General features: G+C 71.9%; 95 protein-coding genes, 1 tRNA gene and 1 pseudogene. 52 read left to right on the plus strand and 45 right to left on the minus strand.

The window, feature by feature from the left end:
* Positions 1-574: 574 nt before the first annotated feature.
* From ACWFQ8_RS21840 to ACWFQ8_RS21850, 3 genes and pseudogenes are all read left to right on the plus strand, one after another.
* Complete coding sequence (locus ACWFQ8_RS21840; RefSeq protein ID WP_453787927.1) at positions 575-1,414, plus strand: alpha/beta fold hydrolase; 840 nt, start codon at positions 575-577, stop codon at positions 1,412-1,414.
* 107 nt (positions 1,415-1,521) lie between these two features.
* Positions 1,522-2,355: an alpha/beta fold hydrolase gene (locus tag ACWFQ8_RS21845; protein ID WP_453787928.1), complete on the plus strand. Its 834-nt coding sequence runs from the start codon at positions 1,522-1,524 to the stop codon at positions 2,353-2,355.
* 638 nt (positions 2,356-2,993) lie between these two features.
* A pseudogene (locus ACWFQ8_RS21850) lies at positions 2,994-3,095 on the plus strand (VapC toxin family PIN domain ribonuclease); the annotation flags it as partial.
* A gap of 9 nt (positions 3,096-3,104) precedes the next feature.
* Here ACWFQ8_RS21850 and ACWFQ8_RS21855 read toward each other — a convergent pair.
* On the minus strand, positions 3,105-3,524 hold the full coding sequence (locus ACWFQ8_RS21855) for an arsenate reductase ArsC (RefSeq protein WP_453787929.1): 420 nt from the start codon (positions 3,522-3,524) through the stop codon (positions 3,105-3,107).
* A 49-nt stretch (positions 3,525-3,573) separates the two neighbouring features.
* A complete protein-coding gene (locus ACWFQ8_RS21860; RefSeq protein WP_453787930.1) occupies positions 3,574-4,203 on the minus strand; it encodes an arsenate reductase/protein-tyrosine-phosphatase family protein in 630 nt (209 codons plus the stop codon).
* 76 nt (positions 4,204-4,279) lie between these two features.
* Between ACWFQ8_RS21860 and ACWFQ8_RS21865 the strand changes: the two genes are divergently transcribed.
* From ACWFQ8_RS21865 to ACWFQ8_RS21875, 3 genes are read left to right on the plus strand one after another with little or no spacing between them, the layout of a single operon-like run.
* Positions 4,280-4,594, plus strand: coding sequence for an ArsR/SmtB family transcription factor (locus ACWFQ8_RS21865; protein ID WP_453787931.1), 315 nt, complete (start codon positions 4,280-4,282; stop codon positions 4,592-4,594).
* A 35-nt stretch (positions 4,595-4,629) separates the two neighbouring features.
* Positions 4,630-5,421, plus strand: coding sequence for an aquaporin (locus ACWFQ8_RS21870; RefSeq protein ID WP_453787932.1), 792 nt, complete (start codon positions 4,630-4,632; stop codon positions 5,419-5,421).
* Positions 5,418-6,473 carry an ArsO family NAD(P)H-dependent flavin-containing monooxygenase gene (locus ACWFQ8_RS21875; protein ID WP_453787933.1) on the plus strand — a complete coding sequence of 352 codons (1,056 nt, stop codon included), beginning with the start codon at positions 5,418-5,420 and terminating at the stop codon, positions 6,471-6,473. Before ACWFQ8_RS21870 ends, ACWFQ8_RS21875 begins: the two co-directional genes overlap by 4 nt.
* Before the next feature lie 190 nt (positions 6,474-6,663).
* On the opposite strand, the gene ACWFQ8_RS21880 is transcribed toward ACWFQ8_RS21875, so the two are convergent.
* From ACWFQ8_RS21880 to ACWFQ8_RS21890, 3 genes are read right to left on the minus strand one after another with little or no spacing between them, the layout of a single operon-like run.
* Positions 6,664-7,161: an N-acetyltransferase family protein gene (locus ACWFQ8_RS21880; RefSeq protein WP_453787934.1), complete on the minus strand. Its 498-nt coding sequence runs from the start codon at positions 7,159-7,161 to the stop codon at positions 6,664-6,666.
* Entirely contained in the window at positions 7,158-7,529 is a 372-nt protein-coding gene (locus ACWFQ8_RS21885; protein WP_453787935.1) for an ArsR/SmtB family transcription factor, read from the minus strand. Before ACWFQ8_RS21885 ends, ACWFQ8_RS21880 begins: the two co-directional genes overlap by 4 nt.
* Before the next feature lie 46 nt (positions 7,530-7,575).
* Entirely contained in the window at positions 7,576-8,664 is a 1,089-nt protein-coding gene (locus ACWFQ8_RS21890) for a flavin-containing monooxygenase (protein WP_453787936.1), read from the minus strand.
* Positions 8,665-8,768: 104 nt separating this feature from the next.
* On the opposite strand from ACWFQ8_RS21890, the gene ACWFQ8_RS21895 reads away from it, so the two are divergent.
* Both ACWFQ8_RS21895 and ACWFQ8_RS21900 read left to right on the plus strand, forming a co-directional pair.
* Positions 8,769-10,124 carry an NAD(P)-binding domain-containing protein gene (locus tag ACWFQ8_RS21895; protein ID WP_453787937.1) on the plus strand — a complete coding sequence of 452 codons (1,356 nt, stop codon included), beginning with the start codon at positions 8,769-8,771 and terminating at the stop codon, positions 10,122-10,124.
* Positions 10,125-10,129: 5 nt separating this feature from the next.
* The gene (locus ACWFQ8_RS21900) at positions 10,130-11,338 is read left to right on the plus strand and encodes an MFS transporter (RefSeq protein WP_453787938.1); all 1,209 of its coding nucleotides are present in this window, start codon (positions 10,130-10,132) and stop codon (positions 11,336-11,338) included.
* A 748-nt stretch (positions 11,339-12,086) separates the two neighbouring features.
* On the opposite strand, the gene ACWFQ8_RS21905 is transcribed toward ACWFQ8_RS21900, so the two are convergent.
* Complete coding sequence (locus ACWFQ8_RS21905) at positions 12,087-12,275, minus strand: hypothetical protein (protein ID WP_453787939.1); 189 nt, start codon at positions 12,273-12,275, stop codon at positions 12,087-12,089.
* 150 nt (positions 12,276-12,425) lie between these two features.
* Positions 12,426-12,950 (minus strand): hypothetical protein, encoded by a 525-nt coding sequence (locus tag ACWFQ8_RS21910; protein WP_453787940.1) that lies wholly within the window; start codon positions 12,948-12,950, stop codon positions 12,426-12,428.
* Between the two features lie 1,321 nt (positions 12,951-14,271).
* On the opposite strand from ACWFQ8_RS21910, the gene ACWFQ8_RS21915 reads away from it, so the two are divergent.
* Genes ACWFQ8_RS21915 through ACWFQ8_RS21940 form a run of 6 tightly spaced genes read left to right on the plus strand, consistent with a single transcriptional unit; the run spans position 14,272 to position 23,694 of the window.
* A complete protein-coding gene (locus ACWFQ8_RS21915; RefSeq protein ID WP_453787941.1) occupies positions 14,272-16,746 on the plus strand; it encodes a Z1 domain-containing protein in 2,475 nt (824 codons plus the stop codon).
* Positions 16,743-17,768, plus strand: coding sequence for a PD-(D/E)XK motif protein (locus tag ACWFQ8_RS21920; protein ID WP_453787942.1), 1,026 nt, complete (start codon positions 16,743-16,745; stop codon positions 17,766-17,768). The genes ACWFQ8_RS21915 and ACWFQ8_RS21920 overlap by 4 nt, the downstream gene beginning before the upstream one ends.
* Positions 17,765-19,690 (plus strand): hypothetical protein, encoded by a 1,926-nt coding sequence (locus tag ACWFQ8_RS21925; RefSeq protein ID WP_453787943.1) that lies wholly within the window; start codon positions 17,765-17,767, stop codon positions 19,688-19,690. Before ACWFQ8_RS21920 ends, ACWFQ8_RS21925 begins: the two co-directional genes overlap by 4 nt.
* Positions 19,687-20,586, plus strand: coding sequence for a hypothetical protein (locus tag ACWFQ8_RS21930; protein WP_453787944.1), 900 nt, complete (start codon positions 19,687-19,689; stop codon positions 20,584-20,586). Before ACWFQ8_RS21925 ends, ACWFQ8_RS21930 begins: the two co-directional genes overlap by 4 nt.
* Positions 20,583-22,331 carry a DUF6339 family protein gene (locus ACWFQ8_RS21935; protein ID WP_453787945.1) on the plus strand — a complete coding sequence of 583 codons (1,749 nt, stop codon included), beginning with the start codon at positions 20,583-20,585 and terminating at the stop codon, positions 22,329-22,331. Before ACWFQ8_RS21930 ends, ACWFQ8_RS21935 begins: the two co-directional genes overlap by 4 nt.
* A 10-nt stretch (positions 22,332-22,341) precedes the next feature.
* Positions 22,342-23,694, plus strand: coding sequence for a DNA cytosine methyltransferase (locus ACWFQ8_RS21940; RefSeq protein ID WP_453787946.1), 1,353 nt, complete (start codon positions 22,342-22,344; stop codon positions 23,692-23,694).
* Positions 23,695-23,787: 93 nt separating this feature from the next.
* Here ACWFQ8_RS21940 and ACWFQ8_RS21945 read toward each other — a convergent pair whose 3' ends face one another.
* Positions 23,788-24,969, minus strand: coding sequence for a carboxylate-amine ligase (locus ACWFQ8_RS21945; RefSeq protein WP_453787947.1), 1,182 nt, complete (start codon positions 24,967-24,969; stop codon positions 23,788-23,790).
* Between the two features lie 215 nt (positions 24,970-25,184).
* On the opposite strand from ACWFQ8_RS21945, the gene ACWFQ8_RS21950 reads away from it, so the two are divergent.
* The gene (locus tag ACWFQ8_RS21950; RefSeq protein ID WP_453787948.1) at positions 25,185-26,447 is read left to right on the plus strand and encodes an MFS transporter; all 1,263 of its coding nucleotides are present in this window, start codon (positions 25,185-25,187) and stop codon (positions 26,445-26,447) included.
* A gap of 42 nt (positions 26,448-26,489) precedes the next feature.
* On the opposite strand, the gene ACWFQ8_RS21955 is transcribed toward ACWFQ8_RS21950, so the two are convergent.
* Both ACWFQ8_RS21955 and ACWFQ8_RS21960 read right to left on the minus strand, forming a co-directional pair.
* Positions 26,490-27,869, minus strand: a complete 1,380-nt coding sequence (locus ACWFQ8_RS21955; protein ID WP_453787949.1) for a carboxyl transferase domain-containing protein — start codon at positions 27,867-27,869, stop codon at positions 26,490-26,492.
* 29 nt (positions 27,870-27,898) lie between these two features.
* Entirely contained in the window at positions 27,899-28,708 is an 810-nt protein-coding gene (locus tag ACWFQ8_RS21960; RefSeq protein ID WP_453787950.1) for a hypothetical protein, read from the minus strand.
* Between the two features lie 69 nt (positions 28,709-28,777).
* Here ACWFQ8_RS21960 and ACWFQ8_RS21965 point away from each other — a divergent pair, with 69 nt between their 5' ends.
* The gene (locus ACWFQ8_RS21965) at positions 28,778-29,218 is read left to right on the plus strand and encodes an Lrp/AsnC family transcriptional regulator (RefSeq protein ID WP_453787951.1); all 441 of its coding nucleotides are present in this window, start codon (positions 28,778-28,780) and stop codon (positions 29,216-29,218) included.
* Positions 29,219-29,229: 11 nt separating this feature from the next.
* Here the strand turns inward: ACWFQ8_RS21965 and ACWFQ8_RS21970 are convergent, their stop codons facing one another.
* Both ACWFQ8_RS21970 and ACWFQ8_RS21975 read right to left on the minus strand, forming a co-directional pair.
* Positions 29,230-30,888, minus strand: a complete 1,659-nt coding sequence (locus ACWFQ8_RS21970) for a GAF domain-containing protein (RefSeq protein ID WP_453787952.1) — start codon at positions 30,886-30,888, stop codon at positions 29,230-29,232.
* A complete protein-coding gene (locus tag ACWFQ8_RS21975) occupies positions 30,885-31,922 on the minus strand; it encodes a rod shape-determining protein (protein WP_453787953.1) in 1,038 nt (345 codons plus the stop codon). The genes ACWFQ8_RS21970 and ACWFQ8_RS21975 overlap by 4 nt, the downstream gene beginning before the upstream one ends.
* A gap of 233 nt (positions 31,923-32,155) precedes the next feature.
* On the opposite strand from ACWFQ8_RS21975, the gene ACWFQ8_RS21980 reads away from it, so the two are divergent.
* On the plus strand, positions 32,156-32,950 hold the full coding sequence (locus ACWFQ8_RS21980; protein ID WP_453787954.1) for an esterase/lipase family protein: 795 nt from the start codon (positions 32,156-32,158) through the stop codon (positions 32,948-32,950).
* Here the strand turns inward: ACWFQ8_RS21980 and ACWFQ8_RS21985 are convergent.
* Entirely contained in the window at positions 32,868-33,491 is a 624-nt protein-coding gene (locus ACWFQ8_RS21985; RefSeq protein WP_453787955.1) for a hypothetical protein, read from the minus strand. The two genes, ACWFQ8_RS21980 and ACWFQ8_RS21985, sit on opposite strands and share 83 nt — an antisense overlap.
* 78 nt (positions 33,492-33,569) lie before the next feature.
* On the opposite strand from ACWFQ8_RS21985, the gene ACWFQ8_RS21990 reads away from it, so the two are divergent.
* The gene (locus ACWFQ8_RS21990; protein WP_453787956.1) at positions 33,570-34,310 is read left to right on the plus strand and encodes an SCO2400 family protein; all 741 of its coding nucleotides are present in this window, start codon (positions 33,570-33,572) and stop codon (positions 34,308-34,310) included.
* Between the two features lie 46 nt (positions 34,311-34,356).
* Here the strand turns inward: ACWFQ8_RS21990 and ACWFQ8_RS21995 are convergent, their stop codons facing one another.
* Complete coding sequence (locus ACWFQ8_RS21995) at positions 34,357-34,779, minus strand: MarR family winged helix-turn-helix transcriptional regulator (protein ID WP_453787957.1); 423 nt, start codon at positions 34,777-34,779, stop codon at positions 34,357-34,359.
* Positions 34,780-34,869: 90 nt separating this feature from the next.
* Here ACWFQ8_RS21995 and ACWFQ8_RS22000 point away from each other — a divergent pair, with 90 nt between their 5' ends.
* The 3 genes from ACWFQ8_RS22000 to ACWFQ8_RS22010 all read left to right on the plus strand — a co-directional run bounded on the left by ACWFQ8_RS22000 (position 34,870) and on the right by ACWFQ8_RS22010 (position 37,285).
* Positions 34,870-35,892, plus strand: a complete 1,023-nt coding sequence (locus ACWFQ8_RS22000; protein WP_453787958.1) for an NADP-dependent oxidoreductase — start codon at positions 34,870-34,872, stop codon at positions 35,890-35,892.
* Positions 35,893-35,956: 64 nt separating this feature from the next.
* On the plus strand, positions 35,957-36,379 hold the full coding sequence (locus ACWFQ8_RS22005; RefSeq protein ID WP_453787959.1) for an organic hydroperoxide resistance protein: 423 nt from the start codon (positions 35,957-35,959) through the stop codon (positions 36,377-36,379).
* A gap of 69 nt (positions 36,380-36,448) precedes the next feature.
* A complete protein-coding gene (locus ACWFQ8_RS22010; RefSeq protein WP_453787960.1) occupies positions 36,449-37,285 on the plus strand; it encodes an EI24 domain-containing protein in 837 nt (278 codons plus the stop codon).
* A 10-nt stretch (positions 37,286-37,295) separates the two neighbouring features.
* Here ACWFQ8_RS22010 and ACWFQ8_RS22015 read toward each other — a convergent pair whose 3' ends face one another.
* On the minus strand, positions 37,296-38,240 hold the full coding sequence (locus ACWFQ8_RS22015; protein ID WP_453787961.1) for an NAD(P)-dependent oxidoreductase: 945 nt from the start codon (positions 38,238-38,240) through the stop codon (positions 37,296-37,298).
* A 95-nt stretch (positions 38,241-38,335) separates the two neighbouring features.
* Between ACWFQ8_RS22015 and ACWFQ8_RS22020 the strand changes: the two genes are divergently transcribed.
* From ACWFQ8_RS22020 to ACWFQ8_RS22030, 3 genes are all read left to right on the plus strand, one after another.
* Positions 38,336-38,671: a winged helix-turn-helix transcriptional regulator gene (locus ACWFQ8_RS22020; RefSeq protein WP_453787962.1), complete on the plus strand. Its 336-nt coding sequence runs from the start codon at positions 38,336-38,338 to the stop codon at positions 38,669-38,671.
* A gap of 126 nt (positions 38,672-38,797) precedes the next feature.
* On the plus strand, positions 38,798-40,486 hold the full coding sequence (locus ACWFQ8_RS22025; RefSeq protein WP_453787963.1) for a hypothetical protein: 1,689 nt from the start codon (positions 38,798-38,800) through the stop codon (positions 40,484-40,486).
* Positions 40,487-40,499: 13 nt separating this feature from the next.
* A complete protein-coding gene (locus ACWFQ8_RS22030; RefSeq protein ID WP_453787964.1) occupies positions 40,500-42,086 on the plus strand; it encodes a DUF2142 domain-containing protein in 1,587 nt (528 codons plus the stop codon).
* Between the two features lie 60 nt (positions 42,087-42,146).
* On the opposite strand, the gene ACWFQ8_RS22035 is transcribed toward ACWFQ8_RS22030, so the two are convergent.
* Both ACWFQ8_RS22035 and ACWFQ8_RS22040 read right to left on the minus strand, forming a co-directional pair.
* The gene (locus tag ACWFQ8_RS22035) at positions 42,147-42,857 is read right to left on the minus strand and encodes a carbon-nitrogen hydrolase family protein (protein ID WP_453787965.1); all 711 of its coding nucleotides are present in this window, start codon (positions 42,855-42,857) and stop codon (positions 42,147-42,149) included.
* 29 nt (positions 42,858-42,886) lie between these two features.
* Complete coding sequence (locus ACWFQ8_RS22040; protein WP_453787966.1) at positions 42,887-43,465, minus strand: TetR/AcrR family transcriptional regulator; 579 nt, start codon at positions 43,463-43,465, stop codon at positions 42,887-42,889.
* Positions 43,466-43,696: 231 nt separating this feature from the next.
* Between ACWFQ8_RS22040 and ACWFQ8_RS22045 the strand changes: the two genes are divergently transcribed.
* Positions 43,697-46,147 (plus strand): beta-glucosidase, encoded by a 2,451-nt coding sequence (locus ACWFQ8_RS22045; RefSeq protein ID WP_453787967.1) that lies wholly within the window; start codon positions 43,697-43,699, stop codon positions 46,145-46,147.
* A gap of 88 nt (positions 46,148-46,235) precedes the next feature.
* On the opposite strand, the gene ACWFQ8_RS22050 is transcribed toward ACWFQ8_RS22045, so the two are convergent.
* Positions 46,236-47,132, minus strand: coding sequence for an SGNH/GDSL hydrolase family protein (locus ACWFQ8_RS22050; protein ID WP_453787968.1), 897 nt, complete (start codon positions 47,130-47,132; stop codon positions 46,236-46,238).
* Between the two features lie 252 nt (positions 47,133-47,384).
* Between ACWFQ8_RS22050 and ACWFQ8_RS22055 the strand changes: the two genes are divergently transcribed.
* Entirely contained in the window at positions 47,385-47,879 is a 495-nt protein-coding gene (locus ACWFQ8_RS22055; protein ID WP_453787969.1) for a DUF3145 domain-containing protein, read from the plus strand.
* A gap of 89 nt (positions 47,880-47,968) precedes the next feature.
* On the opposite strand, the gene ACWFQ8_RS22060 is transcribed toward ACWFQ8_RS22055, so the two are convergent.
* From ACWFQ8_RS22060 to ACWFQ8_RS22080, 5 genes are all read right to left on the minus strand, one after another.
* Positions 47,969-49,246, minus strand: coding sequence for a beta-ketoacyl-[acyl-carrier-protein] synthase family protein (locus tag ACWFQ8_RS22060; RefSeq protein ID WP_453787970.1), 1,278 nt, complete (start codon positions 49,244-49,246; stop codon positions 47,969-47,971).
* 79 nt (positions 49,247-49,325) lie between these two features.
* A complete protein-coding gene (locus tag ACWFQ8_RS22065; protein WP_453787971.1) occupies positions 49,326-49,574 on the minus strand; it encodes an acyl carrier protein in 249 nt (82 codons plus the stop codon).
* Positions 49,575-49,628: 54 nt separating this feature from the next.
* On the minus strand, positions 49,629-50,633 hold the full coding sequence (locus ACWFQ8_RS22070) for a beta-ketoacyl-ACP synthase 3 (RefSeq protein WP_453787972.1): 1,005 nt from the start codon (positions 50,631-50,633) through the stop codon (positions 49,629-49,631).
* 20 nt (positions 50,634-50,653) lie between these two features.
* A complete protein-coding gene (locus ACWFQ8_RS22075) occupies positions 50,654-51,571 on the minus strand; it encodes an ACP S-malonyltransferase (RefSeq protein WP_453787973.1) in 918 nt (305 codons plus the stop codon).
* Positions 51,572-51,660: 89 nt separating this feature from the next.
* On the minus strand, positions 51,661-52,878 hold the full coding sequence (locus ACWFQ8_RS22080; RefSeq protein WP_384534123.1) for a PucR family transcriptional regulator: 1,218 nt from the start codon (positions 52,876-52,878) through the stop codon (positions 51,661-51,663).
* Positions 52,879-52,958: 80 nt separating this feature from the next.
* Between ACWFQ8_RS22080 and ACWFQ8_RS22085 the strand changes: the two genes are divergently transcribed.
* Positions 52,959-53,615, plus strand: a complete 657-nt coding sequence (locus tag ACWFQ8_RS22085) for a pirin family protein (protein WP_453787974.1) — start codon at positions 52,959-52,961, stop codon at positions 53,613-53,615.
* A 9-nt stretch (positions 53,616-53,624) separates the two neighbouring features.
* Here ACWFQ8_RS22085 and ACWFQ8_RS22090 read toward each other — a convergent pair whose 3' ends face one another.
* Positions 53,625-54,452, minus strand: coding sequence for a serine hydrolase domain-containing protein (locus ACWFQ8_RS22090; protein WP_453788011.1), 828 nt, complete (start codon positions 54,450-54,452; stop codon positions 53,625-53,627).
* A gap of 79 nt (positions 54,453-54,531) precedes the next feature.
* On the opposite strand from ACWFQ8_RS22090, the gene ACWFQ8_RS22095 reads away from it, so the two are divergent.
* A complete protein-coding gene (locus ACWFQ8_RS22095; RefSeq protein ID WP_453787975.1) occupies positions 54,532-54,930 on the plus strand; it encodes a MerR family transcriptional regulator in 399 nt (132 codons plus the stop codon).
* Positions 54,927-55,958, plus strand: coding sequence for an aldo/keto reductase (locus ACWFQ8_RS22100; protein WP_453787976.1), 1,032 nt, complete (start codon positions 54,927-54,929; stop codon positions 55,956-55,958). The genes ACWFQ8_RS22095 and ACWFQ8_RS22100 overlap by 4 nt, the downstream gene beginning before the upstream one ends.
* Before the next feature lie 35 nt (positions 55,959-55,993).
* On the opposite strand, the gene ACWFQ8_RS22105 is transcribed toward ACWFQ8_RS22100, so the two are convergent.
* From ACWFQ8_RS22105 to ACWFQ8_RS22115, 3 genes are all read right to left on the minus strand, one after another.
* A complete protein-coding gene (locus ACWFQ8_RS22105) occupies positions 55,994-56,878 on the minus strand; it encodes a DUF4429 domain-containing protein (protein WP_453787977.1) in 885 nt (294 codons plus the stop codon).
* A 75-nt stretch (positions 56,879-56,953) separates the two neighbouring features.
* Positions 56,954-58,105 (minus strand): alpha/beta hydrolase, encoded by a 1,152-nt coding sequence (locus ACWFQ8_RS22110; protein ID WP_453788012.1) that lies wholly within the window; start codon positions 58,103-58,105, stop codon positions 56,954-56,956.
* A 230-nt stretch (positions 58,106-58,335) separates the two neighbouring features.
* Positions 58,336-59,046, minus strand: coding sequence for a TetR/AcrR family transcriptional regulator (locus ACWFQ8_RS22115; protein WP_453787978.1), 711 nt, complete (start codon positions 59,044-59,046; stop codon positions 58,336-58,338).
* Positions 59,047-59,176: 130 nt separating this feature from the next.
* Here ACWFQ8_RS22115 and ACWFQ8_RS22120 point away from each other — a divergent pair, with 130 nt between their 5' ends.
* Both ACWFQ8_RS22120 and ACWFQ8_RS22125 read left to right on the plus strand, forming a co-directional pair.
* The gene (locus tag ACWFQ8_RS22120) at positions 59,177-60,784 is read left to right on the plus strand and encodes an MFS transporter (protein WP_453787979.1); all 1,608 of its coding nucleotides are present in this window, start codon (positions 59,177-59,179) and stop codon (positions 60,782-60,784) included.
* Positions 60,785-60,993: 209 nt separating this feature from the next.
* A complete protein-coding gene (locus ACWFQ8_RS22125; protein ID WP_453787980.1) occupies positions 60,994-61,386 on the plus strand; it encodes a peptidase inhibitor family I36 protein in 393 nt (130 codons plus the stop codon).
* Here the strand turns inward: ACWFQ8_RS22125 and ACWFQ8_RS22130 are convergent.
* Complete coding sequence (locus tag ACWFQ8_RS22130) at positions 61,367-62,218, minus strand: potassium channel family protein (protein ID WP_453787981.1); 852 nt, start codon at positions 62,216-62,218, stop codon at positions 61,367-61,369. The genes ACWFQ8_RS22125 and ACWFQ8_RS22130 overlap by 20 nt on opposite strands.
* An 83-nt stretch (positions 62,219-62,301) precedes the next feature.
* Complete coding sequence (aceE, locus tag ACWFQ8_RS22135) at positions 62,302-65,034, minus strand: pyruvate dehydrogenase (acetyl-transferring), homodimeric type (RefSeq protein ID WP_453787982.1); 2,733 nt, start codon at positions 65,032-65,034, stop codon at positions 62,302-62,304.
* Positions 65,035-65,472: 438 nt separating this feature from the next.
* On the opposite strand from aceE, the gene ACWFQ8_RS22140 reads away from it, so the two are divergent.
* From ACWFQ8_RS22140 to ACWFQ8_RS22165, 6 genes are all read left to right on the plus strand, one after another.
* Positions 65,473-65,904: a DUF3052 domain-containing protein gene (locus ACWFQ8_RS22140; RefSeq protein WP_030711344.1), complete on the plus strand. Its 432-nt coding sequence runs from the start codon at positions 65,473-65,475 to the stop codon at positions 65,902-65,904.
* A gap of 153 nt (positions 65,905-66,057) precedes the next feature.
* Entirely contained in the window at positions 66,058-66,516 is a 459-nt protein-coding gene (locus ACWFQ8_RS22145) for a peroxiredoxin (protein WP_453788013.1), read from the plus strand.
* A 136-nt stretch (positions 66,517-66,652) separates the two neighbouring features.
* Entirely contained in the window at positions 66,653-67,228 is a 576-nt protein-coding gene (locus ACWFQ8_RS22150; protein WP_453787983.1) for a TerD family protein, read from the plus strand.
* 186 nt (positions 67,229-67,414) lie between these two features.
* Positions 67,415-67,990, plus strand: coding sequence for a TerD family protein (locus ACWFQ8_RS22155; RefSeq protein WP_453787984.1), 576 nt, complete (start codon positions 67,415-67,417; stop codon positions 67,988-67,990).
* Positions 67,991-68,024: 34 nt separating this feature from the next.
* Positions 68,025-69,137, plus strand: a complete 1,113-nt coding sequence (locus ACWFQ8_RS22160) for a DUF475 domain-containing protein (protein WP_453788014.1) — start codon at positions 68,025-68,027, stop codon at positions 69,135-69,137.
* A gap of 118 nt (positions 69,138-69,255) precedes the next feature.
* Positions 69,256-69,996 (plus strand): TerD family protein, encoded by a 741-nt coding sequence (locus ACWFQ8_RS22165; protein ID WP_453787985.1) that lies wholly within the window; start codon positions 69,256-69,258, stop codon positions 69,994-69,996.
* Between the two features lie 64 nt (positions 69,997-70,060).
* On the opposite strand, the gene ACWFQ8_RS22170 is transcribed toward ACWFQ8_RS22165, so the two are convergent.
* Positions 70,061-70,807, minus strand: a complete 747-nt coding sequence (locus ACWFQ8_RS22170; protein WP_453787986.1) for a TerD family protein — start codon at positions 70,805-70,807, stop codon at positions 70,061-70,063.
* 194 nt (positions 70,808-71,001) lie between these two features.
* Here ACWFQ8_RS22170 and ACWFQ8_RS22175 point away from each other — a divergent pair, with 194 nt between their 5' ends.
* From ACWFQ8_RS22175 to ACWFQ8_RS22190, 4 genes are read left to right on the plus strand one after another with little or no spacing between them, the layout of a single operon-like run.
* Positions 71,002-72,168 carry an HpcH/HpaI aldolase/citrate lyase family protein gene (locus ACWFQ8_RS22175; RefSeq protein WP_453787987.1) on the plus strand — a complete coding sequence of 389 codons (1,167 nt, stop codon included), beginning with the start codon at positions 71,002-71,004 and terminating at the stop codon, positions 72,166-72,168.
* A 32-nt stretch (positions 72,169-72,200) separates the two neighbouring features.
* Entirely contained in the window at positions 72,201-74,738 is a 2,538-nt protein-coding gene (locus tag ACWFQ8_RS22180) for a phosphoribosyltransferase (RefSeq protein ID WP_453788015.1), read from the plus strand.
* Positions 74,735-75,565 carry an HAD family hydrolase gene (locus ACWFQ8_RS22185; protein WP_453787988.1) on the plus strand — a complete coding sequence of 277 codons (831 nt, stop codon included), beginning with the start codon at positions 74,735-74,737 and terminating at the stop codon, positions 75,563-75,565. The genes ACWFQ8_RS22180 and ACWFQ8_RS22185 overlap by 4 nt, the downstream gene beginning before the upstream one ends.
* Complete coding sequence (locus ACWFQ8_RS22190; RefSeq protein WP_453787989.1) at positions 75,562-76,221, plus strand: O-methyltransferase; 660 nt, start codon at positions 75,562-75,564, stop codon at positions 76,219-76,221. The genes ACWFQ8_RS22185 and ACWFQ8_RS22190 overlap by 4 nt, the downstream gene beginning before the upstream one ends.
* A gap of 158 nt (positions 76,222-76,379) precedes the next feature.
* Here the strand turns inward: ACWFQ8_RS22190 and ACWFQ8_RS22195 are convergent, their stop codons facing one another.
* The 3 genes from ACWFQ8_RS22195 to ACWFQ8_RS22205 all read right to left on the minus strand — a co-directional run bounded on the left by ACWFQ8_RS22195 (position 76,380) and on the right by ACWFQ8_RS22205 (position 79,311).
* Positions 76,380-76,598 carry an FmdB family zinc ribbon protein gene (locus ACWFQ8_RS22195; protein WP_453787990.1) on the minus strand — a complete coding sequence of 73 codons (219 nt, stop codon included), beginning with the start codon at positions 76,596-76,598 and terminating at the stop codon, positions 76,380-76,382.
* A gap of 257 nt (positions 76,599-76,855) precedes the next feature.
* Positions 76,856-77,464: a DUF4383 domain-containing protein gene (locus ACWFQ8_RS22200; RefSeq protein WP_453787991.1), complete on the minus strand. Its 609-nt coding sequence runs from the start codon at positions 77,462-77,464 to the stop codon at positions 76,856-76,858.
* A 581-nt stretch (positions 77,465-78,045) separates the two neighbouring features.
* Positions 78,046-79,311, minus strand: coding sequence for a hypothetical protein (locus ACWFQ8_RS22205; RefSeq protein ID WP_453787992.1), 1,266 nt, complete (start codon positions 79,309-79,311; stop codon positions 78,046-78,048).
* 105 nt (positions 79,312-79,416) lie between these two features.
* Here ACWFQ8_RS22205 and ACWFQ8_RS22210 point away from each other — a divergent pair.
* Positions 79,417-79,491: transfer RNA gene (locus tag ACWFQ8_RS22210), tRNA-Val, on the plus strand.
* A 112-nt stretch (positions 79,492-79,603) separates the two neighbouring features.
* Here ACWFQ8_RS22210 and ACWFQ8_RS22215 read toward each other — a convergent pair.
* On the minus strand, positions 79,604-79,678 hold the full coding sequence (locus ACWFQ8_RS22215; protein WP_100661309.1) for a 50S ribosomal protein bL37: 75 nt from the start codon (positions 79,676-79,678) through the stop codon (positions 79,604-79,606).
* A gap of 183 nt (positions 79,679-79,861) precedes the next feature.
* Between ACWFQ8_RS22215 and ACWFQ8_RS22220 the strand changes: the two genes are divergently transcribed.
* Positions 79,862-80,500 carry a TRADD-N-associated membrane domain-containing protein gene (locus tag ACWFQ8_RS22220; RefSeq protein WP_453787993.1) on the plus strand — a complete coding sequence of 213 codons (639 nt, stop codon included), beginning with the start codon at positions 79,862-79,864 and terminating at the stop codon, positions 80,498-80,500.
* 15 nt (positions 80,501-80,515) lie between these two features.
* A complete protein-coding gene (locus tag ACWFQ8_RS22225; RefSeq protein ID WP_453787994.1) occupies positions 80,516-80,740 on the plus strand; it encodes a DUF2277 domain-containing protein in 225 nt (74 codons plus the stop codon).
* Positions 80,741-80,875: 135 nt separating this feature from the next.
* Here ACWFQ8_RS22225 and ACWFQ8_RS22230 read toward each other — a convergent pair whose 3' ends face one another.
* The 4 genes from ACWFQ8_RS22230 to ACWFQ8_RS22245 form a co-directional block, all read right to left on the minus strand.
* Positions 80,876-81,400: a hypothetical protein gene (locus ACWFQ8_RS22230; protein WP_453787995.1), complete on the minus strand. Its 525-nt coding sequence runs from the start codon at positions 81,398-81,400 to the stop codon at positions 80,876-80,878.
* A 215-nt stretch (positions 81,401-81,615) separates the two neighbouring features.
* The gene (locus ACWFQ8_RS22235; RefSeq protein ID WP_453787996.1) at positions 81,616-82,245 is read right to left on the minus strand and encodes a DedA family protein; all 630 of its coding nucleotides are present in this window, start codon (positions 82,243-82,245) and stop codon (positions 81,616-81,618) included.
* 277 nt (positions 82,246-82,522) lie between these two features.
* Positions 82,523-84,181 (minus strand): alkaline phosphatase D family protein, encoded by a 1,659-nt coding sequence (locus tag ACWFQ8_RS22240; RefSeq protein ID WP_453787997.1) that lies wholly within the window; start codon positions 84,179-84,181, stop codon positions 82,523-82,525.
* A 161-nt stretch (positions 84,182-84,342) separates the two neighbouring features.
* Entirely contained in the window at positions 84,343-84,987 is a 645-nt protein-coding gene (locus tag ACWFQ8_RS22245; RefSeq protein WP_453788016.1) for an HNH endonuclease family protein, read from the minus strand.
* Positions 84,988-85,513: 526 nt separating this feature from the next.
* Between ACWFQ8_RS22245 and ACWFQ8_RS22250 the strand changes: the two genes are divergently transcribed.
* Complete coding sequence (locus tag ACWFQ8_RS22250) at positions 85,514-86,095, plus strand: TMEM165/GDT1 family protein (RefSeq protein WP_453788017.1); 582 nt, start codon at positions 85,514-85,516, stop codon at positions 86,093-86,095.
* 26 nt (positions 86,096-86,121) lie between these two features.
* Here the strand turns inward: ACWFQ8_RS22250 and ACWFQ8_RS22255 are convergent, their stop codons facing one another.
* A complete protein-coding gene (locus tag ACWFQ8_RS22255; protein ID WP_453787998.1) occupies positions 86,122-86,427 on the minus strand; it encodes a hypothetical protein in 306 nt (101 codons plus the stop codon).
* Positions 86,428-86,695: 268 nt separating this feature from the next.
* On the opposite strand from ACWFQ8_RS22255, the gene ACWFQ8_RS22260 reads away from it, so the two are divergent.
* The 3 genes from ACWFQ8_RS22260 (at position 86,696) to ACWFQ8_RS22270 (ending at position 89,224) form a co-directional block, all read left to right on the plus strand.
* Positions 86,696-87,400: a VanZ family protein gene (locus tag ACWFQ8_RS22260; protein WP_453787999.1), complete on the plus strand. Its 705-nt coding sequence runs from the start codon at positions 86,696-86,698 to the stop codon at positions 87,398-87,400.
* A 68-nt stretch (positions 87,401-87,468) separates the two neighbouring features.
* The gene (locus ACWFQ8_RS22265; RefSeq protein ID WP_453788000.1) at positions 87,469-88,152 is read left to right on the plus strand and encodes a response regulator transcription factor; all 684 of its coding nucleotides are present in this window, start codon (positions 87,469-87,471) and stop codon (positions 88,150-88,152) included.
* Positions 88,145-89,224, plus strand: a complete 1,080-nt coding sequence (locus ACWFQ8_RS22270) for a sensor histidine kinase (protein ID WP_453788001.1) — start codon at positions 88,145-88,147, stop codon at positions 89,222-89,224. The genes ACWFQ8_RS22265 and ACWFQ8_RS22270 overlap by 8 nt, the downstream gene beginning before the upstream one ends.
* A gap of 64 nt (positions 89,225-89,288) precedes the next feature.
* On the opposite strand, the gene ACWFQ8_RS22275 is transcribed toward ACWFQ8_RS22270, so the two are convergent.
* Both ACWFQ8_RS22275 and ACWFQ8_RS22280 read right to left on the minus strand, forming a co-directional pair.
* Positions 89,289-89,972 carry an HAD-IA family hydrolase gene (locus tag ACWFQ8_RS22275; RefSeq protein WP_453788002.1) on the minus strand — a complete coding sequence of 228 codons (684 nt, stop codon included), beginning with the start codon at positions 89,970-89,972 and terminating at the stop codon, positions 89,289-89,291.
* A 217-nt stretch (positions 89,973-90,189) separates the two neighbouring features.
* A complete protein-coding gene (locus tag ACWFQ8_RS22280; RefSeq protein WP_453788003.1) occupies positions 90,190-91,248 on the minus strand; it encodes a peptidoglycan-binding protein in 1,059 nt (352 codons plus the stop codon).
* A gap of 208 nt (positions 91,249-91,456) precedes the next feature.
* Here ACWFQ8_RS22280 and ACWFQ8_RS22285 point away from each other — a divergent pair, with 208 nt between their 5' ends.
* Positions 91,457-93,526, plus strand: a complete 2,070-nt coding sequence (locus ACWFQ8_RS22285) for a DHA2 family efflux MFS transporter permease subunit (protein ID WP_453788004.1) — start codon at positions 91,457-91,459, stop codon at positions 93,524-93,526.
* A gap of 24 nt (positions 93,527-93,550) precedes the next feature.
* Here ACWFQ8_RS22285 and ACWFQ8_RS22290 read toward each other — a convergent pair whose 3' ends face one another.
* Positions 93,551-94,018, minus strand: a complete 468-nt coding sequence (locus tag ACWFQ8_RS22290) for a GNAT family N-acetyltransferase (protein ID WP_453788005.1) — start codon at positions 94,016-94,018, stop codon at positions 93,551-93,553.
* 227 nt (positions 94,019-94,245) lie between these two features.
* Between ACWFQ8_RS22290 and ACWFQ8_RS22295 the strand changes: the two genes are divergently transcribed.
* Positions 94,246-94,641, plus strand: coding sequence for a nuclear transport factor 2 family protein (locus ACWFQ8_RS22295; protein ID WP_453788006.1), 396 nt, complete (start codon positions 94,246-94,248; stop codon positions 94,639-94,641).
* A gap of 204 nt (positions 94,642-94,845) precedes the next feature.
* Here the strand turns inward: ACWFQ8_RS22295 and ACWFQ8_RS22300 are convergent, their stop codons facing one another.
* Positions 94,846-95,172: an antibiotic biosynthesis monooxygenase family protein gene (locus tag ACWFQ8_RS22300; protein ID WP_453788007.1), complete on the minus strand. Its 327-nt coding sequence runs from the start codon at positions 95,170-95,172 to the stop codon at positions 94,846-94,848.
* 119 nt (positions 95,173-95,291) lie between these two features.
* On the opposite strand from ACWFQ8_RS22300, the gene ACWFQ8_RS22305 reads away from it, so the two are divergent.
* Entirely contained in the window at positions 95,292-97,295 is a 2,004-nt protein-coding gene (locus ACWFQ8_RS22305; protein WP_453788008.1) for a bifunctional glycosyltransferase 87/phosphatase PAP2 family protein, read from the plus strand.
* Positions 97,296-97,385: 90 nt separating this feature from the next.
* Here ACWFQ8_RS22305 and ACWFQ8_RS22310 read toward each other — a convergent pair whose 3' ends face one another.
* Positions 97,386-98,630 (minus strand): cytochrome P450, encoded by a 1,245-nt coding sequence (locus ACWFQ8_RS22310; RefSeq protein WP_453788009.1) that lies wholly within the window; start codon positions 98,628-98,630, stop codon positions 97,386-97,388.
* 241 nt (positions 98,631-98,871) lie between these two features.
* Between ACWFQ8_RS22310 and ACWFQ8_RS22315 the strand changes: the two genes are divergently transcribed.
* The gene (locus tag ACWFQ8_RS22315) at positions 98,872-100,041 is read left to right on the plus strand and encodes a steroid 3-ketoacyl-CoA thiolase (RefSeq protein ID WP_453788010.1); all 1,170 of its coding nucleotides are present in this window, start codon (positions 98,872-98,874) and stop codon (positions 100,039-100,041) included.
* A 147-nt stretch (positions 100,042-100,188) separates the two neighbouring features.
* Here the strand turns inward: ACWFQ8_RS22315 and ACWFQ8_RS22320 are convergent.
* Positions 100,189-100,276, minus strand: an 88-nt coding sequence (locus ACWFQ8_RS22320) for an aggregation-promoting factor C-terminal-like domain-containing protein (protein WP_453788018.1), incomplete at its 5' end; no start/stop codon positions are given.

Consider the following 100,276-nt stretch of genomic DNA (forward strand, 5'->3'; position numbering starts at 1 on the left):
CAAACGCGACTACATCTTCAACGGCACCCTGGCCACCGCGGCCATCGTGATCTGGCTCCGCGACCTCATCAAAGAGCCACCAGACACTGCCTAGGGCCCGGGGCCCGGTCCGGTCCTCGGGAGGCCGGATGATCGCCGTGTGCAACCAGGGGTGGAGGAGCCTCCCGTCCGTCCGCCGACAGGTCGCCACCGCCCTCTACCCCGCAGACCGGCATCCGCATCGCCGCGAGGGCCTCCCGGGCGCGTGCGACGCCCGCGAACGAGCAGCCCATTTTCGGGTGAACCGGCCCGGCCGTCCGGTCGTCGTACGAGACGAAGGACGCTCCACTCCCGGCAACCGGGCGAGAGCAGTGCCTCAGGGTCACTCGAGCCGCAGACCCGCAGCCGCACTCCCCGTACCGCTGCCGACGACGGCCACCAGCAGGCCGATCCATGCTGATCACATAGCGCGGGCGGACGTACGCGAACTCAGCCACCGGCGAGGCGACTCGGGGCCCTTTTCCTCGGACGCACCGGCCTGCTTCGCCCGCACGGTCCGTCGAGGACCATCAACCAACCAAGAGGATTTTCACGCATGCGCATCACTCACCTGGCCCGTCCGAGCCGCAGATCCGTGCTGCTCGGTGTCACCACGGCCGTAGGCCTGTCCGTCGCCGCAGTCACCCTGCCCGGTACAGCCGGCGCGACGCCCCACCACGCGACACGTCCGACGATCGTGCTGGAACACGGAGCGTTCGCCGACGCCGCGAGCTGGGACGGTGTCGTCGCCCGGCTTCAGCGCGCCGGCTATCCGGTTGTGGCCGCCGCCAACCCCCTGCGCGGTCCGGCGACCGATGCCGCCTACCTGCGCAGCGTCCTCGACCACATCGACGGGCCCGTAGTCCTGGTCGGCCACTCCTACGGCGGCACCGTCATCAGCCAGGCCGCCGCGGGCCTCGAGGACAAGGTGAAGGCTCTGGTCTACATCGCGGCGTTCCTGCCGGACGCCGGCGAGAGCTCGATCGGACTGACGAACAAGTTCCCCGGCGGCACCCTCGGCGAGGCCGTCGAGTCCGTCAACTACTCCCTGCCCGACGGCGGTCAAGGCGCGGACGTGTACATCAAGCCCGAGAAGTTCCGCAACCAGTTCGCCGCGGACGTGCCGGCGGACAAGGCCGGGCTCATGGCTGCCGGCCAGCGTCCGGTTGCCGCCGCCGCTCTGGAGGAGAAGTCCACCGAGGCCGCATGGAAGACGATTCCCTCCTGGTCGCTGGTCACCACGGAGGACCGCAACATCCCTGTGGCCGCCCAGCGCTTCATGTCGGCCCGCGCCAAGGCCCGCACGACGACCATCGACGCGTCGCACGCGGTATCCGTATCCCGCCCCGAAGCCGTCACCCGCATCGTCGAGCAGGCGGCCCGCACGGTCCGATGACCGGCGACCCCGCCCTGTCGCCCGACGCACCTCACCGCACCCGCACAGCCGTGCCCGATCGTGCACCGCACCATCAGACGCATCCACACCGGAAGGCAGAAACCACCATGGCGTTCATCACCGTCGACCAGGAAAACTCCACCAGCATCGAGCTGTACTACGAGGACCACGGCTCTGGGCAGCCGGTCGTGCTGATCCACGGCTACCCGCTCGACGGCCACTCCTGGGAGAAGCAGTCCGTCGCACTCCTGTCGGCCGGCTACCGAGTGATCACGTACGACCGGCGCGGTTTCGGCCGCTCCAGCCAGCCCACCACCGGCTACGACTACGACACCTTCGCCGCCGACCTGAACGTGGTCCTGGAGACCCTCGACCTCAACGACGCCGTTCTGGTGGGCTTCTCCATGGGCACCGGCGAGGTCGGCCGTTACCTGGGCACCTATGGATCCGACCGGATCGCCAAGGCCGCCTTCCTCGCCTCCCTCGAACCCTTCCTCCTCAAGACCGACGACAACCCCGGCGGCGTCGACGGCACCATCTTCAAAGACATCGAAGGCGCCGTAACCGCCGACCGCTACGCCTACTTCACAGAGTTCTACGAGAACTTCTACAACCTCGACGAGAACCTCGGCACCCGCATCAGCGAGGAAGCCGTCCGCAACAGCTGGAACGTCGCCGCCGGCGCCTCCTCGTACGCCTCCCTGGCCTGCGTGGCCACCTGGTCCACCGACTTCCGTGCCGACCTGCCCAAGATCGACGTACCGACACTCATCCTGCACGGCACCGCCGACCGCATCCTGCCCATCGAGGCCACCGGAGAACGTTTCCACCAGGCACTCCCGCAGGCCGACTACGTTGTCATCGACGGCGCCCCCCACGGCCTGCTGTGGACCCACGCCCAGGAAGTCACCGACGCCCTCCTCGCGTTCCTCGCCAAGTGACCGGCGGCCGACGCCCCACCTGCCGCGAGGTGGCATGCGGCAGGTTACGCACCGGGCGCGAGGCTGAGCCGTACCCCCACTGCCGCACGGCAGGCCCGTGATGCGACATCGGTCCGCGCGCAGCACGACGGCAGCACGACCGGGCAGCCGGGCGGGGACGCCGTTCGCCAGACGTTCCGACACGAGACGCCCGCACGCCCGGGCGGGCGTCTCGCCGGTTCATGCCGCTCGAGAGCTCGATGGCCAAGTACGGCACCGCGCTCTCGCACGGGAGCCAGGCCCCACCTTCCGCCGCCCGCAGGCGGGCCGGCCACACTACGGAACGTGACTGCCGCGCGGAGTCCAGGCTGTGAGGACTGGATCGCTTCGGGTGACTCGAATGCCCCAGTGGCAGGAAGAAGGGAGTTGCGTGCAGCGGTCCTGCGCTGCGGGAGGACCTGGCTGAACTGCGGTGTGGCGAACACCTAACCGTTGCCCGCCGTGCGGGATCGAGCCGGACGCAGTCGGATGGAAACGGGTGGCCATGTCCGGTGTTTCGGCATCGTCGCAGGTGAGAGGCGTCACTCCGATGGGTTCGAGTCCCACCCGCCCCACTGTGAGCCGCAGGTGAAGAAACGATCTCACCTGCGGCTTTGGCCCGCGCCGCCGGGCCGATCGACCTGTTGGTGTGCGCGACCGCGGTCCACCACGGCCACACCGTGCTCCACGGAGACAACGACTTCGCAGCCGCGGCCGGTGTCCGCCCTGGATCAGCCCTGCTTCTTGGCGTCGATCTCGGCGATCAGGCCCTCGATGAGGCCCTTGATCTCGTCGCGGATGGGGCGGACCGCCTCGACGCCCTGGCCGGCCGGGTCCTCGAGCTGCCAGTCGAGGTAGGTCTTGCCGGGGAAGTACGGGCAGGCATCGCCGCAGCCCATGGTGATGATGTAGTCGGACGCCTGCGCGGCCTCGGGGGTGAGGACCTTGGGCTGCTGGTCGGAGATGTCGATGCCCAGCTCGGCCATGGCGGCGACGGCGGAGGGGTTGATCTGCTCGCCGGGCATGGAGCCGGCGGAGCGGACCTCGACGCGGTCTCCGGCGAGGTGGCGCAGGAACCCGGCCGCCATCTGGGAACGGCCCGCGTTGTGGATGCAGACGAAGAGGACGGAGGCGACAGGAGCGGAGGACATCTTTTCTTCCTTGGGGTCGGTCGAATGCGGTTGCGAGGTGGGGTGCGGATCAGGGGGCGAGCTGGGTGAGCAGCCCGGTGATGTGCGCGTCGATGGCGTCGCGGATGTCGCGGACGAGGGCGATCGGCGCGCCGTCGGGGTCCGGCACGGGCCAGTCGAGGTAGCGGCGGCCGGGCAGGGTCGGGCCGGCATCTCCGCAGCCCATCGTGATGACGAGGTCGGCTGCCTGGACGACTTCCTCCGTCAGGGGCTTGGGGTAGGCGTCGGACAGATCCACGCCCGCCTCCGTGAGCGCCTGGGCGATGTGCGGCTCCATGACGCCCGCGGGGTCGGTGCCCGCGGAGGAGACCGCGACGGCGTCGCCCGCCCGGTGGGCGAGGAGAGCGGCGGCCATCTGGGAGCGGCCGGCGTTGTGGCTGCACCCGAACAGCACCCGCGTTCGGCCGGTTGTGAGCCCCCGGGCGGGGGCGAGGGCGTCCAGGCGCTCGGCCGTCAGCCGTTCCGCGAGCACCACGACGTGGGCGCGGATGCGGGCCCCAGCAGCGAGGCGGGTGTAAGAGTCGGCAAGGAGCCCGAGGACGGTCTCCGGCGCGAAGTGGCCGGCGTACCGGGAGGCGAGGCGGGCGGCCCCCGCGGCCAGGCGTTCGTCCGGCAGAAGGGGCGATGAGGACGTGGACATGGCGTTCCCGTTCAAAGGAGCCAATAAGGTCAGCTCGGGCTGGTGTCAGCCGCAGATGATGTGACAATATCAGCACATGATGACGTCAGTCGACACTGATCTGATCCGGGTTCTGGCCGACCCGCTCAGGCTCCGGATCGTGACCCTCCTAGCCAAGGAAACGCTCTGCACCACCCACCTCGTAGAGGAGACCGGTGCCAGGCAGACCAACCTCTCCAACCATCTGAAGGTGCTCAGAGAGGCCGGGGTCGTGGAGACGGAGCCCTGCGGACGGTACATCTACTACCGCCTGCGCCCGGAAGTCATCGAAGCCCTCGCCGGTCAGTTCGCCGACCTCGCCCGGACCGCGCGATCAACCGCCGAAGCGAACCTCAAGCGGTCCTGCCCGTAACCCGCTCTGCCTCACCTGTCCGAGGAGAACCTGTCTTGACCGCCACCGAGCCCGTCGCCGCCCCTGTAGCGGAAAGCGCCATACCCGCCGACGCGCCCCAGCCCGCACCCGGCGCGACCCCGCCCCGCACCCCGCTGATCGCCCGCGCCGCCGCCGAGCTCGTCGGGACCGCCGCACTGGTGGCGATCGTGGTCGGGTCCGGCATCCAGGCAACCGAGCTCACCCAGGACGTGGCGCTGCAGCTGCTGGCCAACTCCACCGCCACCGTCTTCGGCCTCTTCGTCCTGATCACCCTCCTCGGGCCTGTTTCCGGTGCCCACTTCAACCCGGCCGTCACCCTCGCCGAGTGGTGGACGGCTCGGCGCGGCGGCGGCGGTGTCAACGCCCGCGAGCTCGCCGTCTACGTGCCTTCCCAGGTCGTCGGCGCGATCGCGGGCGCGATCCTGGCGGACGCGATGTTCGGCGAGCCGCTGGTGAAGTGGTCCACGCACGACCGCTCGGCCGGGAACCTGCTGCTCGGCGAGGTCGTCGCGACCGCCGGTCTGATCCTGCTGATCTTCGGCCTGGCCCGCACCGACCGCCTCCGTTTCGCCCCCGTGGCGGTTGCCTCGTACATCGGCGCCGCGTACTGGTTCACCTCCTCCACCTCTTTCGCCAACCCCGCCGTCACCATCGGTCGCGCGTTCACCGACACGTTCGCGGGCATCGCCCCGGCCTCGGTGCCCGGCTTCGTCGGCATGCAGCTGGCAGGTGTGATCGTGGGCCTGGCCCTGGTAGCGGTCATCTTCATGCGCGGCACGACCGACAGCGAGCAGTCCTCCGCATGACGCGGTCCACGGACGTGGTGGTGATCGGCGGCGGCCAGTCCGGGCTCGCCGCCGGCTACCACCTGCGCCGCCTGGGCGTCGAGCACGCCATCCTCGACGCCCAGGCGGGCGCGGGCGGGGCCTGGCAGCACACCTGGGACTCCCTGCGTCTCTTCTCCCCGGCCGCCTACTCCTCCCTGCCCGGCCGCTTCATGCCCGCGCAGGAAGGTGAGGTCTACCCCGACGCGGCCCATGTCGTCTCGTACCTCGCCGACTACGAGAAGCGGTACGAACTCCCGGTCCAGCGCGGCGTGCGGGTCGATGCCGTCCACCGCGACGGCCCCTTCCTGCGGGTCGAAACCGACTGCGGCCCCTGGCAGGCCCGCGCGGTCATCGGCGCCACCGGCACCTGGACCCGTCCCTTCCTGCCCGCCGTCCCCGGCCGGCGGGAATTCGCGGGCCGACAGCTCCACACCGTGCAGTACCGCAGTCCGACCGAGTTCGCCGGGCAGCGGGTGATCGTGGTCGGCGGCGGGAACTCCGGCGCCCAGATCGCGGCCGACCTCACGGGGACCGCGGAGCTGACCTGGGTTACCCAGCGCCCGCCCCGCTACCTGCCGGACGCCATCGACGGCCGCGCGCTCTTCGACGCCGCGACCGCGCGCCGCCAGGCGCTGGACGCCGGCCGCACCGACACCGGCGGCGTGGCCTCCCTCGGCGACATCGTCGCCGTGCCGCCCGTGCGGGCCGCCCGCGACGCCGGCCTGCTGCACGCGAAGCCGATGTTCAGCCGTCTCACCACTACTGGTGTCGAATGGGCTGACGGGACAACGACCGAGGCCGACGCGGTGATCTGGTGCACCGGCTTCCGCCCCGCCCTGGCCCCCTTCACCTCACTGCGCCTGCGCGGCGCACGCGGCCACACCGCCACCGCCGGAACCCGCGCCGTGGACGAGCCGCGCCTGCACCTGCTCGGCTACGGCGACTGGACCGGCCCCGCCTCCGCCACCCTCATCGGCGTCGGCCGCCCCGCCCGCGACGCCGCCCGCCAGATCGCCGATCTGATCCGCTGACCAACCGAGTGAACATGAGGACAGGTCGGCTGAACTGCGCAGCTGATGGCCGGGTGACGGGACCTCCTGCATCCGGCTTGCGGCTTCCCGTGCACGATGATGACCCCGAGGAATTCACGCTCATCGTGGACACCCCAACGGCACTCACATACGTCGCGTACCGCCCGCCCCGCCCTGCCCTGCCGCTCACTCACATGACGCCGGGACTGCGGCGCTCCAGCAGGACCACATCCCGCCAGGTGCCGTGGTGACGGCCGATGCGTTCGCGGGTGCCGATGATTCGGAAGCCCGCACGCTCATGGAGGACGAGGCTGGCGGTGTTCTCCGGGAAGATGCCGGACTGGATCGTCCAGATACCCGCCGCTTCGGTCGAGGCGATCAACGCTTCGAGCAGGGCGCGGGCGACGCCCCGGCCCCGCGCGGCCGGGTCGACGTACACGGAATGCTCGACCACGCCCGCGTACGCGCACCGGTCCGAGACCGCGCTCGCGGCGACCCAACCGAGGAGGCTGCCGTCCTCGTCCACCGCGGCGAAGCGGTGGTCCGGCAGCTTGGCGGCGTCGAACGCCTCCCAGGTCGGGGCGGTGGTTTCGAAAGTGGCGTTGCCCTCGTCGATCCCGCCCTGGTAGATCGCCAGCGCCGCATCGGCGTGCTCGGCCAGCAGCGCGGTGATGCGCATCCCGGTCATGCCGCCTTTGCCGCGCCGGCCAGGAGTGCGCCCATCGCGGCGAGTACGGACGGCTCCACCCGGTAGTACACCCAGGTCCCGCGCCGTTCGGAGGTCAGCAGCCCGGCTTCCTTCAGCTTTTTCAGGTGGTGGGAGACGGTCGGCTGGGAGACCCCGACGTCGGAGATGTCGCATACGCATGCCTCGCCGCCTTCATGCGAGGCGACGGCGGAGAACAGACGCAGGCGTACGGGGTCTCCCAATGCCTTGAACATCTTCGCCGCCACCTCGGCCTCGCCGGCGGAGATGGCGCGCTCGGTCAACGGCGGGCAGCAGGGCACGGCGGCCTGATCGACTTCCAGAAGCGGCAGAACCTTCACATTCGACATACGTCTATGTTGACATACGTCGAACCAGGTCGGCAGGGGCAACCTGTCACGTGCGGTCCAGGAAGGCCGTAAGGCGGCGGGCCGCCCGCGCGGCATCGCGGCCTACGCCGCGCAGGGAGTTCGATGACAGGCTGCGCTGCCACTCCAGGCCCACGAAGGCCAGGCCGGGGTGGGCGAGGGAGGCTCCGTCCCGGTGACGGGGTCGGCCGGATGTGTCCAGGGCCCCGTCGATCCCGGAGAGGTAGGGCAGGTCGGGGCGGTAGCCCGTGGCCAGGACCAACGCGTCCAGCGTTTCCACGACCCCGTCGGCCCAGGTGGCCTTCTCGTCGTCCAGGCTGCGGAACATGGGCCGACGGTCCGGGGCTCCGGCGTACAGGGCGGTGCGGTAGCGGCCGTCGTCGAGGACGGGTTGGGCGGGTGGGGTGCGCAGCAGACGCCCCAGCGGTGCGGCGTCCAGCCCTGTGCGGGTCAGCCAGAACAGCAGGTCCCGGCCCAACAGGTGCTGGCGGGCGAACCTCACCGGCCCCCGGGTCGCCAGCGTCGTACGACTCACCTGCGCGAGCTCGGCTGCGATCTGCACCGCGGAATTGCCCGCCCCGACCACTATGACCCGCCGGCCGGCGAAGGAGGTCGGATCTCGGTAGTCGGCGGCGTGCAGCACCCGGCCGGTGAACGATTCCAGGCCGGGAAGTGCCGGACGGAAAGGGCGGCCGAAGCCGCCGGTCGCCGCGACGACCGCGCGTGCCGCGAGGTGCCCGCCGCCCTCCAGCTCGACGGTGAATCCGCCGCCGTTGAAGCCGTCGCCGTTGTAGCCGTCGCCGTTCGCCCTGACCGCGGCCACCCGATGGCCGGTGCGGATGTCGGCCTGGAGTCGGTCGGCGTAGGCGGTCAGATAGGCAACGACCTCGTCGCGGCGCGGGTACCGGTCCGGATCGCCGCCGAACGGCATGCCGGGCAGCGCGCTGAACCGGGCCGGGGAGAACAGGGTCAGGCTGTCGTAGTACCGCGGCCACGACCCGGCTGCCCGGTCCGACGCCTCCAGGATCACAGGGGCCCGACCTTGGCGGGCGAGGGCGTACGCAACCGTCAGGCCCGACTGGCCGCCCCCGATGACCGCGACATCCACGTGCTCCACAGAAACCTCCGATTTGATGAATGTCTATGTTGACGCTCATCGAATCAGGTGTGATCCTGGAAACGCAAGCATCGATGGATGTCGAAGCAAATGAGGAGCCTGCCGTGAACGCGCCTGCCACCACCGACCTGCCTGTCGTCGTCATCGGGGCCGGACCCGCCGGACTCGCCGCCGCTGCCCACCTGGTCGACCGCGGCATCGAACCGCTCGTCCTGGAGGCCGGCCCCGCCGCCGGAGCCGCGGTCCGCGAGTGGGCGCACGTGCGGCTGTTCTCCACCTGGGGCGAGGTCGTCGACCCGGCCGCCGAGAAGCTCCTCGCCCCGACCGGCTGGGTCAAGCCCGACCCGGCCACCTACCCCTCCGGCGGGGAATGGGCCGAGCTCTACCTCCAGCCGCTCGCCCACGTCCTCGGCGATCAGGTCCGCTACGGCGCGCGGGTCACCGGCGTCTCCCGTACCGGACGCGACCGCATCGTCGACGCCGACCGCGAGGGACAGCCCTTCGTCATCCACTACGAAACCGCCGACGGAGCCGAGCAGCGCGTCTGGGCACGAGCCGTCATCGACGCCTCCGGCACCTGGACCACCCCGGGCCCGGCCGGCGGCAGCGGACTCGCCGCCCTCGGCGAGAAGGCGGCAGCCGACCGCATCACCTACCGCGTCCCGGACCTGCGGGACCCCGCCGTTCGCGCCCGGTACGCGGGCAGGCGCACCGCGGTCATCGGCTCCGGCGCCTCCGCCTTCACCGCACTCGCCTACCTCGCGGACCTCGCCAAGGACGAGCCGGGCACCCACTCCGTGTGGATCCTGCGCCGCGGCATCAGCGGCTCGACCTTCGGCGGAGGAGCCGCCGACCAGCTGCCCGCCCGCGGCGCCCTCGGCCTCGCCGCCAAGGCCGCCGTCGACAACGGCTACGCCGACGCCGTCACCGGGTTCCGCACCGACGCCGTGGAAAGGGACGGAGAACAGGTCATCCTGGTCGCCGACGACGGGCGCCGTCTGGACCCGGTTGACGAGGTCATCGTCCTCACCGGCCTGCGCCCCGACCTGTCGTTCGTCTCCGAGCTGCGCCTGGGCCTGGACGAGCGCCTCCAGGCACCCCTGGAGCTGGCCCCGCTGATCGACCCCAACCAGCACTCCTGCGGCACCGTCTACCCGCATGGCGTGAAGGAGCTCTCCCACCCGGAGAAGGACGTCTACCTCGTCGGCATGAAGAGCTACGGACGCTCCACGGCCTTCCTCGCCATGACCGGCTACGAGCAGGTCCGCTCCATCGCCGCGGCCCTCGCCGGCGACCAGGAAGCCGCCGAGCGCGTCGAGCTCACCCTGCCCGAGACCGGGGTCTGCGGCGGCGCGGGCCTGTTCGACCAGCCCGAGGCCGCCGAGGCGACCGGTGGCGGCTGCTGCGCAGCCCCCGCAACGCTCACGATCGGCGCCCCGGCCTCTTCCGGCGGCTGCTGACCACGGTGCAACACATTCAGGCCGACGCGGCCGCGACCGGGACGGGGGTCCGGGCGCGGCCGCGCGCCGTACTGCCCGCGCTCTGCGCCACGCAGATCACCAGTTGGGGAATCGTCTACTACGCCTTCCCCGTCCTTCTCCCACGCCTGACCGCCGACACCGGCTGGTCCACCAACGCGGCAACGGGCGCGTTCTCCCTCGCACTCCTGGTCTCGGCCGTCGCCGGGATCCCGATCGGCCGGATCCTGGACCGTCGAGGTCCGCGCGCCGTGATGACCCTCGGATCCGCACTCGGCACACTCGCCCTGCTGCTCATCGCGGCCGCTCCCAACCTGACCGTATTCACCGTCGGTTGGCTGCTCGCGGGAGTCGCCATGGCAGCCACCTTCTACCCGCCCGCCTTCGCCGCCCTGACCCGCTGGTGGGGCCCCGACCGCGTCCGCGCCCTGACCATCGTCACCCTCGCCGGCGGACTGGCGTCCACCGTCTTCGCACCCCTGACGGCAATCCTCGCCGAGCACCTGAGCTGGCGGACCACGTACGCGGTCCTCGCGGTGATGCTCGCCGTCATCACCATCCCCGCGCACGCTCTGGCCTTGCGCGCCCCCTGGCCGGCCGCTCCACCGCAACCACCCGCTGTCGACCGCACTCCCCTCCCGCGCAGCCGCCCCTTCCTGCTCCTGGCAGCGGCGTTCACACTCTCCAGCTTCGCGATGTACGCGGTGGTCATGGGCCTCATCCCGCTCCTCATCGAACGCGGTGCCACACCCGTCCAAGCCGCCTGGGCACTCGGACTGGGCGGGGCAGGACAAACCCTGGGCCGCACCCTCTACGCGAGCCTGTCCACCCGCACCTCCGTCACGACCCGAACGGCCACCCTCATCGCACTCGGCGGCGCCACCACAGCATCACTGGCCCTCATCCCGGGGCCGATGCCGCTGCTCGTCGCCCTCGCGATCCTGGCCGGAGTCGTACGCGGCAACCTCACCCTGCTCCAAGCCACCGCCGTCACCGACCGCTGGGGCACCACCCACTACGGCCGCCTCTCCGCCCTCCTCGGCGCCCCCGCCCACTTCGCCGCAGCCCTCGCCCCCTGGGCCGGCGCCACCCTCGCGGGCCCCCTCGGCGGCTACCCCCAGCTCTTCCTCCTCCTCGCTGTCCTGTCCCTCGTGGCCACGATCCTCTCGCTCCTTCGCGTCCGGGTGATCACGTGACGCGTCCGCCTCGGTCGCAGAGTCGAGCGCTCCAGTGGGCACTGCCTCCCTTCAGTCGATCGCGAGCTCGCAGGCGCCGACCACTCGTCGCCACCGCCCGGCGGACGCAGGTGGTACGTGCCGGCGCCACTCCGGGCAGCAATACGACGACGCCGATTCGCCCGTCCTGGGCGGTGTCGCGGGCGAGGTCGCCGAGGCGTGGGCAGAACGGTCCGGCCGTCCCCCAAAGGGGACTCCGCCGGCCATGATCCGGGGGTCCAGCCCGCCCGGAGCAGGGAGGACGAATGGGTGATGCGGGGGCGACGCGTTGCTCCCGACAGGTCCGAGCGCCCTCGGGTGTGTACTTTTAGCCACCATCCACTTGCGCTGTGTAATCGAGTGGTCACGAAACTCAGCACGGAGGGTACGTATTCATGCACAAGCTCCAGCAGGTCGTGATCGCCGGTGTGGCCGTGGCGAGTCTGGCCGCCGTCGGCGCGGGAAGTGCTCACGCGGCGGATGCGAGTGGTCGCTCCATCCACGGCGCGAGCGTGCGGGGCGGACAAACGCCGTCAACGCCGTCCGCCCCGAGGGCTGCCCAGGTGCCGCAACTGCCGCAACTGCCCGAGCTCCCGCAGCTCCCGCGAATCGCCCTCCCGTCGCACATCGCGCAGCTCCCGCAGGCAAGGCCCCAGGCATCGCAGCAGAAGAGGGCGGCTGAGAAGAGCGCGTCGTACGCCCCGTACACCCCGTACACCCCGTACGCCCCCTACGCGCTGACGCCGAACACTCCGAACACCCCGAACACCCCGAACACGCCGAACGGTCTGAGCACACCGAATACCCCGAATACCCCGAACACCCCGAACACCCCGAACACCCCGAACGGTCTGAGCACGCCCAACACGCCCAACACACCGAATACCCCGAACACCCCGAGCGGGAACACGCCGAACACCCCGAATACTCCGAATACGCCTAGCGTTACGGGCGCACTTTAGGCGCTGTCGACGACCGAGGCCTGCTTGCCTCTTCATAACGCGACGGAGCCGCGCAGTGATTTCACTGCGCGGCTCCGTCATGTGGTCAGGTGGCGTGGTTCATCAACTCAGTTGGGGGTGTTGGGCGTGTTGGGGGTGTTCGGGGTGTTGGCTCCGGCACCACCGGGGGTGTTGGGCGTGTTGGGGGTGTTCGGGGTGTTGGCTCCGGCACCACCGGGGGTGTTGGGGGTGTTGGGCGTGTTGGGGGTGTTCGGGGTGTTGGCTCCGGCACCACCGGGGGTGTTGGGGGTGTTAGGAGTGTTCGGGGTGTTCGGGGTGTTGAGCTTGACCTTTCCCTTTCCGCCGCCCGGGGTGTTAGGAGTGTTGGGGGTGTTGGGGGTATTCGGAGTGTTGGCTCCGCCGCCACCACCCGGTGTGTTGGGGGTGTTCGGGGTGTTGGGTGTATTCGGCGTGTTGGCTCCGCCGCCACCCGGTGTATTCGGGGTATTCGGAGTGTTCGGCGTGTTAGGCGTATTCTCGGCCACCATGAGCTGGGGCGCAGGTGCCGCCATCGCCGTGGCCGGCAGTGCGATGCCTCCGGCCAGTGCCATGGAGGCTGCAGCCAGCATGATCTTGCGAGAAGTCTTCTTCATTGGTTTTCTCCATTCGATGTAGCGGGGGGTTCGGGGTTTCTCGCCTTTCTGCGGGATTCCCCGGTGAGGACCTGCTTCAAATAAACCTGACGCGGAGGGGGGCGTCATGTCACAGGGATACGTGGCTTGACACCGGAAGCCAACGTTGGTAAAAGTCGGCGCTCGGGTCCGATGGGTCTTTGCCGCGCCAGGGCGAGCGCGTTCGCGGCGGCAGCGATCAAGCCGCTTCCTCTGCCGCTCGGCAGGCAGCGGGATGAGGCCCGGCTCCCGCGCTGGCCCGGCGTGGCGGAAGATTCTGACGGCCAACGGCGGACGTCGGGGGCGGGGCGGACAGCCCGGTCAGCCCGGTCGCGGGACCGCCCGAGGGAGTTATCTGCCGGTCCCCCTGCCGGAGCCCCATGCGGTGGCTGCCAGTGTTGGGCTGGTGTGCCCGCAGCGCGCGGCATCGTGTGATCGACCGGGGAGCGCCCAGGCCATCCTCCGCGTCCGCCTGCGAGTAGGGCGGTGGAGATCGCCAACTGACGGACCGCGCGTGTTACGCCACTGCTCCGGCAGCGCACGCGGCCGTTCGGATGAGCCCGGCATCCCTAGTACTGCAACCGCATGTGTGGGTCGGGCCTCGGCGTCGGTGATGGCAGCGGCGGGCTCGGGGTTGGCTGCGGCGCCGAAAGTGTGACCAGTGCAGACGGTGCTCGTTGCCCGTGGCAGCGGGGCGCTTGCCGGGGCGGTGTCCGGCCACGGGCTGGACACCGGGGCTCCCCGAGTCGCCCCGATCGTGTGCCGCACGGGCAACGGGTTCTCGGTGAGAGCAATCAGCGCCAGGAGCCGGATGTCGCCCCCCGACGATCAAGGCGGCCCATCGTAATCCCGTTTTGCTCCCCCCGGGCGGCGGGATTCTCCCGCCCCGGCGAGCCGGCGCGGGGCCCGCGGAGGCATCTCGGTGTCGCGCCCGCGAGCGTGGAGGCTCCGTGGTGGCCGAGGCGCGAATGAGTTGCTCGGAGGTCCGCCCGCCGTGCCGGGGCGGTCTCCCGCGGCCGGACCTCGGTCCGGACGGCTCGTCGTGCTCCCAACTCTGTGTAAAGCCCCGGTTCGCCTAATAGTGTTTGACGTTGCATGAGGGTGTCACGTCGGTGCGCGCTCCTCGGGGCGACGCCTGTCTCGTTCACTGCGCGACCCGCGGAGAGAAGAGAGCCCGAGAGTCCGCCGGCACAGCGAAGAGAGCCGGGGGTGGTCGAATCCTATGACTGAAGAATTCGACATCATGTATGAGACATTTGCCGCGATTTTGGACAACTTTCCGCCGGCTGAGGCGGTAAAGCGCTTGGAGCAGCTGGGTGTGGGGGCGGAGCTCGTGCAGCGGATCCGAGAGCGGCACGAGCAGCAGACGATCCAGATCAAGGAACTCGAAGAACCGCACGCCGTCGTGCTGGACAATCGGGACACCTGGTACACAGGTCCGCGAGCCAAGGACAAGTGCTGGCCCGCCATAGTCGACCTGCTCGTCAAGGACGGTTGGCCGCAGGAACCGGCGATCAACAGCCTCGACGACTCCTCCACGCGGATCGTCTCGCTGCTGAATCACCCGAAGGAAAAGGCGTTCTCCACCCGGGGACTCGTCGTCGGCTATGTGCAGTCGGGCAAGACCACCAACTTCACCTCGGTCATGGCCAAGGCAGCCGATCGCGGCTACAAACTGTTCATCGTTCTGGCCGGGATCCACAACGGCCTTCGCCGGCAGACACAGGCGCGACTGGTGCAGCAGCTCGTGGAGCCGAACCCCTCCATGTGGTCCCAACTCACCGGGCTCGACAGAGACTTCACCCCGCAGGAGAATCCCGCCTCCTACTTCGGCAAGAACAACAAGACACACGTCCTGTGCGTGGTCAAGAAGAACGCCGCGGTCCTGCGCAAGCTCGCCCGGTGGCTCGAGAAGGCCTCGGACTACCTCGGGGACTGCCCGGCCCTGATCATCGACGACGAAGCCGATCAAGCCACGGTGGCTACGAAGTCGATCAACCCGCTCATTCTGCAAATCATGAGCAGTCTGCCGAAGTCGGCCTACGTCGGTTACACGGCCTCCCCCTTCGCGAATCTCCTGATCGACCCGAGTGCCGCGGACCTGTACCCCAAGGACTTCGTCGTCAATCTGCCGAAACCGGCCGGGCACTTCGGCACCGAAGTACTCTTCGGGCGGTACGCACTCGACGGCGAGGACCCGAACCAGGTTGACGACGGCCACGACATGATCCGGTCGGTACCCAAGGACGACATGCCCTGCGTGCGCCCCGCGACCAAGGCGGACGTCGAGGGCTTCGAACCCGTCATCACGGACACGCTGCAGCGGGCGATCGAGTACTTCTGGCTGGTCACGGCTGCGCGTCGGATCCGTGGAACCGGCAATCCGCACAACACCATGCTGATCCACACCAGCGTCAATACCTCGGTCCACAACAGCTTCAAGCTGCCGCTGGAGCACCTCCACGAGCGAGCGGGGAAGTCCCTCACGGACGTCGACTACCTCTCCCGGCTGCGCCTCCTGTGGCACCAGGAGAACGATCGCGTTCCCGCGGAGGACTTCGGCGAGACCCGAGTGCCCTTCGAGGATCTGGTGGGCGAACTGCCCGGGGTCCTCCAGCGGTGCCGGGTGATCATGGACAACTCCAGCAGCGAGGACCGTCTCGACTACGAGAACGGGCCGGTTGTCGCCATCGCCGTGGGCGGCAACACGCTCTCCCGGGGACTCACGCTGGAGGGGCTGTCCGTCAGCTACTTCGTACGGGCCGTCTCGGCGTACGACACGCTGCTCCAGATGGGGCGGTGGTTCGGCTTCCGCAACGGCTATGCGGACCTGCCCCGCATCTGGATGACGGACGAGCTCGCGGAGTGGTTCCGGCACCTGGCCACCGTCGAGACCGAGATGCGTCGTGACATCGACGTCTACATGACCGAGGACGAGAGCCCCCTCACTTTCGCCGTACGCCTGCGCACGCACCCGGCTCTGCGAGTAACGGCGGCCGCCAAGATGCGCGACGCCGTTACAGCCGCCTCCTCCTACGGCGGCAAGCGAGTGCAGACGCACTTCTTCCACACCGGAGCCGAGTGGCTGAGCGGGAACATCAAGGCGGCGCGCACGCTGATCACTACCTCGGTCGAGGCGGCGGTGCGCACGGAAGCCCGCCCTGAGGAAGGCCGCTACGTCTTCCGCGACGTCCCGCACGAGGTCGTCATCGACTTCCTGTCCGCCTACAGGTTCCACGAGAAGTCGCCGGAGAACGACGCCGAACTGATCATCGGATACATCCGCAAGCGCGTCTCGACGGCGGGCTCCCTCGGCCGCTGGAACGTCGCGATCATCGGCAACCCCGTGGGGGACGAGAACTTCGACTTCGCACCCGGCGTCAGAGTCGGGCGCAGCGTTCGCGCACGGCTCGACGTCACCAATCCCGCACCGGACTCCGCCGACATCAAGACGCTCATGAGCCGTCGCGACGCCGCGGTGGACTTGGCGGGGGACACGGGCAAGCTGACCGAGAAGGGCATCATGGACCTGCGCCGGGTCCAGGCCCCCCACACCGGGCTGCTCGTGCTGTATCCGATCGACAAAGTCTCGGAGCCCAGCCCGACGAAGACGCGACGAGCCGCTCTGAACGCCGAGGAGCACGTTATCGGTGTCGGTCTGGTCTTTCCGGCTCCTTGGGGCGGCGACAGCGAGGTCGAGAGGTACATCTCCGCCCAGCTTCCCGACGTGGTGATCGAGGACGAGGACTTCAGCCTGGTCGACGGCGAGGACGCATGAGGGAGGACGAGCTCCGCGGAGTCATAGCGAAACGATGGGCGGGGCTGGAGGCCGAGCAGACCAGCGGTGAACGCCGGCTGCGCGTTTCCCTCCTGCCCGTGTCCGTCGACCACGGCCCCTTGGCCGTCGCCGTGGACCATGAAGGTCACCGCCACTTCCTTGTGCCGATTCCCGCAGGCCGAAAGCTCCGTACAGGCCTCGACGGACCGACGCTGCAGTTGCGCAGGCGGCCCCTGGAGGACGAGAAGAGCTACCAGGTCTACGCCGACCTCGCCTGCCGGCGTGAAGACCTCGGAGACCTGTTCACCGAACTGTGCGTCGACGTGACGGAGGAGGCCAGGGACCTCCCGGAGAACCCGGTGAAGGCGATGTACCGGGTTCTGGACCGGTGGAAGGATCTCTTCCGCCCGCCGGGGACGCCACTGGGACCCGACCGGCTCGCTGGTCTGTTCGGTGAGCTCATCCTGCTCCGTCGGCTGCTGGAACAAGATTCGGGCGCCCACCGCTTGTGGCGGGGTCCTGAGGGTCACCGCCACGACTTCTCGGCGGGGAACACGGCGATCGAGGTGAAGGCGAGTAGCGGCGACGAAGGCCGAAGGCCGCGGATCCACGGGCTCGATCAGCTTGAACCACCGACGGGCGGCACGCTTTCCCTTGCCTGGTTCCGGCTGTGGCGAACGACGGAACCGGGGAGCGGTGTCGGACTGGTCGAGTTGATCGCACAGACGCTCCGTCTGTGCGACGACGAAGCCGCGCTCCTCGAACTGCTGGGCCGGGTGGGATACCGACTCTCCGACACGGAGCGCTACCGCGAGGTGCGCTTCGCGATCACGGAAGAACGCTGGTATCGGGTCGGGCTCGGCTTCCCGGGGCTCACGGGTCGGGCACTCGCCGCGGCGGGAGTACCGATCTCGGTGCAGGACGTGAGCTACACCATCGATCTGTCGGGCGAGACGCCCGCGCCGTTGACTTCCGACGAGGTGTCACGGGCGGTCGACCACATGATTCAGGGGTCCGTGTGAAGCAGCCGCGGTGGTTCTCCCAGCCCTATCCGCCCGAAGGCGCGAGCGCCGCCGAGGGCATTCGCAATCAGCTCGGACGCCCGGAACTGGACCTGCTCACCATTCTGGTGCGCGAGGCTGCCCAAAACAGTTGGGACGCCCGGCTCCCGGCATCCTCGAAGCCCGTCGACTTCCGCATCGACATGTGGACGGTCGGCCCGGCCCACACGGACGCCTGGCGACGGCTCCTGGCTGAGGGCTCGCCTCTCGGCGCAGACAACTTTCCGTTGCGCGAGACCCTGAAACAGGGATCGATCCGAGTTCTCGCGGTTTCCGACCGCGGCACCCGAGGGCTGGGCGGACCGACGCGCGCCGATGCCGCCGTGGGGCCCGACCGCGACTTCGTCTCCTTCATCCGCAACATCGGTGAGCCGCGCGACACGGCTCTGGGCGGCGGCACCTACGGCTTCGGCAAGGGCATTTTCTACCTGCTCTCGCGAGCCGGAACCGTTCTGGTGCACTCGCGGTGCCGGACCTCCGAGGACACCTTTGAGACCCGGCTCATCGGATGCACCCTCTGGAAGAGCTATGTGGGCACGGCCCCGGGCGACGGGCGCCGGTACACAGGACGGCACTGGTGGGGCGATACCTCGGGAGAGGTGGTGGAGCCCCTCGTCGGTCAGGAGGCGGAAGCCGTCGCCCATCGGCTGGGCCTTCCCGCTTTCGCCCCCGAGGAGACCGGAACGACGGTCGCTGTCATCGACCCTCACCTGGACGGTCTCGCATCGACCGAGGCTGCCGGCTACCTGGCCGACTCCCTTGCCTGGCATCTGTGGCCGAAGGCGATCTCCTCGGGTGACGCCGGGCCGGCCATGCGGTTCTCGGTCACCTGCGACGGGGTCGACCATCCGGTGCCGGATCCCCGTGAGACCCGCCCGCTGAATCTGTTCGTCGCGGCCTACGAAGAGATGGTGCACGGCCAGGGGCGTGACCTGGAGTGCAAGAATCCCAAACGACACCTCGGGCGTCTCGGACTGGTCAAGCGGATCATGCCGCCGTTGGAACCCACCCGCGCCTCCCGCATGCTCGACATCGAGGACCTCGTCCACCATGTGTGTCTTATGAGGCCCGCCGAGCTCGTCGTCACCTACATGCCGGGGCCGAAGCCTCCGAGCGAGAACCTCGGCTATGCGGGGGTCTTCCGCGCCGCCGAGTCCATGGACGAGATCTACGCCAAGGCCGAACCACCCACGCACGACGCCTGGAACCCGCAGTCGCTCCAACGCCCCGAGAGCACCTTCGTGCAGACGACCTTCCGACGCATCAGCGAGGCCCTGGACGGACTCCTCAGCCTGGGCGGTGCGGTACGTCCAGGGACGAGTCACGTCGCACTCGGCGCGGCCAGTTCGTTCTTCTCCGGACTGGTGGGAGGGGCCTGGGGGATCGGCGGGGCCACCGCCTACGCGAAGCCCGGCAGCACGGTCACCCGCCACTCCCCGGCAGTCGGCCCGGCAGGCTCGCCATCCCCGGACCGAGCTGTGTCCGGTACCGGTTCGGGCCGGTCCGAAGCCGCGGCCGGGGACCGAGCCCATGGCGTGCCGCGGCGTCGACCGCGTGTGGAATACGTCGGTGAGCCGTACTACGACGATCACGACCACGACGCCGTGCTCGTCCAGGAGTTCCGGCTGCCGACCCCCGGGCCCCAGCGGGTCCGGATCGACCTGGCCGTCGTACTCCCCGGCTCCACGGGCCGCGAGACGGACCCGCCCATCGGGGCCGGCCTGCCCGGACTCATCGGCTGGGAGAACGACGAGGGTCTCCTGTACACGGCCGAAACTTGTGTGATCGAGGGTGGCGATGCGATCTGGCGCGCCCTCGTACGTCCGGCGGCCGACACCATGACCGAGATCGGCATCAAGGTGGAGGCGGTGACAGCCCCGTGACCCGACGCGTCCTTCCCTACCGCATGCCATCGGTGGACGTGGTCGTCGTCGACGACTGGCGACTGGTGACGGAGGACCGCGAGGTGCCCCTCCCCGAGGCGCTGCCGCACTGGGACTATCGAACGGACCTGCACCTGCGCAGGACGGTCACGGTCGACCTCGACCGCGCGCGATCGCAGTGCGGCTTGCCTGCGGGTACGGCGCTCATGGTCTCGGTGGTGTGGACGGCCACCGGGTCCCATCTCAGTGGACCGGCACGGCACGTGCGGCTCACCGAAGGCGGAGTGGTGCCCGTGGCATTCGACGTCCACCTCCGCGGCGCGGATCTGGGCGGCCTTCTCCTGCTCGACACCGTTCTCGTCCTGGCCGACCGGTCGGCGGGAGGCCGTCCCTCGGCGCCCCGCCGGGCCGGGTCCGTGCTGTGGGACGAGCGGACCACCGTGCGCCTCCAGGGCGATGCTCCGCAGTTCCCCATGGCGGTGATCGATTTCGCCCGCACGTCCTTTCCCGACAGCGCCGCCTGGCACCTGCAGATCAGCGGCGGTTTGGAGAGCGCCACAATGGGCTCGCTGCTTCTCCTTGTCAACGAACGCAACACGGTGACCACCACGGCGTTCCGGAACGCGGCGAGTCCTCGCCCGGTCGACCGTGTCGTGCTCTCGGCCGTGTACGCCGACGCAGCACGCGTCATGATCGAACACGCGCTGGGCACCGAAGACTTCACCGAGGACTCCGACTTCCCGGACGGATCGCTCGGCGCCACCCTGCTGAGCCTGTTCGACCGACTGTTCCCCGGACAGACGGTCATCGACATGCGCCTGCGCCAACGACAGTCACCGGCCCTGTTCGCCTCGGATCTTCAGGCGGCGGTCAGAATCTTCGAGGTGTCGTCATGAGCTTCCTCTTCCCCCGGTTGCTTGCCGCGCAGGCCAAACCTCTCTTCGAGGAGTACCGGCAGCTGGCGCTCGCCGATCTGACCGGCCGGGTGTCCGCGACGCACGACTCCGCCGTGTACGTGGCGACCGGTGGCGACCGCGTCCCCGTCGAAAGACTCCTGGAGTTGCGTGCGGGCGTCGTCGAACTTGCGGTCCGGGCCGGGTTCCCCGATCACGCCGACCGCACCGCGAACGCGGACTTCGACCTCCGTCTGGCCGCACTGCTGCACACCGAGACCGGTATGGTGCCGGCGGAGGCCGCCTCGCGGGACGTATGGGCGTTCCTCGCCCTGGTCCTCCTGCCGGACGTCGCGTTCTGGCGCTACCCCGAGCCCCCCAAGGACCGCGTCCTCGGTACGGACCTGACCCGACACGTCTTCGGCCGGTTGTGGTGGAGGGCCCAACTCGTACACGCGCCCGCCGCCCAGGATCCGTACCACGCTCTCGGCATCCTGGGCGAGGCCGCGTTCGACCAGATCTACGCACGGCGGGCCGCCCTCGGCGGCAGCCCCCACCTGGTACGGGCCATCCTGCGCGTCTGGCGCGAGCTCGATCTGAACGGGCTCAATGAGCGCGACTCCCTCCGCGATTTCCTCAAAAGACTCCTTCGACTCGCGCCGTTCGTCGTCTTTGACGGAATCGAGGAGGACGCACTGGACGAGGAGCTGCGCCGGGTCGGCCACGAATCGATCGAAGCACAGCGACATGCTTCCGCACCCGCGGAGGGCGCGAAGGATGCGTCCGTGACGGATGCGCGTCGATTCACCTCGGTGGAGATCTGCGCCGGTTCCGGGGCGCAGGCGCTGGGCCTCGAGCAGGTCGGGTTCGACCCGGTCGTCCTGATCGACAGCAAGGCCGATGCATGCTTCACCATCGACCTCAATCGACCGCACTGGAACGTCATCTGTATGGATATCGCGCATTTTCAGCCAGCCGATCGCCCGGAGGCCATCGGTGTCGATCTGATCAGTGGGGGGCTGCCCCGGGTGAAGTCGTCCGCCTCGGGCCGGCAGGCCCAGGACGGCGAGGAGCGGCAGGCACTCGTGGCCGCGGTCGAGTTGACCGGCGTGATCAGGCCTCGAGCCGTACTCCTGGAGAACCTCCCCGACCTCGTCGAGAGCTCGAGCTTCGCCGCCGACCGTGAGTGGATCGATACCCGATTGCTCAGTCTGGGCTACCGCACCAGTTGGAGGGTCCTGAACGCCTCGGCCTTCGGTGTGCCCCAGAACCGCAGCAGCGGCTTTCTGGTCGCCCTCAGGAGCGAGTACTTCTCTCGCTTCTCCTGGCCGGAGACGAACGGGTCCGCGCCTCCCACCGTGGGTGACGTCCTCGGTCCCTCGATGTCCAGGAACGGTTGGTCGGGAGCTGAACGATGGATCAAGGGAGCCGACCGTATTGCCCCCGCTCTCGTCGGAGGTTCGGATCGCCGGGGCGGAGCCGACCTGGGGCCGACAGGTAGCAAGAATGCGTGGGCCGCGCTCGGTGTGAACGGCACCAGCCTTGGAGATGATCTTCCGGACGTCGGTTTCCCGAGTGACGGTGTCCCGAGACTGACCGTGGAGCAGGCCGCGATGATTCAGGCGATCCCGGAGACGTGGCGCTTCTTCGGAGGCAAGACCTCCCGATACCGGCAGATCGGGCACGCGATGCCTCCCCCCCTGGCGGCCGCCGTAGGAGGTGCGATCGCAGCGGCCCTGCGCGGCTAGGATCACTCCTATGCACGAGCCCCGTCCTCTCGCGTCCGAACCCATCACCGTAGTCGACCTGTTTTCCGGCTGTGGCGGCTTCACCCAGGGGTTTCACGAGTTCCGTCCCGCGGGAACGGAGGAGGGCTGCGGTCCCGTCTTCCACAGCATCGCGGCGGTCGAGCACAACAGGTCAGCCGCCGCTACGTATGCGGCGAACTTCGCGAGCGACCTTGCGGAAGGCGTGGCGCCGGTCCAGGTATACGTGGGCGACATCGAGAACTGGGAGCCGACACCGCAGGCGCTCCGCGCGGACGTGGTGGTCGGCGGCCCCCCGTGCCAGGGCTTCTCGGCATTGAACTGGAAGAAGAAGGGGAGCGAACGGAACCGCCTGTGGGAGGAGTACGTACGAATCGTACGCAAAATCCGCCCCAAGGTCTTCGTCATCGAGAACGTCGACCGCTTCCTGAAATCGGGCGAGTTCATCAATCTGCTCGGTGAGGTCGAAAAGGGCGGATTGCTGGAGGACTATCAGCTTGTCGACCCCCCTGGCTCCAAGCCCGGTGAAACAGCTGATCAGCGGAACAAGCGATACCTCCTGAACGCTGCCGATTACGGCGCTGTTCAGGCGCGCCGACGCGCCATCGTCATCGGTGTGCTGCGGGATGATTCGAACGGGCGGCGAATGACCTATCCGGTCGCTTCGCATGTGAAGCCGCCCAGGCGTGGTAAGGACGATTTCGCGCAGACGCTCGACGGGACCGAACCCGGGGTGGCGAAGTGGCTGCCCGTGGACAGTGTTTTCGAGGAATCCTCCCGGCTTCCGCTGAACGGAACCGAATTGCCGGACCGGAAGCAGCGCATCAGCACGGGGCACGGCGAGGTCCTCGAGGCGGTCGAGACGAAGGATCTGCACTTCGGTCGCAATCCGGTACCTCTCTCGATAGCCCGCTACCACGCCATTCCGCCGGGTGGGAACCGCATGCACCTACGGAACAAGTGGTACACGACGAGCGAGTCCGGAGACCGCGTCTTCTTCGACGTTCCCGACCCCGTTGGCGTGACGACGCCGGTCGCGTACCTGTCGACGCCGAGCTGGGACAGGCACGACAGTGGCACCGGGGACGTGATGGGGCGTCTTCGTGAGGGGGAGCCTTCGGTCACCATCCGGACCGAGTTCTTCAAACCCGAGAAGGGGCGCTACCTCCATCCGAAGGAGCCGCGTCCCATCACCCACTACGAGGCCGCGCGCATCCAGGGTTTCCCGGTCGACTTCCGCTGGTGCGGGACGAAGAACGAGATCGCCACCCAGATCGGCAACGCCGTGCCCATCCCACTCGGGAAGGCCATCGCGTCGGCCATCCACGCCTACCTCCGGGGCTAGCCTCCGCGCCCCGGCGCGGGCCGCAGGTGCGGGAGCGGTGGCACCTGCGGCTTCGGGGTGGGGCGGGGTCGGGGTTGCGGGTGGCCGCCGCCGTCAGAAGTTCTCCGTTTCGTCCGCGAGGTGGCGCAGTACGTCCGTCAGGTCCTGGCGCCGCGCGAAGGCCGCGCGTTGGCGGTGCGCTCCCGAGCCGTCGCGCAGCAGGTCGGCCATGGTCTTCGCGGCGTGGTCGAGGTCGCCGGTGGCGGCCAGTTCTGGTGCGATCAGCTCCAGCAGAGCCTCCGCGAGGTCGGCCGCCGGGACCTCGGCCCCCGTGTACGGATCGAGTCCGAACCCCTCCAGTCCGTCGTGGGCCGCCCGCCAGCGGGCCAAGTGCAGTACGTCGTCCCGTACGACCGGCTCGGGCCGCCGCTCCGCGATATCCCGCAGGGCCGTGGCCACGAGGGCGCGGGCCAGCTCGGCCTGGAGGACGGCCGTGTCGAGGTCGGGGGACATGTCGGGCGCCCGGATCTCCAAGGTCGGCCAGTTCCCGGAGGGGCGCAGGTCCCAATAGACCATCTTGGTGTCCAGGGCCGCCCCCGAGCCCAGCAGGGTCTGCACCGAGCGACGGAAGTGGGCCGTGGACGTGAAGTGCGGAGGCGGCCCCGCCGAGGGCCAGCCCGACCAGGCCATCGCCCGCCAGCTGGCGTGCCCGGTGTCGCGGCCGCCCCAGAAGGGCGAGTTGGCGGCCAGTGCGATCAGGGTCGGCAGCCACGGCCGGACCCGGTTGGACACCGCCACCGCCGTGTCCACGTCGAGCGTGCCGATGTGGATGTGGCGGCCGCAGCTGACCAGGGTGTCGGTGAGAGCGCCGAAGCGGCGGTGCTGCTCCCGCTGGCGCGGTTCGTCGTCGGTCAGGTGCAGCGGCCCCTCCACGGCCACCACCGGCGAGGGCGCGGCCAGCAGCCGGCAGCCGTGCGCGCGCGCCGCCCGGCCGAGCGTCCGCCGTAGCGCGGCGAGCTCCTCGCGCAGGGCGGCCGCGGAATGGGCGATCGGGGTGGACAGCTCCACCTGGTAGCGCGTGCCCTCCGGGTGCAGCTCGCCCGGCAGTCCGCCGGCCGTGGCGAGGACGAGCGGGGCAGCCGGGACCACCCGGAAGGTGCGGGCGTCGACGAGCAGGAACTCTTCCTCGACTCCGACGGTGAGGGGGCCCGTGGGTCCGACGGTGAGGGGGACCGTGGTGCGCACCGTGTCGTGCGTCGTTCCGGTGCTCGTGGTGCTGTTGCCAGGTTCGATCACTACGCCTCCCTGGACATACGAGTCTTTTCATCATGAGCTGAACACCAGGCCGGGAGCGCACGCCGATTCAGTCAAATGTCCAGTGATAGTGGCGAGTTACCGGCAAGGACCGGCCGGTGCTGGGAGCCGGGGGCCGCGAGGGGCGACTGTTGCGGATGTGTGAAAGACGCAACGATCCTCTGGAGGCGTCGGCGCTCCGGTGGTTACCATCCGCCGTGACCGGTACGTCCTCTCCTCCCCGACCCCGACGGCGCGTCTTCGCCGACCTCACCCCGCTGCGCACGTCCCCGGACTACCGGCGGCTGTGGATCGGCGGCACCATTTCCTGGGTCGGCCAGGCGATGACCGCGCTCGCGGTCTCCCTCCAGGTCTACGACATCACCGGGTCCAGCTTCTCCGTCGGACTCGTCGGGCTCTTCTCCCTCGTCCCGCTGGTCGCCTTCGGGCTCTTCGGCGGGGCCGTCGCGGACACCGTGGACCGCCGCAAGCTCGGCCTGCACAGCTCCCTCGGCGCCGCCGCCCTGTCGATCGCACTCGCCGCGGCCGCGCTGCTCGACTACCACCGGGTCTGGTTCCTGTACGCCGTCGTTGCGCTCCAGGCGGTCTGCGGGGCGCTCAGCGGACCGGCCCGCTCCGCCATGATCCCGAGGCTGCTGCCGGCCGCGCAGCTGCCCGCGGCCAATGCCCTGAACTCCGTCACCATGACCTCCGGGACGATGGCCGGTCCCATGCTGGGCGGGGTGATCGTCGGTTGGTGGGGGTACCAGGCGGCGTACCTGATCGACGCCGTGACCTTCTGCGCCGCCCTGTACGCGATGTGGCGGCTGCCGTCGATGAAGCCGGACCGCGCCGAGGGGGCGCGCGGACGGGCTTCCGTCCTCGACGGGTTGCGCTTCCTCGGGACCCGGCCCAACATCCGGATGACCTTCTTCTCCGACCTGGCCGCCATGGTGCTGGCGCAACCCAAGGCGCTCTTCCCGGCCATTGCCGTGCTCTGGTACGGCGGCGACGCCAGGACCGTGGGCCTGCTCGTGGCGGCGCCCGCGCTAGGGGCGCTGCTGGGCGGGCTGTTCTCCGGCTGGCAGGGCCGCATCCGCCGGCACGGGCTGGCGATCCTGCTGGCCGTCGCCGCGTGGGGGCTGGCCATCGCGGTCTTCGGCCTCACCCGCAACCTCTGGCTCGGGCTGCTCTTCCTGGCCTTGGCCGGGTGGGCGGACACCGTCTCGATGGTGTTCCGCAGCACCATGCTCCAGGCCGCGACCCCGGACGAGATGCGGGGGCGCCTCCAGGGCGTCTTCATCGTGGTCGTCGCCGGCGGTCCGCGGCTCGGTGACTTCCTCGCGGGGAGCGCCGCCGACCTGATCTCGCCGACCGCGGCCATCACGGGGGGCGGGCTGGGCTGCGTGCTGGTCGTGGGCCTGCTGGCGCTCCGCTGGCGGGGCTTCGCGCGGTACGACGCCAGGTCGCCGCAGGCCTAGACTCCTTCGGATCTTGCCCGACCCGCGCCGTCGTACCGTGCCTCAACCCCCGGGAGGGGAATGCGGGCCCGGGGGCCGGGATCCGGCGGGGTCGACGATGCCGCGGGCCACGCCCAGGGCCACCAGGTCCTGGGGGCGGATGCGGAGCTGGTCCGCCGTGTCCGCGGCGGCTTCCGGAGGGCGCTTGAGGATGGCCGCGGCCAGCTCGGGGGCGATCACCGAGAAGTAGCTGTCCGGCGTGACCCAGGTGTTACCCGGCGCGGCCAGCGCGAGGGCGCCGCCGGAGCCGCCCTCGCCTATCAGGAGCGTGGTGACGGGGACGGCCGCGGCGGCCAGCGCCGCGAACGTGTCCGCGATGGCCGCGCCGGCGCCCGCGTGCTCGGCGGCGGCGTCGTTGGCCGCGCCCGGGGTGTCCACCAGGGTGAGGACGGGGATGCCGAGCCGGTCGGCGAGGCGTACGAGGCGGGTGGCCGTGCGGTAGCCCGCCGGGCGGGTGGCGGTGCCGCACTGGGCGGCGTACGCCACGGCGGCGCCCTCCCGCAGGCCGAAGCCGCACAGCATCCCGGGGTCGGTGCCGCCCGCCCGGTCCCCCGAGAGGGGCAGCCGGAGGGCGAAGTACGCGTCCAGGTACGCCTCGGCGCGCGGCCGCCGGGGGTCGCGGGCCTGGCGCACCGCGTCCCAGCCGGTGGCCGGCGGCGGTACGTCGGCCAGCGCGGCCGGGGGCGCGACGGGACCGCCGGGGCGCGGGGCGGTCAGGACGCGGAGCCAGTCGGCGAGGGTCCCGGCGAGCTCCTCCGGGGGGACCACGGCGTCCACGTGACCGGCGGCGTACTGGCCCTCCGCGGTGTACGCCGAGGGGTCCGCGTCCGCCGGGCGCACCCGGGACCCCGCGAAGCCGACCTGGGCGCCGGGGAGCGCGAGGACGATGTCCGCACCGGCGCCGAGGGTGGCCCAACCGCCGCCGGTGGTGGGGTCGCGCAGGACGGCGAGCTGGGGGAGCCCGGCGGCGCGGGTGAGGACCGACTGGTGGGCCACGCGCTGGAGCTGGGTCAGCGCGAGCATGCCCTCCTGCATGCGGGAGCCGCCGGTCGCGACGAGGGAGACGAGGGGGAGGCGGTGCTCGCGGGCGTGGGTGTAGGCGGCTTCGACCCGGTCGCCGGTGTGTTGGCCGAGCGAGCCACCGAGGAAGCCGAACTCGAAGGAGACGACGGTGGCTTCGCGGCCGCCGATGCGGGCGGTGCCGGTGACGACGGACTCCTGCTCGCCCGTGTGCGCGGCGGCGCGGGCGCGGGAGGCGTCGTAGCCGGTCCAGCCGAGCGGGCCGTCGGGCGCCGACGGGCGCTCGGGGGGCGGGAGTTCGACGAAGCTGCCGGGGTCGGACACGGAGGCGATGGCCGCGCGGGCCGAGGGGCGGGTCGTCATCACGGGGCCACCTTAGGGGGCGGGGCCGGTCAGGGGAGGGGGAGGGCGATCTTGAGGGCGTAGGCGGCGACGAGGCCGTAACCCAGGCGGTACGTCCAGAGGCGGGTGGTGTCGGAGATCCTGCGGCCGGCGAGGGAGCCGAGTACGACGAGGGCCTGCTGCCAGAGGAGTGAGGCGACGCCGACGCCGGTCAGGAAGGCGGCCCCGGCCGCGCCCGCGCGGAGGGTGGCGCCCTGGGCGGTGGTGAGGGCGGCGAAGTAGAGGGCGGTGGTGGGGTTGAGGGCGGTGAGGCCGACGTACCGGGCGAATGCCGTGGCCGGGCCGGCGCCGTTCGGGGTGGCGGGCATCCTTTCGGGGCTCCGCGCGTCGGTTCCCGGTGGGGCCGGGTGGGTCGGTGCGGCCGAGGGATCGGGGCTCCGTCCCGGGCCCCGCGCCTCGAACGCCGGCGGGGCTGGAGGTGTCCCGGGTGGGGTCGGGTGTGTTCCCGGCGGGGCTGCGTGTGTCCCTGGTGGGGCCGGAAGGGTTCGCGGACGGGGGGAGGGGTTGTTCGGGGGCGGGGTGTGGAGGCCGTGGGCGGCGATGGTCAGGAGGATCGCCGCCGAGGCGAGGCGGACCCAGGCCTCGACCGGGGAGACGTGGGAGGCGACCCAGGGGCCCAGCGCGGTGGCCAGGGCCGCGTAGCCGAGGTCCACCACGGCGATGCCCGCCGCCGCGGCCGTCGCGGTCCGGCGGTGCCGCATCGCCTCCTGGAGCAGCAGCACGCTCATCGCACCCATCGGCATCGCCACGCCCAGGCCCGCGACCGCGCCCGCCAGGGCCGGCGTCATCAGTTCGTCCATGCGGCGAGCGTCGGCCCCCGCGGCCGCCGGACGGGCGCGGATATCGGCCGCGGCTGCGAGAATCGCGGCATGGACCGCCTCGACAGGGAGATCCTCGGCATCCTCCAGCAGGATGCGCGGATCTCGTACCGGGACCTCGGCGTCCGTGTCGGCCTCAGTGCCAACGCCACGGCCGACCGGGTGCGCCGGATGCGCCGGGACGGGGTGATCCGCGCGTTCACCGTCGTGGTGGATCCGGCCGCCGACACCGCCGGCGGGCTCGTCGTGTTCATCGACGTCACGCTGCGCCAGGACACCACCAACGAGGAGTTCGAGCGGCAGGTGGCCAAGCTGCCCGGCATCACCGAGGTGGTGCACGTCACCGGTGGGCACGACTACCTCGTACGGGCCCGGGCCGCCGACCCCGCCGCGCTCGACGGGCTGCTGCGGCGGTTGAAGCGGGAGGCCGGGGTGGCCCAGTCCCACACCCGGATCGCCCTGCGGGCCGCCACCCGGCCGGGACAGCCGTAAGGGTCGGCGGACTACAGCGTCGATTCCCAGGTCGCCGTCGTGCCCCGGGTCCCCGCTTCCGTGCGGCCGTCGTCCGTGACGGCCAGCCGGACCCGCGACGGGTCCGCGTCGACCCGCACCTCGATGGAGGTGACCCCGCTGCGCCGGTGCGCCGCCGCCAGGGCGCCGCGCAGGGCCGACACCAGGTCTCCCGCCACCGGCTCCGGAAGCAGCGCGTCCACCGCGCCCGAGAAGTGGACCGACGGCTGGAAGCCCAGCAGGACCGCCGCCCCGCCCGTCTCGCGCAGGACCCGCCCGCGGAGGGTCGTCGGGGCGTCGGTCGGCGGCTGCTGGAGGGCGACGATGGCGGTGCGGACCTCCTGGATCGTGGAGTCCAGCTCGTCCACGGCGCGGCCGAGCTCCTCGCCCACGGTGTCTCCCGCCGGTGCGGCCGAGGACCGGCGCCGGGTGCTCTCCAGCATCATCTCCGTCGCGAACAGCCGCTGCACCACGAGGTCGTGCAGGTCCCGCGCGATCCGGTCGCGGTCCTCGTAGACGGCCAGTTGCTCCCGGTCGTGCTGCGCGTCGGCCAGGACGAGCGCCAGCGCCGCCTGGGAGGCGAACTGCGAGGCCAGCAGCCGGTCCACCGCGTCGTACGGGCGTCCGTCCCGGACCCGCGGCAGGGCCAGGGTGCCGATCAGCCGGCCGCCGCTCTGGAGCGGGAGCATCATGCTGGGGCCGAACCGCTCGCGCACGTGCGTGGTCATCCGCGGGTCGGTCGCAGAGTCCTCTATGAAGACGGACTCACCGCCGAGCAGTTGCTCCAGTACCGCGGAGCCGGGGGCGATCGCCGTTCCTACCAGGTCCCCGGGGTCCCCCTGCGTGGACGCGGCGACGATCTCCATGCCCCCCTGCGGGGTCGGTTGGAGCACCACGCCGGCGGCCGCGTCGGCCAGGATCCGGGCCCGTTCGGCCACGCACATCAGGGCGTCCGCCGCCGGGCGGCCGGCCAGCAGGGTCGTGGTCACGGCGGCGGCGCCCTCGATCCAGCGCTCCCGGCGACGCGCGGTCTCGTACAGCCGGGCGTTGCCGATCGCTGCGCCCGCCTGCGAGGCCAGTACGCGCACCAGCGCCAGGTCCCCGTCCGTGAAGGGGCCGCCGCCCCGCTTCCCGGTGAGGTGGAGGTTGCCGAACACCTGCGTGTGCACCCGGACGGGGACGCCGAGGAAGCCGCGCATCGGCGGGTGGCCCGGCGGGAAGCCGGTCGCGCCGGGGTGCTGGGCGAGGTCCTCCGGCAGGAGCGGGCGCGGGTCGGTGATCAGGGACCCGGGCGGGCCGGCGCGCCCGTCGGGCAGCCGGGGGACCGCGGCCCGCTCGGCCTCGGTCATCCCGGTGGTGAACAGCTCGGTCGGCCGGGCGCGCTCGGGGTCGATGACCCCGAGCGCTCCGTAGCGCGCCGAGCAGAGCTCGGCCGCCGAGTCCACGATGTGCTGGAGGGTGGCGTGCAGCTCCAGTTCGGAGCCGATGCAGAGGACCGCCTCCAGCAGTGCCGGGAGGCCGCCCGGCTCCTCGTCGTCGAACCAGGCCGCGGCTCCCGCCCCGGCTCCCGCTCCGGCCTCGGCCCCGACCCCGGTTCCGGCTTCGTTCCCGAGCGCCGGGCCGGGCTCCCGCTCCGGTTCGGACCGGGTCATTCGGTCAGCGGGTTGAGAACCATCGGGGCGATCTTCCCTTCGAGCATCGCGCCGAGACCGAGGACGGCGCACACGTCGGGCCGTTCCGCGATGGCGACGGGCATTCCGGTGGCGTCGCGCAGCATCTGGTCCAGGCCGGGCAGCAGGGCGCTGCCGCCCACCATCATGATCCCCCGGTCCGTCAGGTCCGCGACCAGGTCCGGCGGGCAGTCGCGCAGCACCTTGCCGATGCCGTCGAGGACGGCGGTCAGCGGGGTGTGGATGGCGTCCCGGACGGCCGCCGTGTCCACGTGGACGGAGCGGGCCAGGCCGGTGGCGACGTCGCGGCCGTGGATCAGGGTGGAGGCCGGCCCCTCCGCGGTGATGCCGTTGCCGTGCAGGGCCAGTTGGAGCGGCCGGACGGCCTGGCTGGGCAGCATCAGCTCGTGGGCGTGGCGCAGGTGCTGGACGACGGCGTGGTCGATGGCCTCGCCGCCGACCGGGATCCGCTGGGCGGTGACGATCGATCCGAGCGAGAGGACGGCCACTTGGGTGGCCGCCGCCCCGCACACCATGATCATCGTCGCGGTCGGCTGCTCCACGGGCAGTCCGCAGCCGACGGCCGCCGCGATCAGGGTGTCGACCAGTTCGACCCGGCGGGCGCCGAGGCCGACGAGGGTCTCGACGGTCGCGCGCTGGGCCAGCGGGTCCGCGTCGTGCGGGGTGCAGGCGGCGGCGCGCAGCCGGGGCTTGCGGCGCAGGGCGCGCCGCAGCTTCTCGCCGAGCAGGTGACGCAGCATCCGCTGGGCCATCTCGATGTCGACGACGGTGCCGCCGGAGACGGGGCGTACGACCCGGATGTAGTCGGGCGTGCGGCCGGTCATCCGCTCGGCGAAGGTCCCGACGGCGATGAGCGCGCCGGTCCGTGTGTTCACCGCCGCCACGCTGGGCTCGTCGACCACCAGGCCGGCGCCCTTGACGTACACGCGGGTCCGGGCGGCCCCCAGGTCGACGGCGACGTGGCAGCGACGCAACTGCTCAAGACTGACGGTCACGGCAGATCCTCCCGAGAGCGCTGACGCAAGAAGACCGGCGGAATGCCGGTTGCTTTTCGTATCTTCTCGGGCGTTTCGCGCTCGGCGCCCGTTCTGATGCTCCGGCCGGGGGGTGCCGCAGCGGCCCGCCCCGGGTGTGTCGCGGCTGCATGGGGGTGGATTTCTGTACCGACAGGCAGCACCATGCCCGCACCGCACGCGCTACTCGCGCGTAACAAGGTAAAGGGGGCCCGATGCTGACGACCCGCCAGAGAACGCCGGTATTCGTGACGCTCTGCCTGGCGCTGTGCGCGGCCCTCCCGGCCCGGGCGGCCGAACAGGTTCCCTCGCGCGTCCCTGACCAGGCACCACCGCGCCGTCCGGTGGTCTTCGTACACGGCTACAACGCCGACCCCGGGGTCTGGAGAGGCCTGCGCGAGGACCTGCGCGCCGCGGGGTACGCCGACTCCGAGCTCTTCGCCTGGGGCTACGACACCCACCGGTCGGTCAACGAGGTCCTCGCCGGGCAGCTCGCCGGGTACGTGGATGAGGTCCGCCGGCAGACCGGCGCCCCCCGGGTCGACGTCGTCGCGCACTCCTTCGGCTCGCTGGTGAGCCGCTGGTACGTGAAGTTCGGCGGCGGCGCGGCGGCCGTCGACCACTGGGTCTCGCTCGCCGGGCCCAACCGGGGCACCTCCACGGCGTGGGCCTGCGCCCTGTGGGACCAGGCGTGCCGGGACATGACCCCCGGTTCGTACGTGGTGAAGAACCTGAACGGCGGGGACGAAACCCCCGGCGCGGTGAAGTACGCGACCTTCTGGTCGGACTGCGACGAGGTGATCAACCCGGACGACAGCGTGCCGCTGACCGGTGCGGCCAACACGCCGGTCGGCTGCCTGAAGCACAACGACCTGCTCGGCGACGACGCCACCTCGGCCGGGGTGCGGGCCTTCCTCGCCTCTTGGGCTAGGGAGCGGGGGCGCCGGGCAGGGCCTCCGCCGCCGGGTCCGCCTGCGCGATCGCGACCCGCTGGAGCAGGCCGTACGTGAACTCCGCGACGCAGGCCCGCCCCCGCGCCGTGAACGCGAGGCGCCAGCGTGTCGGTGCGGTGCCCTCCATCGGGCGCACCGGGGCGAAGGCCCGCGCCACCTCGTCCACCGTCGCCGACCAGGGCGCCAGGTCCGCCGGCGACTCCAGCACGGGCCCCGGGGCGCCCGGGGCCCGTACCAGCCACTCGTTCCACACCGCCCCGTCCGGCGCGGCGAGCACCTCGAAGCACAGGTCCGGCCAGAGCGGCACGGGCCAGGACAGCGCCTCGCACTCCAGGTCGCCGATCCTGCGTCGCTCGGTGGCCTGCGGCGGGCCGAGCACCGAACGGTAGCGGGCCAGGGCGCCGCGCGACCGGGGCGAGCGCACCATGGCCTGCCAGCGCTTGTTGGCCTCCCGCTGCTCCGCGAGGGAGGCACCCAGGCGGTGCCGGGCCTCGTCGGCGAGGGCCGGCTGGAAATCGGCCATCCGCCGCAGCAGTACCAGCTGGAAGGAGGCCGGTCCGAAGGGGCCCGGGGCACCGGGCGGCGGCTTCGCTGTCATGGACTCCACCATTCCACACAGGATCCTTACGTTCCCGGGATACGGATGTTGCCGGGGACCACGTAGCCTGCGGGCGCCATGAACTACTGCCCCGCCTGCCGGAGGCACCTCAACGGCGCGCTCGCGTGCGCCGGGTGCGGAACCCCGGCCGAGTACCTGATCCCCGTCGCGCCCGCCGGGCCGGACGCCGCGCCGGCGGCGCCGGCGGGCGGGCACGCGCCGCAGTCCACGCTCGCCGACGTGTACGCCGACTCGCTCGTCGTGCTGTCGGTGCCGGACGAGCGCCGGGCCGGTGCGCGCCGCCGGTCCTCGCGGCGCAGACGCCGCCGGACCGTGCTGGCCGTGGGGCTCGGGCTGCTGCTCGCGACCGGGGGATCCCTGGCCGCGGCGCGGATCGCCACCGACGGGGAGCGCTCCGACCGGGCCGCCGAGGTGGAGCTGACCGACGACGCGGGTCCGCAGCAACCGGCCCCGCTGCCGGAGGCGTCGACACCGGCCGCGCCGCCGGCCGTGCCGCCCGCGAAGACCACCGGGACCACCAGGGCCACCGAAGTCGGTACGAGGACACCCGGGCCCGGAGCCTCCGCCAGTGGTACGGCGCCGCCCGGACCGCGGCCGTCGGACCCCGCCCCCGTCAGCTCGGGGCCGGCGCCGAGCGCCTCGGACAGGGGGCCGTCCGGCAAGCCCACGAAGTCGGGGAAGCCCACGCCGGGCCCGTCCGGGAGCGCGACGGCGACCCAGCCGGCCCCCGTGCCGTCCCCGACGTCGACCCCCGCCCCGCCGAAGCCGCCGTGTCAGTGGTGGAACATCTTCTGCTGACCCCGAGGACCCGCCCGCCCGGATCCGCCCGCCCGGATCGCCGGGCTCAGCCCAGCATCCGACGGAGCAGGTCCCGCAGGACCGCGCGCTCGGCCGGGGACAGCCCCGCCAGCGGCTCGCGCGCGAAGTCCAGCGACTCGCGCAGCCGGTCCGCGGTCAGCAGGCCCTCCTCGGTGGGGGCGGCCAGCTTGACCCGGCGGTCGGCGGGGTCCGGGCGGCGCTCCACGAGGCCCCGGCTCTCCAGCCGGTCGACGATGCCGGTCACGTTCGACGGCTCGCAGCGCAGCTTGTGCGCGATCCGGCGCATCGGCAGCGGCTCCAGCGCCAGCAGGTTCAGCACCCGGGCCTGGGCGCCGGTCAGCCGGTGGCTGGCGGCCGCGTGCTCGTACTCCAGGTGGTAGCGGGACACGACGTCGCCGATGAGCTCGACGACCTCAAGGGTCACTGGGTCTGCGCGACGACTGGGCATGGCCTCAGTCTACCCATTTGCTTGACAACATGAAATATCCAGGCGCATGGTTGTTTCACGTTGTGAAGCATCTTCCCCCAGGAGCCCCGCATGTCTCAGATCCCCGCCGTCAGCCGCGAGTGGCACCTCGTCCGCCGTCCGCAGGGATGGCCCGTCGCCGAGGACTTCGCCCTGCGCGAGGTGCCGGTGTCCGCCGAGCCCGCCGCCGGTCGCATCCTGGTGCGCAACCTCCACATGTCCGTGGACCCGTACATGCGCGGCCGGATGAACGACGTGAAGTCCTACGTCCCGCCGTTCCGTCTGGACGAGCCGATGCAGGGCGGCGCCGTCGGCGAGGTCGTCGCCTCCGCCGACGAGCGCTTCGCGGTCGGCGACCACGTCCTGCACCACCTGGGCTGGCGCGAGTACGCCGATCTGGACGCCAAGCACGCCACCGAGGTCGATGGCGACCTCGCCCCGCTCTCCGCCTACCTCGGCGTGCTCGGCATGCCGGGCCTGACCGCCTACGCCGGGCTCTTCGAGGTCGCCTCCTTCAAGGAGGGCGACGCCGTCTTCGTCTCGGGCGCGGCCGGTGCGGTCGGCAGCCTCGTGGGCCAGTTCGCGAAGATCAAGGGCGCGTCCCGGGTGATCGGCTCCGCCGGCTCGGACGAGAAGGTGACGCTCCTCACGGAGAAGTACGGCTTCGACGCCGCCTTCAACTACAAGAACGGCCCCGTCGGCGAGCAGCTGAAGGCGGCCGCCACCGAGGGCATCGACGTCTACTTCGACAACGTCGGCGGGGACCACCTGGAAGCGGCCATCTCCTCCCTGAACGTGCACGGCCGCGCCACGCTCTGCGGCGCGATCGCCCAGTACAACGCCACCGAGCCCACCCCCGGCCCGCGCAACCTGGCCCTCGTCATCGGCAAGCGGCTGCGCCTGCAGGGCGTCCTGGTGGGGGACCACGCCGGACTCCAGCCGCAGTTCGTCGCGGACGTGGCCGGTTGGCTGCGGTCCGGTGAGCTCCGGTACGACGAGACGGTCGTCGAGGGCGTCGAGAACGCGACGTCCGCGTTCCTCGGCATGCTGCGCGGCGAGAACACCGGAAAGATGATCGTTTCCTTCACCGGTTAGGCTCTGGGCACACCGTCGTGACCGTGGGCGCGAGTCGCGGCGATTACCAGGAGGATCGTCTTACATGTCCATCCAGCAGTCCGACGTCGCGTACACCGCCGTGGCCACCGCCGAGAACGGCCGTGACGGCCGCGTCGCCACCCACGACGGCAAGCTCGACGTCGTCGTGAACCCGCCGAAGGAGCTCGGTGGCAGCGGCGAGGGCACCAATCCGGAGCAGCTGTTCGCCGCCGGGTACAGCGCCTGCTTCCAGGGTGCGCTCGGTGTCGTCGCCCGCAACGAGAACGCCGACGTCTCCGGCTCCACCGTCACGGCCGAGGTCGGCATCGGCAAGAACGACGACGGCTTCGGCCTCTTCGTGAAGATCTCCGCGGTCATCCCGAACGTGGACGCCGCCACCGCCCAGGACCTCCTGGAGAAGGCCCACCAGATCTGCCCGTACTCCAAGGCGACCCGCGGCAACATCACCGTCGAGCTCGCCGTCTGATCAGGCGCCCGCTCGCAGGAGGCCGCACCCCCCTTCGGAGGGTGCGGCCTTCGCCGTAAACTGATCCCCATGCGTGATCTTGCGGGGGGTTTCCGGTATCTGCTGGCCGGACAGCGATGGGTGTTCGGGCACGGTCGGTGGTTCGGCTTCGGGCTGCTGCCCGGGCTGGTGTCGCTCGTCCTCTACGCGGGCGCGCTGGTCGCGCTCTTCTACGGGGCCGACGACCTGACCGCCTGGGCGACCCCGTTCGCCGACGACTGGTCCTCGCCGTGGCAGGACCTCTTCCGCGGCTTCCTGACCGCCCTGCTCATCTGCCTCGGGCTGTTCGTCTCCGTGATCACCTTCACCGCGGTGACCCTGCTCGTCGGCCAGCCGTTCTACGAGTCCCTCTCGGAGCAGGTCGACCGCAGCGAGGGCGGCGACGCCCCCGAGTCGGGGCTCCCGCTCTGGCGGGAGCTGTGGGTCTCGGCGCGCGACAGCCTGAGGATCCTCGGCCGGGTTCTCCTGTACGGGATGCTGCTCTTCGCCCTCGGCTTCGTGCCGGTGATCGGGCAGACCGTGGTCCCGTTCCTCGGTTTCTGCGTGTCCGGGTACTTCCTGACCCAGGAGCTCACCGCCGTCGCCCTCCAGCGCCGCAAGATCGAACTGCCCGAGCGGCTGGTGCTGCTGCGCTCGCGGCGGATGCTCGTGCTCGGTTTCGGCGTGCCGCTCGTGCTCGCGTTCCTGGTGCCGGTGGTCGCCGTGTTCCTGATGCCGGGCGCCGTGGCGGGGGCCACGCTGATGGCGCGTGACCTGACCGGCGCCCGCGACCCGCGTGAGCTCCCGGAGCCCGGGACTCAGGTCCCGGCCCCCGCGCCGGGCTTCGGTCCGCCGCCGCCGGGCTACGGCCCCCCGGCCGGCCACTGACGCGGGGGCGCTACCGGCCCGTCCTCAGCAGGGTGATCGCGCCGGCCGTGTCCTCGGCGCCGTGGACGGCGGGGTCCGCCTCCAGCCGCCGCCGCATCAGGTCGAGGTACGGGGCGATCAGCTCCGTGCTGACCCCCTGGTCCCCGGCCGTGCGCACCAGGGTGCCGCTGGCCGCGACCTGCATGGCCAGATTGGACACGACCCCGGTGGTGAAGTCCCCGGAGGCCAGCCGCTCCGCGGCGTCGCCGACGAAGAAGCCCATCGCGCCGAGCCACTCGGACAGCAGCGGGGCCAGGTCCTTCGGGGAGATGTCCTCGCCCTCGACGAGGGCGTAGGCGTGCGAGATCCCGGCGAACAGCCCGTACATCGCGCTCAGCAGGGCCACGTCGTGCAGCGCGGCGTACCCGGCGTTCTCGCCCACGAAGCGGGCCCCGGCCGGGACCTCCAGCACCGCCCGGTGCTCGTCGAAGAGCGCGCGAGAGCCGCTGTGGAAGACGTAGCCGCCGGCCTCCGGGACGCCGATCATCGTCGGAGTGGCCATGATCCCGCCGTCCAGGAACCGGGCGCCCCGCGCCCGGGCCCACGCGGCCCGGGCCCGGCCTTCGGCCGGGGTGCCGGTGGTGAGGTTGACCAGGTCCTTGCCGGTCAGGTCGACGCCCTCCAGCGCCGCGTCCACGGAGGCGTCGTCGAGCAGGCACAGGACGACGAGCCGGTTCGCCGCCACCGCCTCGGCGGGGCTCGGGGCGGCGAGGGCGCCGAGCGCGGCCAGCGGCTCCGCCTTGGCGGCGGTGCGGTTCCAGACGGTCAGGGGATGGCCGGCGGCCAACCAGGTACGGGCCAGGGCGGTGCCCATGTCACCCAGGCCGAGCAGGGTGAGCGGGGTGGGGCCGGTGGCAGGGGCGGTGGCAGGGACGGCGGGAGCGGCGGGCGGGTTCTGCGCTGCGTTGTCGGTCATGCGTTCAGCCTGGTGGCAGGCCATGAGAGGCTCAAGTACGCACTTCGGAGTGGGTGGTTACCCCGAGGTGAGCGAGCAGGTGGGAGGGATGCGCGATGACGCCGGCACGAAGGCCCGGGGCGGACCACTGCGGAGTGGCCGCGGCGATGTCCGTGATCGACGGCAAGTGGAAGGTGTCGCTCCTGTGGGAGTTGGACCAGTGCCCGCGCCGCTTCGGCGAACTGCGCCGACTGGTCCCCGGAGTCTCCGAGAAGGTGCTCGCCGCGCAGCTGCGCGAGATGGAGGCCGACGGCATCGTGCACCGCGAGGTGTACGAGGAGGTGCCGCCGCGGGTCGAGTACTCGCTGACCCCCCTGGGCCAGGACCTCAACCAGGCCCTGGAGGTCCTGGGTGCCTGGGGCACCAAGCACCTGCTCCCCGACCCGGCCTGAGCCCGGCCGGGGCCCCGCCGAGGGCGGCCGCACCCCGCGCGCGGGTGTGATCCCGGCCAGGCTCCCGCCCGTCCGGGGCCCGATAGTATGCACGGCAGCAAGCGCCACGGCAGTAGGGACGAAGCAGTGACAGTCAGCACCGAAGGGTCGGTGACCGAGCTGCCTCCGAGCGGACCGGCCGCGTCCGACCATCCCCCGATACCGTCGGCACGGCGGGCCCTGCGGTCCCGGGGCACGCTGCTGTTCCTGGAGGCCGCCGTCGCGTTCGCCGCGGCCCTCGTCCTCCCGCTGCTGGCCCGCGGCTTCAACTTCAACCCCCTCAACAGGATCGCGCAGGTCAGCGGCCTCGCCGCGATCCAGCTGCGGTTCGTGCTGATCGGCCTGCTGTGCGTCGCCGCCGTCGCGCTCGCCATGCGGCTGCGCGGCGGCCGGCACTTCGACCTGACGGCGCGGTTCGCCGCCGCCGCCATCGCGGGTCTGGCCAGCGGCTTCGTGGCGGCCGGCGCGGTCGTCGCGCTCCACGGCACGCCCTGGCCGATGTTCGGTCTCAACGGCGACAGCGGCCGCATCGTCGAATGGGCCCACGCGGTCGCCAACGGCCGGCCGTCCGGCTCGCCGGTCTACCCGCCCGCCCCGCTCCACACCCTCGGCCACTACGCCGAGTGGTTCCGCGGCGGGAACACCGCGTACGCCTTCAAGGACCTCCAGATCCTCGGCGCCGCCGCCTTCGGACCGCTGGTGTACCTCGCCTGGCGCCTGCTGCTCAGCCCGGTCCGCGCCCTCGCCTTCGGCGTGGCGCCGGCCTTCGCGCTCATCGACGCGTACAAGCCGTACAGCCAGACCGTCCTCGTGCTGCTGGTCCCGGTGCTCGTGGCCATGGTGGTGTCCCTGCGCCGCAGCGGGACGGACGACTGGCGACGGCTGCTCCTCAAGGGCGCCGGCTTCGGGGTGCTGCTCGGCGTCCTGTTCCTCACCTACTCCGGTTGGTTCCTGTGGAGCGCGGCGGGCGTGCTGTTCGCCGCCCTCCTGTACTTCCCGTGGCGGACCGGCCGGCTCAAGGGCGCGGCCTTCCTCGGCGCCTCCCTGGCCGGCTTCCTCGTCGTCGCCGGGCGCTACCTGGTGGTCATGCTGACCGAGGGGCAGACGACCAAGGACTACAACTTCCGGTTCGACAACTTCACCGACCCGGCCTACTACCTGATGTGGCGCACCGACATGCCCGGCAAGGTCGGCGAGTGGCCGCTGCCCGGCGAGTACGGCGGCGTCGGGCTCTTCGCCCTGCTCACCTTCGTCTGCCTGGGCGCCGCGATCTGGCTCGGCATCCGCCGGCCCATGGTCGTCACCATCGCGGCCATGTTCATCAGCGCCTGGGTCATGCGGATGTTCATCGCCTCGCACATGTACGAGACGCAGACCGTGCAGCTCTACACCCGCACCAACAACCAGCTGCTCTACTGCGGTCTGCTGCTGTGCGCGCTGCTCGCCCACCTGGTCTCGCAGCGGATCGCCGCACGCCGCACCGCCGAGGAGGCCGCGGACACGGCGGCTGGCCCGGCGGGCGGCCACCGGAGCGGCTCCGGCCTGCCGGCCCGCGAGGGTGCGGTGATCGGCACCCTGTGCGCCCTGCTGCTGCTCCTGGGCACCGTCGCCTCCTCGATGGCCGACCGCTACATGCCGGCCCAGGACGGCACGTACCGGATCCTGCCCTACGTGTCGCACACGATCACCGAGCAGGACGGCAGCTGCCCGAAGTTCGCCCCCGGCGGCACATGCTCCAAGGACGGCGACCAGAGCTGGCTGGGCTACGTCCGATGACCCGGGGGAACAGATGATCTCCGCACTGACGCGGCTGGCCGACTGGTCCGCCCGGACGCCCAAGCGCCTCTGGGCGGTCTCGTTCGCCCTCTTCCTCACCCTCGCCGGCTCCTGGGCCGCGGCGTCGCCCATCGGCAGCTCCCCGGACGAGCACGCGCACTTCATCCGCGCCGCCGCCGTAGCCCGGGGCCAGATCGGCGGACCCGAGGTGATGGTCCCCCACTACGTCGCGGGCATCGAGGGCGAGTTCGCCGAGACCGGCGTGCAGCTCCCGGAGTGGTACAAGCAGCTCCCGTCGCTGCACGAGTGCTACTCCTGGCACGAGGACGAGCCCGCCTCCTGCGCGCCCTCGATCGGGAGCTCCGAGAAGACCGTCCAGGTCACCACCGCCGCCGGCCGCTACCACCCCGCGTACTACCTGGCGACCGGCTGGCCGAGCCTGCTCGTCGACGGCCCCGAGGGGCTGTACCTGATGCGCCTGATGTCGGCGCTGCTCTGCTCGGCCCTGCTGGCCGGCGCCGTGGTCACGGCCGCCGAGTGGCGGCGCCGCTCCCTGGCCGTGCTGGGCGTGTTCGCCGCGGCCACACCGATGGCCCTGTACATGGCGGGCATGGTCAATCCCAGCGGCGGTGAGATCGCCGCCGGCGTCCTGGTGTGGACGGCACTGCTGTCGATCACGATGTCGCCCGACCCGGGGCTGCTCAACCGCCGGCTGGCCCGGCTCGGCATCGGCGGTCTGGTACTGATCAACATCAGGCCGCTCGGGCTGATCTGGTTCGCCGGGGCACTGGTCTTCGGTCTGCTGCTGGCGCGCCGGCGCGGTCTGCTGGGCTCGGTTCTGCGCCGCAAGGCCGTCTGGCTGTGGACCGTGCTGCTGGGCGCCGCCTCGGCCGGGGCGCTGCTGTGGGCGCGTGCGCACCCGGACAACTCGGTGATCGACATCCCGGACAGCCTCACCACCGTGACGGCCGCCAAGCGGACGCTCGGCAACACCGCGACCTACGTCCAGCAGATGCTCGGCTACTTCGGCTGGCTGGACACCCCTGCGCCCGCCCTCACCTGGGAGGTCTGGCTGGGCGTGATCGCCGCGCTCGTCGTGCTGGCGCTCGCCTACGGCCGCTTCCGCGAGACGCTGGCCGTCCTCGGCATGCTGGTGGGCATCGTGCTGCTGCCGGTGGTCGCCCAGGCCTCGCAAGCGGAGAAGATCGGCATGGTGTGGCAGGGCCGCTACCTGCTGCCGTTCGCCGTGGGTCTGCCGCTGATGGCGGTGCTGATCTGCGCGAGCCGGGCACCCGACCGGGGCTTCCCGTGGCGCAGGCTGGTCGGCTTCGCCGCCGCCGGGCTCACGCTCGCGAACGTGGCGGCCTTCTTCTGGACGCTGCGGCGGTTCGCGGTCGGCACCTCGGCCTCCTGGGTGCCCTCGCCCGCGCACTGGGCCCCGCCCGGCGGCTGGGTGCTGTGGACCGGCGTGTACGCCGTGGCCGCGCTGGCCCTGCTCGTGCTGGCGCTGCAGTCGGACCGCGTACCGGCCCCCGGCGGGCACGCGGATTCCGACGGCTCCCGCTCCGGGCGGCATTCGCGCGTTCCCGAGTTCCTCTGACGGAGTCCGGCTGACCCGGCCCCCGGGCCCCCGTACCGGGGGTGCGGGGGCCGGGTCCGTTCAGGCGCCGATCTCCGCCGTCACCACCGAGGGGGTGCGGTCGTCCGCCTCGGCCAGCAGTTCCCCGCCCGGCGCCCAGACGGCGGCGCCGCCGCAGCCCGTCCAGGGCCCGGCCGGGCCGACGTGGTTGGCGAGCACGACGTACAGCCCGTGGTCCTTCGCGATGCCGGGATAGACGTCGGCGCGCTCCCGTATCCCGTTGCCCGTCCCGTACAGGGAGCTGGCCAGGTGCACCCGGCAGCCGTCCGCCGCGCCCCGGCCGGGCAGTTCCGGGAAGTGGTTGTCGTAGCAGACGCCCAGCGAGAAGCGGATCCCCCCGAGCTCGAAGCGCCCGTCGCCGCTGCCGGCCAGGAAGACGTCCTTCTCCTGCTCGTAGAGGTGCTGCTTCGCGTACGTGGTCACGAGTGTGCCGTCCGCGTCGTGGACCAGCGTCGCCAGCGCCGGGAGGGGGCCGCCGGTGCGCAGCGCGACGTTGACCGCGGTGGCGACGCCGGCCGAGCGCACCGGGTCCAGGCGGAGGTCGTCGGGCTCCATCCAGAGTCCGGGATCGGCGGCCAGCGCCCCCAGTTCGTAGCCGGTGAGCGTGAGCTCGGGGAACACCACCAGGGCGGCGCCCTCCTCGCGGGCCCGGACGGCGAGGGCGGCCGCCCGCTCGGCGTTGGCGCGGACGTCGGCGGGGACACAGGTCAGTTGGGCTGCGGCGATCTTCATGGGCTCAGCATCCCAAGCGCCACCCGCCGCTAGGCGACTTCCGGTCCGCGCAGCAGGGTGAGGAAGGACCGGAAGGCGCCGGGCATGTCCACCGACTCCGGGGCCAGCAGCCACTGGTACTGGAGGCCGTCCATGACCGCCGTCAGCAGCGGCGCCGCCTGCTCCGGGGTCAGCCCCGAGGGCAGGCGCTCGCCGAACTCGGCGCGCAGGACCGAGGCCATCTCCGCGCGGACCTGGGCGTAGCGCTCGGTGAAGAACGCGCGGGCCGGGTGCCCGTCGGTGACGCTCTCGCCCAGCAGCGCCGAGAAGGTCTGCACGATGCCCGGGCGCATGGCGTTGTAGTCCACCAGCGAGGCCAGCAGGTCGAGGCGCCAGGTGTCGGCCGCGGCGCGCGAGCCGCCGCCCGTGTCCCACCGGTCGCGCTCCTCCAGGACCGCGACGAGCAGCGCCTCCTTGGTCGGGAAGTAGTGCAGCAGCCCCTGCTGCGTCAGGCCCACGCGCTCCGCGACCGTGCCCAGGGCCGCGCCCCGGTACCCGCGCTCCGCGATCACCTCGACGGCGGCCCTCAGGATCTCCCCGCGCCGCTCCTCGCTCCTCGCCCTGGCCATCGACCGGCACCCCTTCTCCGCCCACACCTGTCAGCAGGACCGTACGGCACGAGAGTTATCACGAACGGGTCACGAACCTTACCGTCCTACAGGTATCGGGTCCACGATGGGGCGACCACCGGGTCACCGCACCGCACCCTGTGCAACGCACGCACGCACCGCATCTCGCACAGCGCACCGCACCGCACCCACCGCACCCGCACGCACCGCACCCCACGAGGAGGCACGGCCGTGACCGATGCCGATCAGGTCCGCGAAGACGCCGTAGAAGCGGCACTCGGAAAGCTCGATCTCGACACCAAGGCCCGCCTCCTGGCCGGCCAGGACATGTGGTCCCTGCCCGCGCTGCCGGAGATCGGGCTGAGGTCCCTGGTCATGTCCGACGGCCCCATCGGGGTGCGCGGCGTGCGCTGGACCGCCGCCGACCCGTCCGTCGCCCTGCCCTCACCGACCGCGCTCGCCGCCGCCTGGGACCCGGAGCTCGCCCGCCGCGCCGGCCGGCTCCTCGCGCAGGAGGCCCGCCGCAAGGGCGTGCACGTCCTGCTCGCGCCCACCGTCAACCTGCACCGCTCCCCGCTCGGCGGACGGCACTTCGAGTGCTACTCCGAGGACCCCTACCTCACCGGAGCCGTCGGCAGCGGCTACGTCAGCGGTGTCCAGGACGGCGGGGTCGCCACCACCGTCAAGCACTTCGTCGGCAACGACGCCGAGACCGACCGCTTCACCGTCGACAGCGTCATCGCCCCGCGCCCGCTGCGCGAGCTGTACCTGGCGCCCTTCGAGGCCATCGTCGCCAACGCCCACCCGTGGGGCATCATGACCGCCTACAACCAGGTCAACGGCACCACGATGACCGAGCACCGCCACCTCGTGAACGAGGTCCTGCGCGGCGAGTGGGGCTTCGACGGCTGCAACATCTCCGACTGGACGGCCGCCCGCTCCACCGCCGGCGCCATCGAGGGCGGCACGGACGTCGCCATGCCCGGCCCGACCACCGTCTACGGCCCCGCCCTCACCGAGGCCGTCCGGGCGGGTGAGGTCCCCGAGTCCGCCGTGGACGCGGCGGTGCGCAACGTGCTGCGCCTGGCCGCCCGCGTCGGCCTGCTGGACGGCGCCCCCGCCGTCGTCGCCGAGCCCCCGGCCCCCGTCGACGGCCAGGCGCTGGCCCGCGAGCTCGCCGCGCGCGGCTTCGTCCTCGTCCGCAACGAGGCCGTGTCCGGCGGGGCACCGGCCCTGCCCCTCGACACCGGCCGGACGGTGGCCCTCGTCGGCTCCGCCGCCCGCGACGCCCGCGTCCTCGGCGGCGGCTCCGCCACCGTCTTCCCCGAGCGGATCGTCTCCCCGCTCGACGGGCTCGCCGCCGCCCTGCCGCAGGGGGCGCTGACCTTCGCCGTCGGCGCCGACCCCTGCGACGAACCGGTCCCCGCCGACAAGGGCTTCGAGCTGCGCGCCGTCTGCCGCGACGCGTCCGGCACCGTCCTCGGCGAGGGCGGCCTGCCGACCGGCCAGGTCCAGTGGATCGGCGACGACCTGCCCGAGGGGGCCTCGTACGAGACGATGGCGAGCATCGAGGTCACCGGCACGTTCCTGCCGCGCGAGAGCGGCGAGCACCTCTTCGGCACTCGGGGGCTGGGCGCCTTCGCCCTCGCCGTCGGCGGGGAGACCCGCTGGGAGGGCGTCCAGGAGATGGGCGACGAGGCCGACCCCTTCGAGGCCTTCCTCGGCGCCCCCAGCGAGCGCGCCCGGGTCGCCCTCACCGAGGGGGAGCCGGTCGAGGTGTCGCTGACCTACCGGCTCCCCGACCTGAGCGCGCTGCCGCTCCGGGCGGTCATGTTCTCGCTGCTCCACCTCGGCCCGCGCCGCGATGCCGACGAGCTGATCGCGGAGGCCGTGGCGGCCGCCCGCGCCGCGGACACCGCCGTCGTGGTCGTCGCCACCACCGAGCGGGTGGAGTCCGAGGGCTTCGACCGCAAGGACCTCCGGCTGCCGGGCCGCCAGGACGACCTGGTCCGCGCCGTCGCCGCCGCCAACCCGAACACCGTGGTCGTGGTCAACGCCGGTTCCCCCGTCGAGCTCCCGTGGCGCGAGGAGGTCGCCGCCGTGCTGCTCACCTGGTTCCCCGGGCAGGAGGGCGGGGCCGCGCTGGCCGACGTACTCCTCGGCGACGCGGAGCCGGGCGGGCGGCTGCCCACGACCTGGCCGGCGGAGTCCGCCGACGCCCCGGTCATCGAGGTCGTCCCCACCGAGGGGCGCCTGGAGTACCGCGAGGGCCTCTTCATCGGCTACCGGGCGTACGAGAAGCACGCCGTCGCCCCCGCCTTCCCCTTCGGGCACGGACTCGGCTACACCGACTGGGCCTACGAGTCCCTGGAAGCCACCGCCGACACGGTCCGGGTGCGCCTGACCAACACCGGGAGCCGGCCGGGCCGCGAGGTCGTCCAGGTCTACCTGGCTCCCGTCGCCGACGCCGTCGAGCGCCCGGCGAGCTGGCTGGCCGCCTTCGCGGGCGCGGTGGCCGACCCGGGCGAGAGCGTCGAGGTGGAGATCCCGCTGCCCGCCCGGACCTTCGAGATCTGGGACGAGGGGAGCGGCGGCTGGCGGCGGATCAGCGGTACGTACGAGGTCCGCGCGAGCCACGCGCACGGCGACACGCGGCTGACGGCCGTGCTCTCTCTCGCATGACACGCCCGATGGCCGGAAATGACCCCTCCTGAGGCCACCAAGAGCAGGATCGGGGGCGGGCCCTGACACCCGCCCCCGGTCCGTCCGGCTACCGGGGCGGCTCGGCCGCGGTCACCTGGCGGTGCGCCAGCTCCGCCAGCCGCGCCTGGCCGTCCCTGCCCGGATGGAACCAGTCCCAGCGGCTCAACTGATCCGCCGAGAAGGGGTACTGGAACACCGCGCCGCCGTCGTAGCGGCACAGCGGGTCCTTCGCGCAGACCTCGCGCAGCACTTCGTTGTACTCGACCACCCGCGCCCGCACCTGCTCCCGCCGGGCCGTCGCCCCCGTCGCCGCGGACAGCGGGTCGGCGAGCATCGACTGGCAGATGCCGAGCTTCCAGACCTGCCGGACCATCGGGCTGTCCTTGCCCTGCTCCCACAGCCGTTGGAGGTCGGGCACGCTGGAGACGTACACCTGGGTGGAGGGGGACGCGGCCCGCAGTCCCGCGAGGGCCGTCTCGAAGCCCGCCCTGAACTCCGCCACCGGGGTCATGGAGGAAGCGGTGGGCCGGCAGGCGTCGTTCGAGCCCACCATCACCGTGACCAGGTCGGGCGCGTGTCCGGCGGCCGCCGTCAGCTGCGCCGGCAGGTCCGCCATCCGGGAGCCGGTCACCGCGTAGTTCCAGCTGCGGGTCGGCGCCGCGGCGTCCCCGAGCAGCCGGCTGGCGAGCGAGCGGACCGCCGGGTCGTTCCCGGTGGCCCAGGAGACCTCCGGGCAGTCGGCCAGTACCGAACAGGCGTCGAAACCCCGTGTGATGGAGTCGCCCACGGCGGCGATCGAGGTGGGCTCGGTGTTCCAGCGCGGTGCGGCCTGCGCGCCGCGCTCGCCCTCCGCGCCCGGTCCGCCCGACGAGCACCCGGCCACCGACCCGGTCAGCAGTGCGACCGCGGTGCCCGCACCCGCGAGCGTGCGGCGCGCGCGACGGCGCGGAGCGGTGGTGCGCATCGGAATGGGTCCCCTTCGTGTCACCCCGTCATCGTTCGGGGGCGTCCTGCTGAGTGAAAGCTCTGTGTTTACGGGCTTTGGAGCGACCGTACGTCACACCATGACCCCTGACTCACGGTAGCTTTTTCCCGTGGCGTTTCGGCCGCAGGTCCCATTGCGCAATGTCCAAAAATTTCCGTTACATTACATCACGTCACATACTGTCCGTTTTCTGGAGTTTATTCCCGACCTCGTCCCAGACTGGAGGTCCCGGTGACGACACGTGGAGTTCTGTACGTGCATTCCGCGCCGCGCGCGCTCTGCCCGCACGTGGAATGGGCTGTTGCGGGCGTGCTCGGGGTGCGGGTGAACCTCGACTGGATCAGGCAGCCCGCTTCCCCCGGCACCTGGAGAGCCGAGTTCTCCTGGCAGGCCGAGGCCGGCACCGCCTCGAAGCTTGCCTCCGCGCTGCGCGGCTGGCACCTGCTGCGCTTCGAAGTGACCGCGGAACCCTGTCCGACCGCCGAGGGCGAGCGCTACAGCTCCACCCCCGAGCTCGGCATCTTCCACGCCGTCACCGGCATGCACGGAGACATCCTCATCCCGGAGGACCGGTTGCGCGCCGCCCTCGCCCGGTCCGCGCGCGGCGAGACCGACCTGGAGGCGGAGATCGCCAAACTGCTCGGCAAGCCGTGGGACGACGAGTTGGAGCCCTTCCGCCACGCGGGCGAGGGAGCTCCGGTGCGCTGGCTCCACCAGGTCGTCTGACCCCCCCGGTAGGAAAGGGCCCCGCCGAAAGGGCCCCGCCGAAAAGGGCCCCGCCCGGCGACTGCCGAGCGGGGCCCTTCGTACACGCGTCAGACGCTTCGGAACGCCAGGGTCACGTTGTGACCGCCGAAGCCGAAGGAGTTGTTGATCGCGGAGATCGGACCGTCGGCCGGCAGCTTGCGGGGCTCGCCGCGCACGATGTCCGCGTCGATGTCGTCGTCCAGGTCGTCGACGTTGATCGTCGGCGGGGCCAGCCGGTTGTACAGCGCCAGCACGGTCGCGACCGTCTCGATGCCGCCCGCGCCACCCAGCAGGTGACCGGTCATCGACTTGGTCGCGGAGATCGCGATGTGGTCGAGGTCGTCGCCCAGCACCTTGCGCAGCGCCTTCAGCTCGGCCGTGTCACCCTGCGGAGTGGACGTGGCGTGCGCGTTCAGGTGGACCAGCTCGGCCGGGTCGAGACCCGTGTTGTCGAGCAGGTTGCGCACCGCGGCCGCGACACCGCGGCCGGTCGGCTCCGGCTGCGCGATGTGGTGGCTGTCGGCGGACAGGCCCTGGCCCAGCACCTCGCAGTACACCCGGGCGCCGCGCGCGGCGGCGTGCTCGGCGGACTCCAGGACCACGACGCCGGCGCCCTCACCGAGGACGAAGCCGTCACGGCCCTTGTCGTACGGGCGCGAAGCCTGCTCGGGGTGCTCGTTGTTCTTGGACATCGCCATCATGTTGGCGAACGCGGCGATGGGCAGCGGGTGGATCGCCGCCTCGGTGCCGCCCGCGACGACCACGTCGGCGCGGCCGGTACGGATCATCTCCACGGCGTAGCCGATGGCCTCGGCACCGGACGCGCACGCGCTGACCGGAGTGTGCACACCGGCCTGGGCGTTGACCTCCAGGCCGACGTTGGCCGACGGGCCGTTCGGCATCAGCATGGGAACGGTGTGCGGGGAGACCCGGCGCACACCCTTCTCCTTCAGTACGTCGTACTGGTCGAGCAGGGTCGTGACGCCGCCGATGCCGGAGGCGATGACCGTGCCCAGACGGTCGGGCGCGATGAAGGCGCCCGTCTGGGTCTCCTCACCGGCCGGAGCCGTGTAGCCGGCGTCGGCCCACGCCTCGCGGGCCGCGATGACGGCGAACTGCGCCGAGCGGTCGAGCTTGCGGGCCAGCGGCCGGGGGAGCACCTCGCTCGGGTCCACGGCGGCCGGTGCGGCGATACGGACCGGGAGTTCGGCGAAGCGCTCGCCCTCCAGGGGCTTTACGCCGGAACGGCCGGCGAGCAGACCTTCCCAGGTCGAAGCGCTGTCGCCACCCAGCGGAGTGGTTGCGCCGATACCGGTGACGACCACGGTGCGATTGGTCGGGCTCACAGGAATTCTTTCTCCACGTCTCAGGGGGTGCTGAATTGTCACGGCGCCACCGCCAGGTGGCGACAAACGCTCGTCAGGCTCAGGCCTGGTGCTTCAGGATGTACTCGGCGGCGTCGCCGACCGTCTTGAGGTTCTTGACGTCCTCGTCCGGGATCTTGACGTCGAAGCGCTCTTCGGCGGCGACGACGACCTCGACCATGGACAGGGAGTCGACGTCGAGGTCGTCGGTGAACGACTTCTCGATCTGGACGTCCTCGGTCGGGATGCCGGCGATCTCGTTGACGATCTCGGCGAGACCGGCGACGATCTCTTCCTGGGTGGCGGCCATGTGGCGCTCCTTCTCTGGGTAACTGGAATTCAGGACGGGAAGTGGATCCCGGCCCTAGGGGAGGGTAACGACCGTCGCGGCGTAGACGAGCCCCGCCCCGAAGCCGATGACGAGCGCGGTGTCGCCGCTCTTCGCCGCGCCGGTCGCCAGGAGCCGCTCCATAGCGAGCGGGATCGAGGCGGCCGAGGTGTTGCCGGTGGTCTCCACGTCGCGGGCGACCGTGACGTGATCCGGCAGCTTCAGAGTCTTCACCATCGAGTCGATGATCCGCATGTTTGCCTGGTGCGGAATGAAGACGTCCAGGTCTTCGGCGGTGATCCCGGCGGCGTCCAGCGCCTGCTGGGCCACCTTGGCCATCTCGAAGACGGCCCAGCGGAAGACCGCCTGGCCCTCCTGCGTGATGGCCGGGAACTTCTCGCCGCCGTCCTTGCCGAGGTACTCGTCCCACGGCACGGTCTGCTTGATGGTCTCGGACTTGTCGCCCTCGGAACCCCACACCGTGGGGCCGATGGCGGGCTCGTTCGAAGGGCCGACGACCACGGCGCCCGCACCGTCACCGAACAGGAAGGCCGTTGCGCGGTCCTCCAGGTCGGTCAGGTCCGAGAGCCGTTCCACGCCGATGACCAGGACGTACTCGGCGGAACCTTCCACCACCAGACCCTTGGCCAGGGTCAGGCCGTAGCCGAAGCCGGCGCAGCCGGCGGAGATGTCGAACGCGGCGGGCTTGCCCGCGCCGATCCGGTGCGCGATGTCGGTCGCGACGGCCGGGGTCTGCTTGAAGTGCGAGACCGTCGAGACGATCACGGCACCGATCTGCTCGGGGGAGACCCCGGCATCGGCCAGCGCCTTCCCGGAGGCCTCCACGGACATCGCGGAGACCGTTTCCTGGGGGGAGGCCCAGTGCCGCGTCGCGATTCCGGAGCGGGAGCGGATCCACTCGTCGGACGAGTCGATCGTCTCCAGGATGACCTCGTTGGGCACCACACGGATCGGACGGTAACCGCCGACCCCGAGGATGCGGGCGTACGGGGAGCCCTTGGCCGGCTTGATCTTGGACATGCGGTGTTCGGCTCCTTCTCTCAGGCCGCGTGCTCGGCTACGAGCGCCGCGGCCTTGTCGAGATCGTCCGGGGTCTTCAGCGCCACGCTCGGTACTCCCTTGAGCGCGCGCTTGGTCAGACCCGTCAGGGTGCCACCGGGGCAGAGCTCGATGATCCCCGTGACGCCCAGTGCGGCGAACGTCTCCATGCACAGGTCCCAGCGGACCGGATTCGCGACCTGGCCCACCAGTCGGGCGACGACGTCGGCGCCCGCGGTGACGACGAGGCCGTCCTTGTTCGAGACGTACTTCAGCGCCGGGTCCGCCGGGGCGAGGGCCTCGGAGGCCTTCGCCAGCGTCGCGACCGCCGGGGTCATGTGGTGCGTGTGGAACGCGCCCGCGACCTTGAGGGCGACGACCTTCATGGAACCTTCGGGCTTCTCGGCCTCCAGGGAGGCGATCTGCTCCATGGTGCCGGCGGCCACGATCTGGCCGGCGCCGTTGATGTTGGCCGGGGTCAGCCCCAGCTTCTCCAGGTGCGCGACGACCACGTCGCGGTCACCGCCGAGGACGGCGGCCATACCCGTCTCGGTGACGGCGGCGGCCTCGGCCATCGCCAGACCGCGGGTCCGTACGAAGGACAGCGCGTCGGCCTCGGAGAACACGCCGGCGTAAGCGGCGGCGGTGATCTCGCCGACGCTGTGACCGGAGACCGCGCCGAACGCCGCGGGCGAACCCAGCGCCGAGGCGGACAGCAGACCGGCGGCGACCAGCAGCGGCTGGGCCACGGCCGTGTCGCGGATCTCGTCGGCGTCGGCGTGCGTGCCGTAGTGGGCAAGGTCGAGCCCGATGGCGTCCGACCAGGCGGCGACGCGGTCAGCGGCACCGGGGAGGTCGAGCCAGGGAGTCAGGAAGCCGGGCGTCTGAGCGCCTTGGCCGGGAGCGACGAGTACGAGCACCCTCACACTCTCTCTTGTGGATGGTCCCTGCCGCCCGTGGGGACAGGGACGAAGAACCGTCGGGGTAATTGTTGATGTCCGACAAAAGTCTAGGACTGCGGATCTCCGTCGGCCAGACGCCCCAGGATCAGGGCGATCCGCAGTGTGAACGCGGAGCGCACATCGGAAGGAGACCATCCGGTGACGTCGGTCACACGTCGGAGCCGGTACCGCACCGTGTTGGGGTGCACGAACAGCATCCGGGCCGCCCCTTCGAGGCTGCTGGCCTGCTCCAGGTAGACGCTCAGCGTCTCCAGCAGAGCCGACCCCGCCTCCTCCAGCGGTCTGTAGATCTCCTCCACCAACTGCTCCCGCGCCGCCGGATCCGAGGCGATCGCGCGCTCCGGGAGGAGATCGTCCGCCAGGACGGGGCGCGGAGCGTCCTGCCACGCCGTACAGGCCTTGAGACCGGCCGCGGCGGCCTGCGCCGACTTCGTCGCGTTCAGCAGGTCGGGCACCACCGGCCCGGCCACCACCGGACCGGCCGCGAACGGCCCGATCAGGGATTTCGCCACCTGCATCGGGTTGTCGCTGCCGCCGGCGATGACGACCAGTCGGTCCCCGAGCACGCCCGTGAGCACTTGGAGCTTGTGATGGCGGGCCGCCCGCCGGATCGCCTCGACCGTCAGCTCGCTGTCACCCTCCGGAGCGGTGCCCAGCACCACGCACACGTGCTCCGGCGAGTTCCAGCCGAGCGCGGCCGCCCGGGACAGGGCGCCCTCGTCGGCCTCACCGGACAGCACCGCGTTGACCACGAGCGACTCCAGCCGGGCGTCCCACGCCCCGCGCGCCTCGGCGGCCTGCGCGTACACCTGGGCCGTCGCGAAGGCGATCTCCCGGGCGTACACCAGCAGCGCCTCGCGCAGGATCGACTCGTCGCCGGGGGCCGCCACCTCCTCGATCGCGGTCTCCATGACCTCGATCGTGGTGCGGACCATCTCGACGGTCTGCCGCAGCGTGATGGCCCGCGTCAGTTCGCGCGGAGCCGTACCGAACACGTCCGTGGAGATCGCCTGCGGGGTCTCCGGGTGCCGGAACCACTCCGTGAACGCGGCGATGCCGGCCTGCGCCACCAGGCCGATCCAGGACCGGTTCTCCGGGGGCATCGCCCGGTACCACGGCAGGGTCTCGTCCATCCGCGCGATCGCGTTCGCGGCGAGCCGACCGGAGGACTTCTCCAGCCGGCGCAGCGTCGCGGTGTGCGGATGCGCGGGCACGGGATGCGCGGGATGTGTCGCGGGGGAATGCTCACGTTCGGGTTGAGGCACGTGACAAGACTGCCTTATCGGGACGGCTGCGCGGAGTCCGGTCCCGGACCGTCACCGCCCCCGGGGCTACGGTTGCCCCCATGATTGATGTACGTCGCGGCACGGACCGGTACGAGGGCGGGGATCCGGCGAGCGGGATCTCCACCCGGCACGCCTTCTCCTTCGGATCCTCCTACGACCCGGACAACGTCCGCTTCGGCCCGGTCCTGGCCTGCAACGAGGAGACCCTCGCCGCCGGCGCCGGGTTCGACGAGCACCCCCACAGCCACACCGAGATCGTCACCTGGGTGATCGAGGGCGAGCTCACCCACCAGGACAGCACCGGACGCTCCGCCCTGGTCCGGGCCGGAGACGTCCAGCGCCTGGGCGCCGGCTCCGGGGCCCGGCACGTCGAGCGCAACGACGGCGCCGGCCGGCTGCGCTTCGTACAGACCTGGCTCGCGCCACTCGCCGCCGGCGGCGAGCCCACGTACGAGGTGGTCGAGGCCGTCGCCGACGGCACGCCCTACCAGGTCCCCGCGGCCGGCGCCGTGCTCCACGTCCGCCGGCCGGGCGCGGGCGAGCGGGTCCCCGTACCGGCGGCGGAGCGCGTGTACCTGCACGTGGTGCGCGGGGACCTGCGCCTGGACGGGGCGGAGCTGGGCCCCGGGGACTCGGTCCGGATCACGGGCGAGGCGGGCCTGGAGGTCGTCGCCGGCTCCCCCGGGGAACTGCTGATCTGGGAACTGCCGGGCTGAGCCCGCGGCTCAGACCCGGCCGCCGGAGGCCAGCTCGGCCAGGACCGCGTCGGTGAACGGCGGCCAGGCCGCCACGGCCCACGGGCCGAACGGGCGGTCCGTCAGCACCACGCACGCGGCGCGGGCCTGCGGGTCCACCCACAGGAAGGTGCCGGCCTGCCCGAAGTGGCCGAAGGTGCGGGGCGAGGACGAGGCGCCCGTCCAATGCGGGGACTTGCCGTCGCGGATCTCCAGGCCCAGCCCCCAGTCGTTGGGCGACTGGTGCCCGTACCCCGGCAGGACGCCCTTGAGCCCGGGCTGGACCACCGAGGTGGCTTCGGCGACCGTACGGACGTCCAGCAGCCGGGGCGCCTGCAGTTCGGCGGCGAAGCGGGCGAGGTCCGAGGCGGTGGACACGCCGTCCTTGGCGGGCGAACCCTCCAGCGTCGTCGCCGTCATGCCCAGCGGCTCGAAGACCGCCTGGTGCAGGTACTCGGCGAAGGGGATGCCGGTGGCCTTCGCGATGTGGTCCCCGAGCACCTCGAAACCGGCGTTCGAGTACAGCCGGCGCTGCCCGGGCGGGGCCGTCGCCCGGTGCTCGTCGAAGGCCAGGCCGCTGGTGTGCGCGAGCAGGTGACGGACCGTGGAGCCCTCGGGTCCGGCCGGCTCGTCCAGCTCGATCGCCCCCTCCTCGTACGCGACGAGGGCGGCGTACGCGGCGAGCGGCTTGGTCACCGAGGCCAGCGCGAAACGGTGCCCGACGGCACCGTGGGAGCCGGCCGCGGTCCCGTCGGCGCGCACCACGGCCGCCGCGGCGGTCGGCACCGGCCAGGTCTCGATGATCCGCAGACTTTCCATGCCGTTGACGGCCTCCACGCTCTCCATGCGGCCGAGCCTACTTGCTTCGAGTGCACTCCAGGGTTTTAGCGTGGGGGCCATGAGCCAGAGCCTGGCGCGGACGCGCTACACGATCAGCGAGGTCGAGGCCCGGACCGGTCTGACCCAGCACACCCTGCGCTGGTACGAGCGGATCGGCCTGATGCCGCACGTGGACCGCTCCCACTCGGGACAGCGGCGCTTCAGCGACAAGGACCTCGACTGGCTGGCCCTCGTGGGCAAGCTGCGCGCCACCGGCATGTCGGTGGCGGACATGGTCAGGTACGCGGAACTGGTCCGCGCGGGCGAGCACACCTTCGACGAGCGCCGCGAGCTCCTGGAGCGCACGCGGCGCGACGTGCGGGCGCGGATCGCGGAGCTGACGGACGCGCTCGGGGTTCTGGACCACAAGATCGGCACGTACGCGATGAGAACGAGCTCGGGGAAGGCAGCGCGATGACGGAGAACGGCAGCGGCGGCACCAGGATCGAGCAGGTCGAACTGGGCCGGGGCGGCCCCCTGGTCGGCGTCCAGGGCCTGGGTTGCATGGGCATCAGCGAGTTCTACGGACAGACGGACGAGAAGGCGGCCCACGAGACCCTGGACGCCGCGCTGGCCGCCGGGGTCACCCTCCTCGACACGGCGGACGCCTACGGCCGGGGGCGCAACGAGGAGTTCCTCGCCCCGTTCGTGGCCGCCCACCGGGACGAGATCACCCTGGCGACGAAGTTCGCGATAGAACGCACCGACGACCCGGCGTACCGGGGCATCCGCAACGACCGCGCGTACGTCCGGCAGGCCGTCGAGGGCAGCCTGCGCCGGCTCGGCGTCGACGTCATCGACCTGTACTACATGCACCGGCGCGACCCCGCCGTGCCGCTCGCCGAATCGGTGGGCGCCATGGCGGAGCTGGTGCGGGAGGGCAAGGTGCGCCACCTGGGGCTCAGCGAGGTCACCGGCGCGGAGCTGCGCGAGGCGCACGCCGTGCACCCCGTCGCGGCGCTCCAGTCGGAGTGGTCGCTGTTCAGCCGGGACGTGGAGCGCAGCGCGGTGGCCGCGGCGGCGGACCTGGGTGTGGCCCTCGTGCCCTACTCGCCGCTGGGGCGGGGATTCCTGACGGGCTCCTTCGCCGACGCGGGCAAGGACCTCTCGGAAGGCGACTTCCGCCGCTTCCAGCCCCGGTTCACCGGCGACAACGCGAAGGCCAACGCCGAACTGCTCGCCCCGGTGCGGCAGGTCGCCGAGGCGCACGGGGCCAGCCCCGCGCAGATCGCCCTGGCCTGGGTGCAGCAGCGGGCGCGGGTGCACGGGCTGACCGTGGTCCCGATCCCGGGCACCCGCAGGGCCGAGCGCCTCGCGGAGAACGCGGCGGCGACCCGGATCACCCTCTCCGCGGCGGAGCTGGCCCTGCTGGAGCCGATCGCCGCCCGGGTCGCGGGGGACCGCTACCCGGACATGAGCTTCACCGCGGTGGCCCGCGAGGCCTGAGCGCGGACGGTACGGGGCGCCCGCGCCCGGAGCCCTCAGGAGTCCGGTGCCTCGGAGGCGAACCGGGCGCGCAGCGTCCCGTACTCGGCGTCCGTCAGCAGGCCCGCGCCGTGCAGCTCGCTCAGGTGCCGCAGCCGCTCGTCGCCGCAGCGGCCGTCCGCTCCGGCCGCGGCGCGGGCCGGGGGCACCGAGCCGACCGGGGTACGGCCGCGCAGTCCCTGCAGGACGGCCGCGGCGAACGGCAGCGACTCGTGCACCGACCCGTACCCGACGCCGAAGACCGCCGCCGCGAGGTCGTGGTCGGGGCGCGGGTCGGCGGCGCTCTGCCCGGGATCCCGAAGCAGGAGCCGCAGGTGGCCGCCGGGGCCTTCGGGGGAGCGCCACTCGACGCCCGTCACGTCGGAGAGCGGGTAACGCTGGTCGCACGCCTTCCACTTGGTGCTGGTGGCGCCGGTCCGGGACCAGTGGAAGGTGACGGCCGTTCCGTCGAAGGCCACCCGGGCGTCGTACGCCTTCAGCTGCACCGGCGGTCGCGGGACCTCGACGAGGAAGCGCGCGGCGGGCTCGGCGGCCTCCGCGCCCAGGCGGGAGCGGACCGCTTCGGCGAACGCCTCGGCCTGTCCGGCCCGGCCGCCCGGCAGCACGAGCCGGTACGGGTCGCACGTGTCCTTCAACTGCCCGGCGGCCGCCTCCATCAGCGGATCCGCCCCCGGCCGGGGCACGGCGCGCAGCACGACGGTGTCGCGTTTCCCTCCGCTCACGGTCACCCCGGACACCGCTTCCAGGGGGATTTGGCGCGAGCCCAGGGCCTGAAGGAGTCTCGGCGTCCTCGGCGTTCTCATCCCCCGTGCGAAGCGGATGAGCACCGAGTCCGAGTCGAACTCCCAGACGGCATGATTTCCGGCCAGTACGTCACCCATGCGGCACATGGTAAAGGGAGGCACCCTCGCGCGTCCCCTTCGTCGGGGAGACCGGATTTCCGGTCATGACACGCGTCAGTCCTGCTCCGCTCCGGAAATTTCCCTGCGGCAGGCGTCGTCGCCGGTCGCGCACACCAAGGAACCGAAGGCGCCGGTTCCGATCTTCGCGAAGTTCTCCACGGAGCCCGTACCTGGCGCGAAATAGCCCGTGTGGCTCCCGGCCCCGGCCGAGGACAGCAGCCGCGCGCCGAACTCCGGGGACACCGGGTCCGCCCCGTGCCCCAACCCGCCGACCTCCAGGTGCGGCACGTCCGCGATCCAGTCGCCCTCGTCCCGCATGGCCCACACCCGGGCCGAGGTGTGCAGCCCGGCCACGTTCTGCGCGCGCATCCCCGGGCTGCCCGCCACCACCACGTCCGTCACCCGGGCCGGCAGGTCGCGCGCGGCCACCCCGCACACCACCGAGCCGTAGCTGTGGCAGAAGAGCGCCACGCTCGCGGCCTTCGGCAGGCTCGCGGCCAACGACTCCAGCCGGGCGGCCCCGTCGACGGCCATCCGGCCGGTGGCTGCGTCCATGCCGACCCCGGTCGGCGCGGTGTAGCCGGCCCAGGCGATCACCGCGGTCCGGCCGGCGGGCGCGGCCGCGGCCTGGGCGTCGTACAGGGACCGGGCCATGCCGACGGGGGCGGTGAAGCGGCGCTGGGTGCGCTCGAAGGTGATCGCGTCGGTGTCGACGCCCGGGACGACCACCGAGACCCGGCGGGCCCGGTCGAGGTCGCCGAAGACCTCCGCGACGCGGCCACCGCCCGTGGGGTCGAAGGCGAGGATCTGCCGGCCGGGTTCGGCGAGCGAGGCGAAGCGGTGGGCGCGGCGGGTCGCCGCGGCCCGGTCGGCCGGGGTGAGGGTGACGTCGACACTGCGGGACCGCTCCACGCGCTCGGCGAGCTCCAGCCCGCGCACGTTGGCCCGGTAGCGGGTCGGGGCGGGGACCCCGTCGAGGTTGCCGACGACGAGGGGGTAGCCGTCGGCGAGCCGGGCCCGCTGGGCTCCGTCGAGGCCGGTGAAGAAGCGGGCCACGGTCCGTGCTGGGGCGTCGGCGGCGGGCACCGGGCGGCCGTCGATCCGGGCGGCCGCCCAGGCGGCGAGGGCCGCGGTCCGCAGCGGTGTGCCGCCCTCGGGGCGGTGCACGGCGGTCCAGCCGGTGGTCGCCAGCATGACGAAGACCACCGCGAGCGCGAGCAGGACGCGCAGGGCGGCGGGGCGCGGGTCGGCGCCGCGAGCGGTGGGGTGGGCGTGGCCGGGCAGGTTCACTGGGACCAGCGTAGGAGACCGTTTCGGGGGACGGCGCGCCGGGTGACGCGGTGCACGGCCGACCGTGGGACACGGCGGCGCCGGCGGCCGTGGCGGCCGCGGCGTCCGGGCGGGCAGCGCGGCACCGGACGCGGCGGCGAACGGGATCAGCGGCCGGCGCCGGCGGTCCGGGCCCGGTCCGCCATCGGTGCGCGGCGCCAGTCCGAGGCGAGCGCCGGGCCGATCTGGTCCAGGTACGCCTCGGTCATCCGCCGGATCGCGGCCACCGTGGTGTCCTCGCCCTGCCCCCACAGCCGCCCGGTCACCCGCATCACGCCGGAGAACGCGGCCACGGCCACCCGCGGCCGCGGATCGGCGTCCACGTCCAGGCCCTCGCGGTCGGCGATCAGCCGGGAGATCCGCTCCTCCAGCTCGGTCGAGCGCCGCAGGTGCACGGCGAGCAGCGCCGGGGTGGACTCGATCAGCCGGTAACTGCGCATGTAGAGGTCGACGGGGACCACCTCGGAGATGGCCTCCTCGACGGTGTCCCAGGCGGCGAGCACCGCGCCGCGCATGGCCTCGAAGGGGCCCTCGGCCGCGGGCCGGGCGCGCAGCTCGGCCACGAAGTGCGACTCCACCAGGTCCTGCACGGCGAAGGCGACCTCCTCCTTGCTGGTGAAGTACCGGAAGAAGGTGCGCTGGGAGACGTCCACGGCGTCGGTGATCTCGTCGACGGTGGTGTTCTCGTACCCCTGGGCGATGAAGAGGAGGAGGGCGGCGCGCAGCAGCGCGTCCCGGGTGCGCCGCTTCTTGCGCTCGCGCAGCCCGGCTCCGGCTCCGGCCGGCCGCGCGGGCGGCGCCGGCCGCTGGTCGGTCATCACCGCAAAGGTCCTTCCCCAGGGATTTTCTGACGCCGAGTGAGCGGTCAGGGTACCTGTGACCGACGTGACAGAGACTGCCGTGTTGAGCCGTCTGTGAACTGTCAGTCGCTGTCACTAGCCTGTTCGCATGACTAGTCAGATCACCGTCGACGACCCGGTACCCGCCAAGGAACCGGGCTCGGCACCGGCCCGCACCGGGCTGCGCGGTCACCCCTGGCTGACCCTCTTCGCCGTCGCGATCGGCGTCATGATGGTCACCCTGGACGGCACGATCGTGGCCGTCGCCAACCCCGCCATCCAGAAGGACCTCCTCGCCTCGCTCGCCGAGGTCCAGTGGATCACCAACGGCTACCTGCTGGCCCTCGCGGTCTCCCTGATCACCGCGGGCAAGCTCGGCGACCGCTTCGGCCACCGCCAGACCTTCCTCATAGGCATCGCCGGATTCGCGGTCTCCTCCGCCGCGATCGGCCTCTCCTCGGGCGTCGAGTTCGTCATCGGCTTCCGCGTCGCCCAGGGCCTCTTCGGCGCGCTGCTGATGCCGGCCGCGCTCGGCCTCCTGCGCGCCACCTTCCCCGCCGAAAAGCTCAACATGGCCATCGGCATCTGGGGCATGGTCATCGGCGCCTCCACCGCCGCCGGACCCATCGTCGGAGGCCTGCTCGTCGAGCACGTCAGCTGGCAGTCCGTCTTCTTCGTCAATGTGCCCGTCGGCATCCTCGCCCTCGTGTTCGGCCTGTTCATCCTGGTCGACCACCGGGCCGAGAACGCCCCCCGCTCCTTCGACGCCGTGGGCATCCTGCTCCTGTCGGGCGCGATGTTCTCGCTGATCTGGGCCCTGATCAAGGCCGCCGAGTGGGGCTGGGGAGACACCAGGACACTGCTCTTCCTCGGCGCGGCCGTGGTCTGCTTCGTGCTCTTCACCGTCTGGGAGAGCAGGGTCGGCGAACCGCTGATCCCGCTGGGCATGTTCCGCTCGCTGCCGCTGTCCGCGGGCACCGTGCTCATGGTGCTGATGGCCTTCGCCTTCATGGGCGGCCTCTTCTTCGTCACCTTCTACCTGCAGAACGTGCACGGCATGAGCCCGGTCGACAGCGGCCTGCACCTCCTCCCGCTGACCGGCATGATGATCGTCGGCTCCCCGCTGGCCGGCGCCGCGATCACCAAGGTCGGCCCGCGGATCCCGCTGGTCGCCGGGATGGCCGCCACCGCCGCCGCCTGCTTCGGGATGGCCCGGCTCACCACGGACACCGGCACCCTCACCATGTCCTTCTGGTTCGCCCTGCTCGGCCTCGGCCTCGCGCCCGTCATGGTCGGCGCCACCGAGGTCATCGTCGGCAACGCCCCGCTGGAGCTGTCCGGCGTGGCCGGCGGCCTCCAGCAGGCCGCCATGCAGGTCGGCGGCAGCCTCGGCACGGCCGTCCTCGGCGCGGTCATGGCCAGTACGGTCGGCAACTCGTTCGGGGACAACTGGCGGGCGGCGCAACTGCCCCCGCTCACGCCCGAGCAGCAGGAACTCGCCGAGAAGGGCGTCCAGGTCGGCATCGCCCCGGTCCCCGAGGGCGCCCCCGAGGGGGTCGCGCGGGCGATCACCGACGTCGCGCACGACACGTTCGTGTCCGGCATGGGCACCGCCTTCACCGTCGCCGGCGCCGTCGCGGTCCTCGCCGCCGTCGTCGCCTGCTTCACCAAGCGCGGTGAGAACGCCCCGGCGGGCGCGGGCGCGGCCCACGTCTGAGACCCCGGGTGCGCCCCCGGGACCCCTGCCGGAGGCGTCAACCCCGTACGTACGACAGCCCCGCCCGAGCACTCCGGCGGGGCTGTCGCCTATCCGGATGGACCCGCCCGGCGCCTCTTCCGCCCGGCCGTCCGCGCAGGTCAGCGTGGTGTCGTCGGAGCTTCGGCAACGGTCCGGGGCCTCCGCGTCAACGAAGGAGCCGATCTGTCATGCGTACGAGGAACAGCACACGCCTCACCACGTTCCTGGCCGCCGCCGCCCTGGCCGCGACCGCCCTCGTCCCGAGCACGGCCACCGAGGCGCACGCCGCGGGTCCGCCGCTGGGTGCCTGCGCCACCGGGCAGTTGTGCGTCTGGGCGAAGCCCGAGTTCAAGGGCACCCGCCAGGTCCACGAGCTCAGCACCCTCGACATCAACAGCTGCACAGCCCTGCCGGCCGGCAAGAGCGCGCAGTCCCTCGCCAACCGGACCGGCCGCCCCGTGACGACCTACCAGTCGGCCGAATGCGCCGAGACGGGCGAGTTCCAGACCTATCCGGGGGACGGGGTCTGGCTGCCCCAGTCGCCTTACCAGGTCAGGGCCTTCAAGGTGTGGGAGAGCTAGCGGCCGGTGGGCCGGGTGCCGGTCCCGGTGCCACCACCGGCACCGGGACCGGCACCGGAACCACCACCGGTGCCGGGACACCGCTCGCGGCCCGTGCCGGGACGCCGGCCGGGTCGCGCAGCCGGGCGACCTCCGCGCGCAGCGCCCGTACCTCACCGGTCAGTTCGGCGATCGCGGCGGTCTGCGCCCGCTCCACCCGGTCGTCGCGCTCGAAGCGGGAGATGAACCAGGCCGCGATGTTCGCGGTCACCACACCGAGGAGGGCGATCCCCGACAGCATCAGCCCCACCGCGAGCACCCGACCCAGCCCGGTGGTGGGGGAGTGGTCCCCGTAGCCGACGGTCGTCATGGTCGTGAAGCTCCACCACACCGCGTCCCCGAGATTGCGGATGTTGCCCTCCGGGGCGTCCCGCTCCACGCTCAGCACCGCCAGCGAGCCGAACATCAGCAGCCCGACCACCGCCCCCGCCACATAGGTGGTCAGCCGGATCTGCGGGGCCATCCGGGCCCGGCGACCCACCAGCAGCAGCGTGGAGACCAGCCGCAGCAGCCGCAGCGGCTGGATGAGCGGCAGCAGCACCGCCGCCAGGTCCAGCCAGTGCGTCCGTACGAAAGCCTTGCGCGCAGGTGACAGCCCCAGCCGCACCAGGTAGTCGGCCGCGAACGCCCCCCACACCACCCATTCGACGACCGTGCACGCCTTGTGCACCGACGCCTGCGCGTCCGGGACGACGATCGGCACGGCGTAGGCGACGGCGAAGGCCACGGCGAGGACGAGCAGCGGAGTCTGGCTCCGCCGCTCCCACAGCAACTGGCGGGAGGGTTCCTTCATGCCGAGCATCGTAAGGAACGCGTAAACGGCAGTGGCCCCCGGCATCCGCCGGGGGCCACCTCACACCGCTGCTGCCCGCACCGCTACGCGTCGCCGCCCGCCGCGCCCGGATCGGCGGCCGCCACGTCCAGCAGCTGGTACCGGTCCACAGCCTGCTTCAGCACCGACCGGTCGATGCGGCCGTCCTTGGCGAGCTCGGTGAGCGTCGCCAGGACCACCGACTGGGCGTCGATGTGGAAGAAGCGCCGGGCCGCACCGCGGGTGTCCGCGAAGCCGAAACCGTCCGCACCCAGCGAGGTGTACCGGCCGGGCACCCACCGCGAGATCTGGTCCGGGACCGCCCGCATCCAGTCCGAGACCGCCACGAACGGACCCTGCGCACCGGACAGCTTGCGCGTCACGTAGGGGACGCGCTGCTCCTCCTCTGGATGGAGCAGGTTGTACTCCTCGGCCTCCACGGCCTCGCGCCGCAGCTCGTTCCACGAGGTCGCCGACCACACGTCCGCCTTGACGTTCCAGTCCTCGGCCAGGATCCGCTGCGCCTCCAGCGCCCACGGCACGGCCACGCCCGAGGCCAGGATCTGCGCGCCGACGGTGCCCGACGCGCCCTCCGACACCCGGTGGATGCCCTGGAGGATGCCCTCCACGTCGACGCCCGCCGGCTCGGCCGGGTGCTGGATGGGCTCGTTGTAGACGGTCAGGTAGTAGAAGACGTCCTCGGCGTCCGGTCCGTACATCCGCCGCAGGCCGTCCTGGACGATGTGCGCGATCTCGTATCCGTAGGCCGGGTCGTACGCCACGCAGCCCGGGTTCGTCGAGGCGAGCAGCTGGGAGTGACCGTCCGCGTGCTGAAGGCCCTCACCCGTGAGGGTGGTCCGGCCCGCCGTGGCGCCGAGGACGAAACCGCGCGCGAGCTGGTCGGCCATCTGCCAGAACTGGTCACCGGTGCGCTGGAAACCGAACATCGAGTAGAAGACGTAGACCGGGATCAGCGGCTCGCCGTGCGTCGCGTACGCCGAACCGGCGGCGATCAGCGAGGCCGTGCAGCCCGCCTCCGAGATGCCGTCGTGCAGCATCTGGCCGGTCGGGGACTCCTTGTACGCGAGCAGCAGGTCGCGGTCGACCGCCTCGTACTGCTGGCCCAGCGGGTTGTAGATCTTGGCGCTCGGGAAGAAGGCGTCCATACCGAAGGTCCGGTACTCGTCGGGCGCGATCAGCACGAAGCGCTTGCCGATCTCCTTGTCCCGCATCAGGTCCTTGAGGATGCGGACGAAGGCCATCGTGGTGGCGATCGACTGCTGGCCCGAACCCTTCTTGGCCGCCGCGTACGTCTTCTCCTCCGGCAGCGGCAGCGGCTTCGCGCGCACCACGCGGGTCGGCACGTAGCCGCCGTGGGCGCTGCGCTGGTCGTGCATGTACTGGATCTCGGGCGAGTCGCGGCCCGGGTGGTAGTACGGCGGCGCGCCGCTCTCCAGCTGCTGGTCGGTGATCGGGATGTGCAGGCGGTCGCGGAAGCGCTTGAGGTCGTCGACCGTCAGCTTCTTCATCTGGTGCGTCGCGTTGCGGCCCTCGAAGTTCGGGCCGAGGGTCCAGCCCTTGACCGTCTGCGCCAGGATCACCGTCGGCTGGCCCTTGTGGGCCTTGGCCGCCGCGTACGCCGCGTAGACCTTCTTGTGGTCGTGACCGCCGCGGCCCAGGTGCTGGATCTGCTGGTCGGTCATGTTCTCGACCATCGCGCGCAGGCGGTGGTCACCGCCGAAGAAGTGCTCGCGGATGTACGCGCCCGACTCGGTGGCGTACGTCTGGAACTGCCCGTCCGGCGTCGTGTTCATCTTGTTGACCAGGATGCCGTCGCGGTCCTGCGCCAGCAGCGGGTCCCAGGAACGGTCCCAGATCAGCTTGATGACGTTCCAGCCGGCGCCCCGGAACTGCGACTCCAGCTCCTGGATGATCTTGCCGTTGCCGCGCACCGGGCCGTCGAGCCGCTGCAGGTTGCAGTTGACGACGAAGGTCAGGTTGTCCAGGCCCTCGCGGGCCGCGATCGACAGCTGGCCGAGCGACTCCGGCTCGTCCATCTCGCCGTCACCGAGATACGCCCAGACGTGGGACCTGGAAGTGTCCGCGATGCCGCGCGCCTCCATGTACCGGTTCATCCGCGCCTGGTAGATCGCACCGAGCGGGCCCAGACCCATCGAGACGGTCGGGAACTCCCAGAAGTCCGGCATCAGCCGCGGGTGCGGGTAGCTCGAAAGGCCGTAGGGGGCCTTCGACTTCTCCTGGCGGAACGCGTCGAGCTGCTGCTCGGTGAGCCGGTCCAGGAGGTAGGCGCGGGCGTAGATGCCGGGGGAGGCGTGGCCCTGGAAGAAGATCTGGTCGCCGCCGTCGCCCTCGTCCTTGCCCCGGAAGAAGTGGTTGAAGCCCACGTCGTAGAGGGAGGCCGACGAGGCGAAGGTGGCGATGTGGCCGCCGACGCCGATGCCGGGGCGCTGCGCGCGCGAGACCATGACGGCCGCGTTCCACCGGGTGGCGTTCAGGACCTTGCGCTCGATCTCCTCGTTGCCGGGGAAGAACGGCTCGTCCTTGGTGGCGATCGTGTTGACGTAGTCCGTGCTGCGCATCTCCGGCACGGCGACGCGCTTCTCGCGGGCCCGCTCGATCAGCCGCAGCATCAGGTAGCGGGCGCGCTCGCGGCCCCGCTCGTCGACGGCGGCGTCCAGGGAGTCGAGCCACTCCTGCGTCTCCTCCGGATCGAAGTCCGGGACCTGACTCGGGAGGCCGCCAATGATGATCGGATTGCGATCGGATGCGGAAGCCACGCTGTTCCTTCGCTGTCGGGGGAGTCGTGCTCGGGTGCGCCGCCTCCCATGCTCTTACGCCGGACCCTAATCGTCATCTTTACCGCCGGGTAACCCGTGCGGCGGGCGAGGTCCGCGGTTCGGGGGGATCATGGGTGGACCGGCCAAACCGCAACCTTACGCCCAAGCCGGGCATCGATTTCGTAAGGCCGTTCGTCCCTCAAACAGGTAGGAAAGTCCCCAAGCGATGCCGAATGAGCTGCAATGGTGTGGGATGAATCACGGCAGGCGTGCGCGAGGAGGCCGAAACTTGCGGCGAGACGGCCGCAATCGTCACCGTTTCGACGGTCTCGGCGGCCGGGTACTTGCGCGATCCGCCCCGCCCGTGTGGACTACGCCCCATGCTGCGCGTACGCGCGCCGCCGAAGACATTCACCGAACATGAGCAGGAGGCACCCCGTGAGCGCGACCGCGGACCACGCGGAGAGCCTGGCCGCCCGGCTGGGTTTCCAGTCCGAACAGGTGGTCCAGGAGATCGGCTACGACGACGACGTCGATCAGGAATTCCGTGAGTCCATCCAGGACCACATCAGCAACGACCTCGTCGACGAGGAGTACGACGACGTTGCCGATGCGGTGCTGCTGTGGTTCCGGGAGGAAGACGGCGATCTGACCGACACGCTGGTCGACGCCACAGAGCTGGTCGAGGACGGCGCACTGATCCTGCTGCTGACCCCCAAGACGGGCCGCCCCGGCTACGTCGAGGCCAGCGACATCAGCGAGGCCGCCGAGACCGCCGGCCTTTCGCAGACCAGGAGCATCAGTGTGGGCAAGGAATGGGCGGCCACCAAGCTGGTGACGCCCAAGACCGCCGCCAAGTCCAAGCGCTGAGCCGCGCCCGCAGCAGAGCGGACACGCAACCGCACCCCGCCGACCAGGTGACCCCGGTCGGCGGGGTGCGTGCGTTCACGGCGGGGCCGCCCCTAGGCTGGGCCTCACCCGAACGGCCCAACGCACTGAAGCAGGAACGAAGGGATGCGAGAGATGGCGATCGAGGTCGGCGACAAGGCCCCGGACTTCGAGCTCAAGGACAACCACGGTGCCACCGTGCGGCTCTCCGACTTCCGGGGGGAGAAGGCCGTCGTGCTGCTCTTCTACCCGTTCGCCTTCACCGGCGTCTGCACCGGAGAGCTGTGCGAGCTGCGCGACCAGCTGCCCCGCTTCCAGAACCAGGACGTCCAGCTCCTCGCGGTCTCCAACGACTCCGTGCCGACCCTGCGGGTCTTCGGCGAGCAGGAGGACCTGGACTACCCGCTCCTGTCGGACTTCTGGCCGCACGGGAAGACCTCGCGCGCGTACGGCGTCTTCGACGAGGACAAGGGCTGCGCGGTCCGCGGCACCTTCATCATCGACAAGGACGGCGTGGTGCGGTGGACCGTCGTCAACGGCCTGCCCGACGCGCGTGACCTGAACGAGTACATCAAGGCCCTCGACAGCCTCTGAGGCCCGTCGTCGGCTCACCGCCGCAGTTCCCCGCGAAAACCGCTTGCGGGCGGGAACCCGTCACTAGGATCGAAACGTTGATCCGGTAGCAAACGCACGACGGGGCACCGCCCCACACGAAACCTATGGAGGACCCGTGGGAGTCAGCCTCAGCAAGGGCGGCAACGTCTCGCTGACCAAGGCCGCGCCTAACCTGACGGCGGTCATCGTCGGTCTGGGCTGGGACGCTCGCACCACCACCGGTGTCGACTTCGACCTCGACGCCAGCGCGATCCTGACCAGCGACCAGGGCAAGGTCGCCAGCGACGCGAACTTCGTGTTCTTCAACAACCTGAAGAGCCCCGACGGCTCGGTCGAGCACACCGGTGACAACACCACCGGAGAGGGCGAGGGCGACGACGAGGCCATCAAGGTCAACCTCGCCGGTGTCCCCGCCGATGTCGCCAAGATCGTCTTCCCGGTCTCGATCTACGAGGCCGAGAGCCGCCAGCAGAGCTTCGGCCAGGTCCGCAACGCGTACATCCGCGTCGTGAACCAGGCCGACAACACCGAGCTCGCCCGCTACGACCTCTCCGAGGACGCCTCGACCGAGACGGCCATGGTCTTCGGCGAGCTCTACCGCAACGGCGCGGAGTGGAAGTTCCGCGCCATCGGCCAGGGCTACGCCTCCGGCCTGCGCGGCATCGCGCAGGACTTCGGCGTCAACGTCTGAGCCTCTGAGCCCGTAGTAGTAGTCCGTCCGTCCGGCGCCGTGCACTGTGTGTACGGCGCCGGACCGGCTTTGGCGGCCGGGCCCGCTCCGGCGGCTGTGCCCGCCTTGCCCGCTCCACGCGCTTCACCCGCTCTGCCGGCGTACCGCGCCGCACCCGCAACACCGTCGTCCGGGGAGGACCACAACATGGGCGTCACACTCGCCAAGGGGGGCAATGTCTCCCTCTCCAAGGCCGCACCGAACCTCACCAGGATCCTGATCGGCCTCGGCTGGGACGCACGCTCGACCACGGGGGCCGACTTCGACCTCGACGCCAGCGCACTGCTGTGCAACAGCGGCCGGGTGCTGGGGGACAGCTACTTCGTCTTCTACAACAACCTGATGAGCCCCGACGGCTCCGTGGAACATACGGGCGACAACCTCACCGGCGAGGGCGACGGGGACGACGAGACCATCATCATCGACCTCACCAAGGTCCCGGAGAACGTGGACAAGATCGTCTTCCCGGTCTCGATCCACGACGCGGACAACCGCCGCCAGAGCTTCGGCCAGGTCAGCAACGCCTACATCCGCGTCGTGAACCAGGCGGACGGGCAGGAGTTGGCCCGCTACGACCTCTCCGAGGACGCCTCCAGCGAGACCGCGATGATCTTCGGCGAGGTCTACCGGTACGGAGGCGAATGGAAGTTCCGGGCCGTGGGGCAGGGGTACGCGTCGGGGCTGCGGGGCATCGCTCTAGACTTCGGGGTCAACGTTTCGTAAAGCCGCAACAAGACGTATGGGGTGTCAGGTGCCAGTGGTTCTGAAAACCTTCGGCTGGTCGTTCGCCATCACGGCGCTCGGCCTCGCCTTTGCCGCGTGGCAGTGGGGGTGGGAGGCGTTCGGGGTCGTACTGATCCTGTCGATCCTCGAAATCTCGCTGTCCTTCGACAACGCGGTCGTCAATGCCGGAATCCTGAAGAAGATGAACGCCTTCTGGCAGAAGATCTTCCTCACTATCGGCATTCTGATCGCCGTCTTCGGTATGAGGCTGGTCTTCCCGGTGGCGATCGTCGCCATCAGTGCCAAGGTCGGCCCCATCGAGGCCATCCAGTTGGCCCTGGACCACCCCGAGCAGTACGAGGCCCTGGTCACCGACGCGCACCCGGCCATCGCCGCCTTCGGTGGCATGTTCCTGCTGATGATCTTCCTCGACTTCGTCTTCGAGGACCGGGAGCACAAGTGGCTCTCCTGGCTGGAGCGCCCGCTGGCCAAGCTCGGCAAGGTCGACATGCTGTCGGTCTGCATCGCCCTCATCGCCCTGCTCGTCTCGGCGATGACCTTCGCGGTCAACGCGCACACCAGCACCGGCCACGCGGACAAGTCCGCCACCGTGCTGCTCGCCGGCGTCGCCGGTCTGATCACGTACCTCGTCGTCGGCGGCCTCTCCTCGTTCTTCGAGGACAAGCTGGAGGAGGAAGAGGAGCGCGAGCACGAAGAGGAGGTGCAGGCCGCGGCCGCGGGCAAGCCCGTCTCCGCCGTCGGACTGGCCGGCAAGGCCGCCTTCTTCCTCTTCCTCTACCTTGAGGTCCTCGACGCCTCGTTCTCCTTCGACGGGGTCATCGGCGCCTTCGCCATCACCAACCACATCTTCTGGATGGCGCTCGGCCTCGGCATCGGCGCCATGTACGTCCGGTCGCTCACGGTCTATCTGGTCCGCCAGGGCACCCTCGACGACTACGTCTACCTGGAGCACGGTGCGCACTACGCGATCGGTGCGCTCGCGGCCATCCTGCTGATCACCATCCAGCACGAGATCAGCGAGATCATCACCGGCCTCATCGGCGTGGTGCTGATCGCGGCCTCCTTCTGGTCCTCGGTGCGCCGCAACAAGCGCCTCGAACTGGAGGACTCCGCCGCGAAGGCATGATCGCGGCGGTAATGCGGAACGCTCCATGGCGGGGCGGCCGGGCGGGTCCGAGGACCCGGCGGGCCGCCCCGCTTCCGTAGGGACGCAAGGGGACGAAAAAGGAGCCAGGGGGCAGGGGATGGGTTTCTTCGACGGCATCAGGGGCAGCCGGGCGGTGCACTTCCAGTCGGGCAGTGCCTCGTCGAACGCGATCGAGCTGACCAAGCGGCATCCGACCGTGTCGCTCACCAAACAGGGGGCGGTCCACGGCAATCTGCGCGTGAACCTCTCCTGGCGCATGCGCACCTCGGACATCGGCGGTCGCAGCGGCCAGAGCGGCCAGCTCTTCCGGCATCCGTTCAAGCTGTTCAAGCCCGACATGGTGCAGGCGCACACCCAGGGCATGGTCAACGTCGACCTCGACATGGGCTGCCTGTACGAACTGACCGACGGCACCCGGGGCGCCGTGCAGCCCCTGGGGAACCTGCTCGGCGACATCAACGACCCGCCGTACGTCAAGCTCAGCGGGGACGACCGGTTCGGCTCGGCCTCCGGCGAGACCCTCTACGTCAACCTCGACCACGCGGACGAGATCAAACGGCTGCTGGTCTTCGTCTACATCTACGACCAGACCCCGGCCTTCGACCGGACGCACGCCATGGTGACCCTCTACCCCGTCACGGGGCCGCGGATCGAGATCCCGCTGGAGGAGCGGCAGCCCCAGGCCCGGTCCTGCGCGGTGGTCTCGCTGGAGAAGGTCAAGGGCGAGCTCGTCGTGCGGCGCGAGGTGAAGTTCGTCTACGGGTTCCAGGCCGAGCTGGACCGGCTGTACGGCTGGGGGCTCCAGTGGGGGCGGGGCTACAAGTCCACCAAAGCCTGACGGCCCCGCGCGCGCCCCTGCCGGGGCCCGCGCCGGGGACCTGCCCCGCCCGCACCGGGGCCCGTCAGCGGCGGATGAACTGCGGACCCTGCACCGGCAGCCGGAACGACGGATCGCCGCCCGGTCCCGGCACCGGGACCGGGGAGACCGGCTGCGGGTACCCGTACGCGGGCGGATCGGCCGGCGGGGCCTGCGTGGGCGGCGCCATCGCGGCCGTCTGCTCGGAGGTGGGCCCCGGGGCCGGGCTCGCGGCGGCCTCGCCCGCGCTGTCGTCGACCGAGATGCCGTGGTCCGTCGCCAGCCCGATCAGCCCGTCGGAGTAACCCTCGCCGAGCGCGCGGAACTTCCACCCCTCGCCCCTGCGGTACAGCTCCCCGCAGATCAGCGCCGTCTCGGCGCCCGTCTCGGGCCGTACGTCGAAGAAGGCCAGCGGCTCGGAGGCCCCGGTCGCGGTGGCGTCGTAGAGCAGGATCCGCAGGTCGCGGACGTGCTGGAAGGGGACGTCCTCCGCGGAGGCGACCACCAGGATGCGGTCCACCGCCGGGGTCACCGTCCGCAGATCGGCCTGCACGGCGTCGGTGACCGCCTCGCCGAGCTGCTTCTTGCCCAGGCGCCACACCGCCCCCGAGGGGTGGCGGGGCTGGTTGTAGAACACGAAGTCCTCGTCCGAACGCACCCGGCCGTCCGCGCCCACGAGCAGCGCGGAGGCGTCCACGTCCGGTACCTCGGGGCCGCTGGTCCAGCGCAGCACCGCCCGCACCGCCACGGCGGTCACCGGGATGTTCGAGCCCTTCTGCATCGCGTGCGTCATGCCCGTCATCCTGCCCTCCCCGGGTGGATCGGGACAATGCGGCCCCCCGGTGGGCCTTGTTTAGAACGGGAGAGCTGGGCATGGTGCAAGAGGGTTACCTGAACTTCATGTGCTTGAGGAACTTACGACTTACGTTCGTACGTACTATTACCGGCCACGCCAGTTGGGCCGCCGAGGCAGTACGAGGGAAGCGCATGCGTCACTTCGGGCACATATCGCCCACCGTCCGAAAGGACCTCTTCCATCAGGAACCGGCGGAGTTCACCGGAGCCTCGCCCGTCCGCACGCTGGCCGCCGCCCTGGGTGCCACCCTGTACAGCCCCGCCACCCGCCCCAGACTCGCCGACGACATCCGCAAGCAGGCCGGCCGCGGAGTCGTCTCCATGGTCCTCTGCCTGGAGGATTCCATCAGCGACGCGGACGTCGCCGGGGGCGAGGAGAACCTCGTACGGCAGTTCGCCGAGCTCGACGCGGACGAGACCGAGCTTCCGCTGCTGTTCGTCCGGGTGCGTACGCCCGAGCAGATACCCGACCTCGTACGCCGCCTGGGCGGCTCCGCGCGCAGACTGGCCGGATTCGTACTTCCCAAATTCACGGAGAGCCGCGGTACCGCCTTCCTGGACGCGGTCGCCCAGGCGGAGTCCGCCTGCGGGCTGCCCCGTCTGTATGCCATGCCCGTCCTGGAGACCCCCGACCTCCTCCACCTGGAAACCCGGGTGGAGTCCCTCGCCGGCATCTCCCGCACGGTCAACCGGTACCGCGAGCGGGTCCTGGCCCTGCGCCTCGGCGTGACCGACTTCTGCTCGGCGTACGGCCTGCGCCGCACCCCCGACATGACCGCCTACGACGTCCAGATCGTGGCCGGGGTCATCGCGGACGTCGTCAACGTCCTCAGCCGCGCGGACGGCACCGGTTTCACCGTCACCGGCCCGGTATGGGAGTACTTCCGCAGCCAGCAGCGCCTCTTCAAGCCCCAGCTGCGCCGCAGCCCCTTCCTGGAGGAGGGCGTGGAGGAGCTGCGCACCGCCCTGATCGAGCACGACCTCGACGGGCTGCTGCGCGAGATAGAACTCGACCGGGCCAACGGACTGCTCGGAAAAACCTGCATTCACCCGGCCCACGTCACGCCCGTGCACGCCCTGTCAGTGGTCTCCCACGAGGAGTTCAGTGACGCCCAGGACATCCTGCGACCCGAGCGCGGCGGTGGCGGAGTGATGCGTTCCGCCTATACGAACAAGATGAACGAGGTGAAGCCCCACCGGGCCTGGGCCGAGCGCACCATGCAGCGCGCCGAGGTCTTCGGTGTGGCGAAGGAGGAGGTCGGCTTCGTCGACCTGCTCACGGCCGGGCTCCAGGTGTGAGCCCGTCCTTGACGACGAGGAAAGGCAAGACGATCGAAGCGGTGTGGTCGGGAACCTGGGTCGCGGACCGGCTGGGCGTACGCCTGGAGGAGGCCCCCGGGGCCGTCTCCGGGGCCGCCGGGCCCGGAGCGCCGCGCCTCGCGGAACTGCTCGGGCTCGCGCTGCGGCGCAACCCCAAGCGGGCGCACCTGCTCGTCTCGCAGGTGCTGGGCAAACACGTCCCGCAGTCCCCGCAGGCCGTCTACGCCGCCGGCCACGGGCTCGGCGTACGGGTCCGCGAGCTGCTCGGCACCACCGCCGCGGCCCGCGCCGTGGTCCTCGGCTACGCCGAGACCGCCACCGGACTCGGCCACTGCGTCGCCGACGGCTTGGGCACCGCCCCCTACCTGCACTCCACCCGCCGGCCCGTGCCCGGCCTGGAGCCCGCCGGAGGCTTCGAGGAGGCCCACTCCCACGCCACGTCGCACCTGCTGCTGCCCGAGGACCGTGCCCTCCTCGCCGGCAGCGGGCCGCTCGTCCTCGTGGACGACGAGTTCTCCACCGGCAACACCGTCCTCAACACCATCCGCGACCTGCACGCCCGCCACCCCCGCGCGCACTACGTGGTGGTCGCCCTCGTCGACATGCGCTCCCCGACCGACCGCGACCGGCTCACCGCCTTCGCCGCCGAGATCGGCGCGCGCGTCGACCTCGTGGCGCTGGCGTCGGGCACCGTGTCCCTCCCGGAGGGCGTGCTGGCCAAGGGTCGGGCCCTGGTCGAGGAGTACGAGGCCCGGGAGGCCGCGCAGGCCCGGGAGCAGGCGCAGGCCGGGGACGGGGCGCAGGCCGCGGCGGCAGGCGCCGGGACTTCCGCCGCCGACCCGAGCCCGGAGCACGACGCCACCTGGCAGCCGGTCGCCCTCGACTGGCCCGCCGGCGTCCCCGACGGCGGGCGGCACGGCTTCACCCCCGCCCACCGCACCGCGCTCGACACCGCGCTGCCCCACCTCACCCGGCAGCTCACCGACGCCCTCGGCCCGCGGCCCGGCCGCATCCTCGTCCTGGGCAACGAAGAGCTGATGTACGCGCCGCTGCGCCTCGCCAAGGCGCTGGAGGAGACGGGCACGGCCGAGGCGGTCCGCTTCTCCACCACCACCCGTTCACCGGTGCTCGCCGTCGACGACCCCGGATACGCCATCCGCACCCGGCTCGTCTTCCCCGCCCACGACACCCCCGCCGACGGACCCGGCGACCGGTACGCCTACAACGTCGCCGGAGCCGGCTTCGACACCGTCCTCGCCGTCGTCGACTCCGTCGGCGACACCCCCGAGCTGCGCACCGGTCTCCTGGCCCGCCTCGCCCCGCACGCCGGCCGGGTCCTGCTCGCCGTCGTACCGTCCCACACCCCCCGAGCCACCACCCCCGAAGCCTCCGACCGGCAGGAGCCGATCATGTCCGAGCCCCTGCGCGGCCCCGCCTTCTCCTCGTACGCGCCCGAGGACGTCGGCTGGCTGCTCCAGGACTTCTCCGAGGTCGAACTGGAGGCCCCGACCGAGGAGCGCGAGGAGGCCATCCAGGCGGGCGGTGCGCACTACGCCGAGTCCCTCCCGGTCGAGTACCAGCCGTCCCCCCAGTACCAGGAGCTCTACCAGAGCGCCCTCACCGCGTCCGCCGCCCGCATAGCCCGGGCCGTCGGCACCGTCACCGAGACCGTCCTCGCCGAACGCTCCCCGTCCCCCGTCCTCGTCTCCCTGGCCCGCGCCGGCACCCCCGTCGGCGTGCTGATGCGCCGCTGGGCGCAGGCCCGGCACGGCCTGGACCTCCCGCACTACGCCGTCTCCATCGTGCGCGGCCGCGGCATCGACGCCAACGCCCTGCGCTGGCTGGCCGCCCACCACGACCCGGCCGACATCGTGTTCGTCGACGGCTGGACCGGCAAGGGCGCCATCACCCGCGAGCTCAAGGCCGCCCTCGCGGACTTCCCCGGCTTCGACCCCGAGATCGTCGTCCTCGCCGACCCCGGCTCCTGCGTCCCCACGTACGGCACCCGCGAGGACTTCCTGATCCCCTCCGCCTGTCTCAATTCCACCGTCTCCGGTCTCATCTCGCGTACGGTGCTCAGGTCCGACCTGGTCGGACCCGCCGACTTCCACGGCGCGAAGTTCTACCGCGAGCTCGCCGGGGCCGACGTCTCCGTCGCCTTCGTCGACACCGTCGCCGCCCACTTCGACGAGGTGGCCGACGCCGTCGCCGACGAGGTCAAGGAGATGCTCGCGGCCGACCGCACCCCGACCTGGGAGGGCTGGGCGGCGGTCGAGCGGATCAGCGAGGAGTACGGCATCCACGACGTCAACCTGGTCAAGCCCGGAGTCGGCGAGACCACCCGGGTGCTGCTCCGCCGCGTCCCGTGGAAGATCCTGGCGCAGCGCGGCGCCGGGGCGGACCTGGACCACGTACGGCTGCTCGCCGAGCAGCGCGGGGTCCCCGTGGAAGAGGTCGACGGACTGCCGTACACGTGCGTCGGACTCATCCACCCCCGATTCACGCGCGGCGCCACCGGCGCCGACGGAAAGGCTGTGGCCTCGAAGTGACTGTCCTGATAGCCAGCGATCTCGACCGCACGCTCATTTACTCGGCGGCCGCCCTCGGCCTGACGATGCCCGACCCGGTGGCGCCCCGGCTGCTGTGCGTCGAGGTGCACGAGAGCAAGCCGCTGTCCTACATGACGGAGGCGGCGGCGGCACTGCTGGCGGAACTGACCGCCGACCCGTCGGTCGTCTTCGTCCCGACGACCACCCGCACGCGCAAGCAGTACCAGCGCATCCGCTTCCCCGGACGGCCGATCCGCTACGCGATCTGCGCCAACGGAGGCCAGTTGCTGGTGGACGGCGTACCGGACCGCGACTGGCGGCGGCAGGTCGCCGCGCGCCTGGCCGAGGAGTGCGCCCCCCTGGCGGAGGTGCACGCCCACCTGCTGGCCGTGGCGGACCCGGCGTGGCTGCGCAAGGCGCGGCTGGCCGAGGACCTCTTCGCGTACCTCGTCGTCGAACGCGCCGAGGTCCCCGAGGAGTGGGTCAAGTCCCTCGCCCGGTGGGCGGAGGAGCGGGGCTGGACCGTCTCCCTCCAGGGTCGCAAGATCTACGCCGTGCCGCGGCCGCTGACCAAGAGCTCGGCCATGCGCGAGGTGGCCCGCCGGACCGGAGCCACCGCGACGCTCGCCGCGGGCGACTCGCTCCTCGACGCCGACCTGCTGCTGGCGGCGGACGCGGCCTGGCGGCCGGGCCACGGCGAACTCGCGGACGCCGGCTGGACGGCGCCCGCGGTGACGGCCCTCGCCACGGCGGGGGTCCTGGCCGGAGAGGAAATCGTCCGCGAGTTCACCCGCGAGGCGGGGCGGCTCGGCACACTGGGCGCATGACCAAGGGCAACAGCACCAAGATCACTGACGAGCTCTACCGGTACATGCTCGCCCACAACCCCCCGCTGGACGAGATCCAGCGGGGGCTGGTGGCGACCACCTACGAGAAGTTCCCCGATGTCGCCGGAATGCAGTCGGCGGAGGAGCAGGGCCCCCTGCTGGCCTTCCTGGTCCGGTTGACGGGCGCCCGCCACATCGTGGAAGTCGGCACCTTCACCGGCTTCTCGGCCCTGTCCATGGCGCAGGCGCTGCCCGAGGGCGGCCGCCTCATCGCCTGCGACGTCTCGCACGAGTGGACGACGTACGGCAGGCGGGCATGGGAGGCGGCCGGCGTCGCCGACCGCATCGAGCTGCGCATCGCCCCGGCGCTGGACACGCTCCGCGCGATGCCGGCGGAGCCGCACATCGACCTCGCCTACGTGGACGCCGACAAGGAGAACCAGATCGCGTACTGGGAGGAGCTGGTGCCCCGGCTCCGCCCGGGCGGCCTGATCGTCACGGACAACACGCTGTACCACGGCACCGTCCTCGACGAGTCGGCCACCGGCTCGGCGGCGGGCGTGCGCGCCTTCAACGACCACGTCTCGGCGGACCCGCGGATGGACTCCGTCCTGCTGGCGATCTCGGACGGCCTCACCTTGTCGCGCAAGCGCTGACGCGTCGGCGCCCATGCTGAGGCCGCGGCGGCCGGGACAGCCGGGATGCGGCGGGGCGGCCGGGGGGCGGCCGGGTAGCGGGTTGTGGGCGGGCGGCGGCCGGGTGTGGCCGGCCGGGCCGTGGCTCAGGCGGCGGTGGGCTCAGCTGGGCGGCGGGCTCAGCCGCAGCCGCCACCGCCGCAGCAGCCCCCGCCACCGCCCATGGACGGAGCGGGCGCCGGTCCGCTGCTGGAGCCGCCCACGGCGACCGCGGACAGCAGCTTGACGGTGTCGGCGTGCCCGGCGGGGCAGTCGGCGGGGGCGGACGACTCGGCCATGGGCCGGCTGACCTCAAAGGTGTCGTCACAGGTCCGGCAGCGGTACTCGTATCGAGGCATGCGCACAGGCTAAGCCGCCGGGCCCGCCACGGGAATCCCCACCCCCGGAGCGCCCGCGAACGGCCTACGCCGGCCGGGCGTGCGGCACGGGGCTGCGTCGCCGGGCGTGCGGCCCGGCCTGCGTCCGCCGGGCGTGCGGGGAACGGGCTGCGTCCGCCCGGTGTACGGCAAGGGCCTACGCCCGCCCGGCGTGCAGGGAACGGGCTGCGTCCGCCGGGTGTGCGGCACGGCCTGCGTCCGCCGGGTGCGGCTACGGCCTACGCCCGCCCGGCGTACGGCCCTGGACCGGAGCCGTACGGCCCCCGCCCGGCTCGTCCGCCCCGGGCCCCGGCCGCCCGCTGCTCGCGGGCCGCCTGTTCGGGGTGCCGGGCACGCCAGTACGGATTGTCGTGCGGCAGCGCGCTGCCCACCCGCCCGTACATCCCGAACCACATCAGCATCACCCCGACGACGAAGCTGAACAGCACGTTCTGGATCCGGAAGGCCAGGAAGTTCAGTTCCGTGTCGAGCAGCGCGAGGTTCAGGAACCCGCTCGCGATGAACAGCAGGCCCAGCACGATGTTCAGCGTCGACGCGAAGTTGCCGCCCACGATCATCCCGCCGAACAGCAGCAGCCCCACCAGGATCGACAGGACGCTCAGCGCCCCGTTCGTGTTCAGCGTCAGCACCCGGTCCCCGCCGGTGTCGAAGAAACCGACCCGGTCGACCAGCCCCAAAATCCCGAATGCCACCAGCAGCAGACCGGTCAGCCCGGCGCCGACCCGGTACACCTTGCTCAGTTTGTGGTCCACGGGCAGGTGCTCGTCCAGCCGGGCACCGACGGGCCGCCGGAGGCGCGCTCGGCGCGGCGTGCTGTACGAAGCCATACCGCCCTCCTCCACTCGGGGCCGGTACGTCCCTCCCAGCATCCGCCGCCCCCGCCCCCGAGACAACCCGGCGGCGGTTCCGGAACAACCGGCCCCTGGCAAGGCATCCCGCTGCGCGGCCCAGGCACCGGCGCCCTGTGCCGGAGCCCCGTGGCAGCCCCTGCGCCGGTGTCCCGTGCCAGCCCCCGCGCCGGTGTCCCGTGCCAGCCCCCGTGCCGGTGTCCCGTGCCAGCCCCCGTGCCGGAGTCTCGTGCTGGGCTCTCCGTGTCGGGCCCTGTGCCGGAGCCCCGTGGCAGCCCCCGCGCCGGTGTCCCGTGCCAGCCCCCGCGCCGGGCTCTCCGCGTCGCCCCGTGCCGGAGCCCGTGCCGGATCCCCGTGCCGGAGCGCCGTGCCGAATCCCCGTGCCGTAGCCCCGTGCCGGGCCCCGGCGCCGGAGCCCCGCGCCGTAGCCCCGTGCCGGGCCCCGGCGCCGGAGCCCCGCGCCGGAGTCCAGTGCCAGCCCCCGCGCCGGGCTTTCCGTGTCGGCCCCCCGTGCCGGAGCCCGTGCCGGGTGGTCCCCGAGGCTCCGGGCCGGCTCGCGATCAGTGCCCGTGCTGCCCGGGCCCGTGGCCGCCGAGGTCGTCCCGGATGCCGGACACGACCCGGTTCACCGAGGCCCGTACGTCCTCCATCTCCTGGAGGAACGCCCAGTAGTCCGGGTGCCGCTCCTCCAGCCCCGCCAGCGCCCGCGCGACCCGCGCCACCGCCTCGTCCAGCGGCCGCGCGTGCCGGGGATCCGGCACGCTGCGGCCCGCCATCGCCAGCCGCTGCGCGTCCCGGATCGCGAACCGCGTCCGGTCGACCTCCGCCTGCGGATCCCGCGCCACCGCCTCCAACCGCGTCAGCCGGTCCTGCGCCGCCGACACCGCCCCGTCCGTGGAGTCCAGCGCGGCCCGTACTTCCTCGATCAGCGTCCCGACATCCACCCAGCGCTGCTCCTCGCGCGCCCTCGCCGCGTCCCGCAGCCGCTCCTCCGCGCGCGCGATGTCCCGTACCGCCTCGTCCGGCACCTGCTGGAGGTCCTGCCAGCACGCCGCGCTGAACCGCCTGCGCAACTCGCTGAGTACCGGATCCACCCGGTCCGCCCGGTTGCGCAGCGCCTGCGCCCGCGTCCGCAGGCTCACCAGCCGCCGGTCGATCTCCGCGGCCCGTTCCGGCAGCCGCGCGGCCTCGGCCCGTATCCCCTCCGCGTCCCGCAGGATCCGGTCCGCGCGCTGCACCGTCGCCTGCACCCCGTGGACGCCCGCACCCTGGTTCAGCTTGGTCAACTCCGGTCCCAGCGCGGCCAGCCGCGCCGCCAGATCGTCCGCCCGCATCCCCGACGCCCGGACCGCGTCCAGCGCGTCACTCGCCGCCAGCAGCGCCGCCTTCGCCCGCTCCCGCGCGGGCGCAATCCGCGCCAGCTGGGTCTCCGCCTTGTCCAGCAACGGCTGCAGACCCTGGGCGAACCGGTCCAGCTCCGCCTTGACCCGTACGAGCTCCTCGCGCGCCCGCGTCAGCTCCTGCGCGGCCCGCGCGGCGACGGCGGCCTCCAGCTCGGGGCGGTCCAGGTCGTGCGCGTCGATCGCCTCGATGTACACATGACTGACCTGGTCGATCCGCTGCCCGAGCGCGGCGAACCCCTCACCCGCCTGCCGCGCGGCCGGCGACCCGTCCGCGGCGGCGATGGTCTCCACCGAGATCCGCAGGTCCCGTTGCGCGGTGTCCAGCTCGTAGAACGCCGCGGCGGCGGCATCCTTCGCCGCCTGCGCATCCGCCCGCCGACTCTCGTCCCGCCCACCGAACCAACGCCGGGATGCCGTCGTCACAATCCCTCTCCCGTACCGCGTCCGCCGTGCCCCGGTCCATTCTCCCCCACCGCAACGGGTTTGCGTGGGGGGTGCGTCTGCCATGTAGGCTGTCGACTCATCCACGGGTGTGTAGCTCAGGGGTAGAGCGCTGCTCTTACAAAGCAGATGTCGGCGGTTCGAAACCGTCCACGCCCACCAGTGAGAAGACCCCCCGCCGATCATGGCGGGGGGTCTTTCGCATCGACGGGTGGCGTCGATGGGAGCGGTACGGGAGCGGCCGTGGCGTCTGCGGGCCCTTCGCTCGGGGTGGTCAGGCGTTGGGGCGCTTGCCGTGGTTGGCCTTCTTCTTCTTGCGGGCGCGTCGCTTGTTGCCTCGCTTGGCCATGATGGGCGTCTCCCTCGTCGGTGACTTGATGGCTTCGCCAGTCTAGATTCGCCCCGGTTCCTCCGCATCAGAGGCGATTGCGCGTGCTGTGCGGAGCGGGGTGTGATCACGGCTGCCGAACCACCGCACCCTCGGGGTTTCGGCGGCTTTCCGGGGTGGGATCGTCGGGGCGGGGGTGAGCGCATGGCGACGGTGACGGAGTGGTTCCTGGGGGCGGGCGCGGCCGTGGTGGTGGTCGGGGCGCCCGCGGCGATGGAGCTGGTGCGGGGCTCCCTGTTCGAGCGCCGGCGGTCCGAGGAACGGGAGCGGCTGCTCGCCCACGTGGCCGAGCCCGCCGCCCAGGACCCGCTGCCGAGGTTCCAGGACGCCGGCGGGATCCCGCATCAGCGCACGGCCCGACTCGGCGACCGGCGGGACGACTTCACGCCGCTGCTCGTGGAGTACTACGCCTACGGCCTGACCCAGGCCCGCAGCAGCTTCGCGACCAGCCAGCTCTTCGCCGGGGCGGGCGCGGCGATCCTGCTCTTCGGTGTGGCGCTCGCCGTGTGGAAGGCCCAGAGCGGGGGAGAGCTGTACCTCGGCGTCGTGATGAGCGCGGTGGGACTGGTCACGACGCTCGTCGGGCAGCTGTTCCACCGCCGGGCCGACATCGCGCTCAAGCACATGGCCGATCAGACCGCCTCGCTGCGCGACGACCGGCGGGCCGCCGAGACGACGCAGCAGGCCATCGGCCTGCTCGACGACGTCACCGACCCGGTCCTCAAGGCCCGGCTCCAGGCCGGACTGATCATGAAACTTTCCGGGGCGGAGCTCCCCGGCTAGCGGGATAGTAGAGGTATGTGCCGCTCCATCAAGACCCTGCGTCCGCCCGCCATCCCCGAGAAGGCCACCGAGGAGGAGATCCGCGCCGCCGCGCTCCAGTACGTACGCAAGGTGTCGGGCTTCCGCGCGCCCGCGCCGCACAACCGCGAGGTGTTCGACGCCGCCGTGGACGCCATCGCCGAGGCTACCCGGGACCTCCTCGACGGAGTGCACGTACGGGGCCGCACCGCCCCGGCCTGAGCCGCCCCGCACGAGCCGCCCCGCACGAGCAGCCCCGCACGAGCAGCCCCGTACGAGCCGCGCCTGGTGGTGCCCCCGGGGGAGCGGGCGGGGAGTGGCGGCGGAGGCCGCGGCCGCTCCCCGCCGGGCCGGGGTTCAGGCGGCGGTGTTGGAGCGGCGGCGCACCACCCACACGCCGGCGGCGAGCGCGCCCGCCGCGAGCGCGCCGCCCGCCGCGATCTGCGCCGGACTCATCGAGGCGATGCTGCCGCCGGTACCGCCGCGCGCGGCCCCCGGAGTGACCTGGAGCGAGAGGGTGACCCGCTGACCGCCGATGCCGCCGCACTCGAAGGTGACGCGGTGCGCACCCGGGTTGGCGTTGCCGTAGACGGTGGCGCTGCCGAAGAGGTTGGTCGCCTCCAGGTTGCCGGGCGTCAACCGCACCTCACCGAACGCGCTCGACGTCACCCGGCCCGTCCTGGTGCCGCAGCCCTCGATGTTCAGGGCGACCCGGCCGCCCGGGGCGACGGCCGTGGGTGAGACGGTGGCGAAGGGGGCGGCGGAGGCGAGCGTGGCGGGAGTGGCGGCCGCGACGACGAGGGTCACGGCCGCGACGGCCAGCATGCGGCGCGACGTGGCGAGGGGCGTGGCGCGGGATGTGGCAGGCGGCTTGGCATGCATGGAGACGACTCCTCGGGCTGCTCGAAACGGCGCGACCAGGCCACGGGTGTGACGCGGATTCGGTTCGCACCGTGCCTCGACGCTAGGAGCCGCGCCCGGGACCGGCGATCGGGGCCGGGTGAACGGGTGAGCCACTGCTCCGGACGGGGGAACGCCCCGGCGCGAGCAGGTGGGCAGGCAGGCAGACGAGCAGGCGGACGGCGGGCAGGCTGCGGCTACGCGGCCCGGGCCGGCGCCGCGACCGGGCGGCGCACGAGGAACGCGGCCAGCGCGCCCGCCGCGAAAAGTGCGACCACCGAGAGCGCGGTGCCCAACCACTGGGTCCCGAGCCACTGCGTCCCGAAGTACCCGAGCGCCACGCTGTACCCGGCCCAGGCCATGCCCGCCAGAGCCGACCAGGGCAGGAACTCCATCACCTTGCGATGGGTCTTGCCCGCCCCCAAGGACACCACGGAGCGCCCCGCGGGAGCGAAACGGGCGATCACCACCAGGGCGCCGCCGCCCCGCGCCAGAGCCGTACCGAGGCGTTCGTGCGCCCGCGTCAACCGGCGGGAGCGGGCGATCGCGCGGTCGAGCCGGGCCCCACCGCGCCGCGCCAACCGGTACGCGGCCATGTCGCCCAGCACCGAGGCCGTCGTGGCGATCACCAGCAGGGCCAGGATGTCCGGGACCTGCGCCGGGACCGGTACCGGCCCCGCCGCTCCGGCCGCCGCCGCGGCCGCGGCAGCGGTGATCACGAGGACTCCGCTGGGCAGTACCGGAAGGAAGACGTCGAGCACGACCGACACCGCCACCACGGCGTAGATCCATGGGCTCGCGGTCAGCGACCCCAGCGTCTCAAACAAGGCGTGACTCCCCAGTCCGGTTGACGTGCTGCGGCATGAAGCGCCGCGACGTCGCGGGGAGCGGCAGGAGCGGCTTGACAGCCATACAGCGTACGCCCGGTGTCCACTGCCCGGACGCCCGGGGCCGCCGCCGCAACCCGTGTAGCAGCACCCGCCGCCCCGCGCCCCGCCGCCCCGTCGCCCCGCGCCACCCCGTGCTCCGGCCCGCGCCGCGGACCCGGCCCCGTCCTGTGCCCGTCCCGTGCCGCTCCGTACGGGACCGGCCCCGGACCGCGGCTCATTCCGCCCCGGCGAGCTCCCGGTCGAGCACCGTCACCAGCCGGGCACCCGTGCGGCCCTTGCGTGCCTGATCCAGCCGCAACCGGGCCGTCCGTCCCGCCAGCGCCAAGGTCATCAGCTGGTTCCCGAACCACGGGCCATCCGTACGGCGCCAGCTCAGCGGCGGCCGCCCCGTCCGGCCGTGCCGGGTGAAGCCCCGCCCCAGCCAGCGCCCCGTACGCGACCAGCCCAGCCGGAAGCCCCACTTCACCGCGGTGTGGATGGAATTGTGTACGGGCGAGCACGTCAGCTGGAACAGCCGCGACGTGCTCGGTATTCGGGGCTCGGCCACATACGCGTGGTGCACGTCCCCCGAGAGCACGCACACCGTCGCCGGCGCCCGGGGCCCCGTCCCCACCTCCTCGATGAGGTCGGTCAGCGCCGCGAACGAGGCCGGGAACGCCGCCCAGTGCTCCAGATCGCTGCGCCGGCGCAGGTTCTCCCCGATCCGCGCCCAGCGCGGCCCCCGCTCCCCGCGGCAGAGCGCCGCGTTCCACGTCTCGGCGTCATGGATGAGCGGCGGCATCAGCCACGGCAGCGAGGAACCGATCAGCAGATGGTCGTAACTGCCGTGCCCCGCCAGGGCGTTGTCCCGCAGCCACTGCTGCTCCACCGGATCGAGCATGGCCCGCTCGTTCTCGGCCAGTACCCGCGCCGCCCTGGTGTCCACCATCAGCAGTCGGGTCCGGCCGAAGTCCCGCCGGTAACTCCAGCGCACCGTGCTCGGGTCGGCGTCCGCCACGGCCGCGAAGGTGCGCAGCGCGTCCGTACCGTCCGGGGTCTGCCGTACCAGCCCGTAGAGCTCGTCGGCCGCGAGCTCGGCGGGCGAGAGATTGCCCAGGTGCTGGTACACCCAGTACGACATGAGCCCGCTGAGCACGCGCTCCCGCCACCACGGCGTCGCCCGCATCTCGGCCAACCACGCCGCGCTCGTGTTCCAGTCGTCGATGACGTCGTGGTCGTCGAATATGTGCAGGCTCGGCACCGTCGACAGCAGCCAGCGGATGTCCGGGTCGAGCCAGGACTCGTAGTAGAGGCGGGTGTACTCCTCGTAGTCCGCGACCTGGGCTCCGGGCGGGTCCCTCAGGTCGCGGCGGGCCGCGAGCCACCGCCGGGTCTCCGCGGAGAGGGCGTCGGCGTACACCTGGTCGCCCAGCAGCAGCAGGAGATCCGGACGCTCCGCCTCCGGGTCGCCGGCGAGCCGCGCCGCGAGGGTGTCGAGCGCGTCCGCGCCGTGCGGCCCGTGGCGCCCGGCGGGCGGTGCGGCCTGCCGGCAGGATCCGAAGGTGACGCGCAGCCCGGGCGAGGTCCGGGCGGAGCCCGTCACGGCCGGTGTGCTGATGGTGCTCGCCGGGAAGCCGCCGTCGGGCAGCGGCCACACCCGGACGCCGTCGAGGAGCACCTCGTACTCCGTCGTCGTGCCCGGAGTCAGGCCGGTCACCGGCACCATCGCGTAATGGTGGCCGGCGATCTGGAAGGTGCGCACGCTGCCGCCCGCACCGTCGGCGCACCGCACTTGCGCGGTGCACGGGCGGTCGGACTCGACCCATATGGTGGCCGCACCGCCCGTGTCCCAATCGACGTGGCGCAGTAGTGGCCCCAGCCGCAATCCAGCCATGCGACTCCCCCTCCTTCATGTCCCCTGCGATCACCGTACGACGGAGAGGGGCCGCCCCGCCTCCCCCTGGCGGGGGAGAGGCGGGGGGACAGGCGGGAGGGAGGTGCGGGACGGGCGGGCGGGAGCCGCGGGACGGGCGGGCGGGGAGACCGATCGGCTCGTCAGCAGCCGTTCAGGGTGTTGACCAGGGCCGTCTTCTCACCCGAGTCCATGCTCAGGCCCCAGTGCTGCTTCACGTGGACCCACATGCGCGCGTACGTACAGCGGTAGGCGGTGCGCGGCGGCAGCCACTTGCCCGGGTCGAGGTCGCCCTTGGCCTGGTTGACGTTGTCGGTGACCGCGATGAGCTGCGGACGGGTGAGGTCGTTGGCGAACTGCTGGCGCTTGCTGGTGGTCCACGAACTGGCGCCGGAGCGCCAGGCCTCGGCGAGCGCGACCATGTGGTCGATGTCGATGTCGGAAGCGGCGGTCCAGGTGGCGCCGTCGTACTCGGAGTACCAGCTTCCGCTCACGGCGGCGCAGGCGGAGTCCTGGACGACGTTCACGCCGTCCCGCTTGAGGACGGTCTCGCGGGTGTTGCAGCTGCCGGAGACGGTGCTCCAGTGCGGGAACAGGTCGCGGCTGTACCCGCTGCTCGACCCCTCCGCCCTCGGTGTGACGGTCGCAAGGTAGGAGCGGGCGGCCGAGGCGCTGATGGGGGTGGGCGGCGCGGCCGCGGCGGTCGGCGCGTTGACGAGGGAGGTGAGGGAAGCGAGCGCGGCTACTGACGCGAGCACGCCAAGGCGACGCGCGTAGATGCTGGGTATGAGTGCCATGAGGGGCTCCCTGGGTGCGGGGGGTGTGGCCGTGCGACCCCGGCGGGGCGCGGCCATGCTTGCGGCGCCGGGTGTCACGGGGATGGGCGCCAGGTGACAGCCTGGCGACATGGGCACGTCACATCAAGTCGTCAACGGGGGCGAATTAAGAGGAGGTTGGGATTCCGCAGGGGTGAGGCGCAGGCGTCGCCGCCGTCGAGTCGGGCGGAGTCGGGACCAAAGGCCCATGTCGGTCCCCCGTGCGCGTCACGTATCCTGGTGGAGCAGAAGGGGAGTAGCTCTTCGCCGGACCGTCGACATACTGCTGGGTCACCCCAGCCGGCGCCCGGAGGCAAGCCGCGCACGACGGCGGCGGGCCAGCGAGACCTTCGGCCGCAGTGTCCTGTCCTGCGTAGGCGCGCTCGTGCGCGCCCACGCATCCAGGGCGCCGCCGAGCCGAAGCGAACCCTGAAACACCCCAGGTCCTCTCGGTACCGCCGGCGTCCTGCCCGACCGATTGAGGTTCCACCCCGTGTTCGTGTTCAGCTTCAGCGTCACGGCGATCGCCTTCGGCGTCGTCTTCCTCGCCGAACTCCCCGACAAGACCGCCCTCGCCGGCCTGATGCTCGGCACCCGCTACCGCGCCTCGTACGTCTTCGCCGGCGTCGCCGCGGCCTTCGCCGTCCACGTCGCACTGGCGATCGCGGCGGGCAGCGTCCTCACCCTGCTCCCGCAGCGGCTCGTCCAGGCCGTCGTCGGCGTCCTGTTCCTCGCGGGAGCCGCCATGCTGCTGCTGAAGAAGAACGACGAGGACGAGGAGATCAAGCCGCCGGCCGACCAGTCCTTCTGGAAGGTGTCGGGGGCGGGCTTCATGCTGATCCTGGTGGCGGAATTCGGCGACCTCACGCAGATCATGACCGCCAACCTCGCCGCCCGCTACGACAACCCGGTCTCCGTCGGCATCGGCGCCGTGCTCGCCCTGTGGGCGGTCGCGGGCATCGGCATCCTGGGCGGCCGCACGCTCATGAAGTACGTACCGCTCCGGCTCATCACCAAGATCGCTGCTGCCGTCATGGCGGCTTTGGCGGTGTTCTCGCTGTACGAAGCCGTGGCGGGCTGACGGAAGGGAGTCCGCGTGCCCCTGGCTCACATCGGCCCTACGGGTGCGCTGATCCGGAACCGCATCCACTCGATGCCGGGGACGATGAAGCGTGAGCCGGCGGCCGCGGACGCGATTCCTTCGAAGCCGTCGTCCACTCCCGGGGCGCCGAGGCTCCAGGGCGTCGCGATGGTCCATGCGGACCGCAGGGCCGTGAGGAGCGCGGTTTCGGGGGTCGAGCGGCCGAGCGGGGAAGTCAGCCGCACCTCGGCAAGCTCGGGGATCTTCCAATAGCGCTCGTAGCTGTCGATCTGGACCGGTTGCTCCCACTGAGCCTGAACGGCTGACCACACGCTCGGCGCTGCGGCGGTGGGCGGCGCGTAGGTAGCAGTGCCACGAGATCGTTTCGTACATGTGCGAGACCGTAGGCGCCCTGTGCGCGGGCAGCTCCTTAATTTCCTGAGGTCCGTCGGGCAAGCCGGGCCGGAGGTCGTCATGGAGCGGCGCGGGCGCGGCCCGTGGCAGCGGTGGGCGAGGGTGCCGGCTCGGGCGGTTCGTGTATCGCGGGGGTATGGGGAAGTGCATACGGCTCCGCAACGGGGTGGCGGCTCTCATGGGGGCATGAACCATCACGCATCCCCGCCTGCGAGGCCGCGCCGTATGCGCGGGCTCGTGCTCCTCGGGTCGGCGGTCCTCGGCCTCGCGGGCGCCGCGTTCGTCGTGCGGCGGCCGCTCATGATGTCCGCTCCGGTGTGCCTGGCCGGGCGGTGGCACGGCTGCTTCGACACGTTCAACGGCGTCGTGCTCATGACCTTGGTCGCGCTGCCGTTGGCGGCGCTGATGGTGTGGGTACTGGCGCGCCGGCGGCGGGCCGCCGACGGCGCATCGGCATGGCGGAGCGCGCTGGCCGAGGTGGGCATGGTCCACGGGACGGTGCCGTTCCTGTGGATGACCATGATGCCGGGCGCCGGGGCCGGTACCGTCCCCGGCCGGCTGAGCCTGGTACCGCTGCGGGACCTGCCCACGATGGGACCGCTCGGGATCACCGGCAACCTTCTGGTCCTCGCCGCGCTGGGCTTCTTCGCCCCGATGCGGTTCGCTGCGGCGGCGTCCATGCCGCGGATCCTGGCGCTCGGGGCGGGCTGCTCGGTCCTCGTCGAAACCGCGCAGTACGTCCTGCGGCTGGACCGGGTGTCCTCCGTGGACGACGTGCTGGTCAACACCGCCGGCGCCGTGCTGGCCGGGCTGGCGTCGCGCCGCTGGTGGCGCACCAGGACGCACGCGCCGTCCGACCGTCCTCGCCCCGCGCCGGTACCGGCAGGCTGAGTCGTCAGTCCGGCGCGCACACGTCATCGCATACGTCGGCGATATGCCGTGCTGCGTAGGCTTCGGACATGCGCGTGCTGATCGTCGAGGACGAGCCCTACCTGGCCGAAGCCGTCCGAGACGGTCTGCGGCTGGAGGCCATCGCCGCCGACATCGCCGGCGACGGCGACAGCGCCCTGGAACTGCTCGGCGTCCACTCCTACGACCTCGCGGTCCTCGACCGCGACATCCCCGGCCCCTCGGGCGACGAGGTCGCCCGGCGCATCGTCGCCTCCGGCAGCGGCATCCCGATCCTCATGCTCACCGCTGCCGACCGGATCGACGACAAGGCCTCCGGATTCGAACTCGGCGCCGACGACTACCTCACCAAACCGTTCGACCTGCGGGAACTCGTCCTGCGCCTGAGGGCGCTCGACCGCAGACGCGCGTACGCGCGCCCCCCGGTCCGCGAGATCGCGGGCCTGCGGCTCGACCCCTTCCGCCGGGAGGTCTTCCGCGACGGACGCTACGTCGCACTCACCCGCAAGCAGTTCGCCGTGCTGGAGGTCCTCGTCGCCGCCGAGGGCGGTGTCGTCAGCGCCGAAGAACTGCTCGAACGGGCCTGGGACGAGAACGCCGACCCCCTCACCAACGCCGTGCGCATCACCGTCTCCGCCCTGCGCAAACGGCTCGGTGAACCCTGGGTCATCGCCACGGTGCCCGGCGTCGGCTACCGCATCGCCACCCTCGCCCCGGGCGCCAACCGTGCATAGACGCCCCGGGCCCAGTGCCCGACTGAAACTCACCCTCAGCTACGCCGGCTTCCTCCTCCTCGCCGGCGCACTCCTGCTGGCCGTGGTGTGGGTGTTCCTGCTGCGCTACGTACCCGACAACTCCCAGGGCCTGCTCGGGGTCTCGCCCAACCGCTACCTCCTCGTGCGCACCTTCGCCCCCGCCGCGGCCGCAGCCATGGCCGGACTGCTCGTGTTCGGCCTCCTGGGTGGATGGTTCCTCGCCGGCCGGATGCTCGCACCGCTCACACAGATAAGGGATGCGGCACGGACGGCCGGGAACGGGTCGCTGTCCCACCGCATCCGCATGAAGGGCCGTCGGGACGAATTCCGCGAACTCTCCGACGCGTTCGACTCGATGCTCGAACAACTTGGGTCCCACGTCGCCGAGCAGCAGCGGTTCGCCGCGAACGCCTCCCACGAACTGCGCACCCCACTGGCGATCTCGCGGACGCTCCTCGACGTCGCCCGCAAGGACCCCGCGCGGGACCGGGGCGAACTCATCGAACGCCTGCAGGCCGTCAACACGCGGGCGATCGACCTCACCGAGGCCCTGCTGCTGCTCAGCCGCGGCGACCGCGGACACTTCCCCCGCGAGAGCGTCGACCTCTCCCTCCTCGCCGAAGAAGCCGTCGAAACGCTGCTCCCGCTCGCCGAGCGGCGCCGGATCACGCTCGCCGTCACCGGCGGGGCGGCCAAGACCAGCGGCTCCGCCGAGCTTCTGCTGCGGATGGTGACGAACCTCGTCCAGAACGCCGTCGTCCACAACCTCCCCGCCGGCGGCACCGTGACGGTCCACACCGGACCGCACGGCGCAACGAGCGTGCTGCGGGTCGAGAACACGGGCGGTCGGCTCCCACCGGACCTGGTGCCGACCCTCACCGAACCCTTCCGGCGCGGAACCGCACGCGTGCGCACCGACGAGCACACCGGCGTCGGCCTCGGCCTGGCCATCGTGCACAGCATCGTCCGCGCCCACGACGGGGCCCTCGACCTCGTCCCCCGACCCGCGGGCGGTCTCCTCGTCACGGTCCGGCTCCCCGGCGCCCCGTAGGCGTCCCGCGGGGGGATACGGGACGGCCAGCGGGCCCGCAGCTACCCGGACGGCTGTCCCGCGCTCAGGCCGCGTGCCGGATGGTGATGTCGATCGTGCCGTCGGCGGTGGACGTCACCGTGAGCGAGGTCAGGTCCGGGACATGGGCCGTGGGGGCGTGGGCGGCGGCGCGGGGGCCGACGCCGATCACGCGCATCCCCGCCGCGCGGCCGGCGGCGATGCCCGCCGCCGAGTCCTCGAAGACGATGCAGTCGGCCGGGTCCACCCCCAGGGCGGCGGCGCCCTTGAGGAAGCCTTCGGGGTGGGGCTTGCTGGCCCGCACCGACTCGGCGGTGACCCGTACCGCGGGCATCGGGAGGGCGGCGGCGGTCATCCGGGCCGTGGCCAGAGCGGTGTCGGCGGAGGTGACCAGGGCGTGCGGGAGGCCGGCGATGGCGGCCATGAACTCCGGGGCGCCCGCGACCGGGACCACGCCGTCGGTGTCGGCGGTCTCGCGGGCGAGCATCACCGCGTTCTCCGCGTGGTTGATCTCGACCGGGCGGTCGGGGAGGAGGACGGCCATGGTGGCGTAGCCCTGGCGGCCGTGGACGACCTTGAGGGCTTCCTCGGGATCCAGCCCGTGCGACACCGCCCAGTCGCGCCAGCAGCGTTCGACCACCGCGTCGGAGTTGACGATCGTTCCGTCCATGTCCAGCAGCAGGGCCTTGGCGGTGAGGACGACGGGCGCGGTGGTGGTGCTTGCCGACATCGGCGGGGCTCCAGACAGTGCGGGAGGCGGGGCGGGCGGGTCGTGTCGGGCCGTGACGGCCGTTGGCCGGGTCGTGACGGGAGGGTCAGGCGGGTCGGGCGGGTCGGAAAAGAGAACAAGCGGTTCCGTCCACCGGTCAGGGAATGAGGACGGAACCACTTTGTTTCTTCACGATACAAAATGCGGGGCGGCCTCGCCACTCTCGTGGGTGTGACCCTCATCCCTCCAGCGCCCGGCGGGTCACGGGGCCGTAGACGCCCCACTCCTCACCGTCGATGCCCGCCTCGTACTGGAAGGTCGACACGGCGTTCTCCACGCGCCAGTCGAACTTCCCGTGGACTTTGCCCTGGTACAGGCCCTCCGCGGCCAGCAGGCGCTGGAGCTTCTCGACCTCCGCGCCCGAGTCCCCGAACCGCAGCGTCGGACCCGCCGCGGGACGCGACGGCGAGGAGCTGGGGGCGCGGCTCGCGCTCGGGGACGGCCCCCGGGACGGGGACTGCGAGGGCGGGGGCGACGACGCGGACGGGCTCGGGGAGGCGGAGGGGGCCCCGGAGCGCGAGGCGCTGGGCGAGGGGGAGGTGGACGCGGAGGCCGACGGGGACGCCGAGGGGCCCGTGGGTCCGGCGGTCGGGGTCTGCGACGGTGCGGCCGGCGCCGCGCTCGGCGGCGGAGCCGACGCCTTCGCGTCCAGCAGGGTCGTGTCGCCGTCCCCCGAGCCCGGGAGCACCCACAGGGCCAGCGCCGACCCACCGAGGGCGAGGGTCGCGGCGCCGCCGAGCAGGAGCGGCAGGAGCAGGCGGCGGCGGGACGGCGGGCCGCTCCGCTTCTCGGGGCCCCCGCCCCCGCCCCCACCCTCACCCCTCTCCCCGTTGAACGTGGTCCCCGGGTCCGGGGGGAACGCGCCGGGCGGGACCGCCCCGAGACGGACCGTGTCGGCCCTGCGCGACGGGGCCTCCGGTGCGTCCGGCCAGGGCTGCCGGAGCGGTGGTACGGGCATGCCGTACGCCGGGGTGTCGTCCTGGCGCCCCGGCATCGCCGGGCCCGGCCCCCGGTACGGGCCCTGGCCGGGCATGCCGTACGCCGGGGTGTCGTCCTGGCGCCCCGGCATCGCCGGGCCCGGCCCCCGGTACGGGCCCTGGCCGCCCCGGGGTATGCCGTGCGGTAGCCCGTGCGTCGCGTCGTGCCCGGGAGCCACCGCACCCGTGATCGGCGGTGCGGGCGCCTGCTCGTCCGGTTCGACGGGATCGGGCAGCGTCACGTACGGGCGGATGCGCAAGGGGTCGAAACCCGCACCCGGCGCACACCCGCAGCCGGCACCGACAGCGCCGCAATCCAGACAGTGCTCACCGCTCACTGGAATCCCTCCCTGGCCACCATTGCCTGCGATTATGCAGACCTCCCGCGGACCTCCCAACCCGCCCGAGAGGCCATAACCGGACACACCGCTCAGGATGGAGATGTTGATCCGGCCGGAGGAGGAATCGATGGCGCAGGATGTGACCACGCAGGACGCGGGCCCCGGTTCCGGCCCGCGGAAGTCCGGCCCCGGCGCCGAGCACCCCACCCGCGAGGTACTCGTCTCCATAGGCGCCCTGCTGCTGGGCCTGCTGATCGCGGCACTCGACCAGACCATCGTCTCCACCGCCCTGCCGACCATCGTCAGCGAGCTCGGCGGCATGGCGCACCTGTCCTGGGTCGTCACCGCCTACATGCTGGCCTCCACCGCGGCCACCCCCCTGTGGGGCAAGCTCGGCGACCAGTACGGCCGCAAGAAGCTCTTCCAGTACGCGATCGTCCTCTTCCTCATCGGTTCCGCCCTCTGCGGCATCGCACAGGACATGCCGCAGCTCATCGGCTTCCGCGCCCTGCAGGGCCTCGGCGGCGGCGGCCTGATCGTGCTGTCCATGGCGATCGTCGGGGACATCGTCCCGCCCCGCGAACGAGGCAAGTACCAGGGCCTGTTCGGCGGCGTCTTCGGCGCCACCAGCATCCTCGGCCCGCTGCTGGGCGGACTCTTCGTCGACCACCTGTCCTGGCGCTGGGTCTTCTACATCAACCTCCCCATCGGTCTCGTCGCGCTGGCCGTCATCGCCGGAGCCCTGCGCATCCCGGCCCGCTCCTCGAAGCACACCATCGACTACCTCGGCACCTTCCTCATCGCCTGCGTCGCCACCTGCCTCGTGCTCGTCGCCTCCCTCGGCGGCACCTGGGGCTGGGGATCGGCCCGGATCATCGGACTGGCCGTCCTGGGCGCCGTGCTGATCGCCGTCTTCCTCTTCGTGGAGCGCAAGGCCGCCGAACCCGTCCTGCCGCTCAAGCTCTTCCGCATCCGCACCTTCACCCTCTGCTCGGTCATCAGCTTCGTCGTCGGCTTCGCGATGTTCGGGGCGATGGTCTACCTGCCGACCTTCCTCCAGGTCGTCCAGGGCGTCTCGCCGACCATGTCCGGCGTCCACATGCTGCCGATGGTGATCGGCATGCTGATCTCCTCCACCGCCTCCGGCCAGGTCGTCAGCCGCACCGGACGCTGGAAGGTCTTCCCCATCGCCGGAACCGCCGTCACCGCCGTCGGCCTGCTCCTGCTGCACCAACTCCACCGCACCAGCTCCACCTGGGAGATGAGCGTCTACTTCTTCGTCTTCGGCGCCGGCCTCGGACTGGTCATGCAGGTGCTCGTCCTGGTCGTGCAGAACTCGGTCACCTACGCCGACCTCGGCGTCGCCACCTCGGGCGCCACCTTCTTCCGCTCCATCGGCGCCTCCTTCGGCGTCGCGATCTTCGGCACGGTCTTCACCAACCGCCTCGACGAGAAGCTGGCGACCTCCCTCGCCGGAGTCACGCTGCCGGCCGGCGCCGGCGTCGCGCAGTTGGAAGCCGACCCCCGGGCCATCGAGACCCTTCCCGCCGAGCTGCGGCCCCGCGTCCTGGACGCCTACGCCACGGCCATCACCGACGTATTCCTCTACGCCGTGCCCGTCGTCCTGGTCGCCTTCGTCATCGCCTGGTTCCTCAAGGAGGACACGCTGCGCGGCTCGGTCACCGCGCCCGACGTCACCGAGACCCTCGCCTCGAACCCCGTGCACCGCTCGTCCCACGACGAGGTCGCCCGCGCGCTGTCCGTGCTCGGCACCCGTGAGGGCCGCCGGCACGTGTACGAGAAGATCACGCAGAAGGCGGGATACGACCTGCTGCCCGCCGCCAGCTGGCTGTTGCTGCGGATCAACAAGTACGGCTCGGCGGAGCCCGCCCTGCTCGCCGAACGCGCGGCCGTGCCCTTGAAGGCCGTCACCGACGCCGCCCGCCAGGTCGAGGAGCGGGGGCTCGCCTCCCGGGACGGGCTGGCGCTGCACCTGACCGGCAAGGGGCGCCTGGCCGCCGCGAAGCTCGCCGACGCCCGGGAGGAGTCCCTCGCCGAACTGCTCGGCGACTGGTGGGGCCCCGAGCGCCCGACGGACCTGACCGAACTGGTCCGCGAGATCAACGCGGAGCTGTGCGGATCCGACGCCGAGGAGCCCTACGACGGCGCCCCCCGACGGGACCACGCCGCGCACTAGCTGCCCGCAGGGCCCGCGGCCGGCTCAGGCCAGGCGCTTCTCGAACCAGTGCTCCGCATACGGGCCGGAGCTGTACGCGGGTATCTCCGCGTACCCGTGCCGCGCGTACAACGCGCGGGCCTCCACCAGATCCGACCGGGTGTCCAGCCGGACCCGCTCGGCGCCCAGTGCGCGTCCCTCCTCCTCCAGCGCCGTGAGCAGCGCCGCCCCGCCGCCGGTGCCGCGGGCGCGGGGGTCGACATAGACCCGGGTCAGCTCGGCGGTGGCGGGGTCCAGGAGTCGTATCCCGCCGCACGCCAGGGGCTCACCCCCGAGTCTGCCCACGAGGAACCGGCCCGTCGGCCGGACCAGGGCGTCGTCGGGGAAGTCCAGCAGCCCCTGGTCGATCTCCGCTTCGGTGACGGCCCGTTTCCAGTACCGCCCGGCGACCTCGGCGTAGTAGGCGCGGCGCAGGCGGGTTGCGTCGCGGGTGGTGAACGGTTCCGCGGCCACCGTCCACGACGGTGCGCGGGTGCTGCCCGCCGCCGCAGACGAAGCGGCGGCAGGGGCGGGGGACGTGTGGGGCGGGCGGTGTCCGCTGTGTGTGTTCAAGGCGTCATTGCTGTGTGTGTTCATGGCGTCATTGTGGAGCTCGCCGACGATCTCCCGCGTGGAATATCCACAGTCGCGGGCACATGATGGGAAAACGGGAAAATCGCACCTATGGAGGGTGGCCTGCCATGTCGGAGCATCCGGACTGTGCCCTCGTCCGCCGCGGCTACGAGGCCTTCGGCAAGGGCGACATGGAGACGCTGAGCACGCTGATGACGGCCGACGTCATCCACCACGTGCCCGGCAGCAGCCCGTTGTCGGGGCACCACAAGGGGCGCGAGGCGGTCCTCGACTTCTACCGCCGGATCGGGGAGGAGACGAAGGGAACGTTCCGGGTCGACCTGGAGGCGGTACTCGCCGACGGCCGGGGCCACGTGATGACCTTCCACACCTCGCGCGGCGACCGGGGCGACCGGGGCATCGAGATCCGTGGCGGCCTCTTCTTCACGATCGTCGGCCACAAGATCACCGACATCGACGAGTGCACCGCGGACATCGACGAGATCGACGCCTTCTGGAGCTGAGGACCCGCGACGGATGGCTCCGCGGCGCGAGGCTTCGCGAGCCGCGGTGACCCGACCCGTCCCACCGGGCGGTCCGGGGAGGGGCAGCGGCCCGCGGGCCCCGGGGGCCCCTCGCCCCCGGGCCCTGCCCCTCCCCGCCCCGCCCCGCCCCGCCCCGCCCCGCCCCGCCCCGCAACATCGGGCGCGTCCGGCGGATGCGGCGCGTCAGGCCTTCTTCGGCGCGGCCTGCTGGACGACCTCGAAGGACCACACCGACGACCCCGACGCCGCCGGCTTCGGGCGCTCGCCGCCGCCCTCCCCACCCTGGTGAGCGGCCTTCATCGGCCCCTCCATCCACGCCTGGAAGTCCTCCTCGGAACGCCACCGCGTGTAGACGAGGTACTGGTCCGTTCCCTCCACCGGGCGCAGCAGCTCGAACCACTCGAAGCCGTCCGACGCCTCCACGGCCCCCGCCCTGGAGGCGAAGCGCCGCTCCAGGACCTCGCGCTGCTCTGCGGGCACGGTCAGTGCGTTGATCTTCACGATGCTCATGCGCGCCATCCTAGGTATCCCGCGGGGGATATCGTCGTCCCGGTAATGAAACGCGGTATGAAGCGCGGCAGCCGGGCGAAGTCAGGGTTGCGTTCAACAGGGCGGGAGGCCGGCGAGGCGTGGCTAACGCGGCGGAGCACAGTGGTGCGAACGGACATGCCGGGGTCATAGGCGGTAGCGGCAGGCTGGGGGCGGCGCGGCTGCTCCTGTGGGCGCTGGCGGGAGCGCTGGCCGTCAGACAGGCCGCCGCGGTGCTGCGCGTGCCCCCGGGCGAGTGGCTCAGCGGCTTCCACCTCCCCGGCGCCCTGCCCGGCACGCTCTACGACACCGGCCAGTTCACCGGGACCCCCTTCGCCGGGCTGGTCCTCAAGCCGCTGACCGGCTTCGGCGCCCCGTCGCTGGAGGTGGCCTGGACCTGCGCGACGCTGCTGTTCGTGGCAGCCGTCGGCCTCGTCGCCGCGCGCGGCCTGCCCGACCCCGTGCCGAGACGCACCGCGCTGCTCGCCGCGCCCGTCCTGACCGCACTGATGATGGTCTCGCTGCCCGTTCGCGAAGCCGCCGCACCCGGCCGGACCGCCGTGCTGCCGGTACTGCTGGTGCTGCTCGCCGTGTTCCGGGTGCCCGCCGACCGTCCCGCGGGCTTCCTCGTGGGCCTGGCCGCCGCGCTGCAGCCGGCGCTCCTGCTGTTCGCCCCGCTGCTGTGGCTGTCCGGGCGCCGCCCCACCGCCAAGACCGCCGCAGCGACCTTCGCCGGAGCCACCGCGCTGTCCTGGGCGGCGATGCCGCGCGACTCCTGGACGTACTGGATCCAGCACCTGGCCGGTACCGGCCTCGGCGGCGCCCCCGACGGCCTCGCCCACCAGTCCGTGCACGGCGCCCTGCTGCGCCTGGGCCTGACCGGTCCCGCCGAGATCCTGCTCTACGCCGCCCTCGCGGCCGGCATCGTCTGGCTGGGCCTGCGCCGCGCGGTGCGCTACGCCCGTGACGGGCAGTTGCTGCTCGCCGTCGCCGTCACCGGCTGCGTGGCGGTCGCCGTGTCCCCGGCCGGCTGGCGTCACCAGCTGCTGTGGGTGCTCCTCGCCGTCGCCGGCAAGGTCGGCAAGCGGGCCGCCGACCGCTCCGTGTGGCCGGTGGCGGTGGTCCTGGCCATGACCCTGCCGAGCGCGGTGCTGCTGCCGAACCTGGCGCCGCTGGCCCCCGTACGCGACAACGTGCTGCTGCTCGCCGCGCTGGCCGCCGCCTGCGCGGTGCCGTTCCTGCCGCGCTCCTCCGAGTACTGGCGCACGCCGGTCCCCACCGCCTACGGGAAGCCCGCGCCGGCGCGCTGGGCGAAGGTGCCGCTGCTGCCGTTCTGGCGGCGGGTGCTGTCGCGGCCCAACCTGCTGCTGGAACTCCTGCTGATCAGGGTCGGGTACTCGCTCTACTCGCACATCCGGGCCGCCGCCCCCACGAGCCGGTCGCTCGCCGAGGGCAACGCCGACCAGATCCTCGGGATCGAGCGGGTGCTGGGCCTCGACATCGAGCACGCCGTGAACCACGCCGTGGTGAACACGCCCTGGATGGAGGCGTTCTTCAACTTCTACTACACCTCCTTCCACTTCGTCGTGCCGCTGACGATCCTGGGCGTCCTGTACTGGCGCCGCCCGGGGGACTACCGGTGGGCGCGGGCCTCGCTGGGGCTGGCCACCGTCCTCGCCCTCATAGGGTTCTGGCTGTACCCGCTGGCGCCGCCGCGTCTGATGCCCGGTCTCGGCTTCATCGACACCGTGCACGGGCCGCAGGACCTCGCCAACCCGTCGTACGGGGCGATGACCGCGATCTCCAACCAGTACGCGGCGATGCCGTCGCTGCACTTCGGCTGGTCGCTGTGGTGCGGGATCGTGATCGTGGTGCTCGCGCCGAAGGGGTGGCAGAAGCTGCTCGGGGCGCTGCACCCGCTGATCACGGTGTGCGCGATCGTGGCCACCGCGAACCACTGGGTGCTGGACGCGGTGGGCGGGGCGGTGGTCGTGGGGGCCGGGTTCGGGCTGGTGTACGCGCTGTCCGGGCCGCGGGGGCTGAGTCTGAGCCTGCCGGGGCAGCGGGTCGCGGAGGGGGAGCCGAGGGTGCGGGTGGGGGCGTAGCCCTGGGGGTACGGGGCCGTTGCCGGGGCGCTGCCCCCGGCCCCGCGCCTCGAACCCGGCGAGGCTGAGGGGGTGTCGGGGGGCGGGGGGTCAGGCGTGGGTGACTCGGAGTTCCTTGATGCCGTTGAGCCAGGCCGCGCGGAGGCGACGGGGGGCCTCTCCCGTCAGGCGCAGGTCCGGAAGGGCGTCGGCCAGGGCGTTGAAGATCAGGTCGATCTCCATGATCGCCAGGGATTTGCCGAGGCAGAAGTGCGGACCGCCACCGCCGAAACCGAGGTGCGGGTTCGGGTCGCGGGTGATGTCGAAGGCCTCCGGGTCGCGGAAGACCTCGGGGTCGTTGTTGGCGGAGGAGTAGAACAGCCCCACCCGGTCGCCCGCCCCGATCTTCTGGCCGCCCAGCTCGGTGTCCTGGGTGGCCGTGCGCTGGAAGGACACCACGGGGGTGGCCCAGCGCACGATCTCCTCGGCGGCCGTCGCGGGGCGCTCGCGCTTGTAGAGCTCCCACTGGTCGGGGTGGGTGAGGAAGGCGTGCATGCCGTGGCTGATCGCGTTGCGGGTCGTCTCGTTGCCCGCGACCGCCAGGAGGAGGACGAACATGCCGAACTCGTCCGAGCCGAGGTTGCCCTGCCCCTCGGCGGCCACGAGCTGCGTGACGATGTCCTTGGCCGGGCACTCCTTGCGCGCCGCGGACAGGTTCATGGCGTAGCCGATGAGCTCCATCGCCGCGTTGGCGCCGACCTCCTCGGTGATCGCGTATTCCGGGTCGTCGTAGGCGATCATCTTGTTCGACCACTCGAAGATCCGTGACCTGTCCTCCTGCGGTACGCCGATCAGCTCGGCGATCGCCTGGAGCGGGAGCTCGCACGCCACCTGCGTGACGAAGTCGAAGCTGCCGTCGCCGGACACGGCCGCGGCCTCCTCGACGATCTTCCGGGCGCGGTCGCGCAGGGCCCCCTCCAGGCCCCGGACGGCCCGCGGGGTGAAACCGCGCTGCACGATCTGGCGTACGCGCGTGTGCTCCGGCGGATCCATGTTCAGCATGATCAGTCGCTGGGCATCGATCGCATCACGGTGGATGCGCTCGTTGAAGCGGATGATGGCCGTGTTGGTGGTGGAGGAGAAGAGTTCCGGGTGCGTGGAGACGTACTTGACGTCCGCGTGCCGGGTCACGACCCAGTAGCCCTCGTCGTCGAAACCGGTGATGCCGCGCCGCTGCGGACACCACCACACGGGTGCGGTCTGCCGCAGCCGCGCGAACTCCGGGTGCGGTACGCGGCTTTGGAGCAGGTCGGGGTCGGTGGCGTCGAAGCCTTCGGGCAGCGCGGGGCAGGGCATCGGGCGACTCCAAAGTCTGACGGCCCATCAGAAGTTGGCTCGAAGGTAGTAACGAGTTCTAGAAGTGACAAGGGTCGGCGCGCCAACTGTTGCGTGTGGAATCCGTGCAGGCCGCGTGCAAGACCCTTGCGTGACGGGGTGTGGGGTCATAAGACTGCGGGGAGAACTAGAACGCGTACTAGTTCGGGCGGGGCGCCGGGACGGCCCGCCGCGCCGGCGCAGTGCAGGAGAGGACGAGCTCATGGCCGCGGAACCCGTCATCGTCGAAGCCGTACGCACCCCGATCGGCAAGCGCGGGGGCGCGCTCGCCAATCTCCATCCCGCCTACCTGCTCGGCGAGACCTACCGCGAGCTGCTCGCCCGTACGGGGATCCAGCCCGACTGCGTGGAGCAGATCGTCGGCGGCACCGTCACCCACGCCGGCGAGCAGTCGATGAATCCCGCCCGCAACGCCTGGTTGGCCATGGGCCTGCCCTACGAAACCGCCGCCACGACCGTGGACTGCCAGTGCGGCAGCTCCCAGCAGGCCAACCACATGGTCGCCAACATGATCTCCGGCGGCGTCATGGACATCGGCATCGCCTGCGGCGTCGAGGCCATGAGCCGGGTGCCGCTGGGGTCGGGCTCCAAGCACGGCCCCGGCAAGCCCTTCCCGGACGAGTGGAACGTCGACCTCCCGAACCAGTTCGAGGCGGCCGAGCGGATCGCGCGCCACCGCGGCCTGACCCGCGAGGACGTGGACGCGCTGGGGCTGCGGTCCCAGGAGCGGGCCGCGGCCGCCTGGGCCGAGGAGCGCTTCAAGCGCGAGACCTTCGCCGTCCAGGTCCCCACGACGGAAGCGGAGCAGGCCGCCGGACAGGGCATGTGGCGCCTGGTCGACCGGGACGAGGGCCTGCGGGACACGAGCATGGAGGCGCTGGCCCGGCTCAAGCCGGTCATGCCCACCGCCGTCCACACCGCCGGGAACTCCTCGCAGATATCGGACGGGGCCGCCGCCGTGATGTGGGCCTCGCGCAAGATGGCCCGCGCCCTCAAGCTCCGGCCCCGGGCCCGGATCGTCGCCCAGGCCCTGGTCGGCTCGGACCCCCACTTCCACCTCGACGGGCCGATCGACGCGACGCGCGCCGTGCTCGGCAAGGCCGGGATGTCCCTCAAGGACATCGACCTCGTCGAGATCAACGAAGCCTTCGCCTCCGTGGTCCTCAGCTGGGCGCAGGTCTTCGATCAGGACCTGGAGAAGGTCAACGTCAACGGCGGCGGTATCGCGCTCGGCCACCCGGTGGGCGCCACCGGCGCCCGCCTCATCACCACCGCGCTGCACGAGCTGGAGCGCCGCGACAAGGAGTTCGCGATGATCACCATGTGCGCGGGCGGCGCGCTGGCGACCGGCACGATCATCCAGCGCCTGTGACCGACGGCGCGGGCGCGCTCCTGGCCGCCCGCGCGCACCGAACCCAGTGGGATGGGAAGCCGAAGGCCCCGGGGGCCGGACCTGGGGAGGCCGGCCGCCGGGGCCTTCGCATGCGTGCCCGTCGCCGGGCTGTCGCGTGTTGGTGGCTTAGTACCAGTGGTTGTTCTGCCAGAAGTTCCAGGCGCCGACGGGGCTGCCGTAGCGGTCGTTCATGTAGTCCAGGCCCCACTTGATC

It is taken from the genome of Streptomyces sp. NPDC055254, assembly GCF_053606025.1.

Bases quoted from the DNA above. Each gene is read 5' to 3' on its own strand.
- ACWFQ8_RS21840 (WP_453787927.1), top strand. From the start codon at position 575: ATGCGCATCACTCACCTGGCCCGTCCGAGCCGCAGATCCGTGCTGCTC.
- ACWFQ8_RS21845 (WP_453787928.1), top strand. From the start codon at position 1,522: ATGGCGTTCATCACCGTCGACCAGGAAAACTCCACCAGCATCGAGCTG.
- ACWFQ8_RS21855 (WP_453787929.1), bottom strand. From the start codon at position 3,524: ATGTCCTCCGCTCCTGTCGCCTCCGTCCTCTTCGTCTGCATCCACAAC.
- ACWFQ8_RS21860 (WP_453787930.1), bottom strand. From the start codon at position 4,203: ATGTCCACGTCCTCATCGCCCCTTCTGCCGGACGAACGCCTGGCCGCG.
- ACWFQ8_RS21865 (WP_453787931.1), top strand. From the start codon at position 4,280: ATGATGACGTCAGTCGACACTGATCTGATCCGGGTTCTGGCCGACCCG.
- ACWFQ8_RS21875 (WP_453787933.1), top strand. From the start codon at position 5,418: ATGACGCGGTCCACGGACGTGGTGGTGATCGGCGGCGGCCAGTCCGGG.
- ACWFQ8_RS21880 (WP_453787934.1), bottom strand. From the start codon at position 7,161: ATGACCGGGATGCGCATCACCGCGCTGCTGGCCGAGCACGCCGATGCG.
- ACWFQ8_RS21885 (WP_453787935.1), bottom strand. From the start codon at position 7,529: ATGTCGAATGTGAAGGTTCTGCCGCTTCTGGAAGTCGATCAGGCCGCC.
- ACWFQ8_RS21910 (WP_453787940.1), bottom strand. From the start codon at position 12,950: ATGAAGAAGACTTCTCGCAAGATCATGCTGGCTGCAGCCTCCATGGCA.
- ACWFQ8_RS21920 (WP_453787942.1), top strand. From the start codon at position 16,743: ATGAGGGAGGACGAGCTCCGCGGAGTCATAGCGAAACGATGGGCGGGG.
- ACWFQ8_RS21935 (WP_453787945.1), top strand. From the start codon at position 20,583: ATGAGCTTCCTCTTCCCCCGGTTGCTTGCCGCGCAGGCCAAACCTCTC.
- ACWFQ8_RS21940 (WP_453787946.1), top strand. From the start codon at position 22,342: ATGCACGAGCCCCGTCCTCTCGCGTCCGAACCCATCACCGTAGTCGAC.
- ACWFQ8_RS21955 (WP_453787949.1), bottom strand. From the start codon at position 27,869: ATGACGACCCGCCCCTCGGCCCGCGCGGCCATCGCCTCCGTGTCCGAC.
- ACWFQ8_RS21960 (WP_453787950.1), bottom strand. From the start codon at position 28,708: ATGGACGAACTGATGACGCCGGCCCTGGCGGGCGCGGTCGCGGGCCTG.
- ACWFQ8_RS21965 (WP_453787951.1), top strand. From the start codon at position 28,778: ATGGACCGCCTCGACAGGGAGATCCTCGGCATCCTCCAGCAGGATGCG.
- ACWFQ8_RS21970 (WP_453787952.1), bottom strand. From the start codon at position 30,888: ATGACCCGGTCCGAACCGGAGCGGGAGCCCGGCCCGGCGCTCGGGAAC.
- ACWFQ8_RS21980 (WP_453787954.1), top strand. From the start codon at position 32,156: ATGCTGACGACCCGCCAGAGAACGCCGGTATTCGTGACGCTCTGCCTG.
- ACWFQ8_RS21985 (WP_453787955.1), bottom strand. From the start codon at position 33,491: ATGACAGCGAAGCCGCCGCCCGGTGCCCCGGGCCCCTTCGGACCGGCC.
- ACWFQ8_RS21990 (WP_453787956.1), top strand. From the start codon at position 33,570: ATGAACTACTGCCCCGCCTGCCGGAGGCACCTCAACGGCGCGCTCGCG.
- ACWFQ8_RS21995 (WP_453787957.1), bottom strand. From the start codon at position 34,779: ATGCCCAGTCGTCGCGCAGACCCAGTGACCCTTGAGGTCGTCGAGCTC.
- ACWFQ8_RS22000 (WP_453787958.1), top strand. From the start codon at position 34,870: ATGTCTCAGATCCCCGCCGTCAGCCGCGAGTGGCACCTCGTCCGCCGT.
- ACWFQ8_RS22005 (WP_453787959.1), top strand. From the start codon at position 35,957: ATGTCCATCCAGCAGTCCGACGTCGCGTACACCGCCGTGGCCACCGCC.
- ACWFQ8_RS22010 (WP_453787960.1), top strand. From the start codon at position 36,449: ATGCGTGATCTTGCGGGGGGTTTCCGGTATCTGCTGGCCGGACAGCGA.
- ACWFQ8_RS22015 (WP_453787961.1), bottom strand. From the start codon at position 38,240: ATGACCGACAACGCAGCGCAGAACCCGCCCGCCGCTCCCGCCGTCCCT.
- ACWFQ8_RS22020 (WP_453787962.1), top strand. From the start codon at position 38,336: ATGACGCCGGCACGAAGGCCCGGGGCGGACCACTGCGGAGTGGCCGCG.
- ACWFQ8_RS22030 (WP_453787964.1), top strand. From the start codon at position 40,500: ATGATCTCCGCACTGACGCGGCTGGCCGACTGGTCCGCCCGGACGCCC.
- ACWFQ8_RS22035 (WP_453787965.1), bottom strand. From the start codon at position 42,857: ATGAAGATCGCCGCAGCCCAACTGACCTGTGTCCCCGCCGACGTCCGC.
- ACWFQ8_RS22040 (WP_453787966.1), bottom strand. From the start codon at position 43,465: ATGGCCAGGGCGAGGAGCGAGGAGCGGCGCGGGGAGATCCTGAGGGCC.
- ACWFQ8_RS22050 (WP_453787968.1), bottom strand. From the start codon at position 47,132: ATGCGCACCACCGCTCCGCGCCGTCGCGCGCGCCGCACGCTCGCGGGT.
- ACWFQ8_RS22065 (WP_453787971.1), bottom strand. From the start codon at position 49,574: ATGGCCGCCACCCAGGAAGAGATCGTCGCCGGTCTCGCCGAGATCGTC.
- ACWFQ8_RS22070 (WP_453787972.1), bottom strand. From the start codon at position 50,633: ATGTCCAAGATCAAGCCGGCCAAGGGCTCCCCGTACGCCCGCATCCTC.
- ACWFQ8_RS22085 (WP_453787974.1), top strand. From the start codon at position 52,959: ATGATTGATGTACGTCGCGGCACGGACCGGTACGAGGGCGGGGATCCG.
- ACWFQ8_RS22090 (WP_453788011.1), bottom strand. From the start codon at position 54,452: ATGGAAAGTCTGCGGATCATCGAGACCTGGCCGGTGCCGACCGCCGCG.
- ACWFQ8_RS22095 (WP_453787975.1), top strand. From the start codon at position 54,532: ATGAGCCAGAGCCTGGCGCGGACGCGCTACACGATCAGCGAGGTCGAG.
- ACWFQ8_RS22100 (WP_453787976.1), top strand. From the start codon at position 54,927: ATGACGGAGAACGGCAGCGGCGGCACCAGGATCGAGCAGGTCGAACTG.
- ACWFQ8_RS22105 (WP_453787977.1), bottom strand. From the start codon at position 56,878: ATGGGTGACGTACTGGCCGGAAATCATGCCGTCTGGGAGTTCGACTCG.
- ACWFQ8_RS22115 (WP_453787978.1), bottom strand. From the start codon at position 59,046: ATGACCGACCAGCGGCCGGCGCCGCCCGCGCGGCCGGCCGGAGCCGGA.
- ACWFQ8_RS22120 (WP_453787979.1), top strand. From the start codon at position 59,177: ATGACTAGTCAGATCACCGTCGACGACCCGGTACCCGCCAAGGAACCG.
- ACWFQ8_RS22125 (WP_453787980.1), top strand. From the start codon at position 60,994: ATGCGTACGAGGAACAGCACACGCCTCACCACGTTCCTGGCCGCCGCC.
- ACWFQ8_RS22130 (WP_453787981.1), bottom strand. From the start codon at position 62,218: ATGAAGGAACCCTCCCGCCAGTTGCTGTGGGAGCGGCGGAGCCAGACT.
- ACWFQ8_RS22145 (WP_453788013.1), top strand. From the start codon at position 66,058: ATGGCGATCGAGGTCGGCGACAAGGCCCCGGACTTCGAGCTCAAGGAC.
- ACWFQ8_RS22155 (WP_453787984.1), top strand. From the start codon at position 67,415: ATGGGCGTCACACTCGCCAAGGGGGGCAATGTCTCCCTCTCCAAGGCC.
- ACWFQ8_RS22165 (WP_453787985.1), top strand. From the start codon at position 69,256: ATGGGTTTCTTCGACGGCATCAGGGGCAGCCGGGCGGTGCACTTCCAG.
- ACWFQ8_RS22170 (WP_453787986.1), bottom strand. From the start codon at position 70,807: ATGACGCACGCGATGCAGAAGGGCTCGAACATCCCGGTGACCGCCGTG.
- ACWFQ8_RS22175 (WP_453787987.1), top strand. From the start codon at position 71,002: ATGCGTCACTTCGGGCACATATCGCCCACCGTCCGAAAGGACCTCTTC.
- ACWFQ8_RS22190 (WP_453787989.1), top strand. From the start codon at position 75,562: ATGACCAAGGGCAACAGCACCAAGATCACTGACGAGCTCTACCGGTAC.
- ACWFQ8_RS22195 (WP_453787990.1), bottom strand. From the start codon at position 76,598: ATGCCTCGATACGAGTACCGCTGCCGGACCTGTGACGACACCTTTGAG.
- ACWFQ8_RS22200 (WP_453787991.1), bottom strand. From the start codon at position 77,464: ATGGCTTCGTACAGCACGCCGCGCCGAGCGCGCCTCCGGCGGCCCGTC.
- ACWFQ8_RS22220 (WP_453787993.1), top strand. From the start codon at position 79,862: ATGGCGACGGTGACGGAGTGGTTCCTGGGGGCGGGCGCGGCCGTGGTG.
- ACWFQ8_RS22225 (WP_453787994.1), top strand. From the start codon at position 80,516: ATGTGCCGCTCCATCAAGACCCTGCGTCCGCCCGCCATCCCCGAGAAG.
- ACWFQ8_RS22230 (WP_453787995.1), bottom strand. From the start codon at position 81,400: ATGCATGCCAAGCCGCCTGCCACATCCCGCGCCACGCCCCTCGCCACG.
- ACWFQ8_RS22240 (WP_453787997.1), bottom strand. From the start codon at position 84,181: ATGGCTGGATTGCGGCTGGGGCCACTACTGCGCCACGTCGATTGGGAC.
- ACWFQ8_RS22260 (WP_453787999.1), top strand. From the start codon at position 86,696: ATGAACCATCACGCATCCCCGCCTGCGAGGCCGCGCCGTATGCGCGGG.
- ACWFQ8_RS22265 (WP_453788000.1), top strand. From the start codon at position 87,469: ATGCGCGTGCTGATCGTCGAGGACGAGCCCTACCTGGCCGAAGCCGTC.
- ACWFQ8_RS22275 (WP_453788002.1), bottom strand. From the start codon at position 89,972: ATGTCGGCAAGCACCACCACCGCGCCCGTCGTCCTCACCGCCAAGGCC.
- ACWFQ8_RS22285 (WP_453788004.1), top strand. From the start codon at position 91,457: ATGGCGCAGGATGTGACCACGCAGGACGCGGGCCCCGGTTCCGGCCCG.
- ACWFQ8_RS22295 (WP_453788006.1), top strand. From the start codon at position 94,246: ATGTCGGAGCATCCGGACTGTGCCCTCGTCCGCCGCGGCTACGAGGCC.
- ACWFQ8_RS22300 (WP_453788007.1), bottom strand. From the start codon at position 95,172: ATGAGCATCGTGAAGATCAACGCACTGACCGTGCCCGCAGAGCAGCGC.
- ACWFQ8_RS22310 (WP_453788009.1), bottom strand. From the start codon at position 98,630: ATGCCCTGCCCCGCGCTGCCCGAAGGCTTCGACGCCACCGACCCCGAC.
- ACWFQ8_RS22315 (WP_453788010.1), top strand. From the start codon at position 98,872: ATGGCCGCGGAACCCGTCATCGTCGAAGCCGTACGCACCCCGATCGGC.